Raw genomic sequence first — 115,343 nt, forward strand, 5'->3', positions numbered from 1 at the left:
AAACACCGGTGACTGCGCCAGTCCGTGCGCGCTGAACGCGGGTCGTTTCACCGCTGCCAGCTCGCAGATTTCGGCCAGCGCACCCGCCGCGATACCCACCGCGACCGCGCCGATGACGAAGCCGAGCTGGTCGTTGATGACGAGCCCGTCCTGGCGGCGCACCCCGGCCTCCCCGAGGACCGTACAACTGTATGCCGCCGGGCATTGTGTCGCGGCGGCCCGGACGTCGTGGCTGCCGGTGCCACGCAGGCCCAAGGACTGCCACGTGTCGATCACCTTGGCCGCCGCCGTCGGCACCACCATCATGCGCATCACCGGACGTTGCGCGGCGTCCAACAGGGGTTTGCCGTCTTCGAAGACGACGCAGTGCAGGTAGAACCAGTCGGCGTAGCGGCAGCCGCTGACGAACGGCCACCGTCCGGTCACCCGCCAGCCGTCGGCCACCTCCACCGCGGCACCCTTCGGAGCGAGGGCGCCCGCGCCGATGACATCCGGTCCGCCAGCGTAGATCTCGTCGAACGACGCGTCCGGCAGCAGGCCGAAGATCAGCGGGGCCGAACTCAGCACGGCGACCAGCCATCCCGCCGCACCATCCGCCCGCGCTACCCGCTCGATGACACGCAGTGCGTCCGGCAGGCCGATATCGGCACCGCCGTGCGAGCGTGGCACGAGCATGCGGAAACACCCGGCGGCGGACAGCTCGGCGAACAGATCGTCCGGAAGTCGGCGCGCGCGTTCGGCTTCGCCCGCGCGCTTGGCGATATGCGGCAGCACGCTGTCGAGGTTCTCCAGAATCCGGGCTGATGATTCCATCACTGCTCCTGTCGGGTCGCGCACCGAAACCCGGGCGCACGGCGGCGGGCACCGGGTGTCATCGCAGCGCCTCCGCCGGGTCGCTGTGCTGGGCGGCGTCGGCGATGTCCCGCAGGTCGTCGGCGGACAACCGGCGCACCGGGCCGAACCGCACCGGCGCGGGCGGGCCGAGCCGGGCCGCCACGTCCTGCCAGATCCGGCACAGGGCCAGGTGATATTGCCCCTCCCGCAACGGATCCGAGCCGCTGGCCCCGCTGATCCAGGCATGCACCATCGCTCGCCCCGCGGCTGCGGGCCAGACCTTGCCGTACAGAGCGCGATAGTCGACCGGTTCCGGGGCAACCATGGTCGTCGGTGTCGGCTGGTCGACCACCGCTGACTCACCGACTGCGCCGTGCCGGGGAAACCAGGGGCGCGGAGTCCATACCGTGGGGCCGTCCGTGCCCAGCATCGTCAGGTTTCCGCCCTCGGTGCCGAGGCAGATGCGGTGCAGCAGGTGCGCATGCCGGTCGGGGTCGCCCGCGTCCAGCTCGTTGTGTACCCGCAGCGTCAACGGGACCCCGGCCAGGACGCCGTGCAGACTGCGAAACGGTGCGCCCGCCGGGGCGCCGGGAACCGGTGCCGCATCGGCGAATTCGCACGGCCGTACGCCACCGACGATCCGGCCGAGGACGTCGAGCAGGGCATAGGCCACTTGGAAGCCACAGGCCGCATCGAGGTAGACCGGCCGCTGGCGGCGCAGCAGGGCTCGGCTCATATCGATGGTCGCGCGCACGACCGGCAGCTGCGGGTAGAAGGTGGTGAGCTGGTAACCGACGCCATTGCGGCGGGCGGTGCGCAGGCACTCGGCCAACTCGTCGTGATGCACCGGATGTTCCTGCAGCACAGGGATACCGCGAGCCATCAGTTCGAGGGCGATCGCGGTTCCTGGCCCGCCGAGCAGTCCGGAGCGGATCACCACACACGCCATATCGATGCTTGCCGGTAGCTCGTCGACCGTCGTGAACAGGGGAACGCCGAACTCCCTTGCGCAGTCGAGTGATTCCGGGCTGCCGCGCGCGAGGATGCCCGCCAACCGCAAAGGAAAGCCCGGCTGCCGAAACGCTGCCAGGTAGGTTCGGCCGAAACCGGTGCCGCACACCAGGGTCCGGGGTGCACCGCCGGTCGCCCCCGCCGGAACGGCGGTCATGTCGGTGAGGCTTCCACGATGTGCAGCTCACCGAGGCAGCGACCGGTCCAGTAGGCGATGGTGTCCGACCACGCCAGGTCGGAGTCGCCGTCGCGCACCAGCATGAGGTCCCCCGCGTATACGCGGGCTTCGAATCCGTCGAGTGCCGCGGCGGCGGGCCCGACGACAAAGGCGTCGGGATGGCTCATTCCGATCGCGGTGACGCTGTTCACCCGCGCGCCCGCCTCGGCGAGAGCGCAGGCGGTCTCGACGGCGAGCAAACCGCCGAAACCGAGTCCGACGAGCTGGAATTCGTCGATACCGCGGTCCAGCAGCGTGGCCGCGCACTCGTCGGCGAGCGGCGTGACCCGCCCGGCGTCCGGGCCGCAGACGGCCGCGAACACCGACCCGGCTCGGTAGCCGTCGGGCAGCTGGCCGGTGTCGTCGGCGAACAGGACGGTCGCCGATTCGCTGTCGGGCGGGCCGAGGATCTGCCGCAATTCCAGGCGTGGCCCGGTAGTCCCTGTGTCGACCGTGTCGAGCGCCGCGATCTCGGCGGCCATGCCCGCGACCGTCTGTGCGGTCAAGATCATTCGCAGCAGGTCGTCGAAAAGGATCGGCTCGGCGGCGGGCACGGTCTCCCCCACCAGCCGGGCGAGCCGAGCGGCGACGAGCGAATCGCCGCCGAGTTCGAAGAAGTTCTGGTTGCGTCCGACGGTGTCTCGGCGCAACGCTTGTGCCCATCGGCTCGCCAGCTGTGTTTCCAGCTCGGACCCGCGTTCCTCGTCGAGTGCGGCGGGCCGGTCGGTTGTTCGGTGCGACAGCCACGATTCGAGCGTGCGCTGATCGACCTTGCCGTTTCCGGTCAGCGGCAGCGCATCGATCACCTGTAGTTCGGCCGGCACCATATGGTCGGGCAGGCGCTGTCGCAGGTAGTCGGTGAGTTCACCGATGTCGATCCGCGCGCGGTCCGGCTTGGCTTGCGCGGCGAACACCGCGATGCCGAGGCCGGCGACCGCCGCATCGGACTCCGGCAGCTGCCGCACATTCCGGAAACCCGCTCTGCCGAGGGCCCGCTGCCACTGCTCCGTGCCGAGAAAGACCTCGTCCCGGCCGCCGCGCTCGTCGACGATCTCCTCGGCCCGCCCGAGCAACAGTTCGAGGGAGATCATCACGTGCGGATGATCGCGCGTCATCTCGGACAACAGCAGCCACCCCCCTGGGGCCAGCAGTTCGCCGAGGCGGCGCAGCACGCCGTCGATGTCCCGGGTCGCGTGCAGCACATCGGCCGCGACGATCACATCGAAGGTATTGGGCGCGAAACCCTGTGGGCGATAATGCTGTTCGAGGTCGAACACGGCCATTCGCAACCACGGTGCGGCGCCGAGCCGTTGCCGTGCGTCGCCGAGGAAGAACGTCGACAGATCGGTGAACAGGTAGTCGACATCGCGGTCGGCGGCCGTCTCGATTCGCCCGCGCGCGGAGCCGCCACTGCCGCCACCCACCTCGAGCACCCGCAACCGGCGACCGGAGGGCCAGGCCGCGATGAGGTGCCGCAGTGCGGCGTCCATTCGCGCGGCCGCGCCCCTGCTGCCCGCCGAACACGAGTAGACGGCTTCGGCCACATCGGAACGGCCCTGCGGAAACAACAGACCGAGCGGGTCCTGCGCGCCGGTGAGCAGGTCGGGCAGCTTGTCGGCAGACGCACGGATGTAGCGGATGAGCTCGGCTTCGCCGAACCGATAGGCCATGCGGGCGATTCGATCCCACGGGGGTTCGTCCGCGACCGGGGCCGCGGACAGGTACTCGCCGTTTTCCATGCGCAGCCGACCGGATCGGACGAGCGTCCGCAGCCAGCGCCGTACCAGCCGGGCGTGTTCGGGCCGCACAGCGGCGGTGATCTGCTCGGCCCGGTGCCGGTCGGTGACCACATCGAAGAATCCCAGAGTGCGCAGCGTCGACCACATCACCGCGAGAGCCTTCGCGGTGAGTGCCGAGTAGTACTCCGCGTACTCGACCGGATCCGTTTCCGCACTGAATGTTGCGGCCGCAGCGGCCGGACCCGCCGCAACCGCGGTCTCAGCCGCACCGGGCAGCGTCGCCGCGGTGACGAATGCGGCGAGCCGACGATCCTGCCGGTCGCCGGCGGCTACCAGTGCGGCACCGGACACCGCGGGATGGGTGGCCAGGCAGTATTCGATCTCGGCCAGTTCGATCCGGTGACCGCGGACCTTCACCTGCCGATCCTCCCGGCCGAGGAACTCGATGACGCCGTCGTCGCGGAAGCGGCCGAGATCGCCGGTGCGGTAATGCCGCACGCCGGTCTCCGGATCCTCGATGAATCGTTCGGCGGTGCGCCGCGGGTCACCGAGATAGCCGAGGGCGACACCCGCGCCACCGATGTACAGTTCGCCGGTCGTCCAGTCGGGGCACGGTTGCCCGAAATCGTCGAGGACGTCCACGGTCTGGTTCGTCAGCGGTGTTCCGTACGGGATGCTGCGCCACGACTTCGACCCGTCCTCGATCGGGAAGCAGATCGACCACACCGCGGCTTCGGTCGCACCGCCGAGACTCACCATGGACAGGCCCGGTAGCCGGGAGCGGAGGCGATCGGGCAGATCGACGGGGATCCAATCTCCGGAGAGCAGGGCAAGGCGCAGTGCGGAGAGATCACACTCCGCGCCGGACTCCAGGTAGTAGTCCAGCATCTGCAACTGCGCGGGCACCGAATTCCACACCGTGACACCGTGTTCGGCGATCAGCTCGGCCCAATGCGCCGGATCGCTGCGCCGTTCCGGCACGGGCAGCACGAGGGTACCGCCGACCGCGAGGGTGCCGAAGATGTCGTACACGGACAGGTCGAAACCCAGCTGAGCCAGGCCGAGCACCCGATCGGCGGCGGTGACGTGGAATCGCCGATTGATGTCGTCGAGGGTGTTGACGGCGGCTCGGTGGCTGATCATCACGCCCTTGGGGCGTCCGGTGGAACCGGAGGTGTAGATGACATAGGCGAGGTCGCCGGGATCGCGGCGGTGCCGTTCGGCGCGCGGCTGTTCGAGCGGCACGGGTGCCGTCGTGTCGACGACGAGCCAGGTCGTGCCGTCCGAATCGTCGGGATCGATCCAGGGCTGGGTAAGTACCTGCCGCACACCGGCATCGGCGAGGATGTCCCGGCGCCGCATCGGCGGCTGGCTGGTGTCCACCGGCAGGTACGCACCGCCCGCCAGCAGGATGCCGAGCACGGCGACGACCTGTGCCACCCCTTTGTCCATCACCACGGCCGCGAGCTCGCCGGGATCGAATCCGTTGTCCTGCAGCACGTTCGCTACTGCGGCCGCGCGGTCGCACAACTGCGCGTAGCTGAGTGTCTGCCGCGTATCGACGACGGCAATGCCGTCCGGTGTCCGCGCCGCCTGAGCGAACACGCCCTCGTGCAGCAGTGTGCCGGACAGCGGGGCCGACTGCCGAACGGCGGCGCGGCAACGCTGTTGTGCGGCGGGTAGCGGGATCGGATGGTGCTGACGCCAGACGTCCGGTCCGGCCGACATCCGGTGCAGCAGCGCCGCGAAGGCGTCGAACATGTCGTCGACCACGTCGTCGCGCAGCACACCCTCGCGAATGTCCCAGTTGATCGCGACGCCGTCGCGGCGCGGCAGCACCTGACAGTCGATCCAGACCTGCGGTGTCTGGGTGATGCCGTAGCCGAATTCGCCGACACCCGCGGTGTCCGCGTCCGCGCCGAGGCCGAGGGCGCTGGTGAAAACCACTGGAAAAAGGACGGATTCGCCGTGTGCGCGACGCGCCAACTCTCTGGCCACGTCCAGGCCGGTGAATCGCCGATGGTCCATATCCGACCACAGTTGGGCCTGGGCCGCCGCCACCCGCTCGGCGAGACTGCTGCCCTGCGGTGGCGCGATCGCCAGCAGGTTCGTCGAGGTGAAATCGCCGACGAGGGCACCGACCTGCGGGTGCAGGGGGTAGCGGTTGAGCATGGTCACCGTCAGCGTGAACGACCGATGGCGGCTCCATCGGCCGATGGTTTCGGCATACGCGCCGAGGAGCGCACCTGAATCCGTGACGGCCGACTCGGCGGCGTACGCGCGCAAGGCCGTCCATTCGGCGCCACTCAAAGCCGTTGACCTGCGGCGGAATCGAGGCGGCGGGCCGGGTGCGGCGGGATCGTTCATCGCCAGCTCGGGCGCGGGCGGCAGGGTGTCGATCCGCCTGAGCCAGTAGGCGCGGTGGCGCTGATACTCGATCGTGCGCTGCTTATCCGCCGTGGCCAGGACATAGTCCCGGAAGGTGATGTCGAGGGCGGGCAGGGTGGTTTCCGGATCGGTGTACAGCAGGTGCAATTCGGCAAGCAGTCGTTGGGTACTGGCGAAGTCTGCGATCAGCAGGTCGATGGAGAAGTGCAGGATGCTGGTCTCCTCGGCCAGGGTCACCCGCAACTCGAACAACGGCCAGACGCCGGGGTCGTGCATCTGATGGCTCATCTCGGCCCTGGCCGCCGTGACGGCCGCGGCAGCGCCGTCGACGGTGCCGCGCACGTCGACGACCCGGATCCGGTAGTCGGGCACGCTCGGTAACACCCGCTGCGAACCGTCGGCGTCGATGACCGCACGCAGCATGTCGTGGCGTCGGACGAGGTGTTGCCACGCACGTTGCAGACGATCGAAATCCAAGTGTGGGAACGGGATTTCGCCGTAGCCGTGGCAGGCTACACCGCCGTAGTCGAACAGGGTGTTGCGGCCGAGGAGGTAGGCCGACTGGACGTCGGTCAGCGGAAACGGCAGGTGCCGGGCATCGGGATCGGGCACCAGGGCCAGTTCGGGGCCGTCGCGCAACTGCGCGATGACCTCTTCCCGGCACTGCCGCAGCCGATCGCGCCGATCGGTGGTCATCGCGCCCTTCGGCGCGCGGAAGCGCAGTGCCCCCGATTCCTCCCACAGGGTGATGCCCGCCGCCTCGAATTCGACGATGAGTTCCGCGACCGTCGTCATACGGTCCCCTCCTCGAATGCCGTCGTCCGCCCGGCCAGCTCGGCGTCGATGATCGCCGCTTGCTCACCGACGGTGTTGGCGCTGTATATCTTTCGCAATGTCATTGCCGCCCCGAAATGCCGGTTCAGTGCCTCCACCAGACGGGTGGCCGTCAGGCTGTCGCCGCCCGCGACGAAGAAACTGATCCCGCGATCGGGCAGTGCGCTCGACAGCACCCGCGCCCATATCTCGCAGATCGTCTGCTCGGTGGGTGTCGCCGGTGCGGCGACGGGCGGCGGCAGTTCGATCTCGTCGCGCGCGAGCGCGGCGGCGATCGCCGCACGGTCGATCTTTCCGTTGCCGCTGACCGGAAGCCGGTCGACAACAACAATCCGGTCCGGCAGCATGGCACTCGGCAGACGATCGACCAGGTTCGATCGCACCCGGGCCGGATCGAGCTGGGGATCGGCGGACATCACCGTCGCGACAAGCCGCCGACGCGGTGACCCGACGACCGAAACGACGGCTCGGGTGATCTGATCGTCGGCCTCCAGCGCGGCTTCGATCTCGCCGATCTCGATGCGGTGACCGCGGATCTTGATCTGCTGGTCCCGGCGGCCGAGGAAGACGAGGGTGCCGTCGGGTAGGTAGTGGCCGATATCGCCGGTGCGGTACCAACGCTCGCCCTGGTGGGTGACGAAGGAACGGGCGGTCAGGTCGGGGGCGTGGCGGTATCCGCGCGCGACTCCTGTTCCGCCGATCCACAATTCGCCGGGAACCCAGTCCGGGCGATCCCGGCCCCGCTCGTCCACCACCCGGTACTTCTGATTGCGCAGCGGGAAGCCGTACGGAATGGACTTCCACTCCGGCGCCACCGTGCCGACCTCGAAACTGTTGGACCAGATCGCCGCCTCGGTGGCCCCGCCGAGTGCGACGAACCGGCAATGCGGCACCTGCGCGGCCAACCGGCCGGGCAGGTCCAGGCCCACCCAATCGCCGGAAACCAGTGCCAGCCGCAAACTCTCGCCCAGCGGTAACCGATCGCCGACGACCAGCAGCATGTCGAGCAACGCCGGTACCGAGTTCCAGACCGTGACGCGGTGCCGCCGGACCAGCTCCGCCAGGACCGCCGCGTCGCGCCGATCCTGTTCGGCGATGAGGACCAGCGCCGCACCGGCCGAGAGCGTGCCGAAGATGTCGTAGACGGACAGGTCGAAGTCGAGCGCGGACACGGCGAGCACGCGGTCGTCCGCGCCGATGCCGTACCGGGAGTTGATGTCGTCGACCGTGTTCGCCGCCGCCAGGTGGGATACCTCGACGCCCTTCGGCTCGCCGGTGGAACCGGACGTGTAGATCACGTACGCGGACGCCGCCTGCGAGGTCCGCGCGAGTTCATCGATCGGCGGCCAACTGGCGGCATCCCCGATGTCGAGGGCTTGCACGGGAGCCGACCAGGTCGGCCCCGCCGCGTCCACCAGCACCCACCGCGCCTGCGCACCGGCACGGATTCGCTCGCGGCGGGCCACCGGTTGATCTATCCCGACCGGGACATAGACCCCGCCCGCGGCAAGCACTCCGAGCACCGCGGCGATCTGGCCCGGTCCCCGCGCCACGTTGACGATGACGGGTTCCCCGGCCGCGAGCCCCTTGGCCCGGAGCATCCCTGCGATGCCGCGCGCCAAGTGCGCGAGTTCGCCGTAGGACGTGACCGACTCGCCGAACCAGAGGGCGGGCCGCTGCGGCGACTCGGCGGCGCGCTCGAAGAATGGTTCGTGCAGTAGCCAAGCCGGGGATGGGCCCTCGGTCGCGTTCACCCGAGCGCGCACTTCGGCCTGCGCGCCGGGCAGCAGTTCGGGGACGGGCCGATCCCAGTCCACGTCCTGCTGCCCGAGCCAGTGCAGCAGGCGCAGGTAGGCGGCGAACATCTCGTCGACCACGCCCGGCTGGAACAGTTCCTCGACCACATCCCAGTTGATCAGCAGGCCACCGTCGTGTTCGGTCACCTGCTGGTCCAGCCAGACCTGGGGTGTTTGGGACGAGGTCCACACCGGCTGTCCGAAACAGGACCGCACGTTCTCGCCATACAGCTCACCCATGCCGACGGCGCTGGTGAACACCACGGGCGCAATCGATACCGTGCCAGGACGTTCACGCATGATGTCGCGCACGACGTCGAGTCCGGTGTAGGCGGTGTTGGCCAGATCCGCGTGCAACTGACGCTGCAATCCGGCGGCGTGCTCGGCGAAGGTGCGCGGAACGGAGCAATCGACTTGCAGCAGCACGATATTGGTGAAATCCCCGACGACCCGCGCGATGTCGGGATGCACCGGTTCCCGGTCGAACACCGGCAGGTTCAGCAGGAAGCGGGATTCCTCGCTCCACCTCGCGATGACCTCCGCGAAGGCGGTGGCCAGCACGACCGGCAGCGTCAACCCCGCGGCCCTCGCCCGCCTCGCGAGCACGTCCTTCTCGGTGGCGTTCAACCAATGGTGGCTGCGCCCGGCTGTACCCCGGCTCAACCGCTCCGGATCGACGGCGAGCGGCAGCCGAGGCGGGCCGGGTAGCTGCGCGATTCGCTGCTGCCAGTAGGCCTGCGCGCGGCTGCGCTCGGCGGCACGCCGGTCACCGAGCTCGGCCAGATATTGCGCGAAGCCGTATTCCACCGGCGGCAACGACGCTGCCGGGTCTCGGTAGAGCGTCGCGAGTTCGTCGAGGACGACCTGGAAACTCGTGGCATCCGCGATGAGCATGTCGATGTTCAGGTGCAGTCGCGTCCGGCTGTCCGGCAGCAGTGACAACCGGACGTCGAACACCTCGCCCCGCGCATTGTCCATCCGCAGGCCCGCGAGCCGGGCACGCAGCACGGCGAGTTCGTGATCGACTGCCGCGCAGTCCAACTCACGCAGGTCGTGCACGATGACACCGGGCCACGGGCTGTCCGGCAGCACCCGTTGCCGCCCGTCGTCCAGGAACACCGCGCGCAACATGGGGTGCCTGCGCACCAGCAGCCGCATCGCCTGCTCTAGCCGATCCGCTAGGACGCCGTGGCCGTCGAGCTCGGCGTAGTAGTGGGCGTTGACATCACCGAGCGCCGACCCGCCCGCGCTGCCGATCCAGTACGCCTGCTGCATCGGCGCGAGCTCGAACGGCTCGGTGTCGAGGACCGCGGGCGCGGTGGATGGTGTTCCGTTGGTACGGGATTCGCGCACCAACTGCCACCAAGCGGCAACGGTCGGCGTCTCGATCAGCTCGGCGAAGGTGACCCCCACGCCGTGCGCACGCAACGCGCTGGCGACATGCATCAACTGGAGCGAATCGATACCGAGGGCGATGAGATCGGCACTGTCGGAGTAGGCAGCGGGTAGTTGCGCGGCCGCGTCGTCTTCGTGCAACTGCCGCGCCACGATCCCGCGCACCGTTTCGATCGTGACAGTTCCGGTTTGGCTACGCTCACTCACAGCACAATCTCAATTCACGTCGTTTCCCGAAACGAAACGACCAACAGGGTTTGACATAGGCGATTTCGAACACCGAAGCCTCCCCCCGACAGGACGCCTGCGTCGAGACACACAGCCCTATTCAACCCGTCGCAGCGAATATGAGATGCCGCCCGCGAATTGTGCGTTCGATGATTTCCGCCGTCCCGCTGGCGGGACAGATCAACCCGGCGCGGCAACCGTCCGGTCGAATATCGGCCGCGCTCTTGCGAGATTTCCGTCCGCGCGCCGACAGTGATCGGCATGCGAGAGGTTCGGTCCGAACTGGCCCCACGTTTCGACACCTCGAGTCCGGCGCTGCGGGAGAATCCGTACCCGGCTTACGCCAGGTTTCGCGCGGCCGGACCCTTGTGCCGTGGCGGGCCCGCGCAGTGGGTGGTCACGCGGTACGCCGATGTCGCGAATCTGCTCAAGGATCACCGGCTCGGCAGCCAGTTCCCGGAGGAATACCACCGGTTCTCCCTCGGCGACGGACCGGCGACGGAATTCCTGCGGCGGGTCATCCTGCATCGGGATCGGCCCGACCACACCGTGTTACGGCGTTTGACGGGCAGCGCATTCGGGCCCGGATTGGTGCGCACCATGCACGAGTGGATCGAGCGACTGGTCGACGACCTGCTCGCCGATGCCCGCGAGCGCGCCCAGATCGACGCGGTGACCGATCTCGGCTACCTGCTCCCGGTCCTGGTCATCTGCGAGCTGCTCGGTATCCCGGCCGACGACCGCGACGCTATTCGGCCGCGGGCGTTCGACCTCGGCAAGGCATTCTCGACCAGCGTCGGCGCGGCCGACCGGGCGGCGGCCGACGACGCCGTGGTCTGGCTGCGCGATTACCTGGACAACCTACTCGAGCAGCGGCGTCGCAGGCCCGGCGACGATCTGCTCTCCCGCATGCTCACCGCCGAAGACGACGGACGCCGCCTCACCCACCAAGACATCGTCGACAACGCCGTCTTCCTGTTCTTCGCCGGCTTCGAAACCACCACCAGCCTCATCGCCACCGGCTCCGCCGCACTCCTCGACCACCCCGACCAACTCGCACTACTGCGCCGACAACCAAGCCACATACCCCACGCCATCGAAGAATTCCTCCGCTACGACGCACCGATTCAGAGCCGGTTACGGCTGGTGCTGGAGCCGCTACGGATCGCGGACCGGACCCTCCGGCCCGGGCGCGTGGTCCTGCTGTCGATCGGTTCGGCCAACCACGACGAACGCCAGTTCCACGACCCCGAACGCCTCGATGTCACCCGGAATCCGAACCCGCACTTGTCCTTCGGTGGCGGCATCCACTACTGCCTCGGCGCCACCCTCGCCCGCATCGAAGCCACCGTCCTGTTCACCGAACTCATTCAACGGTTCCCCACCATCGAGCCCGCGGGCCCGGCGGTCCGCCAACTCGACGGCGCCTTCCGCACCTACAGCGCGGTACCGATGCGGCTGTTGCCGCGTTGACCCGCACCGGATCCGGGGGGAGCAATTTCGGTGCTCGGTGGTGCCGCGCCCGGTGGCATGTGCCCTAATCGGAGGTGCTCCGAGAGGCCGTGCCGGGCAACGGTCCTCGACCACGAGATCGTGCGAGGTGTGCTGGCAGTGCCGGATACAACTACCACCCAGGCCAGGAACAGCAGGGCCGAATTGCCCATCGCGACGCTGGCGGCGACCGCGGACTACGCGTTCGCCTTCGCCGTGCGCGCGGTCGCCAGGCTCGGGGTGGCCGATCACCTCGGCGATGGTCGACGGCACATCACCGAGCTGGCCGAAGCCGTTGGTGCGCAACCTGATCCGCTGTACCGATTACTACGTGCGCTCGCCGTGAAAGACGTCTTCGCCGAGCCGCGGCCCAAGGTCTTCGAGCTGATGCCGTCGGGGCAGTTGCTACGCACCGAGCACCCGTTCTCACTGCGGGACGTGTATTCCGGCGCCGGTGCCGACGTGCGCGCTTGGGGGGCATTCGATTACAGCCTGCGCACCGGCGCCGCCGCGTTCGATCGGGTGCACGGCTGCGATTTCGCGACCTATCGCAGCCGGAACCCGATCGAGGACGCGGAACTGGACCGGGCTCAGCACGCGGGCACCCGGCTCGATCTGCTCACCTTGATCCGGGGCTATCCGTGGGCCGCGGCGCGCACCGTCGTCGATGTGGGTGGCGGCACGGGTGCGTTGATTTTCGCGCTGCTGCAACGGTTTTCCGCGATGCGGGGGACGTTGTTCGATCTGCCGCACGTTGTCGCCCAGGCGCGACCGGAGCAGTACGGTGCCGATGTCGCCGAGCGCTGTGTGCTGGTGGGTGGTGACTTCTTCGACTCGGTGCCCGCCGGCGCCGATATGTATGTCCTCAAGACCGTCGTCGGCGGATGGGACGACGAGCACGTCGTCGCGATCCTGCGCACTGTCCGCGCCGCGATGCGCCAGGACAGCACGCTGGTCGTGCTCGAGCCGATCATGGGTTACGGCGAGGAGTTCACCCTCGGCAATGTCGTCCACCTGCGCACGCTGCTGCTGTACGGCGGACTGGATCGCACCATGGACGACTACAACCGTCTGCTCGCGAGTGCGCGGTTGCGCCCGACGCGGGTGATTCCGCGGGTGACCCTGCCGATCATCGAGGTGGTCGCACAGTGACCACCGAGCGAATATTGCCTGCCCGATTCGATCCGTTTCAGCGGACCGAGCACGACGACCCGGCTTACCTGTACGCCGAGATGCGCGCCGCGGGTGCCGTCTGCCGTGGCGGACCCGCCCAGTGGCTGATCCCGCGCTACCAGGAGGTTTCCCGGCTGCTACGCGATGCCCGGCTCGGCCAGTTCCAGTTCGCGGACGCCTACCGGCTCTTCCCCGCCACCCTGCGCCAGTCCCTCGGCGACGGCCCGGCGAACAGCTTCACCCAGCGCGTGGTCGCCGGTCTCGATCGGCCCGCGCACGGGCCGGTCCGGCGGTTGCTCGCGGAATCGTTCACCGCCGCGCGAGTGCAGGCCATGTCCGATCGGATCGCAAGCCGGACAGGCGAACTCCTCGACGCCGCCGCCGACACCGGTGGCTTCGACGCCGTCGAGGATTTGGCGTTTCCGCTGCCGCTGACCATCCTCGGCGAACTGCTGGGGATCGCACCCGACGAGCGGGAACAGGTCGGGCATCAGGTGCTCGAGCTCGCGAAGATCTTCACCGCCGTGCTCTCCGACGAGGATCGCGCCAGCGCCGACGCGGCGGTCACCTGGCTGCGGGACTATGTCGAGCAACTGGTCACCGCCGGTGCCGGGACCGACACCGTGCTCGACCGCATGGCGCACGCGCAGGCGGCGGGGACGGTCGACCGCGCGCAACTGCTGGACAACGCCATCTTCCTGCTGTTCGCCGGCCTGGAAACGTCGATGACGATGATCTCCAGCCTGTGCGCCGGGCTGCCCCGGCACCAGGATCAACTGACCATCTTGCGCGCCGACCCGGCGCTGGTGCCGTCGGCGGTCGAAGAAGTCCTCCGCTTCGACCCGCCGACCCGGATCACCGGGCGGATCGTGCTGGAACCGGTCCCGGTCGGCGACCGGGTATTGCGGGCAGGACGAGTGGTTTTCCTGCTCATCGCCTCGGCGAATCGCGACGAGCGCCAGTTCCGCGACCCCGAGACGTTCGACGTCACACGCCGTCCGAACCCCCATCTGAGCTTCGGCTCCGGCATGCACTACTGCGTCGGCGCCGGACTCGCCCGCCTCGAAGGCGCCATTGTGCTGCGGCAGCTGCTGGAACGTTTCGCCGTGTTCGAGCCGGGCGGCGAGCCGGTGCTGGCCGGGTCCGCGACCCTGCGGTCCTACCAGCACGTCCCGGTCCGCGTCGGAAGGAGTCGGTGATGCGACGACCAGCGGTGGACCGGCTCGATCTGCGGTCGATCATCGATCTGACCGAATTGGCCGACGACGTAAGCCCTTTCACGCTCCGGGCGCTGTGCACCCTCGGGGTCGCCGACGAACTGGGCCACGGCCCTCGATCGGTGGCCGACCTGGCGCGGACGCTCGACGCGCACGCGCCGTCGCTGTGGCGCGCACTGCGCGCGATGGTGCGAAAGGGCATCTTCGCCGAACTGGAGCCCGGCCTGTTCGAACTCACCGCGGCGGGTGAATTCCTGCGCACCGACCATCCACTGTCCATGGCGACGGCACTGCGCCTCATCCCGTCGGAAATCGCGGCATGGACCGCGCTGGCGGACGGAATAAGCTCGGGCACCACACCCTTCGAGCTCGCCAACGGTACCGACTACTGGACCCATTTGGCCGCGCAGCCGGAGCTGGCCCGATGGTTCCACCGATCCCAGCGCGACTCGACGCGACTCGAAGCGCTGGCGGTATTGCGCGCGTTCGACTGGGCGAGCGCGGCAACCATCGTCGATGTCGGCGGCGGCGACGGGACCTTCCTCGCCACGCTGCTGAACCGATACCGGGGCTTGCGCGGTGTGGTGTTCGACCGTCCCGAGGCCGTCGCGGCCGCCCCCGAGGTGCTCGCCGACGTGCGTGAGCGCTGCCGCGTCGAGGCCGGTAGCTTCTTCACCACACCGATCCCCGCGGGTGCCGATCTCTATGTGCTCAAACGCATTCTGTACGGATGGGACGACGCGAGCGCCACCCGAATTCTCGGCGCGATCCGCACCGCGATGCGACCCGACAGTCGGCTGCTGGTGATCGAACCCATCGCGCTGCCCGGCGACGAACTCGCGCTGCGGATCGACCTGATGATGCTCGTGCTGAGCACCGGGCGGGTGCGCACCGAGCCCGAGCTGGCCGAGCTGCTACGCGGGTCCGGGCTGGAAAGCAGCCGCGTCATCCCCACCAGGATGTACCCGATCCTGGAGGCCGAGCCGGTCTGAGACGACAATGGGCGACATGGCCCACCGAAACCGTCTGCACGCCCGGCTGCGGGAATTCAGCGCGCAACTCCCCGGTGCACAGGAAGACTTTCCCTGGGGCCGACCGGCGATGAAGGTGAACGGGAAGGTTTTCGTCTTTCTCGGACCGACCGACGGCGCCGAACGCGTCATCGGCGTGAAGCTCGACGAATCCAGGGAACAGGCATTGGCCGTCGATGGCGCGACGCCGGGCCGGCACAATCTCGGGCCGCACGGCTGGGTCACCATCCCGCTACACGACGGAATGTCCTACGAGATTTTGACGGACTGGGTCGTCGAAAGCTACCGGAATATTGCCTCGAAACACCTTGTCCGCGAGCTCGACAAGCGCGCGGGCGGCTGAAAAACTAATACTCGAGGAATTCTCGATAATTCTTCACCACTCCCCAGCAGGAAGTCAGTGGTTGGTGGAATGTACATCCTCGGATTGAATATCAGCCCGCATGATGCCTCGGCCGCGTTGTTGCGCGACGGCGCCCTGATGTGCCTCATCGAACAGGAACGAATAAGTCGCCGCAAACACGCCGTCTTCGAATCACCTGCCGACGCCGCGCGCGCGTGCCTCGCCGAAGCGGGCATCACGCTCGATTCGGTGGATACGATCGCGTTCGGCTGGAATATCGCGGACACTCCGCTGTCGGGCAGCAGACGGTTCACCCCGGATGGCGTGCGGCGGTGGCTGTTTCCCGATCGCAAGGTGACCAGCACCATGCCCGCGCTGGAGTGGGTACCGCACCACCTCGCCCACGCGGCCAGCTGCTACTACACCTGCGGCGAGGACGATGTCGCGATTCTGGTGGTCGACGGGGCGGGCGAGACCCAAGCCACGACACTGGCGCACGGATCCAGGGGCAGCATCGAGATCCTGCAGGAATGGCCGATCAGCCAATCACTGGGTTTCTACTACGGATTGGCCTCGCAATGGGCCGGACTGCACCTGCACTTCGGGCCCGGCAAGCTGATGGGCCTCGCCGGATACGGCAGAGCGCAGGCACCGATCGGCCTGGAGCGGCGGCCGAATGGCTACTGGATCACCGCCGCGGACGACTCGGTATCGCATCATGCCACCGGAGCCGACCGGTCCAAGGCGATCCGCTTGGAGATCCCCGCGGCCTTCGAACGGTCGGTGACCACTGCCTTCGCCCGGCACTATCCGTTCGTGCCGCGGCACGGCGAGGACGCGCTGTCCTACGCCGACTTCGCGGCAACGGTGCAACACGAGCTGGAGGAGGCGGCGTTCGGCCTTGCGCTGCATGCCAGGAAGCGGATCGCGTCCTCGACGCTCGCGCTGGCCGGTGGCGTGGCGATGAACTGTTCGATGGTCGGCAAGCTGATCCAGAGCCGCATCTACGACCGGATCTACGTCACCCCGGTGGCCACCGATGCCGGGGTGTCGCTCGGCGCCGCGCTGGTCGCCGCGGCCAGGCACCGGCCCTTCGCGCCGACCAACATCGACCATCCGTACTGGCAGTCCGCCATCACCGCGCGGTCCGCCGCCGCGGCGGTCGCACCCACCGGGCTGCATTGCCGGGCACTGCCCGAGCCGGACCTCGCCCGCTGCGCCGCGGCCGCCATCGCCGACGGCCGGATCGTGATGTGGGCGCGGGGCCGGGCCGAGATCGGCCAGCGCGCGCTCGGCGCGCGCAGTGTGCTCGCCGATCCGCGCGACCGGCGCACCTGGGAACGCCTCAACACCATCAAGGGCCGGGAGATGTGGCGACCGTTGGCGCCGAGCGTGCTCGCCGAGCACATCCGGGAGATCTTCGAGAGCCCCGTCGACGATCCGGCCCGGTTCATGTTGGCAGCGGCGAGTATTCGGCCCGCCATGCGCCGGGTGATTCCCGCGGTGACCCACGTCGACGGTTCGGCGAGGCCGCAACTGGTCGACCGGGCGACCAACCCGCTGTATTGGTCGCTGATCGAGCACTTCCGGCAGTTGACGGGCATTCCGACGGTCGTCAACACGTCGTTCAATCTCGCGGTCGAACCCATTGTGCACACCGCCGAGGACGCCGTCGCCACCTTCGTGCAGTCGGGCGCCGACCTCCTCGTCCTCGACAACCTGATGATCGCCAAGAGCGAGAGCGAGCTCGACACCGTGACCGCCGCCGAGGACGCCCGATGACCGAGCCGGTTCGACCGCGGCGGCGGGGCAACCTCGCGGAGGCAGCGGACCTGGTGTTCCCGTACGCGGTGCGGGTCGCCGCCACGCTGCGGCTGGCCGATTTCCTGGCGGACGGCGTCTGCGAGCTCACCGACCTGGCTGCCGCGGCGGGGGCCGAACCCGACGCGCTCGGCAGGCTCATGCGGTATCTGACCTGCCGCGGCGTGTTCGCGGAGACGGCACCGGACACCTATCGGCTCACTCCGGCGGCACGCATGCTGTGTAGCGACAGCACGGGCAACCTGCGCGCACTGCTGGATCTCGAAGGCCTCGGCGGCCGGTTGGATCGTCCGATGGCGGGTCTGCTGGAGTCCGTCCGCACCGGCTCGGCGTCGTATCCCGCCATCTTCGGCAAGCCCTTCTGGGACGATCTCGCCGAGCATCCCGAGCTCGGTCGAGCCTTCGACACGATGATGGCGGCGCAGGTCGGCGATGTCGCCGCCGAAGTCGCACAGGGCTTTTCGTGGTCCGAGGTCGGACACGTCGTCGATGTCGGCGGCGGCGCGGGCGCACTACTCACCGAGCTGTTGCGCACCTATCCCACGCTCACCGGCACACTCGTCGACCTGCCGGGACCCGCGAAGGCGGCGGCTCGCGTATTCGAGGAGGCCGGACTGGCCGATCGCTGCACCGTTGTCGAAGGCAGCTTCTTCGCGCCGCTGCCAACGGGCGGCGATGTGTACGTGCTGTCGGTCGTGCTGCACGACTGGGACGACCGGCAGGCCCGCGCGATCCTGCGTGGTTGCGCGCACGCCGCGGGCGCGGGCGGCACCGTGCTGGTCGTCGAGGGGCTCGCGGACGGGGATCTGCCGCCTGCCGTGTCCACCACACTCGACCTCCGGATGCTGGTCACGATGGGCGGCAAGGAGCGCACGCACGAACAGATGCGCACGTTGATCGAATCGGCCGGGCTCACCGTCGTCGCAGCACACCGGACAGCGACTCGCACGCTCCTCGAATGCCGGACGCGCGGACCGCGATAGCGGACGATGGACAGTGAACGTGCAGGTTGGCCCGGCCGGTGCCGGAGGATGCGAACGCCCTACAACGACTGGGAGATGTGACCATGAGCCAGCAACAATCGAGCCCAACGGCACGCGTCGTGCCGTTGCTCGTCTACGACGATCCGGTCGCCATGATCGGGTGGCTGGAGCGAGCCTTCGGTTTCACCGAGCGCCCCGACACCAGGATCGTCAGCGACGGTGATGTGCACGCGGAACTGGAAGTCGACGGCAGTGGTCTGATCATGCTGGCCGCGCCGTCGGTGCACGGTGTCAGCCCGAAGGTCGGGGTGAGTTCGACGACGATGATCGACGTCGACGACGTGGACGCGCACTGCGCGCGGGCCAGGGCGGCCGGTGCGAAGATCATCATCGAGCCCGAGCAGACCTTCTGGGGAGATCGCCGCTACCAGGCCGCCGATGTCGAAGGACACCTGTGGCACTTCCAGCAGCGAAAGCAGGCCTGACTAGCCGGCGACGAACCTCGCGGGCAGCGAGGTGATGCCGTTGGTGAAATTCGACGCGAGCCGAGTCGCCGGGCCGAGCAGCTCGAACCGGTGCAGGTGCGGCCGCAGCTCGTCGAACAGCGTCACCGCCTCCAGCCGGGCCAGATGGGCGCCGAGGCAGAAATGCGGGCCGACTCCGAATGCCAAGTGCGGGTTAGGATCTCGCGCCAATCGCAGCCGATCCGGCGCATCGAACACGCGCCGGTCCCGATTGGCCGAGATGTAGTACAGCACCACCTTGTCACCCGCTCGAATCAGCTGCCCGCTCAGTTCGGTGTCCTCGGTTGCCGTCCGGCGGAATTGCATGATCGGGGTGACCCAGCGCAACAGTTCTTCCACGGCGCGCGCGGTATCGGCGGCTTCGGTCAGCAGTGCGGGCTGTCGTGCCAGCTCGAGCAGTGCACCGGAGATCAGGTTCCGGGTGGTCTCGTTACCCGCCACCACGAGCAGCACCCACAGCTGACAGAACTCCACCTCGCGGATCGGCCGCCCGCCGATATCGGCGTGCACGAGCATGCTGACGATATCGTCGCCGGGATCGCGGCGACGATCGGCCGCGAGGCGTAGCGCGTAGGCGTACGCCTCCGCGAAGGTGTCCCGGTAGGTCTGGATGTCACCACCGCCGAAAGCGGGATCGTCGAAGCCGACGAGCCGGTTGCTCCAGTCGTACAGCAATCGGCGGTCCGCGGGCGGCATCCCGAGCAACTCGGCAAGCACCAGCAGGGGCAATTCGGCGGCCAGGTCGGCGACCGCGTCGAACCGCTCGGCGGCCAGCACCCTGGCAACGACGGCGTGCGCGTGCCGGGCGATGTCGGCGTGCAAGTGCCGCACTGCCTTTCGGCTGAAGGCCGAGTTGATCGCCTTACGCAGCGTGACGTGCTGCGGGTCGTCCATGTTCACCAGCAGCTGTCGGTCGCGCTCGAGATCCGCCCTGGTCCGCGGGTCGACGAGGAATGCGCCCTTGGCCGCCGAGGAGAAGACCGTGGGCCGCCGCGACGCCTCGGCGACATCGCCGTGGCGGGTGAGGGCCCAGTAGCCGCTGCCCTTCCACCGCACTCGCGCGCCGCCTACTCCGCCACGGGCCAGCAGCGGTTCCTCGATCCAGGCGACCGGCTGGTGCTCGCGCAGGTGGTCGAAGACCGCGTGCGGGACACCGTCGGCGTAGGTGCGCGGATCGGCGATGGACTCGATCGGGAGGGATTCGATCATTGTCGGGCCGCCGTCATCGAAGCGGGACGGGCGAGAGCCCGCCGGGTGTATTCGTCGCGCAGTGCCGCCTTGCGGAGTTTGCCGGAGGGATCGCGTGGCAGTTTCGGCACGACCGCATAGGATCTCGGCGTCTTGAAACCGGCCAGCCGTTCCCGGCACACCCGGTCCAACTCGGCAGGGACGTCGTCGGCGGTGAGTCCGGTGCCGGGCTGCAGTTCCACGACGGCGGCGACCCGCTCGCCGAACTCCTCGTCCGGAATCCCGAACACCGCGGCATCGCGCACCCCGGGATGGGTCAGGATCGCCGCTTCGACCTCGGCCGCGTAGATGTTGACGCCACCGGCGATGATGGTGTCCAAGGTGCGGCCGACGATGAAAAGGTAGCCGTCGCCGTCGAGATAGCCGAGGTCACCGTAAGTGGCGGTGTCCGGGGTCAGCTGCGCGGCCCGGGTCTTCTCGGGTGCGTTGTGGTAGTGAAACGACTGCCCGGGGGTTCGCACGTACACCTTGCCGACAACTCCGGGGCCGACCGGTTCCCCGTCGGCGTCGACGATCACGATTTCCGTCGGCGGTAGTGGCTTGCCGACGGTGCCGGGCCGGGTCGACCACGTGGCGGAGTCGACGAACGTGGCGATGCCGCCTTCGGTGGCCGCGTAGTACTCGGCGAACACCTCGCCCCACCACTCGATCATGCGCCGCTTGACCTCCGGCGGGCATGGACCGCCGCCGTGCCAGATCCGGGTCAGGCTGGTCCCGCGAAACGCCTCGCGCGTCGCGTCGTCCAGCCGGAGCAGGCGGACGAAGTGGGTCGGCACCAGATGGGACAACGTGATGGCCTGCTCGTCGATCAGCCGCAAGGCTTCGGCCGCGTCGAACCGTGGCATGAGCACCAGCGCGCAGCCGCGCAGCAGCGGGTAGAGCGAGAAGAACGTCTGCGCGGAGTGATACCACGGCCCCGCCACCAGGACCCGGCCCTGATCGGGCAGCCCGAGGCGTTCGCCGAGCATGGCCAGCAACACCTCGACACGCTCCAACGGCGCGCCCGCGACGAGCCGGTCGGAGACCACGCCTCGTGGCAGGCCGCTCGTTCCGGACGTGTACAGCAGGACCGCGCCCGAGCACTCGTCCGAAATGCCCGCCGCCGCACCGGACAGCAGCGGTTCGACGGCGATGAAGTCGCCGATCTGCTGATCGCCGAAGGTCAGGCGGACATCGACACCGCCCGCCTGTGCGGCGCCGGTCGCGGCCGTCTCGGCGAAACGCGGCTCGGTCAGCACACAGCGGCTCCCCGAATCGGCCACGATGTGCGCGATCTCGTGCGGCGTGAGATGCCAGTTCACCGGGGTGACCGTGAGCCCGGTGTGTAGGCAGGCCAGCAGCGCCTCGAACGTCTCGCGCCGATTACCGGTGACGAAGCAGACGTGATCGCCGACCTTCAGCCCGTGCGCCCGCAGCATCGCGGCCCATCGATCGACCCTGCCGTCGAGCTCCGCCCAACTGACAGAACCAAATTCGTCGATGATGGCCACGTCCTCGGGACGATCACGGACCATCCGCCGCAACAAAGCACTCATTGCACATTTCCCCATTCCTGAGCCCAGCGGTCTCGGTAAGTCATTTCTCGCGCGGGTCGCCGCCGCGACGGCCCGAACGTTTCGGCGGGCCACCCCATCGGGATGAGCGCCGCGGGTACCACGCCCGCCGGAATGGCGAGCAGCGCACACAGGCGCAGATACAGCGCTTCGTGCGCGGTCGGCCGCCCGGTCCGGTCCAGCGCGCAGATGGCGTGCGGAGTGGTGAGCACGGTGCCGAGGCCGACCGACCGCGCGGCCAGTAGCAAGTTCTGCACGGCCGGATAGATCGAGGCGCCGCCGAACAGGTCGACCGGATTGCGCGGCACCGGAAGAAAACACGGGACCACGACGACAGGCACGTCCTCGAAATGCTCGGCCAGGTACCGCGCCGAAGCGGTGATCCGGCGAGCACTCGCTCGCACGGACCCGCCGGGCCGGGCCGTATAACCGCTGTTCTCCAGCAGCCGCCACGCGTCTCGATACCAGTCGCCGAGTTCGCCGCGCAGCCGCCGATCGCGGACGACGATGAAGCGCCACGGTTGCCGGTTGCTGCCCGAGCCCGCGCATACGGCATGGTCCAGCACGAAATCGAGCAGCGCCGTAGGCACGTCGTCTCGTCGGAATCGGCGCACCGACCGCAGCGTTCGCACGCACTGGCTGAACTGCTCGATACCCGCGGGGTCCAGTGCCTGCGCATCGGGCGCGGGCATGATCGGTGTGCTCATTGCCGTTCCCTCACTCCAGCAGACCCGGTTCCCGGTGCACGATGTCGGCGAACAACGGACGGAAGTTCAGCCGACCCAACTCGGGGCTGCCGATGGTGTCGCGGGTGGACCGGGCCGATGACGGTTCGATGGGCACCGGGTCGCCCGCCGCCTCGGCGAGTAGCTGCACCTGGCACGACCGGTCCATGGCGATGAACCACCACACCGCCTCGCCCACCGAACCACCGACCGTCAGCAGCCCGTGGTTTCGCATGATCAGCGCCTTGCCCGCGCCGAGCGCCGCCGCGATCCGCTTCGCCTCGTCGAGACCGAGGACGACGCCCTGGTATTCGGCGTAAACCGCGTGATCTTCGAAGAAGGCACAGGCGTCCTGGGTGAGCGGATCCAGCAGACGCCCGAGCGTGGACCAGGCGCGGCCGTGCACCGAATGGGCATGCGCGACCGCGACGACGTCCGGTCTGGCCTCGTGCACCTGGCTGTGAATCGCGAACCCGGCGGGATTGATTCGTCCGTTTCCCTGCACGACCGTTCCGTCCCGGTCGACCAGGAGCAGATCGGCGACCCGTACCTGTCCGAAGTGCAGCCCGAACGGGTTGATCCAGAATCGGTCCGGAAATTCCGGATCACGAGCGGTGAGATGACCGCCCGCCCCTTCGTCGAAGCCGTACCTGGCGAACAGTCGTAAGCTCGCGGCCAGTTGGCGTTGCCGGTGGACGCGTTCGGCGGCATTGTCCCGGCCGGCCGGGTGTGGCGCGCTCGTCATCGAAAGTCCTTCCAGCTCAACCGCATCCGCCTGCGGTGTCGCGGTCGTAGGCGAACGGGACGAGTGACGTGTGCCGCGTCAGCGGCGAATCATCCGGTGTCGGCGGCAGATCGACCTGTACCGGCGGCGATTCTGCCTGTGCCGCCAGCAGCTCGATGAATGCGTCGACGCGGTCGAGTCCCCAGAGGCGGTGGCGGCCGATCCGGAAGTAGGGGATGCCGAAGATGTCGTCCAGGTAGGCCTCGACGAGGCAGTCGACGCCTTCGGCCCGGATCCGCGCGTCCTCGGTGGCTCCCGCCAGCACGTCCGGTGGCGCACCCACGGACTCGGCGAGCCCGCGAATCACCGTGCTGTCACAAATGTTCTCGCCGCGTTCCCAGCGGGCGGCCATCACCGCATCGAAGAACTCCGCACCGAGGCCACGGCGTCGCGCTGCCAGCCACGCCAAATGCGGCACCTCCCACCACGGGTTCACATCGATCGGCCACGCCATCGGAATCCCCAGCTGTCGCGTCAGGCGCTTGGTGTCGTGCAGCAGGTACATATGTTTGGCCTTGCTCATCTGCACGTAATGGAATTCGGCGCCACGTTCGCGCAGTGCCGCCGACGTGCGCTCGTCCGGATCCCAGTACGGGATGAACTCCACCGTTCGGTGCAGGTTCGGTATCGCCTGGGCCAGCTTGCGCACGGCCAGCCAGGTGTAGGGACTCCGGAACGAAAAGAACACCCGCGCACCGCGTTTCATCATCGGTCTCCCAGGAGTGCGGCAATCGTCGGCGGATCGAACTCGGCGAGGGTGCCCGCGCCTGGACCGTCCACGATCGCGTATCCGTGCAGAATTCCGGCCGTCGCGGTGTGCACCATCGTCGCGTCCCGCTCGACATAGCAATCCATCCGGCCCCGATGGCTGATGCCGCGCAGGATCTCTTCGACGGTGAATGTGGTGTGCACGGTTTCTTCCATGTGCACGTCGGCGAGCATGTGCACGCGGGCCTTGGAGACGACTGGTATCCAGCGGCGCTCGGCGAGCATGCGGCCCACCGAAATTCCGCGGCTGTCCAGGAACCGGTCGACTACGTCCTCGAGTGCGCGCACGTATCCCGAATGCTGCAACCGATCCGAGTAGTGGCAGTAGAAGTACGGGACCCGCCAGGACCACAGGAACCCGGTGGGGCCGATGCCGAGTGCTTGCCGCACCTCCGTGCCTGGCGAAACCACCTGCTGTGCAGCGTATTCCGTCGGACCGATGCCGCCGACGACGAGCTCGGCCAGGTCTGGAGGTGACGCGAGGACGTCTTGGCCGCGCTCTCGAACCAGGGCGACGGTCACCGTCGCGCGCGCGACCAGCACGTCCGTTCCACCCCGGAAGGCGGTGAGCCGGACCTGGAAGCGACCGGAGCCGCGTTCGCTGATCTCGGCGGTGACCTGGTCGTCGATGTCGAGCACCGCGGGCAGCAGCACCGAGGAGTCGACGATCTCCAGGCCGAGTCCGTAGTCGTGGAACAGCGTGCCCGGACCCAGCCCGCGGTCGCGAAACCATTGCAGCACAGCCTCTTCGACCAGGCACATGAACTGTTTGAAGCCCACCCAGGTCCGGATGTTCGCGCTGTCGTAGCGGGGTCGTACCGTCATCTCGCCGCGCTGCGTCGCGCGGATGTCCACCGCGTTATTCACTCGTCGCGCCTCTCTGCTCATCCGCCCACCCCGGCGGTGTGACCCGCAGCCACTTCCAGCCATCGGCCCGGCTGCCGCATGCCACGGTGACGGCGTGTTCGTACTCGATCACCGACGCGGCCGCCGCCGCGGTGCGCAGCACACCGGACGCACCGAAGGTCGCGTCGAAGCCGTCCGGCGGTAGTTGCGCGGGTGGCGGGCCCGCGTGCACCGTTCCGATCACCGGGGCAGGCCAGGTCACGCGGTCGGCGCGGTCGAGGACCACGCATCCGGCCGCCGACCGCAGCGGGGTCAGGTCAGGTGCGACCGCACGGCGATACAGCGTGGCGGCGATCTCGTCATCCGGCTCGGCGCCGACGACGATCACTCGGTCGGCGCGACCCGCGTTGATCAGAAACCGACCGGTCGCCACGGCATCGAGACCGGAGGTCGCGCCGGAGCACACCAGCACATTCGGTCCGCCGCAGCGAAACCAGATCGCCACCGCGCTCGCCAGCACATTGCTCGACGCGTTCGGCGCGTCGAGCACGCTGACTCCGCGCAGATCACCTGCCGCCACGGTGCGCGCCAGCCGCGCCACGGTGGCGACATTGCCGAGGTTCGAGCTGGCCACCACCGCGGTACGCGGTTGCGGCGGGCCCAGGTTCCGTGGTGCTCCGGCAGGTAGACCCAGTGCCCGATGCACCGCACACAACGCGAGCCTGGTCGCAGGTTCCTTGTGCAGCAAGCCTTTTCGGCCCAGGATTTCGTGCACCCGCTCCGGCGGGAGGTCGGATCCACTCAGGTCGCCTGGCAACTCGGACGGCAAGTGCAGGGCCCACCCCGTGATAGCGGCATCCGCAGCCGTGCCGACTCTTCGCTCGCCATATTCGGCCATCCCTGTTGTTCGCGCGCCGCGCCCACTCATGCGACAGCCTCCAGCAGCGTGACGGCGTTGACTCCCCCGAAACCGAACGAATTCACTTGGGCCGTCCGGACGGACGCTGCGAGCGCCCGCCCCGTGACCAGGCGTAGGTGAGCAGCCTCCGGTAGTGCTTGCCGCAGGCCGACGACGGGTGGCACCATTCCCGCCGCCATACATCGGATGGCGATCTCGGTACTGAGCAGTGCCGAACCGCCGGAGGTATGCCCTACCGCGCCCTTCAGCGCAGTCACCAATGGCGTTGCCGCGCCGAACACCTCGGACAACGCGGTGGCCTCGGCGGGATCGTTGAGCGCGGTGCCGGTGCCGTGCGCGACAACGAGATCCACGCCCGACGGATCCCGGGCACCTCGCTCGAACGCCTCTCGCATCGCCCGGCAGATGCCGTCGTGATCCAGCGCGGTCTCGCGGGCCGCGTCGCAGGACAACCCGGTGGCCAGCAACCGGGCCCTGGCCGGCGCGCCGACCAGGCCCTCGCGGACAACCACCAGGGCCACGGCACCCTCGCCGAGCAACACTCCGGTCCGGTCGGTGTCGAACGGGCGCACCGCCGTTGTCGGTGTCTCGCTGACCTTGCCGATCATCGCCAGCATCGACGCCGTCATCGAATCGGTGCCACCGACCACCACCGCGTCCGCCTCCCCCGCGTCGAGCAGATCTTGCGCGAGCGCCAGCGCGTATCCGCCCGCGCTGCACGCGTTGGAGATTGTCAGCACGTCCGCGATGCCCGGCGCCGCTCGACGTACCACGGTACCGAAATGCAATGCGTCGGCCGCGAACTCAGCGTCCGAGTCCAGCGCCATCCGCTCCACCGCACGCAATTCGCGCAGCCCGGTGGCGACGATCGCCCGCACTCGATGCCGCCGGAGGTCGACGGCCGAACGGGCCAAAGCCGCAGCGACACATTCACCGAGCCAGCGGCTCGCCCGATAGGTCTCTTCCTCCGCGCTGGGCTCGGCGTGAAATCCGCACCGCACGTTGACCTTTCCGGAATCTACATACCGTAGCCGCGTGATCCCGCTGCGGCCGTCGAGCAGTGCCCGGAAGGTCGCGTCACCGTCGCCGAAGCAGGTTCGGCACGCGCTAGCCTCGATGACCACGGACATCCGCGCACCCCCTGACCACCGCGGCCGCGAGCGCGCCGTCGTCGGACCAGCCGACCATCAGCGCGGCCGCCGCGCCGACCACCAGCGAGGCGGCCAGTTGCACCACACCCGCCGCCGCCCTGCAGTCGCCGAAGGTGACCTCGAGATCGAGCTGGCGTGCGGTAGGCGCGCGCAGCGCCATGGCCGCGCGGATGTGCGCGGCCGTAGGGCCGTCCGTCCCGGAGATCAGCGCATGCGACAGCGCATCCCAGGTCGTCGCCGCTTGGTCCAGCGCCGCGTCCGCGCACGCCAGCACGGCGTCCACGGTGGGGCCGCCGGGGCTGAATCGGCAGACCACCGGCGACAACTCGGTGTGCACCTGCCGTCCGGTGCGCCGCGCCTCGTCGGCACGTTCGAGCACGAAGACACCGGCCGCTTCACCCGGCGTGATACCGATATGCCGACCCGCCCAGGCCGAATGCGGCGTGAACTCCTCGACCGCACCGACCAGCAACGCGTCGGCACGCAGCCGGTCCAGGGTGTTCTGGGCGTAGCGCAGGACGTTCAGAAACGCCACCGGCCCGCCCGCCAACGTCGTGTTCACGCCCTTGAGCTGGAAGCGGATCGCCGTCTGCCCGGCCGCGGTATTCATCACCGTGTTGGGGAACAGCGCGGGATTGACGAGATACGGGCGGGCCTGGATCAAGGTGTCCTTGCTGAAGGTCATCGTCGAGCTGAGACTGCCCGCGGTCGTCCCGAAGACCACGCCGATGCGGCGGCGGTTCTCGTCATCGACGCGCAGCCCCGAATCCGCCAGCGCCTGCGCGGTCGCGACCAGGGCCAGCCCGGTGCCGCGGTCGTAGAAGGTCGTGCCCTTGCGGCCGAGGTGTCGTTTGACATCGAAATCGGTGACCACATGCGCCTGCGCTTCCGGCAGCACCTCGTCGTACATGGCGTCGACCGGGTGCCGGGTGCCGCGGCGGCCATGGAGTGCGTCGGCGAAGACCTGCGGGCCGACGCCCGCCGAGCTCAGGATTCCCCAGCCCGTCACCCCGGCGGTCATGCCCGCACCTCGTCCATGGCGCCGAAGATGGTGATCGCGTTATTGCCACCGAAGGCGAACCCGTTGTTCTGGACCGTGCGCACGCGCACGGTCCGCGCGACATTGGCAACCGGGTCCAGCCACGGCATCTCGGGATCCTGGTTCCGCCAATTGACGGTCGGTGGCAGGAATCCGTCGGCGATGGCCAGCGTCGACGCGATCGCGCCGAACCCACTCGCCGCGCCCATCGTGTGGCCGAGCATCGACTTGATGGAGCTCACCGGCGGCGGCCGGTCACCGAATACGTCACGGATCGCCCTCGCCTCGACGAGATCGTTGGCCCGCGTACCGGTTCCGTGCGCGCAGATGTAGTCGATGTCGGCCGGTGCGACGCCGGCGCTGCGGTGCGCCTGCCGGACGCATTCGGCGATGTCGTCCTGGTTCGGTGCCACCATGTGGTGGGCGTCGCAGTTGAGACCGTAGCCGAGCATCTCGGCATAGATCCGCGCGCCGCGTGCCCGCGCGTGCTCGAAGGTCTCCAGTACAAGGGCGGCGCCGCCCTCGCCGGTGAGAATGCCCGAGCGGTCCCGATCGAACGGTGAGCAGGCTCGCTCCGCGAGCGCACCCATCCGGTAGAAGCCCGCGTGCGCCCACCGGCACACCGAATCCGCGCCACCGGCAACCATCACGTCGGCGCTGCCGGAGCACAGGTGCTCGAAGGCATACGCCAGCGCGTAATTGCTCGCCGAACACGCGGTCGTGATCGTGACCGACGGTCCGGTCGCATCCAGTTCCTCGCTCACCGCGTGTGCGAGGCGTGCCGCGGGCACGAGTTCGACGAGTTTCGGATCCAACGTCTCGAACCCGCCCGCCACCTGCTGGGCCGTAAGTGCCTCCACGACTTGCGATTCCCCGCTCGTCGTGCCCACCACCGCACCGATGCGGTCGCGCGCCACGTCGCCCGTGGCCAGCCCGGCATCGTCAACGGCCAAGCGCGCCGCCGCCGCGGCAAACAGGCTGGTGCGCCCCCAGCGCGCCGGATCGACCCGGCGAACCATGGCCTGCGGTGCGAACCCGTGGACCTCGCCGCCGTGCACATAGGGAAAGCCGGCCGAATCGAAGCCGGTGATCTCGGAGGTGCCGACCCGCCCAGCCCGCAATGCCCGGCCGAAGTCGGCGACACCGATGCCGATACTCGACACCGGGCCGAGGCCGGTGACGACAACCCGGTCCACTGTCAGCCCGCGTCCAGATAACGTTGCACCAGGTCCTCGACCGCCTTCATGTTGCGCATTTCCGGCAGTTCGTATTGCGGCACGTCGATGCCGAATCGCTTCTCGATGCGCGCCAGTATCTCGATTGCCCGCAACGAATCCGCGTCGTACTCCGACACGAAATCCGCTGTGTCCGAGAGCTCTTCGGGCTCTATCTCGAGGACTTCGGCGACGATTTCGCGCAATTGCGCCTTCAGTTCTTTGCTCGGCACCATGGTCATTTTGCCTCTCGCTCCGTGACATTTTCTCGGTTGTTGATATGCGGACGTACCGCCGATGACGGCCGGACCGTGGCGGCGAAGGTGCCGACCTCGGCCACCAGCCGGTCCCCGATCGAGGTGGTCCCCGACGCGAACGCGGTGTCACCGATCTGCGCGTCGAGGCGAATTCGATGGCACAGCAGGTCGCCCGGGTAGGCGGCGGAATGTATTCGGCAATTCCGGGCCGCCCCGAACAACAGCACGCCTTCCGCTCCGGCCTCGCGCCCCGCTATCCACAGCAGTGCCGCCGCCTGGCCGAACGACTCGAGCAGCAGCGATACCGGATATGCCCACGCGTCCGAGTCCACCGTTTCGGCGATGCCCTGATAACACGGCTCGCAGGCGGTCACCGCCTTGATCGCATGCACGGATTCGCCGGGCACGAGATCGAGCACCTGATCCAGCAATAGCATCGGATAGCGCTGCGGTAGCAAGCGCCGGATCTGTCCGTGGTCGCGCATGATCAGTTCCTGGCTCATCAGCTGCCCGCGAATTCCGCGGTGATCGCGGCGATCCGAAGGTCGTCGTCTCGGCAACACCGGGATCGGACGACCCAGATGCCGGGTTCGGCGCTCGCTCGCACGCTGACGTCCAGGTGCATGGTGTCCCCCGGGAAGATCGGCGCCAGGAAGCGCATCGACCGCACCGCCGACAGCCGGACCGACCGCCCGGCGAGCACTTGGCGGATCGCCTGGTCGAGGCATTCCAGGATGAAAACCCCTGGTAGCACAGGGAAGCCGGGAAAATGCCCGGCAAGATACGGTTCGTCGTCCATGATGTGCTTGACCGCGCGAAAGACCAGCTCGTCCCGTCGACCGTCGGCGACCCACGCGTCGAGGTCTGGCGGCACCCGCAGCTCATCGACCGCGGCGAGCGGCGCGGCGCGCATGCCGTGCACGGGCGCCAGCGGGTGATAGTGGTCCAGGCTGCCGGTCACAATGTCAGGCCTCCGTCGACGGCGAACGTCTGGCCGGTGATGTAGGAAGCCGTGTCGGAAATGAGGAAGGCCACCAGCGGAGCGACGTCGCCGGGCTCACCGAGCCGGCCGAGCGGAATCGAATCTAGCGCGTCCTTTCGCTTTGCTGCGGGGAGCCCTTTGGTCATGTCCGTTTCGATGAAGCCGGGGGCGACCACATTGACGCGGACACCGTACGGTGCCACCTCCTTGGCCAGCGACTTACTCATCCCGATGATGCCCGCCTTCGACGCCGAATAGTTGCTTTGCGTCGCGCTTCCGTAGATACCGGCGACCGACGAAATATTGACGACCACCCCGCGTCTGCGTTTCATGAATCTGTACAGCACCGATCGACAGAAATTCCAGGTGCCGGTGAGATTGGTGTCGATGACGGCATCCCAGTCGTCCCGGGGCATCAATACGATCGGATTGTCACGAACGATCCCAGCATTGTTTATCAACGCGCCCACCGGGCCCACCGATCGGTACGCGGCGGTTACGAACCTGTCGACCGCATCCGAGTCACGGACATCGCACGCTCCGAGATAAAATGGCACACCGATGGCCGCGAGCTCGGCTTTGATCTTCATCGAGTCTTCGCTTTCGGCCGAATAGCATCCCGCGATCGCGTAATTGCGGGCAGCGAGATGCAGTGCGAGCGTCCGCCCGATTCCGCGGGATGCGCCGGTGACGAGTGCACACAGATGATCAGCCATGGCACCCTCCGGATTTGCCGATGCTGCTATTTGGAGCCGTAGGCAATTCTACTTCTGAAAGCGAGCAACCAGAACGCATCGCTGCGCGAATGCCGAGGCGATTATTGTCCATAGCGCGCACCCGTTAAATCGCACCGGCGCCGCGGAGCGCGGCAATGTCCGGCGCGCTCAAACCGATTTCGGCCAGTACGGTTTCGGTGGCCGACCCCGGCGCGGGCGCGCCGAAACGGACCCGCGTCGGCGTCCGCGAAAACTTCACCGCCGGTCCGGTGATCGGCGCGGTCGTCCCGTTGCTCAGCGTGGTCTGCTGCAACATGTCCCGCTCCAGCACATGCGGGTCACACGCGACCTCGGCGAGGCTTCGCTCGATCGTCACGGGGACATCGGCGGCGTCCAGGACGGCGCGCACGTGCTCGACCGTGTTCGCCGCGCACCATTGCCCGACAACGTGATTCACCTCCGCGCGATTGGCCACCCGTTCGGCGTTGGCCGCGAACCCGGGCGCCCTCGCCAACTCCGGCCGCCCGATCGCGGCCGCGAACCGACGCCACTGTTTGTCCAGCGCGATGGCGAGGTAGACCCGGCCGTCGCCGCATTCGTAGGAATTGCTCGGCACCACGAATTCGCTCTGATCACCCCACCGGGTGAGCGGCACGCCGGTGGCCGCGAGTGTCAGGTAGCCGTCGCTCTGGAAAAGCAGCGCGTCCAGCATTGATACGTCGACATGCTGGCCCTCACCCGTGCGATCGCGATGCCGTAGCGCGGCGAGCGCACCGATGGCGGCGTGCAGCCCCGCCAAGTCGTCGGCCAGAAAGGTGGGCGCCTTGCTCGTCGCGGCCGCCGGGTCGCCGTTGAGCCGAGACCACCCGCTGCTCGCCTGCGTGATCGGGTCATAGCCGCTGCGCGGGGCATCGGGGCCGAACTGGCCCCAGCCGGAGATCGACACGAAGACGATGTCGGTCTTCACGGCACAGCAGTGCTCGTAGTCGATTCCCCAGCCCGCCAACGTGCCGGGCCGGAAGTTCTCGACGACCACGTCGACCGTGTCCACCAGCCGCAAGAACACCTCGCGAGCCGCCGGAACCCGAAGGTCGAGCGAGACACTGCGCTTGTTCCGGTTCACTGTCTGGTCGAACCAGGACAGCCCGGTGCCGGGGATTTCCGGTGGCAGCCTGCCCGCCCGGGTGCGCGGCATCTCGATCCGCAGCACGTCGGCGCCGAGATCGGCGAGCACGCAACTGGCCATCGGGCCGGACCAGACCGTGGTGCAATCCAACACCCGCACGCCGTGCAGCGGCCCGTCGAGATCGGTCCGAGAGCGGCGGTAGAACTCCGTCTTCTTCATCGGCTACCCGTCACATCCGCTGCAGAATCGACGCGGTACCGAGCGAGCCGCCGCAGCACATGGCGATCAGCGCGGTTTCCCGGCCGGTGCGCTCGAGCTCGTGCAGCGCCGATACCACAAGCCGGGCGCCGGTCGCGCCCATGGGGTGACCGAGCGCGATCGCCCCGCCGTTCACATTGGTCCTGTCCAGGTCCGCCTTGTGCGCCCGCGCCCAGGACAGGACGACCGCCGCGAATGCCTCGTTGATCTCGTACAGGTCGATGTCCGGCAACGACATTCCAGCCCGGTCGAGGATCTGGCCGGTGGCCACGGCGGGACCGTCCAGCAGGTAGTAGGGGTCGGCGCCGGTGACCAGCTGATGCAGCAACCGCCCCCGCGGCCGGATGCCGAGTGCCCGCGCTTTGCGTTCGGACATCCACAGCACCGCCGCCGCACCGTCGGACACTTGGGAGGTGGTCGCGGCGGTGTGCAGGCCGCCGTCGATGGTGGGCGGCAATCCGGCCAGGTCGCTCATCGAAGATGCGCGCAGACCCTCATCACGGTCCACCGTCAGAGAATTGGTCGACGCACCGTCCGAGCTCGGGGCAGGCGCCGGAATCGGGACCACCTCCCGGTCGAACCGGCCCGCCGCCCATGCGGCGGCCGCACGATCCTGCGAGCGTAGCCCGTAGGCGTCGATCTCGGTGCGCGACAAGCCTTCCCGGCGGGCGATCCGTTCCGCGCCGCCGAACTGGCCGCCACGTGGGTCGTCCCAGCTGTAGTTCTTGGTCTTGTAATGGCCGGGCCCGTTGCGGAAGTTGACACCCATCGGCACCCGGCTCATCGATTCCACGCCACACCCGATACCCACGTCGATGACACCGGCGGCGATGAGCGCCGCGACCAAATGGTTGGCCTGCTGGGCGGATCCGCACGACACGTCGACGGTCGTGCACGCGACCCCATAGTCCAGTCCGGTGTTCAACCAGGCATTGCGCGTCACATTCAAACTCTGCTCACCGGCTTGGGTGACGCAGCCGCCGATGATCTGTTCCACCTCGCCCGGTTCGATACCGGCTTGGCGGATAACCTCGACGAGCACATGTTCGAGCAACTCGACCGCTTTGAGGCCGGCCAGTGCGCCGTCGCGCTTGCCGATCGGCGTCCGTACGGCCGCCACGATGACTGGCGACACGGTCATCGCGACGCCAGCACACGACGATTCGCCGAGAACCCCAGCAGATTCATCTGCGACATTCCGTCCCGCACCCGCTCGGTCAGCAGACCGATCTGGCCGAGCGCGGAGACGATCTTGGCGAAGATCGCCTGCCGGTAAGCGATCATCAGTGGGTCGGTGAGCGCGTAGTGCATGCCGTCGGCTCGGCTGACGTCGATGCGGTCCCAGATGTCCTCGAGCAGGAACCGCCGGCGCATCAGCTGCGCGGCGTCCAGCACGACCTCCTCGCGCTCACGCCGTTCCGCGTCGGTGAGCTCGGTGTACAACTCCTTGAGGCTCAGAACTCCGAACGACACGTGCCGCGCCTCGTCGCGGGCTACCAGCCGCGTGATGTCGCGGATGAGGTCATCGTGGAAGGTCGTGTTCGCCATCCGGAACGCCGCCATCGCCAGCGCCTCGACCATGATCTGCATGCCGAGTGCGGTGACGTCCCACCGGGAATCGGAAAGTATGTCGCCCAGCAAGGTGGACAGTGAATCGGAAATCGGATACGGCTCAGGGACTTTCTCGCGTAGGTATCGCGAGAACACCTCGACGTGCCGCGCTTCGTCGACGACCTGACTGACCGCCAACTGTTTGTTCTCCAGATCGGGCAGCATCTCCACGAGCCGCGCCGCGGCGACGAGGGCACCCTGCTCACCGTGCAGGAATTGGCTGATCATCCACGATTGGAATTCCCATCGGTACAGATCCCAGCTTTCCCGGCCGCGCCGCGCGAACGGCGAACTCTCGAACGACGACATGCTGAAGGTCGAATCGTTCGGTAACGGAGCACCGAACTCGACCTCGGTCGACCAGTCGACATCCGACTTCGCGCTCCACTGCGCGGCACGCGCTCGCTCGATGAGGGAAAGCGTTCGCGGCGAACGTGGTTCGTAATCCCAGGTGAGCCGTGCGGTGATCGGCGCGTCCACCTGCCATTCGTGTTCGTTCCCGCGGGCCGAGCGGGTTCGTTCGCTATCGCTGCTCATTCCAGGATCTCCCGTGCCGCCCGGTCGAGGGTGCCGACCACCCAGTCGGCGAGATTGTCACAGTTTGCGCGTTCCGCCGCGGTACGCCAGTGTTCCTGACGTTCATAGGTCAGGTCGATTTTCAACGGGGAGGCCAACTTCGGTAACTTTATGACACCGTCGCGGCCATTCCGTTCGACCATTTGCGCGGCACGCAGTCGCCGCCGCAATTCGTTGCGGGACCATTGCAATCGCTCGGCCCGCGCCAGCCACGTGTCCTGTTCCACCTCGATCAGTGCGGCCACCTCCGCGTGATGACCGAAACTCAGCCTGTCCCGCCGGCGGGACATCGGAAACTTACGGGCCACCCAAGCACAGTTGCGTAGCGTTTGATAGCGAAAGGACGTTTCCTTGATCGCCTGTTCGTAACGGTTACCGAATTCATCCTCACCATAAATGAGCCAGTCACCGACCCACCATGCCGAGGAGTTGGCTATCGTAAATATCTTCGAGCCGATCTCGCGCCACGACTCGTATGTCAGGCTGTGCGGCAAGATAAGACCGGTAGGCCTGGCTCGTCCACCTTGATCGGGCCCGGAACCGAAAATCGCGCCGGCCAGCAGCTGTTGTGCTCGCGGCTCACGCCAAGAAATCACTTTACCTTCGGGGCGATCGCAGTCCACGGATATTCCGAGATCTTCCCCCCCACGGACAAGGCTACCCATTTTCTTTCTTCCTACTAGATGAGTCTTTTGGAACAGTTCGCTATCGAGAAGTTGTGTGTTAACGCGCAGGCAGGAGGCAAATAAATTTCTGTTCGAGCCTCATGTGTCGAAGCGAGGCGCGCGGCATATCAGGCAAGCCGGCGCTGTACCCGCACCCGTCCGCCGCGCTTCGGGACCACCAGCAAGTTGTTCATCGCGGCGGGCTCGGCCCTCGGACGATCCGCGCGCAGATCGACCTCGCGCAGCACGACGCGCAGCACCGTCTCCATCTCCGATTGCGCGAACCCGGCACCGAGGCACCTGCGATCTCCACCGCCGAACGGAATCCAAGCCGACTGTGGGACATCCGGCGCCAGCCACCGCTCGGGACGGAACGCCGCCGCGTCCGGACCCCAGACCTCGGGGTCGGCGTGCAGGCCACCGATCGACGGAGCCACGAAAACCCCGGCGGGCAACCGATATCCGGCGAGTTCGACCGGTTCGGCCAGCCGCCGAGCCACGGTGTAGAGCGGTGGACGCACCCGCAGCGCCTCCTTCACGACCGCGGTGCGATAGGGATCGCGCGGGTCGTCGAGGCCGTCGCGCACCTTGGCCAATGCGTCCGGGTGCCGAAGCAGCCGTTCGAAGGTCCAGGTCAGCGCGATCGCGGAGGTTTGGTGTCCGGCGGTCAGCAGGGTGACCAGGCCGTCGCGCACCGAGGTGTCGTCGGGATTCGCCGCCAGCAGCTGGGACAGGATGTCGGACCGCCGCGATGCGGTCGGATTCGCTCGCCGATCGGTGATCAGCCGGTAGATCAGTGTGTCCGCGTAGTCCAATTCACGAATGACCCGCCGCCATGGCCAAAAGCGGCTCATCGGCGGATGCAACAGCATGGCCAGGTGAAAGAACCGCACCTCCATGATCGCCCGAACAGCGCGCGCGAGCTCGCGCGACCCCGCCTCGCCGACGTCGCCGAACAGCGCGGTGATCATGATATCGAGCGACAGCGTCTCGATACGCGGCAACAACGGGAATACCCGACCCACCGGCCAGCCCGCGACCTCCCGCTCGGTCAATTCTTCGACCAGCGCGACGACGGCCTGAATTTGCTCCGTATGCAGCGCGCGAATCATGTACTTTCGTTGGATTTCGTGTTCGCTGCCGTCCAGTGCCAGCACGGATTTGTGCCCGACCATCGGAACCATCATCGCCTGCGCGCGCCCGGCCTCGAAGACATCGGATTCGCCGCGGAATATCTGGCGGATATGGTCCGGATTCTTGACGACGACAAGCACACCCGCCGGTTCGGCGCGCAAGGTAAAGATATCCCCATAGCGGTCGTGTAGGGCCGGTAGGTAACGATCCCTGCGTTTCCATAATCGCATGGTCTGCAGACCGACCGAACCGGTCGGGCCGGGCGGTAAACCGTCGAGATCGGCCGGGGTGAGCTTGGTCCGTAGCGCGTCCTGCGGCTTCCAATTGTATAAACGATCGGTAGCTGACGGGCGCGTCTTCGGCATCTGGCCAGATGTCGTCATACTCCCCTCCCAGGGATCAAGCCGAGCCGGCGAAGTATGCGCCCGAGCACGCTACGCCGACGAATGCTCGACCCCCACCCGCCGGTGACCCAGGTGGCGGTGTCCGCGGAGGCCGGGCACGCAGGCAAGTCTACGGTCGGCTCGCCGTCAAAAGACGGCTCCTCGGCCGATCCCGCACACCTGTTCACTCAATGTCGGGCGGCCACAAAGATCAATTGATCAACGCACCGGACAGCGAGCGCACCGAATCCCCTCCGAAACAACTCGATTGGCCGGCGGCAGCGAAATGATTGCGCGATGAGCGAATTCGGGATGACCATCGAAGGTGACCATGTCGTCGGCAACCGCGTGTTCGATGTCGTCGATCCGGCCACCGGCGAAGTGTTCGCCCAGGCTCCGGAATGCTCGCCCGCGCAACTCGACGCCGCAATGCACAGCGCGCTGTCCGCGTTCGCGGAGTGGGCGGCCGACGACGACCGACGCCGCGAGGTGCTCGACTCCGCAGCCGCGGCGGTGCTCGCCGCCGCCGATCCGCTCGCCGAGCTGCTCACCGCCGAGCAAGGCAAACCATTGGCCGAGGCGCGACGCGAAATAGCCAGTGCGGCACTTTGGTTGCGGTACTTCGCGCAGCTGGAGTCGGCTCCGGAGACCGTGCGGAACGGCAAGCACAGCCACGCGCGGATCTATCGCCGGGCGCTCGGCGTGGTCGCCGCGATCACGCCCTGGAATTTTCCGATCGCGCTCGCGATGTGGAAGGTCGCGCCCGCCCTGCGCGCGGGCAACACGATGGTGCTCAAACCGTCGCCGTGCACACCGCTGTCGTCACTCGAACTCGGCCGAATTCTGGCCGGTGTCCTGCCCGCCGGCGTGCTGAACGTCGTGTCCGGGACCGACCCACTCGGCGCGGCGATCACCGCACACCCGACGCCCCGCAAGATCAGCTTCACCGGATCCATCTCGACCGGTCGGCTCGTGGGGGTCGCAGCCGCACAGGCACTGAAGCCCGCGACGCTGGAACTCGGCGGCAATGATCCGGCAATCCTCCTTGACGACGTCGTCCCCGCCGAGGTGGCCGAAGCATTGTTCTGGGCCGCGTTCGGCAACAACGGGCAGACCTGCTTCGCCGTCAAGCGGATCTACGTTCCCGATGCACTGCACGACGAGGTCGCCGACGCGCTCACCGAGATCGCCGGTCGCGTCCGGGTCGGCGACGGCAGGCAGCCCGGCGTCCAACTCGGGCCGCTGATCAACCGGCGCCAACTCGACCGCGTCCGCGGGTTGGTCGCCGATGCCGTGCGGCACGGCGCGACGGCCAAGGCGGGCAAACAGGCCGTCGGTCCACCCGGATTCTTCTGCGCGCCGACCATCGTGACCGACGTGACCGATGGCATCCGCCTGGTCGATGACGAACAGTTCGGACCCGCCCTGCCGATCATTCGCTACCACGACCTCGACGACGCCGTCGCCCGCGCGGACAACGGCAGGTACGGCCTCACCGCCTCCGTATGGTCCGGCGATCTCGATCGGGCGCATTCGATTGCCACCCGGCTCGATTGCGGCCAGGTGTCGATCAACGCCCACGGTGGCGCGGTTCGACCACACCTCCCCTTCGGCGGGCACAAGTGCAGCGGTATCGGTGTGGAGAACGGCATCTGGGGCTTGCACGAATTCACCTCGATGCAAGTCATCTCCGGCCCCAGCGGAACCTGATGGGTGGCTGCCGAGGCAGCAACATGTTGTCAGTGGTTCTTCTCCATAACCACCCGACCCTCTGCTGGCACTTCGGTACGAATCCGATGCCAGCCAGTTCGTCAGCGCCGATGAACCTCGCATAACGGCTGCCCTACAGCACTTTAGGCTGTTGTGTGAGCACAATCACTTCCGACTCATCGACGGTCGACTTCGCGCCGACTACCTCGACAGATCGCTTCGAGGCGCGATAGTTACCGCCAATTCTTCATCCACGCGGCGAACCGGATGGTTGCTGTGCGTTTGCCGAGGTTACTTCCAGTTGCTAGCTTCGCCCCGTCAGGCAGTTCGAAAGATTGGGGATGATCAGTGCATACAAGAACTTCCAAGCTCATGATCGCGCTTGTTGCCACAGCTGTGCCAGCTGCCACCGCTTCGCTGATACCCGCCGGGGCCGCGGTCGCGTCGCCCGGCTACGCATCGGCCACGGTTGCCGAAGCCGAATTCGCACCCGAATACTCTCAGCGCCAACTTATTACCCAAATACTCGGTGAGCCGATACCGGCCGCCACAGCCATCAGTTCCACCGCCACCGACAATGCCCGATCGGTGGCCGTGACTTCGGTAGCCCAACGTCCGATCGGCGGCTTGCCCGACTACCCCGCCCACGTCTTTCCCAGCGCCGAAGCAGGTGCCATCATCGGCGGCCTGACCGGTGGGGCAATCGGCGGCGTGGCCGGAACCGCATTCGGATTGGGCCTCGGCTGCGTGGCCGGACTGCCGTTCCTGATCGTCGGTTGTCCGGTCGGCGCGATCCTGGGCGCCACAATCGGTTTCGCCGTCGGCACCACTGTCGGCGCGGTGTCCGGCGTCGTGCTCGGGACATCGGACGGAATCGCCCGCCAGTTGCCACCGCCGACCACCACTGATTCCGCCACGGTGTCCCCTGCCGCACAAGCCATCTCCGACACGGAAACCGCACTACCCAGCACGACGAACTCCGCCGCACCTGAAACCGACGTCATCGAGACGGGAATACAGCAAATCCAGGCCGGCCTGCAACAGGCCGCGCACGCCATCGGCATCCCGCTGCCCGCTGCCGGACAGCACGGCCGAGGATGAGGGATAAGGCTCGTCTCCCTGCCGCACGGCCTGGGAGACGAGCCTTCTCAGTGGACACCTGCGACCCCGGATGCTCGTCGACGCTATTCGCGGGAAGTCCCGATCGGCGTGGGCAGGAATCCTGATTCCATGAAGGCACCGATGTAGGTGTCGAGCACGTTCTCATCGATCGGTGGACAGGAGATCGCGCTCCCCGTGAGCGCCCGTCGCGTGTTGGTGCTGTCCAGCACGACGTCGGCCGCGCCGCCCGGGTAGTTGTTGGCGAGCAGGGCTGCGCGAACCAAGGAGTCGTCACCCGCCAGGTAACGCGTTCGGGCTTCGTCGGCGAGCCGCAGTTGAACCGTGTCGAGCGACTCGGTCTCGACAGGTAGACCGTGTTCGCGCAGGCATTCGAAGATGTCGCGGATCGCTACCGGTTCGTCGTTCACCAAGTGGTATTCGATATCGGTCGCGGGACCGACGGAAATCGCCACGATGGCGCGGGCCACGTAACTCACTGGGACGAGCGAGATTGTCGCCGTCCCGACCTCGGGTGCGACGCCGAGGATCACCGCCGCGCGGATCATGTTCCAGAACGAGTCGTCGGCACTGTTCATACCGACCTGAAGGTCGCCGGAAACCAGTCCGGGCCGGTAGATCCGGACGGGCACACCGCGCTCACCCGCTTGCCGGACCAGTTGTTCGGCGGCCCATTTGCTGGCCACATACCCCTGCGCGGGCAACTCGTCCGCCGTGATTCGGGTGGTCTCGCCGACCACGGCGGCCGGGCGCACGGTAGAGATCACGGTGTTGGCGGTGGAGACGAAATGTACGGGTTTGATCCGTCGAGTTGCCGCCAGCCGCAACACTTCCCGGGTCCCCTCGACATTGGCGGCCCGTAGACGGGCATACGGCTCGAGGTGATTGACCTGGGCGCCGTTGTGGTAGATCACGTCGATGCGGTCGGCGAGCCACGCGTGGGCGACAGCGGACAGCCCGAACGACGGCGCGGCGAGATCGCCTGGCACGGCGACGATCCGGGCCTCCAGCGCGTCGTCCCACAGCTGGTAGCGCTGCAAGGCGCGGTGGATCCGGTCGCGGCCCTGACGGCCATTGTCGGCACGAACCAGACACCAGACGAGGGCGTCGGTGCGGTCCAGCAGTTCCCGCAGCAGGTATGCCCCCACGAAACCCGTCGCTCCGGTCAACAGTACGTCGCGTGCGGGTCCCTGGTGGATCGGTGCGCGGCCCGCCGTCGAGATCTCCGGTCCGAGTACGGCATCGGCCGCGATCACGGCTGGATCGTGCGTCGGCGCGTCCTGACCGGCTATGCGAGCGGCGAGCCCGCGCACGGTGGCGGCGCTGAACAGCGTCGACACCGGAAGATCGACGCCGAGTCGGGTGGACAGTGCGTGTTGCAGTGTGAGAGTGAGCAATGAGGTGCCGCCCCGCGCGAAGAAGTCGTCGTCGGCACCGACCCGCTCGACACCGAGCACCTGCGCGAACACCTCCGCAATGGCCTTCTCGGTGGGTGTGGATGGCGGCTGGAAGGCCGCGGCTTCGAATCTCGGGTCCGGCAACGCCTTCCGGTCCAGCTTGCCGACCGGGGTCAGCGGAAGTTCGTCGAGCACCACGATCGCGGCGGGCACCATATGCCGGGGCAGTCCGCCCTCGGCGAACTCGGTGAGACGATCCGCGTCGAGCTGCCGTCCGGGTACTCCACGCACATAGGACACCAGAACTGTTTCCCCCGACGCGGTTTCGCGACCGACCGTGACCGCGAAGTCGACGTCGTCGTGGCAGCCGAGCACCGCGTCGATTTCGCCGAGTTCGATACGGAAGCCACGGACCTTCACCTGGAAGTCCGACCGTCCGACGTACTTCAAGTCCCAGCGCGGTTGGGAAACAGCGTCGGCCGACTGTTCGGGCGGCGCACACCGGCGCACCATGTCACCGGTCCGGAACATTCGCGCTCCCGGCTCGCCCCACGGATCGGCGACGAACCGATCCGCGGTGAGCCCGGCGCGCGCGTGGTAGCCGCGGGCCAATGCTTCTCCGGCCAAATACAATTCCCCGGTGACACCGGGCGGAACCGGATTCAACCGCGAATCCAGCACCAATGCGGACACACCGCGCACCGGTGCGCCGATGGTGATGTCGCGCCCGGCAGTCTGCGCACCGAAGGTCGCCGCGATGGTGACTTCGGTCGGACCATAGGCGTTGATGTAGCGGCGGCCCGGCTGCCACTTCGCCACCAACTCCGGCGTCGTGATATCGCCGCCGACCAACCATGTTTCGGTCGGCACAGCGGCAGGATCTATGGTGCTGAGTACCGCCGGAGTGACGCTGCCGTGCGTCACCCGCTCGTCGCGGAGCACCGCCGCCAGCTCGGGCCCGCCGATCACGGTCGGCGGCACGATGACCAAGGTAGCGCCGACCGACAACGCGCACAGCCATTCCAATGCCGCCGGATCGAAACTCGGCGAAATCGAGTGCAGCAGTCGATGTTGCGGCTCGAGCTCCAGAACACCCACCGCATGCTCGATCAACCCGGCCAATCCGGCATGGGTGACCGTGACGCCCTTCGGCACGCCCGTCGAACCGGAGGTGTAGATCAGGTACGCCGGATTGTGCGGGCGCAGTGGGGCAATCCGATCGGCGTCGGTGATCGGCAGCGCCGGCTGCCGCGCGCGCAGCGCCGCCATGGCCGGATGATCGACCACCAGCCAGGTCAGGTCGCCGGGCAGGTGGTCCACAAATTCGGCGATGGTCAAGCCGATCACCGCCGCTGAGTCGGTCACCATATGCCGCACCCGATTCGGCGGATACGTCGGATCGACGGGCACGTACGCACCCCCGGCCCTGACGACCGCCAGCGCCGCTGACAGCATCTCGTACGAGCGCGGGAAAGCCAGTGCAACAATCGTTTCCGGGCCGACTCCGCGATCGATCAGCACGCGCGCCAGCTGTGCCGAATGATCATCGAGTTCACCGTAGGTTATCGATCGGCCGTGGTCGCGCACCGCGACCCGGTCACGCCCCCTCCGCACACCTCGGAGCAGCAGTTCCGGCATCAGCGCCCCGGCCGTTGCCTCGACGGGATGGACCGCGGTGAGTGCGGCGTACTCGTCTTCGGCAAGCAACGGAAGATCACCCACCGGCAGTTGCGGCCAGGTGACGATCTCTGCCAGCAACCGCGTGAACCGGTCCGTCATCACTCGGATCGTGGTTTCGTCGAACAGGTCTCGCGCAAAAGACACCTGCGCGGCCAATCCCGCGCCGGTCTCCCGGATCGCGAGCGACAGATCGAACTTTTCGACGCCGGTTTCGAAATCGACTGCGGCGACGCGTAATCCGGGCAGATCGAAGGCGGTTTCCGGCAGATTCTGGAATACCAACCCGACTTGGAACAATGGATTTCGTGCCGTGGACCGATCCGGATTCAGCAGCTCCACCAGCCGCTCGAACGGAATATCGGCATGCGCGAACGCGTCCAGATCGACGTCTCGGACCCGTTCGAGCAATTCCCCGAAATTCTCCTGGCCGCGGACCTCGGTGCGCAGCACCAGGGTGTTGACGAACATACCGATCACCGAATCGAGTTCGGGCTCGCCGCGCCCCGCCACCGCGGTGCCGACGACGATGTCGTCGGTGCCCGACCAGCGGGCCAGAAATACGGCGAACGCGGTGTGCAGCACCATGAACAATGTCGCATTCCGCGCACGGGCCAGCTCGGACAGACCGCGATACACCTCGCCGTCGATCGAGAACAGCACGTGCCCGCCTTCGAGCGACCGGGTGGCCGGTCGGGGCCGGTCGAAGGGCAGAGCGAGCTCATCGGGCAAGCCGGACAGCGTGGTGCGCCAGTAGTCGATCTGCCTCGAGATCAGGCTGTCCGGGTCCGCCTCGGAACCCAGCACCTCCCGCTGCCAGCGGCTGAAATCGGCATACTGCAGCGGCAGCGGGACCCAATCCGGCCGCGTACCAACGGATCTGGCCGCGTAGGCCAGCATCACGTCACGGGTCAACGGCATCACCGACCACCCGTCACAGCAGATGTGGTGCGCGACGAACACCAGCACATGTTCGGTGGTCTCTGCGGTGTCGACCCGGAACAGGCTGGCCCGCAACGGAACCTCGGCTGCTACATCGAAGCCGGTGGCGGCTACCTCGACAAGCCGCGGCAGTACCGCAGCAGCGTCGACCGGCTGCGGCGTGAGGTCGATGGCCGCTTGATCGGCGGACAGGATCGACTGGTAGGGAACACCATTGTGCTGCGGGTAGAACGTGCGCAGGGTCTCGTGTCGCGCTATCACATCCCAGATCGCCTGTCGCAGCGCCGCAACGTTAAGGTCGCCGGTCAGCCGCACCGCTACCGGGATGTTGTAGGCCGCCGAGTCCCGATCGAACTGGTTGAGGAACCACATCCGCTGCTGTGCCATCGACAACGGAATTCGTTCCGGCCGAGGTTCGGCCACCAACGCTCGCCGCCCCGCCGCACCCAGGTGCCGTCCGACCTCGGCGGCCAGCGCGACCACTGTCGGCGCGGTGAACAGCAACCGCGCGGGCACCCGTGCGTCCAATTCCGCGCCGAGCCGGGCCGCGACCTGGGTTGCCAACAGCGAATTGCCGCCGAGTGCGAAGAAGTTGTCGTCCAAGCCGGTTCGGTCGACACCGAGCACGGCGGCGAACACGTCGGCGACCGTCTTCTCGATGGGGTGTTCCGGCGCACGGAATACCGCGGTTTCGACTACCGGTGCGGGGAGCGCCTTGCGGTTCAATTTGCCGTGTGCGGTCAGCGGTATCGCGTCGACGACAACGACGGCCGACGGAACCATGTACTCCGGCAACCTGCGAGCCAGCTCGGTACGCACCTCCGCCACGTCCGATCGTCCGACCAGATACGCGACGATCCGCCGATCGCCTGGAGCGTCCTCGCGGACGACGACGGCGGCTTGGCGGACCGATTCCAGGGCCAGTACAGCGGTCTCGATCTCGCCGAGCTCGATGCGGAATCCGCGCACCTGCACTTGATCGTCGGCACGTCCCAGGTATACGAGGTTGCCGTCGGAGTTCCACGCGGCCAGGTCGCCGGAGCGGTACAGGCGGGATCCATCGGCCGCGAAGGGGTTGGCCACGAACCGCTCCGCCGTCAATACCGCGTGGCCGAGATAGCCACGAGCCAACTGCGCACCCGCGACATAGATCTCGCCCGGCACCCCCTCCGGTACCGGACGCAATCGGTTATCCAACACCAAGATCCGCAAACCTGTTATGGCCGAACCGATTACGCTGCGATCGTCCGCCATGACCCGGTGACAGGTTGCGTGGACGGTCGTTTCGGTGATGCCGTACATGTTCACCAGGTGCGCTGCCGCGTCGCCGTGACGGGCACGCCAGTCGGCCAGTCGGCGAAATTCGAGTGCCTCACCACCGAACACGATGTACCGCAACGACAACGGGGCGACATCCGCGTTCGCCGACGCTATGCGGTCCGCTTCGGCCAGCTGATAGAACGCCGAGGGAGTTTGGCTGAGCACGGTTACCCGCTCGGTGCGCAGCAGTTCCAGGAACTGGTCGGCGGCTCGCGACGTGTCGTGGTCGACGACGACCAACGTGCCGCCGTGTAGCAGCGCACCCCAGAGTTCCCACACCGAGAAATCGAACGCGTACGAATGGAACATCGTCCATACATCCCGATGATCGAAGCGGAACTCCGACCGAGTGTTCGCGAATAACGTCACGACATTGTGGTGCGGGATCTGCACCCCTTTGGGCCGCCCCGTCGAGCCGGATGTGTAGATCACATAGGCGAGGTTTGCGGGGCGCAGCGGTGCCGACCGGTCCTCGTCGCCGACCGGCGAGCCATCCATATCGCAGAGGTCGGCGTCGGTCACCATGATCGAGGGTGCGGCGGTGGGCAGGGTGAGGCCCGGTCCCGTCACCACACACACCGGCTCGGCGTCGGCGAGCAAGTAGGCGATCCGGTCCGCCGGATACGCCGGGTCGACCGGCAGATACGCACCGCCCGCCCGCACCGTCGCGAGCAATGCGACCACCAGGTCCAGCGATCGGGGCAGCGCCACCGCGACCAGCTTTTCCGGTCCGACGCCCATCGTTATCAGCCTGCGCGCCAACCTGTTCGCTCGAATGTCCAATTCGCGATAGGTCAATGTTTCAGCGCCGAATTTGACCGCGATCGCGTCCGGGTACGCCACCACTACGCCGTCGAGCAAGTCGGCCAGCGTCTTTCCGGGATACGCGGGGCGGGTGAACACTGTGGACAAGAAATCGTGGAGCGGTTTCGGCAGGTGGGACCGGTCCGGTCGCAGACCGATCGCGGCCAACTCCGCATGCGTCACCGGCACGGCGTCGACCGAGGGTGCGGAGGCGGTCACATAGGCGATGTCGTCCTCCCGGATCGGACGCAACCGATCCGCGTAGGTCACCGGCTCGCCGGACAATTGGGCGAGTTCGCTCCGGACACCGGGGTCATCGATCAGCAGCCACTCGATCGAATCACGCAGCGTCCGAGGTGTATTCGGTTCGAAGCTGGACCACGACGCCCCGACTGTGAGGCCGACGGTCGGTTCCGCTTCGGACAGCGGACGCTCAGCTTGCCGCGCCGGTGTGTTCGTGTCGATCACGACGAATCCCGCACCGGTCTTGGCCACCGCCCACATCGCCGACACTGCCTCGATCGACGACTCGATGGCCACCGCTACGAGATCACCCGCACCGATATCGCGCCCGATCAGCAACCGCGCCAACCGCGACGAAAGCGCATCGAGCTCTCGATAGCTGAGCACAGCCCCACGAAACGCTACGGCTGTACCGTCGGGATCGGCCTCCGCTGCCACCGCCAGCAACCGCGGCAAAGTGGTAACCCCGGACCGTCGCGTACGCACTGGGCGCATCCGTCCCGTATCCCGTACCGAGCCAGTCTCAACGGACGCCATAGCCCTCACATCGCTCTCCCCTGCACATCGATTACGTCCGCAGATCGCTCACCGCCCGCCAGCACTATTGGTCAACCGACCAGTTTGTGACACATCGGCTTTCCCGAGTCCGCGACCGCACCGTCGCTACCCGCCGGATTCCTATCACGAACCGGATCGCCGGACCCCGTCTCGAGCATTCCATCTGAAAGTAGCTAACTGATAGCCAATTGTCGACTCTGCCTCGATCTCGCTACCCGAAGGGGTTCACCTGCCCCATCGGCAAACGTCTGCCGCCGCCTGTCGGGCACAGGATCATGCCGAGATTAACGGCAGACATCCCCTTGGCGAACGCTGTGCGCCAGGCCCCATTGCTTCAAATTTGCTACTTCAACCAGCACGCGAAATTTCCGTGACTCAACCCACATATGCGGCACAGGATGGTCGCGGATTTCCGAGGCGCTCTCGGTTTACACCAACCAGCACGCAGGGTAAGGCAAGATGGACATGCGGTGCGGTGCGCGCCGTGGTGTTTTCTGATTGTGTTTCCGCGATCTACTTCCGCTACTCAGGAGGACGAAGATCTATGGTGACTATTCGGAACTACCGACATGCTGCCCTCATTGTGACCGTCTTCGGTGCGATGGGGTTCGCCGTTGTATCGGCCGCTGCTCCCACTCTCGCCGCCAATACCATCGACGCCACTGCTATCGGCCCCGTCAATGTGGCGGTCGACTACAGCTGTGAGGCCGAGGCCGGGGTTGCCGCCATTCGGGCGATGGTGGGCGAACCCGATGCGGAGAGTCCATCGGCCACCGGTGCACAGAACGAGATCATCTGCGACGGGAACAAACAGTCCACCGTAATCATGCTCGACGGAGAGCCGTTGTCGGCCGGGCAGCAAGTCCAGGTGCGAGTCGCGCTGGTCGATCGCGAGGATACTGTCATCGCCGGGCAAGCCAAGGCGGTCTCGCTGGGGTAGCGCCGGAGTCGACACCCCTGCCGAGGACGGCTTGTCAGGGTGTGCCGTATTCGTCGCGCAGACGAACCCATTCTTCACCGGACTCGTTGCGCCCCTTGGGAGCACGATCAAGCCACTGGTACATGCCCCAGAGGACGTCGCCGCCGCGGGCGTAGGACGAATAGGTGTGATACACGACGTCGTCCTGCACAGCGAAGGCACTGGCGCCGGGCAACTCGTGGGGAAAACTGTCCGGGTCGGCCGGCGGGAGCGCGCGGAAGTTGTACACCGCTCCGTCCGCCAATTGCCGGTCGGTGAAGGAGACGCCGAAGTCGAAATTGAAGTCGCTACCGAGGGAGGACACCAACGGAACGCTCCAACCCATCCGTTCTTTGAAGGCTGTCAACTCCGCGATAGGCGACCGCGACACCGCGATCAAGCCGACGTCGTGGTTTTCCAGATGCACGACAAAGCCGTTGAACCCATCCACCATCGACGCGCAGCTCGGACAGCCTGGGAACATGAAGTGGTACACCAGCAGCTGCGACCGGCCTCGAAACAGGTCGCGAAGCGACGCCGCCCCCTCCCCCGTCTCGAAGCGGTAATCCTTCTCGACCCGCACCCACGGCAACGCCCGCCGCTGCCGAGCCAGTTCGTCACTGCGACGAGTGAGTTCCTTCTCGGCTTCCAACAGCTCCAGCCGCGCGGTCAACCACTCCTCCCGCGTCCCGACCCGATGCCGAGACACATCGCCGCTCCCCGGATCATCCGCCATCTACCCCACCGCCCTTCTACTTCGGGCCTGTATCCGCCGATTTCAAGAGATTGTCCAGCATTCGGCCGACGAGTTGCATGTTTTCCGGGCGGTCGAAGTCGCCGTGGGCACAGTTCACCTCGAGTACTTCAATGTGGCCGCTGATGTGGGGGCGCCAGGCTTGTTGGAGCTCGCTTGCGACATCGGGTGTTCGGTTGCCTTCCGCGTCCACGGTGGCGCCGAAGATCGTCATATCGCCGTCGAAGAATGGCGAGGTGTAGCCTTCCCACAGTTTGCAGTTGTTGACGAGGACTTTTGTCAGGCGCTCCACCAGTTCCTGGATGACGGGAGCGTCGAGCTGGTCTTGGAATCGGTCGACGGCCCAGGCCCGGACACCGGCCATAGCCTCGTCGTCCGTCACGTCGGAATCGGCGGCCGACCCCTGCGGCGGTTTGCTGTCTATGGCGCCGAGGAATCCGACTTCCAGTCCCCGACGCGACATTTCGGCCGCCATCGCGTGCGCGACTACGCCGCCATACGACCAGCCAAGCAGATAGTAGGGGCCCTCGCTTTGCCGGGACCGGACCCGGTCGATGTAGTCCGCCACCATCTCCGCCATGGAGCCGGCCGTCGGCCCGCCGTCCAGCCCCCGGGACTGAATGGCGAAGACCGGCCGGTCGGGCAGGTGCTTTCCGAGTTGCTGGTAGAACCAGCCGAGACCACCGCCGGGATGCAGGCACCACAACGGTTTCTGCGAACCAGAGCCTTTGAGCACCAGAACGGGATCGAAATCCGTACCCACCGCGCCACCTTCGTCGAGCCGGGTCGCCAATTGGGCGACGGTGGGGGCGTCGAATATCACCCGGACCGGGACATCGACCCCTACCACGGCCCGGATCCGGCTGGTGAGGCGGGTCGCCAACAGCGAATGTCCACCCAACGCGAAGAAGTCGTCGTCGATACCCACCCGGTCGAGCCCGAGGATTTCGGCGAACAACTCCGCCAACATCCGTTCACGCTCGGTGCGGGGCGCGCGATATTCCTTGGCAGACAACAATTCCGGGTCCGGCAATGCGCTACGATCGAGCTTTCCATTAGCCGTCAGCGGCAGGCTGTCGATGACCATTACCGTCGCGGGCACCATGAAATCCGGCAACCGCTCACCCACCCACCGTCGGACATCGGCGGCCAGCAAACTCGCCTGCGGATTATTGGCATACATCGCCGGCTCCGCCACGGGCGATGGCGCGAGGTACACATCGGTCAGCGGGCGGTGCTTCGCCGTCGCGGCGTCGAGGAAGACCGCGTCCATCCGGCCCACTTCCGCCGACCAGGTGACGGCAGTGGTGTATCCGCAGTCCTGACCCACCACGTGCAGGTCCTCCGGCAACACACCCACCCGCTCAGTGACCGTGCCGAGTACCCCTTCGAAACCGACGCCGAGCGCGTCGGTGGCGGTGCCGGGCAGCCCGGCCCGGATCCGATCGGTGGCCTCGACTTCGGCGATCAACCCGGCGTGCGGAATACCGGTGACCCGAATACCGTCACCGTGCCGGGCCCGCAGCAGACCGCGCACCCGGTCGAGGTCGGCGAATTCGACTTCCGGGAGATCGGCCACCGACAGATGTTTCGTCGGAGCCTTGTGCAGGACAACGTCATAGCGGTACCGAGTCAACTCGTTGACCGAGAACCCACGCTTGAGCTGAATATCGACGGCATCGAACCCGTTCACCTGGCGGCACACACCGGAGAAGTACTCCGGTGCCAGCAGCAGTTCCTGCTCGGCGGCAATATCCCGACGCACCCGATCGCCGACCGCCGCCGGATCCGCACCCCCGTTGCGTGCGATCTGTACCGCGGTCGTGAACTCCTCGAGCAGGCCCAGGTTGCGGATATCACCGAGGAACACCGCACCCCCGGGCGCCAAAAGCGCCGAGACCCGCTCGAGGACACGACGCAGATACCCTTCGCCCGGGAAGTACTGGACCACCGAGTTCAACACCACGGTGTCGAAGTAGTTTTCCGGCAATCCGGCGGTGTCGTCGGCGCCGCGCACGCTCATCACGACGCGGTCGACCCAGTCCTCGTTCAGCTCGTTCAACCGTTGCCGCAGCGTGGTGAGGGTCGCGGCGGAGAAGTCCGTCGCCCAATACTCGGCGCACTCCGGGGCCACCTGCGACAGCAACAAGCCCGACCCGACGCCGATCTCGAGCACGCGCCGCGGCCGCAGCTCGCGAATCCGCTCGACCGTGGCCGACCGCCATTCCCGCATCTGCTCCAGCGGAATCGCGGACCCGGTGTAGCTGCTGTTCCAACCACCGAAGTCCGCGCCGAACGGCACTCGGTCGGTGTCGCTACCCGAGTCGCTGTCGGCCTCGGCGGGCGCGGAATAGAGGTCGTCATAGACTCGCCGCCACTGCCCGACCAGCTCGTCTTCGCCCACGTCCGGTCCGGAGCGGTCGGCCACCACGTAGCCGATCAGCTGCTTGCCGCCGGTATCGGTGTCGCGCGCGACAACGACCGCCTGAGAGACCGAAGGATGTTGCGCCAGTATGTTTTCGACTTCGCCGGGCTCGACCCGGAAGCCGCGGATCTTGACCTGATCATCGACCCGGCCGACGAACTCCAGCGCTCCCGTCGAGGTCCACCGCACCACGTCACCGGTGCGATACAACCGACCACCGGCCGGATCGAACGGATCGGCCACGAACCGTATCGAAGTCAGCCCCGCCCTACCCCGATAGCCCCTCGCCAACTGGGCACCGGCGATATACAACTCGCCGGGGACCCCGACCGGAACCGGAAGCATCCCCGAATCCAGGACGAACGCCCGCATGTTGACCAGCGGACGCCCGATCGGCACCGATCCGTCTGATTCCACGTCGGCAGCGAAAGTCGTTGCGAACACCGTGGTCTCGGTCGGTCCATAACCATTGACCACTTCGACATCGGCAGACACGGCCCGCACTCGACGAGCCAAGGCCGAGGAGAGTTCGGCGCCACCGGCGATCACCTGAACCAAGCCCTGGAAAGCATTGCCGGGCAACGCTTCGGCGCGCTCCAGCACTACCGACAACAGTGCGGGCGTCGCGAACATCCTGGTCACCGACCGAGTTTCGACCAGCTCGAGCATTTCGCCCGGATCCGAACGCAACTCACGCGCCAACACCAATCCACCGCCAGCACACAACGCCGCCCACATCTCATAGGTCGACGCATCGAAAGCCATCGATGAATGCACCAGCACTCGCTCGTCCGGTCCGGTCAACCAACCCTGCGACACGTGATTGACCACGTTACGGTGCGTGATACCAACACCTTTGGGGACGCCGGTCGAGCCGGACGTGTAGATCACATACGCCAGGTTCTGCGGCCGCACCACAACCCTATCGAGGTCGACCCGTCCCGGCCCCTCAATGGTCTCCGGTGCGTCCACATACAGGCGCGGGGTGGACGTATCGGGCAACGCATCGGCGATGCCACGATCGGTCACGACAACGACCGGCGCGGCATCGGAAAGGATGAACGCCAACCGATCGGACGGATACGCCGGATCGATCGGCAAATACCCACCACCGGCTTTCAACACCGCAAGCAGCGCCACGATCAACCCCACCGACCGAGGCACCGCGACCGCGACAATGCTGTCCGGACCTACCCCGCGCGAAAGCAGGACGCGTGCAACATGATCGGCGCGCCGGTCGAGTTCCCGATACGACACCGCGGTGTCCGCGCAGACCACCGCGACCGCATCCGGCGTTCGAGCGACCTGCGCCTCGAACAACCCCACGAGGGTGCGGTCGGGGTCGATGTCGACCGTGGTGTCGTTCCACCGATGCAACACCATCTCCCGCTCGGCACTATCGAGCACATCGATCGACCGCACCGAGATACCCGGATCCGCCACGACCGACCGCAGTACGTGCACGAACCGTGCCGCGATCGCCTCGACCGTCGACCGATCGAACAATTCGGTCGCGTACTCGATGAGCCCATTCCACGGCAGGCCCGCGGGGGTATCGGCGATATTGAAGAACAGGTCGAATCGCGAGGCGGCAAGGGAAGCGTTGTAGGGCTCGAACCCGACGCCCGGCAATTTCAGATTCGCCAGGCTGTTGTTCTGGAACGCCAACGTCACCTGGAACAGCGCGTGGTGCGCTGCCGAGCGGGTCGGGTTGAGCAACTCGACCAGCAACTCGAACGGCGCGTCCTGATTCTCGTAGGCGGCCAACGCTTTCGCCCTGACCTGACCGAGGATTTCGGTGAACGCCGCCGCCGGGGCCAGCCTCGTCCGCAGCACCCAAGTATTGACGAAGAAGCCGACCAGGTCGGACAACGCCTCATCGGTGCGACCCGCGATCGGCGAACCGAGCGGAATATCCTCGCCGGCACCCAGTTTGAACAGCAACACAGCCAGTGCCGACTGCAACACCATCGACACGGTCGCGCCCTCCCGAGCCGCCAGCCGCTCGACACCGATCCGCGTATCCACGTCGATGTCGAACAGCACCATGTCGCCGCGATAGCTGGCCACTCGGGGGCGCGGCCGGTCGGTCGGCAGCCGCAACTGCTCCGGCAGATCCTCGAGTTCATGCCGCCAGTAGTCGAACTGCCGCGACAGCAGGCTGTCGGGATCTTCCGACGAACCCAGCAGTTCCCGCTGCCACAGCGTGTAATCGACATACTGCACCGGCAACGGCTCCCACACCGGTGCCCGATCGGCCAGACGTGCCGCGTACGCCACCGAAAGATCCCGCAGCAGCGGTGCCATCGACCACCCGTCACCGGCGATGTGGTGGATCAGCAACACCACGACACAGTCGTCCGTGCCGGAACGCACCACCGTGACCCGGATCGGGATCTGGCTGGACAGGTCGAATCCGTAGCGCACGGCCGCGGCCACCGCCGCGTCCACCTCGGCGGGGTCCGCGTCGGTGACGACCACGGGCGCTTCGACGGAGCCCGCGTCGAGCACCTGCTGGGCGGGCATACCGTCGGCCTCGACGAAGACGGTGCGCAGACTCTCGTGCCGCGTGATCACATCACCGATCGCCGCGCGCAATACCGGCACGTCCAACCCGCGCATCCGCACCGCGACCGGAATGTTGTAGGTCGCCGACGGTCCTTCCAACCGGTGGATGAACCACAACCGCCGCTGCGCGTACGACGTCGGAACCACGTCCGGCCTCGGCCGGACCAGAAGCGCGGGACGCACCCGCACATCGGCATCGAGCCGAGTCGCCAACTGCGCCACCGTCGGAGCATCGAAAACCGCCCGGATCGGGACCTCGACCCCGAGCGCCGCCCGAATCCGGCTGGCCAGGCGCGTGGCCAGCAACGAATGGCCACCCAATTCGAAGAAGTTGTCGTCGATACCCACCCGGTCGCGACCGAGCACCTCGCCGAACAACTCGGCCAGCACCCGTTCGTCCTCGCCGCGCGGCGCACGGTATTCCGCTGACGAGATGAACTCCGGCGTCGGCAGCGCGGCGCGATCCAGTTTTCCGCTCACGGTCAACGGCACCGCGTCGATCACCAGGACCGCGGCGGGCACCATGTACTCGGGCAACAACTCCGCGGCGAATCGGCGCACCTGTCCCGCATCGATCGCCTCGGCGCCTGTTCGGTCGGGCACCACATAGCCGACCAGCTGTTTACCGCCGGTCTCGGTGTCCTGCGCCACCACGACGGCCCGGGATACCGAAGGATGCTGGGCCAGCACGCTTTCGACTTCACCGGGTTCGATCCGGAAGCCACGGATCTTGACCTGATCGTCGACCCGGCCGAGGAACTCCAACTGCCCGGAAGTGTTCCAGCGCACCACGTCCCCGGTGCGGTACAACCGTCCCCCACCCGCCGGATCGAAGGGATCGGCCACGAACCGGGCCGCGGTCATCCCCGGGCGACCGTAGTACCCGCGCGCCGTCTGGGTACCGGCCACATACAACTCACCGGCAACCCCTACCGGCGTCGGCGCCAACCACGAATCCAGCACGAACGCGCGCACATTGGTCAAGGGTCGCCCGATCGGCACCGAACCGTTCCCCGCCGCGGCCGGATCGGCCACGCACACCGTCGCGAAAACCGTTGCCTCCGTGGGTCCGTAGCCGTTGACGACCTCGACATCGGGAGCAACGGCCCGCAACCGGCGCGCCAGCGCCGAGGACACCTCGGCGCCACCGACCACCGCCTGAGCCACTGTGCGGAAGGCATTGCCGGGCAACGCCTCGACCCGATCGAGCAGCACCGGCAAGAGCCCGGGCGTCGCGAACATCCGGGTCACCGCTCTGGTCTCGATCAGCTCGACCATTTCGGCGGGATCCGAACGCAGCTCACTGGTCAACACGAGCGCATGACCACCGCACAGCGTCGACCAGATCTCGTAGGTCGAGACATCGAACGACACCGAGGTGTGCATCAGCACGCGGTCGCCCGGCCCTGTCGACCACTGCTGGCACACCAGATTCGCCACGTTATCGTGCGTGATCGCAACGCCTTTCGGCACACCGGTCGAGCCGGACGTGTAAATCAGGTACGCCAGATTCTGCGGCCCGACTCCGGTTCGACTGTTTCGTTCTACTACCTCGACTGGTTCGAGTGTGTCGAGGTAAAGGACGGGTGTTGTCATATCGGGCAGGATGCTCGCGGTTGCGTGATCGGTCACGACTACGACCGGGACCGCGTCAGAAAGGATGAACGCCAACCGATCCGACGGATAGGCCGGGTCGATCGGCAGATACGCACCACCTGCCTTCAACACCGCCACCAACGTCACGATCAACTCCACCGACCGCGGCACCGCCACCGCGACAATACGGTCCGGGCCCACTCCCCACGCCATCAGCAGCTGTGCCAGGCGATCGGCGCGGCTGCCGAGCTCCCGATACGACACTTCGGTGTCCGCGCCGATGAGCGCGACGGCATCCGGCGTCCGGGTTACCTGAGTCTCGAACAATCCCACCAGTGTTCGACCCGGCTCGAACGACGCGGCGGTGTCGTTCCACTGACGCAACACCAGTTCGCGTTCGTCGGCGCCCAGGATATCGATCGAGCGCACCGGTACGTCCGGGTCCGAAACCACCTGCTGCAGAACGCGAACCAATCGTCCCGCCATCGCCTCGACCGAGCCCCGATCGAACGAATCGGGGCGATATTCGAAGTGCAGCGTCAGGGTGGGCGCGGTATTCGCGATGACCGTCAACGGATAGTGGGTCGGCGCGTTCGGGCGCGAGTCGCTGATCGCGATGCCGCTGGTGTTGGTGACCTCTCCGATTCCGGTGTGGTCGACCGGATAGGACTCGAACGCGATGAGGGTGTCGAACAGGACAGGCAAGCCGACGGCCTGGTGGATGTCGCTCAATCCGACGTGGTGATAGTCCAACAGGGCAGTCTGGCGCGCCTGCAAGTCGATCAGCAGGTCGGTCAGCGTGGCACGGGGGTCGAACCGCACCCGCACCGGCACGGTATTGATGAACAAGCCGACCATCGAATTCACCCCGGCGATCTCCGGAGGGCGACCCGACACGGTGGCGCCCGCCAGCACATCGTGGCTGCCCGTCGATGTGGCGAGCAGAACTCCCCACGCGCCTTGCACGATGGTGCTGAGGGTTGTTCCGAGCTCCGCCGACCGCCGGGTCAACTCCAGGGCCGTTTCCAGCGGCAACGGTACCTCGATCCGCTCCACTTCGGGCAACTCGGCGCCGTCGGTCTGGTCGGCGCCGCCCACGCTGTCGGCGAGCAGGGTTGGTTCGCGCACGCCGTCGAGTTCCCGGCGCCACGCCCGCACCCCCGCCTCGAAGTCCCGCTCCCCCAACCACTTCAAGAATTCTTTGTACTCGAACGCAGGCGGCAGCTCAGCGGTCCCGCCGTACAAACGGAACAGGTCCACCACCAGCAACGGCAACGACCACCCGTCCAACAACACGTGATGAGCCGTCAATACCAACTCCGCCCGATCCGCACCCACCCGCACCAGCATCAGCCGCAACAACGGCGGAACCGCCATATCGAAATGAGCGTCCCGATCCTCGGCCAACAACCGCTCCAGTGCCACAGTGCGGTCTTCCTCCGCCAGGTCGCCCAAATCCACGACTCGCCAAGGCAACTCCACCCCTTCCACGACAACCTGCACCGGGTCACCACGACGATCGGCAACAAATCCCACCCGCAAATTCGCGTACCGATCCAACAATCGCTGACCGGCGGACCGCATCCGCTCCGCGTCCACGCGTCCGACCAACCCGAACACGATCTGCATGTGATAGGCGTCGAAACCCGACCCCGCCAATACCTGATGGAACAACAACCCCGACTGCATCGAGGTCAACGGCCACACATCCACCAACCCCGGATACCGCCGCTCCAACACCTCGAGCTCAGCCTGATCCACCCCGCTCGACAACACATCCGACGGAGACAAACCACCCCCACCGGCCGACACATGTCCTGCCACCCCCTCGATCGCGTCGCGCCACAGGGCGGCCAATTCCTGTATCTCGTTCTCGGCCAACACTTCCACGGGCGCGGCGAATATCGCCTGCAACACCGGTCCCTCGCTGGTGTCGAGCACAATCGTATTGACATCCAGCACCGCCATCGCCGGCATCGGCGCGGACGCCGGATCCACCGGCGTGATCAACTGTCCGGCATCGACCGAGGGGGTCCAGCCAGCACCGCGCAGTCGGTGCGGCAACAAATCCGTCGAGGTGAATCGGCCGAGATAGTTGAATCCGATCTGTCCGGCCGAATACTGTCGCAGCACTTCCGCCGTCTCGGGGTTCAGATACCGCAGCATCCCGTAGCCCATGCCCTTGTCCGGTACCGCCCGCAGCTGTTCCTTCACCGACTTCACCAGCGCACCCGCGATCGGGCCACCGGCGCACAGCTCGTCCCACTCCGCTACGGCTGCGGTCAACCGCACCGGGAACATGCTGGTGAACCAGCCGACAGTCGTCGACAGATCGGCACCGGGCAGGATGTCTTCCTGGCGGCCGTGGCCCTCCAACCTGATCAACACCGATTGCTCGACGACACCCCTTTGTTCGCGCCAGCGGTTGACGGCTACTGCCAAGGCCGTCAGCAAGCCGTCCTCGACCCCACCATGGAACGCCGCGGGCAAGGTGGTCAGCAACACCTCGGTCGTCGGCACCGGAATACGCACCTGTGCGTGACCGAGCTTCGCCATGACATCGACCGCCGGATCCAGCGGCCTGCTGCCGAGCATCGGGTCGGGCCCATCGAGAACCGAACGCCACCAAGACAACTCGGCCACCCGTTCCGGCCGGGCCGCTTGTTCGACCAATCCGTGTGCCCATCGCCGCATCGAGGTACCTGTCCGCGGCAGCACCGGTGTCGCCCCGGCGGACACCTCCTGCCACGCGGTTGCCAAGTCCGGCAACAGAATCCGCCACGACACACCGTCGACCACCAGATGGTGCGCCACCACGGCCAACCAGCCCGCCCGACCGGGACCGGCATCGAGCCACACGAACTGCACCATCACCCCCGCCGCGGGAGCCAACCGCCCCACCGCGGCCCCCATCTCCGACACCACCGCCCCCGCCATGTCCTCGACCCCCGCCACCGATACCCGTGACAACAGCCCGTCCACATCGACCGCACCCACCGGCGCCACCTCGAGCCCCGGCCCGCGCTCGTCATCGACCAATCGGGCCCGCAACACATCATGACGATCGATCACCGCCGACAATGTCGCCACCAGTCCCGCCCGATCCACGTCCACCGGCAGATCCAGCACCATCGATTGCGTCGAACTGTCGAACCCGCCGCCCAACTCGCGCACGAACCGAGCCACCGGCAGCAACGGCAGCCATCCCACCGCGCCACCGGCCAGCTCCGCCAGCACCGGGCCGGCTACCTCACGGCCCGCGGCGACTGTCGCCAGCGCCCCTGCTGTCCGACATTCGAACACTTCCCGTGGTGTGACCTCCACCCCCAACTCGCGTGCCCGTGACACCACTTGAATCGAACGAATGCTGTCCCCGCCCAACTCGAAGAAGTTGTCGTCGAGCCCTACCCGATCAAGCCCGAGCACCTCGGCGAACACCGTGGCCAGGATCTGCTCCTCGGCCGAAACAGGTGCCCGGTACGCCCGCGACGAACTCAGCTCCGGATCGGGCAACGCCTGACGATCCACCTTGCCGTTGGCGGTCAACGGCATCGCATCGATCACCATCACCACCGTCGGCACCATGAAATCCGGCAGCCGCTCGGCCACGAACTCCCGAACCAGCGCCCCGTCGAGCCCGTGCTTATTCGCTGCTCGGTCATCCTCGGCCGAACCGGCCCGGTCGGCGACTACGTACCCGATCAGCTGCTTGCCGCCGGTATCGGTGTCGCGCGCGACCACCACCGCTCGGGACACCGAAGGATGCTGCGCCAGCGCGCTTTCGACCTCGCCCGGCTCGACCCGGAACCCGCGGATCTTGACCTGATCGTCGACCCGGCCGACGAACTCCAACACCCCTGCCCCAGTCCACCGCACCACGTCACCGGTGCGATACAACCGCCCCCCGGTGGGATCGAAGGGATCGGCCACGAACCGCGCCGAGGTCAACCCCGCGTTGCCCTGATATCCCCGTGCCAGCTGCGCACCGGCCACATACAACTCACCGGCGACCCCGACCGGCACCGGCCGCAGCCACGGATCCAAGACGAACGCCCGCATATTGGCCAACGGCCTGCCGATCGGCGCAGACCCTTCGGAGACCTCATCGGCGGCGAATACAGTTGCGAACACAGTGGTCTCGGTCGGACCGTAGCCATTGACCACCGCCACACCGTCGGCAATCCGCTTGACCCGGCGCACCAATGCCGAGGAAAGTTCGGCGCCACCGGCGATCACCTGGGACAGACGCTCGAACGCATTGTCGGGCAGCGTTTCCGCATGATCCAGCAACACGGCCAACAGCGCAGGCGTGGCGAACATCCGCGTCACCGAACGAGACGCGACCAACTCCAGCATCTCGGCCGGATCCGAACGCAACTCACGCGCCAACACCAACCCGCCACCGACGCACAACGCCGCCCACATCTCATAGGTCGACGCATCGAAGGCGATCGACGAATGGACCAGCACCCGTTCGTCCGGGCCGGTAAACCAACCCTGAGAGACGTGGTTCACCACGTTACGGTGCGTGATACCAACACCTTTGGGGACGCCGGTCGAGCCGGACGTGTAAATCACGTACGCCAAATTCTGCGGCCGGACCGCGCCCCGACCGTAGCGATCCACGGTGGCCGGTGTTTCGACGGGGTCGAGGTACAGGAGTGGCGTTGTGGTGTCGGGCAGAATGCTCGCGGTAGCGTGATCGGTCACCACAGCCACCGGCTCGGCATCGGAAAGTATGAACGCCAACCGATCCGAGGGATAGGCCGGATCGATCGGCAGATATGCGCCTCCGGCTTTCCACACCGCCAACAGCGTGACGATCAACTCCACCGACCGAGGCAGCGCGACCGCGACAATGCTGTCCGGTCCCACCCCACGCGAATCCAGAACGTGCGCAAGCCGATCGGCTCGGCTGTCGAGTTCCCGATACGACACTTCGAAGCCCGTGCCGCTCAGGGCGACCGCCTCCGGTGCCTGCGCGACCTGAGCCTCGAACAGCCCGATGACGGTGGTGTCGGGGACTTCGACCGCGGTGTCGTTCCAACGATGCAACACCAGCTCGCGTTCGTCGGCGCCCAGGATATCGATCGAGGCCACCGGCACGTCCGGGTCCACGACCACCTGCTGCAGGATCCGCGTCAACCGGCCCGCCATCGCCTCGACCGCGGCCCGATCGAACTCGCCCGTGCGGTAATCCAGATACAGCGTCAAAGTGGGTGCGGCGCCGGCGATGACCGTCAACGGGTAATGCGTCACCGAGTCCGGGCGCAGGTCGCGGATGGTGATACCGCTGGCGTCGGTCGCCGCCTCGATGCCGGCGTGGTCGACCGGATAGGACTCGAAAGCGATGAGGGTGTCGAACAGTACATGCAAGCCGACGGCCTGGTGGATGTCGCTCAATCCGACGTGGTGATAGTCCAACAGGGCAGTCTGGCGCGCCTGCAAGTCGGTGAGCAGATCGGCAAGTGTGTCGCGGTGGCCGAACCGCACCCGCACGGGCACGGTATTGATGAACAGACCGACCATCGCATCCACCCCGGCGATCTCCGGGGGCCGACCCGATACCGTGGCGCCGACGATGACGTCATGGCGTCCGGTCGCCGCGGCGAGCAGGATGCCCCACGCGGCCTGGACGACCGTGTTCACGGTGACGCCGAGTTCGCCTGCCCGCCTGTTCAATGCCGAACCGATTTCGGCGGTCAGCGGTACGCCGACCCGCTGGACCTCGGCCGCGGCATCCTCGGTGCCGTGCACCCTGCTCGCGAGCAGTGTGGGTTCCTGCACGCCGTCGAGTTCCCGGCGCCATGCCCGCACACCCGCCTCGGCATCCTGACCCGCCAACCACTTCAAGAATTCCTTGAAGGCGGGCGGTTTCGGCAATTGCCGGTCGGCACCGTAGGAACCGTAGAGTCGCAACAGATCTCGGATCAGCAGCGGCAGCGACCAACCGTCCATCAAGACGTGATGGGCAGTCATGACCAACTCCGAACGCCGTTCGCTCATCAGCACGAGAGTGCATCGCAGCAACGGCGGAACGGCCATATCGAAATGCGCGAGCTGGTCTTCGGCGAGCAGTCGGTCCAACGCCACATCGCGATCGGCCTGGTCGAGATCACGCAAATCCACCACACGCCAGGGCAATTCGACGGCGTTCAGGACGATCTGGACCGGCTGACCGTGCGAGCCCGCGGCAAAGCCCACCCGGAGATTCGGATACCGATCCAGCAATCCCTGACCCGCCGCACGCATCCGTCCCGGATCCACCGGTCCGGCAAGCCCGAACACCACCCGCATGTGATAGGCATCGAAGCCCGAGCCCGCCAACGCCTGATGGAACAACAACCCGGACTGCATCGGCGTCAACGACCAGACATCCACCAAGCCCGGGTACCGCGCTTCCAATACCTCGATCTCGTGTTGCGCCAACTGAACCAATGGCACGTCCGACGGCGTCAACCCGCCCGCACCCGACGTCCCGGTGTGCTGAGCCAGCCCCGTCAGCGCCCTGAGCCACAGTTCGGCCAGGTGCTCCGTCTCGGACTTTTCGAGCACTCCCGCGGGTGCCGCGAACACCGCTTGCAGTACCGGGCCCGCACTGGTGTCGACGACCAAGGTGTTGACATCCAGCACCGCCAGCGCCGCCAGCGCAGGGTCGGGGGGCGCACTGAATGCCGCGCTATCCGCCGTCGGGGTCCACCCGGCTCCCTGCAATCGTTGCGGCAGAAGATCGGTGGAGTCGAACCGTCCGAGGTAGTTGAATCCGATCTGACCGGTCGAATACTGTTGCAGCACAGCGGCGGTCTCGGGATTCAGGTACCGCAACAAGCCGTACCCGATCCCCTTGTCCGGTGTCGCACGCAATTGTTCCTTGATCGCCTTCAGCAAGATGCCCGCCGCCGGACCGCCCACACAGAGTTCGTCCCACTCCGCCGCGGCCGCGTTCAGTCGCACCGGGAACATACTGGTGAACCAGCCGACCGTACTGGACAGGTCGGCACCGGGAACCGTCTCTTCTTCGCGGCCGTGGCCTTCCAACCGGATCAGCACTTCGGACACGTCGTCACCCTCGGCCCGGCCCTGGGCGGCCCGCCAGTGGCTTATCGCCGCTGCCAACGCGGCCAACAGCCCGTCCTCGACCCCGCTGTGGAATACCGCGGGCAGCGTGGTCGACAAGGCCTCGGTCACCGCCACCGGAAGCTGGACACTCACGTGCTCCACGGTCGCCATCACGTCGACTTCCGGATCCAACGGCCGGGCACCCATCATCGGGTCCGGGCCGTCCAGCACCGAACGCCACCAAGACAACTGCTCCACCAGCTGCGGCTCGGCAGCGCGCTCGACCAACCCGTGCGCCCAGCGCCGCAGCGAGGTCCCCGTCCTCGGCAACTCGGGTGTCGATCCCGCCGACACCATCTGCCAGGCGGCTGCCAAGTCCGGCAGCAAGATCCGCCACGACACACCATCCACCACCAGGTGATGCGCCACGATCGACAACTGGCCGGACTGCTCGGGTCCCGTATCGAACCACACGAACTGCACCATCACCCCGGTCGACGGCGACAACCTGCGTACGGCCGCGCCGACGTGCTCGGTGATCACCTCGGCGCGCTCACCACTCCCGTCCGCTGAATGCTGTTCGGGGACAGCCATCTCGACGCGGTGCAACAACCGGTCCACATCCACCGAACCCACCGGCGCCACCTCTAGGCCCGGCCCGCGCTCGTCATCGAGCAACCGCGATCGCAATACATCATGACGATCGATCACCGCCGACAACGTAGCCAGCAACCCGGCTCGATCGATACCCAGCGGCAGGTCCAGCAGCATCGACTGGGTAAAGCCGTCGAACCCCGCACCCAGCCCCCGCACGAATCGAGCCGCGGGCAACAACGGCATCCACCCCACCCCAGCACCGGGCAGCTCACTCAACACCGGACCGGTCACACCACGACCGCGGGCTATCGCGGCCAGCGCCGCCGCGGTCTGATGCTCGAACACCTCGCGCGGACTGACCTCCACCCCGGACTCGCGCGCCCGCGACACCACCTGGATCGAGCGAATACTGTCTCCGCCCAATTCGAAGAAGCTGTCATCCACCCCTACCCGATCCAACCCCAAGACCTCGGCGAACACCCTCGTCAGGAGTTGCTCCTCGGTGGTGCGCGGCGCCCGGTACCGCGTCGTAGCGGTGAACTCGGGATCCGGCAGGGCGGCACGGTCGAGCTTCCCGTTCTGGGTCAACGGCACCGAGTCGATCACCATCACCACCGCGGGCACCATGAACTCCGGCAAGCGCGCGGACGCGAATTCGCGCACCGCGGCGCCGTCGAGTTCGGCTTCGATCGGCCCGGATCGGTCGGCGACCACATATCCCACCAACTGCTTGCCACCGTCGGTGCCGCGTGCCACCACCACCGCTCGTGCTACCGAAGGATGTTGAGCCAGCACGCTTTCCACCTCGCCGGGCTCGACCCGGAAGCCGCGGATCTTGACCTGTTCATCGACCCGACCAGCGAACTCCAATTGCCCGGAGTTGTTCCAGCGCACCACATCACCGGTGCGATACAACCGACCACCGGTCCGGTCGAACGGGTCCGCCACGAACCGTGCTGCGGTCAGCCCTGCTCGTCCGTGATAACCACGCGCCAAATGCGCTCCGGCCACATACAACTCGCCCGTGACTCCCACCGGCACCGGCGCCAACCACGAATCCAGCACGAACACCCGGACATTGCCCAACGGGCGCCCGATCGGGATGACACCATCGACCTCGCCCGCAGCCTCGCGTTCGGTCACACAGACCGTCGTCTCTGTGGGCCCGTAACTGTTGATGACCTGCACATCGGCGTTTATCGCATGTAACTTCCGAACGACACCCGCCGCCAACTCGGCACCGCCGACGATGAGCCGTTGCAGCGTCCGCAAGGGTTCACCGGGCATCGACTCGACATAGTCCACCAAGGCGGACAGCAGTGGTGGTGTCGCGATCATCTTGGTCACCGACCGTGCCTCGACCAACCGCGTGATCTCCGCGAGGTCCGAACGCAGCTCCTCGGCAACAACCAATGCCGCGCCACCGAGCAGCGCGGGCCAGATCTCATAGGTAGAGGCATCGAAGGCCAGGGAGTGGTGCATCAGCGACCGATCCCCAGCACCTACCGGACGCACCTGGGAAACCAGGTTCAGCACGTTGCCGTGCGTGATGGCAACCCCTTTGGGCACCCCTGTCGAACCGGACGTGTAAGTCATATACGCCAGGTTCCGCGGTCCCACCGTGCCTACCCGATCCCGATCGGTGCGGCCCGGCCCGGTCGCGGCGAGGTCGAGGGTGTCCAGGTAGAGGTGCGGCGTCGAGCTCGACGGCAGCAGGTCCGCGGTAGCGGAATCGGTGACGACAACAAACGGTGCGGCGTCGGTGAGGACGAACGCCAACCGATCAGCGGGATACGCCGGATCGATCGGCAGATAGCCACCTCCGGCCTTCAACACACCGAGCAACGCGACAACCAACTCCACCGACCGGGGCAACGCCACCGCGACGATGCTGTCGGGGCTCATCCCGCGTGAAATCAGTTCGCGCGCAAGATTGTCGGCGCGGATATCGAGCTCCCGATACGACATCTCGGTAGCCCCGCAGATGACCGCGAGCGCGTCCGGAGTCGCGTCGACCTGTGCCTCGAACAGCCCGGTGATCGTACGGCCCGCAACTTCCGCGGTGGTGTCGTTCCACCGTTGCAGGACCAGTTGACGTTCGTCGGTATCGAGGGCATCGACCGACCCCACCGGCAGATTCGGGTTCGCCACCACCTGCCGCAGTATGCGCACCAACCGCGCCGCCATCGCCTCGATCGTGGGCCGGTCGAACAAATCGGTCGCGTACTCGACGAGTCCGGTCCACTGCTCACCGGCTGGCGCGTCGGCGATGTTGAAGGACAAGTCGAACCGCGAGGTAGCGGTGAACGCGGAATAGGGCTCGATCCGCACCCCGGACAATTCGAGGGTGGGCAGGGCGTTGTTCTGAAATGCCAACGACACCTGGAACAACGGATGATGGGCGGCCGAGCGGGCCGGTTTGAGCAACTCGACCAGCAACTCGAACGGCGCGTCCTGGTTTTCGTACGCGGCCAGCGCTTTCGCCCTGACCTGACCGAGAATCTCGGTGAACGACGCCGCGGGAACCACGGCTGCCCGCAACACCAAGGTGTTGACAAAGAACCCGACCAGCTCGGCCAGGGCGTCGTCGGTGCGACCGGCGATCGGTGTTCCGATCGGTATATCCTCCCCGGCACCGTGTTTGAACAGCAACACCGCCAACGCCGACTGCAGCACCATCGACACCGTCGCGCCCTCGCGGCGCGCCAAATGTTCCACCGCGGTACGGATCTCCGGATCGATGCCGAACGTCACCACATCGCCGCGGTAGCTGGGCACGCGCGGCCGGGGCCGATCGGTCGGCAGCGGCAATTCCTCGGGCAGACCGGCGAGTTCACCGCGCCAGTACTCGAACTGCTGCGACAGCAGGCTGTCCGGATCGGTCGGCGAGCCCAGCAGTTCCTGCTGCCACAACGTGTAATCCACGTATTGGACCGGCAACGGCTCCCACTGCGGCGCCCGCCCTTCCCGACGCGCCGCGTACGCCATCGACAGATCCCGCAGCAAGGGCGCCGCGGACCAGCCGTCAGCGGCAATGTGATGAATCAGCAACACGACAACACACTCGTCTGCGCCGCAACGCACCACCGTGGCCCGGAGTGGGATCTGAATCGACAGGTCGAACCCATATCGCACCGCAGCGCTCACCGCGGCGTCCACGTCGCCGGGCTCCGGCTCGGTCACCGTGACCGGCACCTCGATACCGTCGGCGTCGACCACCCGCTGGGACGGCACCCCGTCGGTTTCCACGAAGATCGTGCGCAGACTCTCGTGCCGGGCGACGACATCACCGATCGCGGCGGCCAACACCGACACATCCATCCCGTGCAACCGCGCCGCCACCGGGATGTTGTAGTTGGCGGACGGCCCCTCCAGCCGGTGAATGAACCACAACCGCCGCTGCGCGAACGACAACGGAAGCACGGCCGGGCGCTGCCGCGCCGACAGCACCGGACGCAGCCGGGTGCGGTCGCCGAGCCGAATCGCCAACTGCGCCACTGTCGGCGCATCGAAGATCGTCCGGATCGGGACCTCGACGCCGAGCACCACCCGGATCCGGCTGGCCAGGCGGGTCGCCAGCAACGAGTGACCACCCAGCGCGAAGAAGCTGTCGTCGATGCCGACGCGATCGTGACCGAGGACCTCGGCGAACAACTCGGTCAGCATTTGTTCCTGGATGCTGCCCGGTGCCCGATACCGCACCGAGGACCTCAGCTCCGGAACCGGCAACGCCGCACGATCCAATTTTCCGTTGGCGGTCAACGGCACGGCGTCGATGACCATCACCACCGACGGCACCATGAAATCCGGCAGCCGCTCCGCGGCGAAGCGACGGACCTCCGCACCGTCGAGCTGCTTCGCCGCCACCCGGTCGGCGCCACCCCGGTGCCCATTCAGTCGCCCGTGCCCGTTGCCCTCGATCGAACCGGTTCGGTCGCCGACCACGTACCCGATCAGCTGCTTGTCGCCGGTACCGGTGTCGTGGGCCGAAACCACCGCTCGGGACACCGAGGGGTGTTGCGCCAGAACCGTTTCGACCTCCCCGGGTTCGACTCGGAAGCCGCGGATCTTGACCTGATCATCGACCCGGCCAGCGAACTCCAATTGGCCGGAGTTGTTCCAGCGCACCACATCACCGGTGCGATACAACCGGCCACCACCGGTCCGGTCGTATGGGTCCGCCACGAACCGTGCTGCGGTCAGCCCTGCTCGTCCGTGATAGCCACGTGCCAACTGAGCACCGGCCACATACAACTCCCCCGCGACACCCACCGGAACCGGTGCCAACCACGAATCCAGCACGAACACTCGGGTATTGGCCACCGGGATACCGATCGGAACCACCGCGCCCGTCGGGTCGTCGGGGACGGTGTAAGCCGTCACATCGACCGTAGCCTCGGTGGGACCGTAAAGGTTGTGGACCCGAATGTCTCCCCAGTTGGCCCGCATTGCCTGCACCAGCCCGGCGGTGAGCGAGTCGGCCCCGGTGTGCACCTCCGTCAAGCTCTGGAAAGGGTTGTCGGACAGGTATTCGGCGTGCTCGAGCAATGCCGAGAGCAACGGCGGTGTCGCGAACATCTTCGTCACCGATCGGGTCTCGGTCAGCCGGGTGATCTCCGCCAGATCCGAACGCCGCTCACCGGCCACCACCAAGGCCGCGCCACCACACAGCGCGGGCCAGATCTCGTAGGTCGAGGCGTCGAACGCGATCGACGAATGCACCAGCACCCGGTCGTCGACACCTGCCGACCACGCCTGCGCGACCAGATTCACCACGTTACGGTGGGTGATGCCAACACCTTTCGGCACACCGGTGGAGCCGGACGTGTAGATCACATACGCCAAATTCTGCGGACGCACCGGGCGGACTCGATCTCCGCCGATCCGGTCCTCCACCGCGGCGGCGGCGTCGAAGTAGAGGTGCGGTGTTGTGTTGTGCGGCAACGTGTCCGCGGTGGCGTGGTCGGTCACGACAACAACCGGCGCGGCGTCGGTGAGCACGAACGCCAGCCGGTCCGAGGGATAGCCCGGATCGATCGGCAGATACCCACCGCCGGCTTTCAGCACACCCAACAACGCCACGATCAACTCCACCGACCGAGGCAACGCCACCGCGACGAGGCTGTCCGGCCCCACCCCGCGCGAAACCAGCTGGCGCGCGAGCTGGTCCGCGCGGACATCGAGTTCCCGATAGCTCAGCCGCACCGCACCACAAACCACCGCGACCGCATCCGGCGTCCGGGCGACCTGCGCTTCGAACAATGCGACCACGGTGCCGTCCGGGTCCACCGGGACGGCGGTGTCGTTCCATCGGTGCAGCACCAGGTCGCGTTCCTCGACATCGAGGACGTCGACGGACCCCACCGGCAGACTCGGGTTCGCCACCACCTGCCGCAGTATGCGCACCAACCGCGCCGCCATCGCCTCGATGGTGGACCGATCGAACAGATCGGTGGCGTATTCGACATGCATGTCCCACCCGGCAGGTCCGCCGTTGGTCCGCGCGCCGGCATCGCCGATGTTGAAGGTCAGATCGAACCGCGAAGTCAGCGCGGGAAGGGCATACGGTTCGAACCCGACCCCCGACAAATCCAGGGCGGCGGCGGTGTTGTTCTGGAAGCTCAGCAGAACCTGGAACAGCGGATGGTGTGCCGCCGAGCGGGCCGGATTGAGCATCTCCACCAGCAGCTCGAACGGGAGATCCTGATTCTCGTAGGCCGCCAACGCTTTCGCTTTGACCTGGCCCAGAATCTCGGTGAACGACGCCACCGGGTGCACCTGCGTCCGCAACACCCACGTGTTGACGAAGAACCCCACCAATTCGTTCAGCGCGTCATCGGTCCGACCGGCGATCGGCGAGCCGATCGGAACATCCTCGCCCGCACCGAGTTTGAACAACAACACGGCCAGCGCGGACTGGAACACCATCGACACCGTCGCGCCGGCCCGACTCGCCAACTCCTCGAGTTCTCCCCTGGTTTTCGCATCGATGCCGAAAACCAGCATGTCCCCGCGATAGCTCGCCACCCGCGGTCGCGGCCGGTCGGTCGGCAGTCGCAACTGCTCCGGCAGGCCCTCGAGCTCACGACGCCAATAGTCGAACTGCTGGGACAGGACACTGTCCGGATCCTCCGGTGAACCCAGCAGTTCCTGCTGCCACAGCGTGTAGTCCACGTATTGGACCGGCAACGAATCCCACCCCGGCGCCCGCCCTTGCCGACGAGCCGCGTAGGCCTCCGACAGATCCCGCAGCAACGGCGTCATCGACCAGCCGTCGCCGGCGATGTGGTGGATCAACAACACCACCACGCACTCGTCGACACCACAGCGGAAAACGTTGGCGCGGATCGGAATTTCGGCGGCCAGGTCGAACTCGTACCGCGCCGCCTCGGTGACCGCCGTAGCCAACTCGGCGGGGCCGACCTCGGTGATGATCACCGGCACCTCGGCCTCGTCCGCATCGAGTACCTGCTGGCCGGGCACACCGTCGGCTTCGACGAAGATCGTGCGCAGACTCTCGTGCCGGGCCACCACATCACCGATCGCCGCCGCGAAAGCCTGCGCATCGAACACACCACGCAATCGGACCGTCAACGGCATGTTGTAGGTCGCCGATGGTCCCTCCAACCGGTGGATGAACCACAACCGGCGCTGCGCGAACGACAACGGAATCATCACAGACCTACCTCTCGATTCATCCTGCGCAGCGCCGGTCTGCGAGATGGCGCCAGTTCGGGCCATCTGCGAGCGAGTTCGGCGACGGTCGCGGCGTCGAATATCACGCGGATCGGGACCTCGACGCCGAGCACCGCCCGGATCCGACTGGCCAGGCGCGTTGCCAGCAAGGAATGACCACCCAACGCGAAGAAACTGTCGTCCACCCCCACCCGGTCGAGTCCGAGGATCTCGGCGAACAATCCGGCAAGCACCCGTTCCCGCTCGCTGCTCGGCGCCCGATATTCCGCCGCGGCGGCGAACTCCGGGTCCGGCAACGCGGCCCGATCGAGCTTGCCGTTCGCGGTCAACGGCACACTGTCGAGCACCATCACCACCGACGGCACCATGAAGTCCGGCAACCGCTCGGCCGCCAGATCCCGCACGGCGGCAGGGAGAAGCGTGTCTTGGGGGTTGCTGGCGTACGCGGCCGGATCACCCACCACTGTCGGCGGCAGATAGACGTCGGTCAGTGGCCGGTTCTGTGCTGTCGAGTTGTCGATGAACACCGCATCCATCCGATCCGGCCGCGCCGACCAGGTGACCGCGGTGGTGTATCCCAGTCGCCGACCGAGCACGTGCAAGTCCTCGGGCAGCAATCCGGCACCCATTCGAGCAGCGGGATCGCCGAGTATTCCTTCGAAAGCCGCCGCGTGCGGATCGGTTCGCGCACCGGCCGGGACGGGGTGACCCGTCCGGATCCGGTTCGTCGCCTCGATTTGGCCGACCAGTCCGGCGTGCGGAATCCCGGTGACCCGAATACCGTCCGGGTGTCGATCCCCCAGCAGCGTGCGCAACCAATCGTGGTCGCGGAACGACACTTTCGGCACTTCGGCTACGGACAGTGCTTTTGTGGGCGTTTTGCGCAGCACCACGTCGTATCGGTAGCGGGTCAACTCGTTGACCGAATAGCCGCGTTTGAGCTCGATATCCACGGTGTCGTAGTCGGTCTCGCGGCACAGGGCGTGGAAGTATTCGGGCGCGACCAACAGTTCTTGTTCGGCGAAGACGGTGCGGCGCACGCGTTCCCGGATGGCCGCCGGGTCGTCACCGTCGTTGCGGGCGATCTGCACGGCCGTGGCGAACTCTTCCAGCAGACCCAGATTCCGGACGTCACCGACGAATATCGCCCCACCGGGAGCCAGCAGTCCGAGCACCTGCTCGAGAACTCGGCGCAGATACCGTTCGCCGGGGAAGTACTGGACCACCGAGTTCAGTACCACCGTGTCGAAATAGTCTTCCGGCAATCCGGCGATGTCTTCGGCAGACCGGACACTCAGCGAGACGCGCTCGGTCCACCGCGCGTCGAGCTCGTCCAACTGTTGTCGCAGCGTACTGATGGTCGCGGCGGAGAAGTCCGACGCCCAGTATTCGGCACAGTCGGGTGCCAACTGGGACAACAACAAACCCGATCCGACGCCGATCTCCAGCACTCGCTGCGGAGCCAGGCCGCGGATGCGCTGCACCGTGGTCTCGCGCCATTCGCGCATCTGCTGCACCGGAATCGACGTCCCGGTATAGCTGCTGTTCCAGCCGCCGAAATCCATCCCGAATGCGGCGGTGGCGCGGCCGCGACCCGCGCCGTCGTCCCCGTTTCTGGCAATGCGCGCGCCGTTGCGGGGAGTGTCAGCGCTCTTCCCTGCCGCGCCGTACAGGTCGTCATAGACGCGACGCCACTGAGCGACCAGTTCCTGCTCGGCGGCGGCCGGCCCGGACCGGTCCGGCACCACATACCCGACCAACTGCTGACCACCGGTGCTGGAGTCGCGCACGACCACCACTGCTCGGGACACCGAAGGATGTTGCACCAGAACGGTTTCGACTTCGCCGGGTTCGACCCGGAAGCCGCGGATCTTGACCTGATCATCCACCCGGCCGACGAACTCCAGCTGTCCGGACTTGTTCCAGCGCACCGCATCACCGGTGCGATACAACCGGCCACCACCAGTCCGGTCGAACGGGTCGGCGACGAACCGGGCCGCGGTCAACCCCGCACGCCCGTGATAACCCCGCGCCAACTGGGCACCGGCCACGTACAGCTCGCCCGGGACCCCCACCGGAACCGGCGCCAACCACGAATCCAACACGAACACTCGCACATTCCCGGACGGGCGGCCGATCGGAACCGCGCCCTCGATATCCTCCAGGGTGTCGTAATCGGTCACACAAGCCGTGGTTTCGGTGGGGCCGTAGCCGTTCATCACCTGTACGGCAACGTATTTCGCGTTCAGTTTGTGCACAACGGCCGCTGTCAGCTCGGCGCCGCCGACGATCACCCGCCGCAAACTCCGCAGCGGGGCGCCGGGCGCGTTCTCCACATGATCGACCAACGCCGACAGCAACGGTGGTGTCGCAAACATCTTCGTGACCGACCAGGTCTCCACCAACCCGGTGATCTCCGCCAGATCCGAACGTTGCGCACCGGCCACCACCACCGCCGCACCACCGGCCAACGTCGGCCAGATCTCATAGGTCGTGGCGTCGAAGGCCATCGAAGAATGCGCCAGAACCCGATCTCCGGGATCTGTCGACCAGGCCCGGGCAACCAGGTTCACCAAGTTACGGTGGGTGACCCCAACACCTTTCGGAACACCGGTGGAACCGGAGGTATAGGTCACGTAAGCCAAATTCTGCGGCCGCAGACCGGGGCAGAGCACACCGGCGGTTTCCGCACCGAGCGCCGCACCGTTGTTGCCTGCTGTGTCGAGATAGTGGTGCGGGGTTGCCGTGTCAGGCAGGAAGAGCGCGGTCGCGGAGTCGGTCACGACAACGGCCGGGGCGGCGTCGGAGAGGATGAACGCCAACCGCTCCGACGGATAGCCCGGATCGATCGGCAGATACCCACCACCGGCTTTCAGCACGCCCAGTAGCGCCACGATCAACTCCACCGACCGTGGCAACGCCACCGCGACCAGGGTGTCCGGGCCTACGCCACGCGCGACGAGTGCGCGCGCCAACGCATCGGCTCGGGTATCGAGTTCCCGGTACGACATTTCGGTGTCGCCGCCGATGACGGCGATCGCCGCTGGGGTCCGGGCGACCTGTGCCTCGAACAGCGCGACCATCGTGATGTCCGGGACCGCGACGGTGGTGTCGTTCCATCGACGCAGCACCAACTCGCGTTCGTCGGTGTCGAGGACATCGATCGACCCCACCGGCCCGCCCGGGTCCGACACGATCCGGTCCAGTATCCGCACGAACCGGGCAACCATCGCCTCGACCGTCGACCGATCGAACAAGTCGGTCGAATACTCGACGAAGCCGCTCCACGGGTCACCGGCGGGTGCGTCGGCGACATTGAAGAACAGGTCGAACCGCGAAGCCGCGATGGACGCGGGATAGGGCTCGAACCCGACCCCCGGCAACTGCAGTGTCGGCAGCGTGTTGTTCTGGAATGCCAGTGACACCTGGAACAACGGGTGGTGCGCCGCCGAGCGGGCCGGGTTGAGCAATTCGACGAGCAACTCGAACGGAACATCCTGGTTCTCGTACGCGGCCAACGCCTTCGACCGGACCTGGCCCACGACCTCGGTGAACGCCGTTGCCGGAGAGACGGTTGCGCGCAGCACCCAGGTGTTGACGAAGAACCCGACCAGATCGGCCAGTGCTTCATCGGTGCGACCGGCGATCGGCGAACCGATCGGGATATCCTCTCCGGCACCGAGTTTGAACAACAGCACCGCAAGCGCGGACTGCAACACCATCGACACCGTCGCACCCTCACGGGCCGCCAACCGCGCCAGCCCGCTCCTCGTTCGCGCATCGACACCGAAGACCACCATGTCGCCGCGATAGCTGGCCACCCGGGGACGCGGCCGGTCGGTCGGCAAGCGCAACTGTTCCGGCAACCCGTCGAGTTCCTTGCGCCAATACTCGAACTGCTGGGACAGCACACTGTCCGGATCGGTCGGCGCACCCAGAAATTCTCGCTGCCACAGCGTGTAGTCCACGTATTGCACCGGCAACGGCGCCCATTCCGGCGCTCGATGCTCGAGGCGAGCGGCGTACGCGCTCGCCAGGTCCCGCAACAACGGCGCCGCCGACCAGCCGTCGCCCGCGATGTGATGGACCAGCAGCACCAGCACACACTCATCGGCACAGGACCGGAATACGTTGGCGCGGATGGGGATCTCCGAGGACAGATCGAACCCGTACCGCACCGCCGCCGTCACCGCCGCGTCCAGCTCGGCGGTTTCCGCCTCGACGGTGACCGGTACCTCGACACTGTCCGCATCGAGCACACGCTGCGTCGGCACACCATCGGCTTCGACGAAGATCGTGCGCAGACTCTCGTGCCGGGCCACCACATCACCGAGTGCGGCCGCGAAGGCGGACGCGTCGAACACGCCACGCAATCGGACCGGCAACGGCATGTTGTAGGTCGCCGACGGCCCCTCCAGCCGGTGGATGAACCACAACCGGCGCTGCGCGTACGACAGCGGAATCACGTCCGGCCGGGGCCGGGCCAACAGCGGCGGGCGCACCTGAACGTCGGCATCGAGCCGAGTCACCAACTGCGCCACCGTCGGCGCATCGAATATCGTCCGGATCGGCACTTCGACTCCGGTGACCGCACGGATCCGGCTGGCCAGTCGGGTCGCCAGCAGCGAGTGACCACCCAGCGCGAAGAAGCTGTCGTCCACCCCGACCCGGTCGAGACCGAGGATTTCGGCGAACAGTTCGGCCAGGACCTGTTCGCGTTCGCTGTCCGGCGCCCGGTACTCCGCCGACGAGGCGAACTCCGGGTCCGGCAACGCTTTCCGATCCAGCTTTCCGCTCGTGGTCAACGGTACCGAGCCGATCACCATCACCGTCGCGGGCACCATGAACTCCGGCAACCGGTCGGCTGCCCAGCGCCGCACGTCGGCGGCCAGCAGGCCCGCCTGCGGGTTGTTGGCATACCCGGCCGGATCGCCCACGGGTGCGGCGGCGGTGTAGACGTCGGTCAGTGGCCTGCCGTCAGCGGTCGCGGGGTCGACGAACACGGCCTCCATCCGATCCGGCCGCGCGGACCAGGTGACCGCGGTGGTGTAGCCCAGTCGTCGGCCCAACACATACAGGTCTTCCGGCACGACACCCGCACGGTCGGCGATCGTGTCGAGCATTCCCTCGAAACCGACGCCGAGTGCGTCGGTAGCGACGCCGGAGTGCCCCGCCCGGATTCGATTGGTCGCTTCGACCTCGCCGACCAGCCCGGCGTGCGGGATGCCGGTGACACGAATGACGTCCGGATGCTGGTCGCGCAGCAACGCTCGCAACCGATCATCGTCGCGGAAAGCGACTTTCGGAGCTTCGGCGACGGACAGCGCGTTCGTCGGAGCCGGGTACAACACCACGTCGTACCGATACCGCGTCAACTCGTTCATCGAATATCCGCGTTTGAGTTCGATGTCGACGGCACCGATGTCCAGGACGTCACCCAGCGCACGGAAATACTCCGGTGCCAGCAGCAATTCTTGTTCGGCCGAGATGTCTCGACGGACCCGTTCGCCGACCGCTACCGGATCGTCGCCGCCGTTGCGCGCGATCTGCGCCGCGGTGGTGAACTCCGCCAGCAGCGCCAGATTCCGGACATCACCGATGAACACCGCCCCACCGGGAGCCAGCACGCGCAGCACCCGCTCGAGCACCCGACGCAGATAACTCTGGCTCGGGAAGTACTGGATCACCGAGTTCAACACCACCGTGTCGAAATAGTGTTCCGGCAGCCCCGCAGTGTCGTCGGCGCTCCGCACACTCAGCGAGACACGGTCGACCCACTCGCCGTTCAGTTCCCCCAACTGTCGCCGCAGTGTGCTGATCGTCGCGGCCGAGAAATCCGTCGCCCAGTATTCCGCGCAGTCCGGTGCCAGGTGCGACATGATCAAACCCGACCCCACACCGATCTCGAGTACCCGCCGCGGATGCAACGCCCGAATGCGTTCCACGGTGGTCGCGCGCCATTCACGCATCTGCTCCACCGGAATCGCGGCCCCGGTATAGCTGCTGTTCCAGCCGCCGAAAACGGTACCGAACGCGACCTCGCCACTGTCGACCGGTCGGGCGTCCTTTCCATTTCCGTTTCGGCCGTACAGGTCGTCGTACACCCGCCGCCACTGCCCTACCAGCTCGCCTTCCCCGGCGGTCGCCCCGGAGTGGTCGGCGACCACGTACCCGACCAACTGCTTTCCCGCGTCGGAGTCGTGTGCCACGACCACCGCCTGGGCGACCGAAGGATGTTGGGCCAGAACGGTTTCGACTTCACCCGGCTCGACCCGGAAACCGCGGATCTTGACCTGATCGTCCACCCGGCCCGCGAACTCCAGCACCCCCGCCGAAGTCCAACGCACCACATCACCGGTGCGATACAACCGGCCAGCACCGGTCCGGTCGAACGGGTCGGCAACAAACCGGGCCGCGGTCAGCCCGGCCCGACCGTGATACCCCCGCGCCAGCTGCGCACCGGCCACATACAACTCCCCCGGGACCCCCACCGGCACCGGCACCAACCACGAATCCAGCACGAATACCCGTGTATTGGCTACCGGCGCCCCGATCGGCACCACCGCACCCAGCTCACCATCGGGTACGCGATAGGCGGTCACATCGACCGTCGCCTCGGTCGGGCCATAGAGATTATCGATCCGCAGATCCTGTCCGATGGCACGCAGCGATCGCACCAACCCGGGAGCAAGCGTGTCAGCGCCGGTGTTCACCTGCCGCAGACTCTGGAAAGGCTTGCCGGGCAACGGTTCCATGTGATCGACCAATGCCGACAGCAACGGTGGTGTCGCGAACATCTTCGTTACCGACCACGACTCCACCAACCGCGTGATCTCCGCTGGATCCGAGCGCTGCTCGACGGCGACAACCAATGTCGCGCCACCACACAGCGCGGGCCAGATCTCATAGGTCGAGGCATCGAACGCGATCGACGAATGCACCAGCACCCGGTCGTCGACACCCGCCGACCACGCCTGGGCAACCAGGTTTGCCACGTTACGGTGGGTGATACCAACACCTTTCGGAACACCGGTGGAGCCGGAGGTGTAGATCACGCACGCCAGATTCTGCGAGTCCACCGCGACAACCCGGTCCATACCTGCCCGGTCGCCTTCCGCAAAGGTGTCGAGCGCCTCCATGGAGTCGAGATAAAGGTGCGGTGTCGTGGTCGGCGGCAGTGCGTGTGCGGTCGCGGAGTCGGTCACGACGACAACCGGCGCGGCGTCGGCGAGGACGAACGCCAACCGATCCGAGGGGTACGCCGGATCGATCGGCAGATACCCGCCGCCCGCCTTCAACACACCCAGCAATGTCACGATCAGGTTGGTGGACCGGGGCAAGGCCACCGCGACCACACCATCCGGACCCACGCCGCGCGAGATCAAGGCTCGCGCCAGCCGATCGGCACGAATGTCGAGCTCGTGGTACGTCATCTTCCTGTCCGCGCAAACGACCGCGATCGCGTCCGGGGTCGCGGCTACCTGTGCGCGAAACAGACCGGTGATGGTGGTGTAGTCCGGTATCTCGACGGTGGTGTCGTTCCACCGGCGCAACACCAGCTCGCGTTCGTCGGCGTCGAGGACATCGATCGACCCCACCGGGACCTCGGGATCCGACGCGAGCTGGCGCAGCAGGCGCACCAACCGAGCCGCCATCGCCTCGACCGTCGACCGGTCGAACAGCTCGGTCGCATATTCGACGAATCCGTTCCACGGGTCACCGGCGGGGGCTTCCGCGATATTGAAGAACAGGTCGAACCGCGCGGTCGCGGTGGCTGCGGGGTAGGGCTCGATCCGCACTCCGGAAAGCTCGAGGGCGGGCCGGGTGTTGTTCTGAAATGCCAAGGTCACCTGGAACAACGGATGATGCGCCGCAGAGCGGGTGGGGTTGAGCAACTCCACCAGCAACTCGAATGGAACATCCTGATTCTCGTAACCGGCCAACGCCTTTTCCCGGACCACGCCCAGGATCTCGGTGAACGATGCGTCCGGCACGACGGCCGCGCGGAGCACCCAGGTATTGACGAAGAACCCGACCAGCTCGGTCAACGCCTCGTCGGTCCGACCGGCGATCGGCGCTCCGATCGGAATGTCCTCTCCGGCACCGAGTTTGAACAGCAATACCGCCAACGCCGACTGCAACACCATCGACACCGTCGCACCTTCGCGAACCGCCAAATGTTCCACCGCAGTACGGATCTCCGGATCGATACGGAAATACACCATGTCTCCGCGATAGCTGGCCACCCGAGGGCGCGGCCGGTCGGTCGGCAACCGCAACTGCTCGGGCAGACCGTCGAGCTCACGACGCCAATACTCGAACTGCTGGGACAACACACTGTCCGGATCGGTCGACGACCCCAGCAACTCGCGCTGCCAGAGCGTGTAATCCGCGTACTGCACCGGCAGCGGTCGCCAGCGCGGTTCCTGACGCTGCCGTCGCGCCGCGTACGCCTGCGACAAGTCCCGCAGCAACGGTGTCAACGACCAGCCATCGCCCGCGATGTGATGGATCAACAACACCAGCACGAACTCGTCAGCGTCCGAACGGAACACGTTGGCGCGGAGCGGGATCTCCGACGACAAATCGAATCCATACCGCACCGCGGCGGTCACCGCCGCGTCCAGCTCGGCGGGATCCACGTCGTCGGCGTTCCGCTCGGCCACCGTGACCGGCACCTCGACACTGTCCGGGTCGAGTACCCGTTGGGACGGCACGCCGTCGGCGTCGGCGAAGACCGTCCGCAGACTCTCGTGCCGAGTGACCACGTCCCCGATCGCGGCGGTCAACGCCGACACATCCACCCCGTGCAGCCGCACCGCCAGCGCCATGTTGTAGGTGGCCGAGGGTCCCTCCAGTCGGTGGATGAACCACAGCCGCTGTTGCGCGAACGACAGCGGAACGATCTCCGGCCGGGGCCGGGCCAGCAAGGCCGGACGCACCTGAACGCCCGCGTCGAGCCGAGTTGCCAACTGCGCCACCGTCGGCGCGTCGAACACCGTCCGGATCGGCACCTCGATGCCCAACTCCACCCGAATGCGGCTGGCCAGGCGGGTCGCCAGCAACGAATGGCCGCCCAACTCGAAGAAACTGTCGTCCACCCCCACCCGGTCCCGTCCGAGGACCGCACCGAACAGCTCGGCCAGCACCCGCTCCCGCGCGCTGCCCGGCGCCCGATATCGGACCGAGGACACCGACTCCGGCGCGGGCAATGCCGCGCGATCCAGCTTCCCGTTCGCGGTCAACGGCACCGAGTCGATCACCATCACGACGGTCGGCACCATGAACTCCGGCAACCGCTCGGCGGCGAACGCGCGTACGTCCGCGCCAACGAGGTCGATTCGAGCGGGCCCGTTGCCGCCCGAGTCTTCTCCCCGGTCGGCCACGACATAGCCGATCAGTTGTTTGTCACCGGTATCGGTGTCGCGTACCACCACCAGCGCCTGCGCGACCGAAGGATGCTGCGCCAGTACCGATTCGACCTCGCCGGGTTCGACTCGGAAGCCGCGGATCTTGACCTGATCATCGATCCGGCCGAGAAACTCCAACTGCCCGGAATTGTTCCAGCGCACCAGATCACCGGTGCGATACAGGCGGCCTCCGCTCGAATCGAAGGGATCGGCGATGAACCGTGCCGCGGTCAGGCCCGCCCGGCCGTGATACCCCCGGCCCAACTGCGCACCGGCCACATACAACTCGCCCGCCACCCCTACCGGGACCGGCGCCAACCACGAATCCAGCACGAACACCCGCACATTGGCCAGCGCGGATCCGATCGGCACCACCACGTCATCGAAGTGTTCCCCGGGCTCGAACGGTCGGTGGACCGCGAACGTCGTTGTCTCGGTGGGCCCGTACACATGCACGATGCGAGTGTCGGGGCACTGGCGCAAAGCCCGCCCGAACACCTCCGGCGGCATCTCCTCGCCGCCGACCCACACCTCCCGAAGCCGGGTGAGCGCGTCGGGGCGATGATCGATGAACAACTCGAACAACCGAGTGGTGACGAATACCGCGGTAACGCCATTCGCCACCAATTGCCGACCCAGCACCGCGATATCGGTGCGACCCGGCGGCGCGACAACTACCCGGCCACCACCCAGCAGCGGAACCCAGATCTCATAGGTGGAGGCATCGAACGCGACCGAAGAGTGCACCAGCACGCTGGCGTGCGCACCGTCGCGCCAACTCGGCTTGGTCGCGAAGGCCACCACGTTGCGGTGCGTGATGGCAACACCTTTCGGGACACCGGTAGAGCCCGAGGTATAGGTCACGTACGCCAAGTTCTGCGGGGCCGCCGCGACGGCCCGATCCGAGGGGGCTCGGTCCACCACGTCGGTGGTGTCGAGGTAGAGGTGCGGTGCCGCGGTCTCGGGCAACAGATCAGCGGTGGCGGTATCGGTCACGACCACCACCGGTGCGGCGTCGGTGAGGATGAATGCCAACCGATCCGAGGGATACGTCGGATCGATCGGCAGGTACCCACCACCCGCCTTCAGTACCGCCAGCAACGCCGCGATCAACTCCACCGACCGTGGCAACGCCACTGCGACAATGCTGTCGGGGCGCACCCCGCGGGCGATCAGGCCGGACGCCAATTCGGCTGCGCGCACGTCGAGTTCGCGATAAGACACTTCGTTGTTGCCGCAGACCACCGCCACCGCATCCGGCGTCCGGGCGACCTGCGCTTCGAACAATCCGGCCACGGTGCCGTCCGGGTCCACCGGGACGGCGGTGTCGTTCCACCGGTGCAGCACCAGGTCGCGTTCCTCGACATCGAGGACATCGACCGACCCCAGCACGGTGTCCGGCTCCGACACCACCTGCCGCAGGATCCGCACCAACCGACCTGCCATGGCCTCGACCGTGGCGCGATCGAACAGATCGGTGGCGTATTCGATGTATCCGTCCCACCCGGCGGCAGAGCCGTTGCCGTTGTTCCGCGCCCCGACCGGGGCATCGCCGATGTTGAAGGTCAAGTCGAACCGCGAGGTGTTGGTGGCCGGCATGCAGGGCGCTACCCGCACCCCCGGCAACCGCAGGGTGGGCAGGGTGTTGTTCTGCAGCGTCAGCAGTACCTGGAACAGCGGATGGTGCGACGCCGAGCGGGCCGGATTGAGCAACTCGACGAGCAACTCGAAAGGCGCGTCCTGGTTGTCGTACGCCGCCAACGCTTTTGCCCGGACACCACCCAGCACGTCGGTGAATGATGCTGCGGGCGTGACCGTCGCGCGCAGCACCCAGGTGTTGACGAAGAATCCGACCAGATCGGCCAGTGCGTCATCGGTGCGACCGGCGATCGGCGAGCCGATCGGAATATCCTCCCCGGCACCGAGTTTGAACAACAGCACGGCCAAGGCCGACTGCAACACCATCGACACCGTCGCACCCTCACGGGCCGCCAACCGCTCCGCCGCGGTACGCACGTCGGGATCGATACCGAAAAACACCACATCACCGCGGTAGCTGGCCACCCGCGGCCGCGGCCGGTCGGTCGGCAACCGCAGTTGCTCGGGCAGGCCGTCGAGTTCCGCGCGCCAGTAACCGAACTGCCGCGACAGCACACTGTCCGGATCCGTCGGTGAGCCCAGCAGTTCCCGCTGCCACAGCGTGTAATCCACGTACTGCACGGGCAACGGTTCCCACTGCGGCGCCTGCCCTTCCCGTCGCGCCGCATACGCGATCGACAAATCCCGCAGCAGCGTCGTCGCGGACCAGCCGTCACCGGTGATGTGATGGATCAATACCAGCAGCATCCACTCATCGGCTGCACACCGAAACGCGCTGGCGCGGATCGGGATCTGTGTGGACAGCTCGAACCGATACCGCGCCGCCTCAGCGACCGTCGCGTCCACCGCGGCGGGATCCACGTCGGCGATGGTCACCGGCACCTCGACGCTGTCCGCGTCGAGCACATGTTGGGCGGGCACGCCGTCGGTTTCGACGAAGACCGTGCGCAAGCTCTCGTGCCTGGCCACCAGATCAGCGACCGCGGCGGTGAACGCCGACGCATCGAACGCACCGGTCAACCGCGCGGCCAACGGCATGTTGTAGGTGGCCGATGGCCCCTCCAGCCGATGGATGAACCACAACCGGCGCTGCGCGAACGACAACGGCACCACGTCCGGTCGGGGCCGAGCCAGCAGCGTCGGACGCATCGCGAGACCGGCATCGAGCCGGGTCACCAACTGCGCCACAGTCGGTGCGTCGAACACCGTCCGGATCGGCACCTCGACGCCCATCACCACCCGAATCCGGCTGATCAGGCGGGTAGCGGACAGCGAATGCCCACCCAGCTCGAAGAAGCTGTCGTCCGCACCGACCCGGTCGATTCCCAATACCTCACCGAACAATCCCGCCAGCACCCGTTCTCGCTCGCTGCCCGGCGCCCGATACGCCATCGAGGAGGTGAACTCCGGGGCAGGCAGCGCGGCGCGGTCGAGCTTGCCGTTGGGTGTCAACGGCACGCTGTCGATCACCATCACCACGGTCGGCACCAGGAACTCCGGCAGGCGCTCCGCGGCGAACCGGCGCACCTGTCCCCCATCGAGCGCGGGCGCACCCGTCCGGCCGTTGCCGTCGATCGAGCCGCTTCGATCCGCGACCACGTACCCGATCAGCTGCTTGTCGCCGCCGGTTTCGGTGTCGCGGGCCAGCACCACAGCCTGCGACACCGAAGGATGTCGAGTCAGTACCGATTCGACCTCGCCCGGCTCCACCCGGAAGCCGCGGATCTTGACCTGGTCGTCGGCCCGGCCGACGAACTCCAGTACCCCGGCCGATGTCCAGCGCACCACATCACCGGTGCGGTACAACCGGCCACCGGTCGGATCGAACGGATCCGCCACGAACCGGGCCGCGGTCAGCCCCGGTCGACCGTGATAGCCCCGCGCCAATTGCGCACCGGCCACATACAATTCACCGGCCACCCCTACCGGGACCGGTGCCAACCACGAGTCCAGCACGAAGACCCGCATGTTCCCCAGCGGCGTCCCGATCGGGCTTTCACCCCGGGCGCCATGCGCTTCCCGCAGGCCCAGCTTCGTCACATGCACCGTGGTTTCGGTGATCCCATACATATTCACCAGGGCTGGACCACCGGCACCGCCGACCGAGTACCACGGCTGCAGGTGGGCGTGCTGCAACGCTTCCCCGCCGAATATCACCATGCGCAGGGCGGAATCGGTAGTGCCGGACACCGACCGGGCTTCGGCCAACGCATGGAACGCCGAAGGGGTCTGATTCAGGATCGTCACCCCGTCGCCGACGACGAGATCCCACAGCTGCGCGGGCGTGCGCACCACGTCCCACGGCACCACGATGACCCGGCCGCCGTGCAGGAGCGCACCCCAGATCTCCCAGACAGAGAAGTCGAACGCTTGGGAATGGCACCAAGCCCAGACATCGTCGGCATCGAATTCGCACCACGGCGCGGTGCTCAGGAAAAGCGATGCCACATTCCGGTGGGTGACGGCAACGCCCTTCGGCGTGCCGGTGGAGCCGGACGTGTAGATGAGATACGCGAGATTGCCGGGCAGCGGCGCGGCGGGCCGCGCGACCTCATGCCGTTCCACGTCGGCCTGCTCGATCAGGATAAGGGGAACTCTGTGGTGCGGGAGCGTTTTCGAGGTGCCGACGTCGGTGAGGACGGCGATCGGTGCGGCATCGTGGAGAATGAAAGCCAACCGCTCGGCGGGATATCCCGGATCGATCGGCAGATAAGCACCCCCCGCCTTCAACACCGCCAGTATCGCGACGATCAATTCCGCCGACCTCGGCAGTGCCACCGCCACCACGCTGTCCGGACCCGCACCGTGCGCAATCAAGGTCCGCGCGACACGGTCTGCCAAGGTGTCGAGCTCACGATACGAAAGCTTCGCGGCACCGGACACCACCGCCACCGAGTCCGGGGCCAGGCGCACCCGGTCCTCGAACAACCCCACCAAGGTCGCGGCCGGATCAACCGGCACCGCTGTGTCGTTCCACGCCTCGACTACCAGCGACCGGTCGGCACCGAGAATGTCCACTGCCCCGATCGGCGCCGCTGGATCGGTTATCGCCTGCTGCAAGTACCGCGCGATCGATCCGAGGTAGCCGCGGAGATCGTCTTCGGTGTAGAGCTGCGCGTCGCCCTCGATCCGCAGATATCCACCACGGTCCGACTGCTTTTCGTAGTGCAGGACGATCGACAGATCCCCGCTGTTGCCCGCCGAGAAGACCTGGAGGTCAGCCTTTCCGCCGGTCATCCGCAAGGCGCCGAAGAAGGACATGATATTGATGACCGGGCCGAACGGGTTCCCCTTGACGGGCGGCATTTTCAGGTCGCGTCGGATCTCCGACATCCCGTATCTGAGGTGATCTCGCGCGCCCGCGATGCTGGCCTGGAGCCGTTCGGACAGTTGCCCCAGCGACAGTGCCCTGCTCGAATTCACCAGCAGTGGAACGGTATCCGACAGTTGGCACGGCGTTCGTCGCGGGATGGCCGTCTGATTCGAGACCGGTATCTGCACACAGAATTCATCGCGTAACGAATAGCGCTGGATGGCGGCGGCCGCGACGGACATCAGCAGATAGGGCAGCTTGACGCCGATCGCTTGCGCGGAGCTGATCAGCCGGCCCAGCTCCGCACCCGAAATGCCACGCGTGCAACCGATCCGCCCCGGCTTCGCGCCGGGTGCGGCGTTGCCGGGAAGTCTGAGCGGTTCGATCCCGGGCGGGATCTGCCCGCGCCAGTACTCGCGGTCGATCGCCTGCTGATGCCGGCGATACGCACGATCGCTGTCGATGATCTCGTCGACCGGCACGAAATCGGGCGGCTCGATGGGCGTTCCAGATGCCAAGGCGCCGTATACATCCAGCACTCGCTGGGCCCAAGTGGCGACACCGACACCATCCATGATGATGTGGTGGAAGCACATCGACAGGAAGTACTGTCCCGCACCTACTTTGAGCAGCGCGACCCGCAACAGCGCGTCCAGCTCCAGATCGAAGGCCACTTCGAGTTCGCGGGACATGTAGTCGAAAGCCATCGACTTCGGGGCCGGCTGTTCGGTGAGATCGAGGTAGGCGGGCAACCAATCCCGGGTGTCCCGTTCGACCTGCATCGGCCCCTCGGCACCACGGATGAAATTGACCGTGAGTGCTGCCGACTCGGCGAACACCTGCCGCAGCGCGGTGACAAAATGGCCGAGCTCCAGTTCGGCGTGAATGTCGATATATATCAGACAATTATTGGGGATATCGGAAAGCTCGTGCGCTAACCAGAGTTCTTTCTGAATCGAAGTCAGACTACGCAGCAGTGATTTATTACCGGATTGCATGACAAACTCCCTCGCTTATCACCTTTGCCGGGCGGTACCGATCCACTGCTGGCCGAACGAGTTTGTTTTCGACGATGCAGCCGCTCAGCACGCGCATCGCCGGACAGCACCGCCGCGCGCCCTGCTCGCTGTGTCGGCAAAGGTGGGGACACGCGGTGCCCCCGGTCTACTGCCGCCGCCCCCGTCGACGAATCCGCGCCGGGCCGCTTCATTGACCACCGGCGCGTCACCCTCCCCGAATCCCCGTGGGCGACAACCCTGTCCGCAACCTGCGACAGCAGGGCGAAACGGCGACTCAGCTGGTGCGACGCATGGTCGAGCCCGGAAATGGACGCTTGCTCACAACTAGATGAGCCGTTGCTGACCGGACAGCTCGTCGACTGCCGATGAACTCGTAGCCCCCGAATCATGCTGTCGCACACTCGATCAGGATGTCTCGAGCCGCGTAACTGCCGCTGTACTAGTGCGTAAATGACTGGTCAAAGTGGTAACTATCCTGCGTTCTTGCGTCGGAAGTGCCTGGCGCCACCTATGCTCAGCGCTGGTAGCACATGGTTCAGGAGGGCTTGTCCATGGCGCACACACAGATCAGATATGGGGTGCTCGGTTCGTTCACGGCGATGCGAGATGACCGTGAAATCGAGTTGGGCCCAGCGAAACAGCAAGCCGTGCTTGCGGCACTGATGCTAGAGATGAACCGGCCGGTAACGGTCAACGCGATCATCGATGGGGTGTGGGGCGAACACCCCCCAGGTGACGCGCGCAACGGTGTGCAGACCTACGTCAGCCGGCTGCGTCGGGTCCTCGCTCCGTGTCGTAAGGCCGCTGAACCGGCGCTCGTGTGGGCGGAGACCGGGTACGTGCTGCACGGCGACCCTTCGCTGTCGGACCACGTCGCGTTCGACCGGCTCATCGCGACCGCCGAGCGATGCCGCCGCGAAAGCGACCTCGACGCGGCGGCCACCCACACCGATGCCGCGCTGGCACTATGGCGCGGTGAACCGTTCAGCGGTCTGGCGGGCCCGATCATCGAGGCCGAACGCCGCAGGTTGCAGGAGCGGTACCTGACCGCGCTCGAGCACCGTGCCGGGATCAAGCTCGCGCGCGGCCACTACGCCGAGGCAGTGGCCGAACTCGCGCCGCTGGTCAGTTCGTACCCGTTGCAGGAACGGTTCCGGACGCTGCTCATGCTCGGTCTCTACCACTGCGGGCGCCAGGCCGAGGCGTTGATGGTTTTCCAGGACGCTCAGCGCCGTCTGGCCGAAGAGATAGGGATCGAGCCGGGGCGCGAGCTTCGCGAACTGCACCGACGGATCCTGTGCGACGAGATCGAACCGCCGCTCGACGCATCGTCGGGAGCACCGACCGGTCGGAATGAATCCCCCTACGGCGTAGCGGATTTCAACATTCCGGCGGAAGGGGCCCCAATGATAGGCGCCGTCGGTGCTACGACCGACGGCGGTACCACAGAATCGCGGCCCGAGGTGGCGCCGAGCCGGAACCAGCTTCCCGGCGATATCGCGGACTTCACCGGTCGCGGCGACGAGCTGCGCCGCCTGCTCACCGACACCCCCGCGGACGAGGCTCGCTCGACCGTATTGATCGAAGCCATCGATGGCATGGCGGGCGTCGGCAAGACGACGCTGGCGATTCACGCGGCGCATCAACTCAGCAGCCGCTATCCCGACGCTCAGCTCTACATCGACCTGCATGGACACACCGACGAGCGGGCACCCATCGAACCGATGGTGGCGCTGGACCGGCTGTTACGCGCCGTAGGGGTACCGAGCGAGTCGATACCCCCCGATCTGGATGCCCGAGCGGCGTTGTGGCGCACCGAGATCGCTTCCCGTTCGGCGCTCCTCGTCCTGGACAATGTGGCCGACGCCGATCAGGTTCGGCCGCTGCTCCCCGGCACACCCGGCTGTCTGGTCCTGATCACCAGCCGACGGCGGCTGGTCGAACTCGACGTCGCCAAAACGCTGTCGCTGGATGTGCTTTCGCCCGAGGACGCGACGGCGCTGTTCACCACCATCGTCAACGACGACCGAGTCCTGGCCGAGCCCGACGCGGTGGACGAAACCGTTCGGCTGTGCGGTTATCTGCCGCTGGCGATCCGAATCGCGGCAGGCCGCCTCCGCGCGCGGCCGGTCTGGCCCATCGACCGGTTGGCCGAACGGCTTCGCCACCCCAGCCATCGACTCGAGCACCTGTCCGCGGGGTCCCGGAGCGTGGCCGCCGCACTCACCGCGAGCTTTCAAGATCTGCCGATCGAACAACAACGCGTGTTCCGGCTGCTCGGATTGCACCCCGGCCGCGACTTCGATACCTATGCCACCGCTGCCCTGGCCGAGATCGGGGTCGACGCGGCCGAGCAGATTTTGGAAGCTCTGGTCGATGTTCATCTGCTGGAGCAGGTGGTGTCCGGGCGCTACCGGTTTCACAACCTGGTGCGGGATTACGCCGCGACACTGAGTCAGCCGTCCGATATCGACTGCAGCGCGGCGTTGACCCGGTTGTTCGACTACTACCGGTATGCCGCTTGGTCGGTCGGTACGAAAATCCTGCCGGACCGCACAATTCGTATCGGTCACCTGCCCGAGCCGGCCACACCGACGCCCGCGCTGGCCGGTCACCATGAATGCGTGGCCTGGTTGCACAGCGAGCGGCTCAACCTGCTGGCCATTGCCAGAGAAGCGACTCGGGCCCGCTGGTCCGACTACACCAGGCTGTTCTCCGAAGTGCTGTGGTGGCCGTACGTGACCGGCCTTCGATGCTCCGACGACGTGATCACGTTGCACTTCGACGCCGTCGAGGTCGCCCGCAGCAACGGTGAACACGCGGAAGAGTGCCGTCTGCTGGTCAATCTCGGCTACACACTCTGGCGAATTCGGCACTACCAGCAGGCTTTAATGGTGCTCGACGATTCCATCCGACTGGCCCACGGTCTGGGTGACTACTCCAATGCGGCCAGAGCCATGCACCACAGTGGGCTGGTCTACTTCCGTTTGGCGCGTTATCGGGATGCGCTGATGGGCTACCACCAAGCCCTGTCATTGTCGCGCTCGATCGATGACAAGTTCATGGAAGGCTACGCGCTACAGGGCCTGGGGCAGGTCTACGAACGGATGGGCTACTGCGACGACGCACTCGCCCATCTCCGGCAAGCCCTGAGCGTCGCCGACGACACCGGCGACCCCTATCTACGCTCCTGTGCCCTGATGCGCATGAGCGACACCGATATTCGGATCGGCAGATATGACGACGCCCTCGCCCACCTGGCGGACGCCGGGAAAACGCTGGCGCCGATGTCATCGAACACGCTCTTCCACAACTATCTTTCGATTCGAATCGGGCACGCCTCTTGTCATACGAAGCAGTACGAGACCGCGCTCGACAACTTCCGGACAGCGCTGGCTCTCGCCGAGCGCAACAATGACCTGGTTCTCGAGTGTTGCGCACATCTGGGTATCGGCGATGTCCATCGTCGGCAAGAACACCATCGGGAAGCACTCGCGCACTACGAGCGAGCACTCCAGATCGCGTCCGCGTCCGGCTCACCTTACGAAGAGGTGCTCGCCTATGACGCCATCGCCGGGGTCAACCATCAGTCGACGCGCTTTTCCGTTGCCCGCCAGCACTGGAAGGCCGCCCTGACGATCGCCGCCGGTTTGGGAATACCCGAAACCCAACGCATCGCCGACCATATCGCCGACCTCGACGCCACCTTGCTCAGCACGGCAACGGAAGCCGCCGAATCGCGATCGGCCGAGTTCCGCAGAGCCGCGGACTTGCTCCGGTGCGATATCCCGCCCTCGCATCGCACGTCCGCCATGGCAACGATGGTCGACCTGGGGCCGCCATGACGGCTGGCCACCGCCCGCCTCGTCCCGGTCGCCAGCGAAGTTACCGCTGCCGCCCGAGCAAGGGCAGGAATCGGCCCGTGTGGGCTGCATATTCCGCGTACGCGGCCCCGTGGGCAGAGCGCAGATACGGCTCTTCGACCTGTCTGACCTGGATTTCGATGGCGGCGAGAGCGAACACGAGCCCGCCCAGCGCGACGGCGTTGGGGACCAGCAAAGCCACCCCCGAGCAGGTGGCTCCTACGCCGGTCAGCACAGGATTACGGACCCACCGGAACGGGCCCGTAGTGACCAGCGCTGTGCGCACGTCCGGATCGACATCGGCCCGCCACGATGCGCCCATACTCAGCTGAGACACGAAGGTGAGCGCGATACCGGCGACGGCGAGTGCGGCACCCGTGCCGCGAATGGGTTGCGCATCGAGCACCGGGAAGGGCTCCAGCCCAAGGAGTTCGGCGATCGGCGCGGCAACGATCCCGAGGAAACCGACGGTGGAGATCATCTTCGCCCACCACTGAGCGGTGCCGGGCCGGTCGCGGACCCGGATCTCGGTGTTCCCGACGCGACGCAACTGGACGACCGTGCGCGCACCGACGGCCACCAACAACCACACGCCGATCAGGACAAGCGCGGCTACCGCCATGCTCGCACCTCTTCTCCCGCTTCCGGGTCGGCACCGACCACCGTCGGCCCCATTCCTCCCAACGGTATCCGTTTCGTTGATCCGGATGCTGCCTCTGCCCGCCGGATCAGCCAACCGAATACGACGGTCGAATCGGCCATGGGTCGGGGCTGGGCCCACGGCGGCCGGGCGGACCCCGACCGGCGACCTAACCTTCGGGATAGAAGACGAACAGCGTGCAACCCGTGGTTGTCTGTGGGATGTGTGAGGAACCGGCGGGGGCATGGATGAAGGACCCGGCGGGATAGTCCCGGTTCCCGTCGTTGAAGACGCCGGAGACCACGAAGACCTCCTCGGGGCCCGGTTCGTGCACGTCGATCCCCTGCCAGCGGGCGTGCGGGTCCATCTCGAGGAAATATGCCTTCGCACCGTTGTCGCCAATCCATAGGGAGCGCGAGCGGATGCCCGGGAAAAGCTCACGAACCGGGGCGTCCAGCACGGCGGACCACTCGTAACCGGACATGTTCTGGTCTGTCGTCATAGGGTCAGCCTCCCCGACCGGTATGCCTCCGGCCGAGTGTCAGAGATGACATCTCGAGGTACTTTTTTGCCATGCATCGCGTCGTGGCACTTGTTCGCTCACCACAGTCGACCTTCGAGCTCAGTTGCGCGGCAGAGGTGTTCGGGATCGAGAGGCGCGGAATTCCGGCGCGCTACGCGTTCGGCGTGTGCACTGAACACCCGGGACCCGTCGCGACATCCGCCGGGTACGACATGCTCGTGACAGCCGGACTCGATGCGCTCGACCGGGCAGACACCGTGCTCGTCCCTGGCTGGTTGCCCACCGACGATCCGCCGTCACCTGCGGTCATCCGCCGGCTACGGAGCGCACACGCCCGCGGCGCGCGGCTGGTCAGCATCTGCACCGGCGCCTTCGCGCTGGCGCACGCCGGTGTATTGGACGGGCGCCGGGCGACCACGCACTGGGCTCGGGCGGACGAGCTGGCCGCCCGCTTTCCAGCCGTCCAGATCGACCGGGACGTGCTCTACGTCGATCACGGTGACGTGGCCACCAGCGCGGGCGCCGGAGCAGGCATCGACTTGTGCCTGCACTTGGTACGTACAGACCAGGGGGCCGGGTACGCCGCGCAGGTCGCGCGGAGCATGGTGATGCCGCCCCACCGCGAGGGCGGGCAGTTGCAGTACGCGGCACCGCCACACCCGGTGCAGATCGATGGTTCGCTCGCACCATTGCTGGAGTGGGTAATCGAGCGGCTCGGCGAACCACTCACGGTCGAGGACCTGGCCGCGCGGACCGGCGTCTCGTCACGCACCCTCGCCCGCCGTTTCATCGACCAGCTCGGCGTCGGCCCCGGACAGTGGCTGCTCGCCCGGCGTATCGCCGCGGCACGAGAGTTGCTGGAAACGTCCGATCTCCCAGTGGACGCCGTCGCTCGCCGCGTCGGCCTCTCCTCGGCCACAAACCTGCGCAGACGTTTCCTTCGTGCTCTCGGCACGACACCAGGTGCTTACCGCAGGGCGTTCAGGACCGAAACCGATAGCCGCCCGGAGCGCTCGGGGTAGCGGTACATGGCTGCGGCGTCTACCAGTGAGCCCTCCACCATGTACCGCTCGGGATTCCCAGGGAACTCCCAGCTGGGGTCCAGGTTGGGTGTATGGGGCGGGCGCATTCTGTTGGGATGAGCAGCGCCGAGCCTCTGACCCGTGTTCTCGTCGTCGATGACGAGCCGATGATCTTGGAGTTGTTGCGCACGAGCCTGCGTTACCAGGGATTCGAGGTGGCTACCGCGCTCAGTGGTAACGAAGGATTGGACATGACGCGCCGGTTCCGGCCGGATGTGCTGATCGTGGACGTCATGATGCCGGGAATGGACGGGTTCGGCCTGCTGCGGCGACTGCGGGCGGCTGGGTTCGACGCTCCGGTGTTGTTCCTGACGGCACGCGATCAGGTCGAGGCCAAGCTGACCGGGTTGAGCCTCGGGGCGGACGACTACGTAACCAAACCGTTCAGCCTGGAGGAAGTGATCGCGCGATTGCGGGTGATCCTGCGCCGTGCCGGGACATTGGGCCGTGGCCGGGTGGAGCGGCTGCGGGTCGCCGATATCGAACTCGACGACGAAAGCCATGAGGTGTGGAAGGCCGGTGCGCCGGTGTTGTTGTCCCCCACCGAGTTCACGCTGCTGCGTTATTTCATGGTCAATGCGGGCAAGGTGCTGAGCAAACCGATGATCCTGGATCACGTGTGGCGCTACGACTTCGGCGGCGACGCCAGCGTCGTCGAATCGTATGTGTCGTATCTGCGACGCAAGATCGACACCACCGAGCCGAAGTTGATCCACACGCTCCGGAGCGTCGGCTATGTACTGCGCGCACCACAACCGGGTCCGTGGTGAAACGTCGCCTGGCGAGGCTCGGTGCGGCACTGGAACGACGCGTCGCGGCGATCCCGCTGCGGGTGGGTCTGGTGGTGGTCCTCGTCGCGCTGGCGGCGTCCGTGCTGCTCGGCGCGGGCGTGGTGCTGACCTCGGTCATGAGCCGGGCGTTGACCGACAGGATCGATGAGCAACTCGTCGACGCGGCCCACTCGTGGGCCGAGCCGAGCCCGATGCGGCAGATCGCCGATAGCGACGGGCACTTGCACTGGGTGCCCGCGGGTTTTCCCGCGCCGCCACCGTCCTTCGGTGTACAGCCGCACCGCTTCTTCGAGCGGCGCACCGGCCCGCAAGGTCAGCTCTACTTCCAGATACCCGGCGACGCGGACGGTTCCGCTGTCGCGGCCGACGTGGCGTCGCCGAATACCGCGGGACCGACGACGGTGGGCTCGGTCGGCGACGCCGACGTCCGGTGGCGGGTGCTGACCGCGACCAACCAATACGGCTCGGTGACCATCGGGCTTCCGCTCACCGAGAACGAGCAGACGGTAGCCTGGCTGGTCATCGTCGAAATCGCCACTGGCGCAAGTGCCTTGGTGCTCCTCGGGGTCTTGGGCTATCTGATGGTGCGGCGCAGCCTGCGGCCGCTGCGCGTGGTCGAGCACACCGCCGCGGCCATCGCCGCGGGCGACCTGCGGCAGCGAGTGCCGGTGCGCGAGGTGGATACCGAGGTCGACCACCTGGCCCGCTCACTCAACGCGATGCTGACCCAAATCCAGTACGGTGTCGCGGCGACCGAGGCGTCGGAGGAAGCCGCACGCCGCTCGGAGGCCAAGATGCGGCAATTCGTCGCCGATGCCAGCCACGAACTGCGTACGCCGTTGACCACGATCCGCGGGTTCGCCGAACTGTATCGGTACGGCGGCGACACCGACCCGGTCCAGTTGCTGGCCCGCATCGAAGCCGAGGCCGCCCGAATGGGTGTGCTGGTCGAAGACCTGCTGATGCTCGCCAGCCTGGACGCCAACCGACCGCTCGCACAGCAGCCGGTGGATCTGCTAGCGCTGGCCGGGGACGCGGTGCACAACGCACACGCTGTGGCCGCACGCCAGCAGCCCGACCGGCCGATCAACCTGGAGATCCGCGGCCACGGCACCATGGTCGTGCTCGGCGACGAAGCCCGGCTGCGGCAGATACTGGCGAACCTGCTCGGCAACGCGCTCACCCACACCCCGCCCGGCACACCGATCGTCGTCCGACTCACCCCGGGTGCCGACGACGTCCGCCTCGAAGTCGCCGACTCCGGGCCAGGGTTGGCCCCCGAGGACACAGCGCGAATCTTCGAACGCTTCTACCGCACCGACACCTCGCGCACCCGCGCCAGCGGCGGCACCGGCCTCGGCCTGTCGATCGTCCGAGCCCTGGTAGCCGCGCACGGCGGCCGCGTCAGCGTCGACAGCGAACCGGGCACGGGCGCCACCTTCACGGTCGTCCTCCCCCGAAACGACGACACACCCGCCGCCCCGTCATCCGCCGAGGGCGACAGTTCTCAGCAGGCACCAGCGGTGGGTGAACATTGTTGAGGCAGGACGATCGGCTCCCAGCATTCTCCCAGCTTCCCTCCAGGGACATTGCAGGATGCTGGACGAACGTAGTTGATATGAGCAAGCCGACCATCGTCCCAGTCGCTCCGACCGGACCGGCAACGGCCGCGCCGGTGAGCGTCGACCGGTGACCGCGACCGACCTCGGCCAGGCCGCCGCCGTCTCCGACGTGCGGCGTCCGCACCCGAGCCGCGAGTACCCGGCGTTGGCGGTGCTCCTGCTCGGCACCGCGAGCGCCTACCTGTGGAATCTGTCCGCCAACGGCTGGGGCAACACCTTCTATTCCGCTGCGGTGCAGGCGGGTGCGCAGTCATGGAAGGCGTTCTTCTTCGGCTCCTCCGACGCGGCGAACACCATCACCGTCGACAAGACGCCCGCGTCGTTGTGGCCGATGGAAATCTGTGTCCGGCTCTTCGGGCTGTCGAGCTGGAGTATCCAGCTGCCGCAGGTACTGATGGGCGTGGCGGCGGTGGCGCTGCTGTGGGCGACGGTGCGCCGTTCCTTCGGCCCCACCGCCGGACTGCTCGCCGGGCTGGCGCTAGCGCTGACTCCGGTGGCGGCGTTGATGTTCCGGTTCGACAACCCCGACGCCCTGCTCGTGCTGCTGATGGTCGCCGCGGCGTGGGCGATGACCCGGGCACTCGACGACGGCCGCTGGCGGTGGCTCGTATTATGCGGCGCGCTGGTGGGATTCGGTTTTCTCGCCAAACAACTCCAGGTACTACTGGTGCTACCCGCCCTGGCAGCGACCTACCTCATCGCCGGACCACCCGAACTCGGCAAACGGGTGGTCCAGTTGTTCGCGGCGGCTGCGGCAATGGTTGCCGGGGCGGGCTGGTGGCTGCTGATCGCGCAACTCTGGCCTGCCTCCTCGCGGCCCTGGTTCGGCGGCTCCCAGCACAACTCGATCATCGAATTGACCGTGGGATACAACGGACTCGACCGGATCGCGGGCAGTGCCACCTCGGCGACCTCCGACTCCCCGTGGGTGGCGATGTTCACCAGCGGAAGGGGCATCGGCCGGATGTTCGATTCCACTGTGGGCGGGCAGATTTCGTGGCTCATCCCGGCAGCGCTATTGCTCCTGGTGGCCGGGCTGGTGCTGCGCGGCCGAGCAGCGCGCACCGATCCACAGCGTGCGGCGTTGATCCTGTTCGGCGGCTGGGGCCTGGTGACCGGGCTGGTGTTCAGCTTCATGAGCGGCACCTTCCACGAGTACTACACCGTCGCGCTCGCCCCGGCCGTGGCTGCCGTGGTCGGAGCGGGCGCGGTCATGCTGTGGCGGGAGCGCGAAAAGCGTTGGACGCACGCTGTTCTGGCGCTGTGCCTGCTAGTGACCACGGTCACCGCCCGGGTATTGCTCTCCCGCAGTGCGGAGTTCCTGCCGTGGCTGCGCTGGGCGGTGCTGGTCGTCGGAGTCGTTACTGCCCTTACCATCTCGTTCGGCACGGCACGTCTGGCCACCGGCGCCGCGGTGGCCGCCGTACTCGTCGCGCTCGCCGGACCGGCGGCCTACACCGCGCACACCATCGCCAACCCACACACCGGCGGGATCCCGCTGGCCGGACCCACCGTTCGCGACGAGCAAGCACGCGGCCCGGAGCCGACCGGTGCACCCAGTGAACAGGTAATAGCGCGGTTGACGCAGAACGGCACCGACTACACCTGGGTGGCCGCTACGGTCAGTTCGATGAAAGCGGCCGAGTTCCAGCTGGATTCGGGACGACCGGTAATGCCGATCGGCGGTTTCGCCGGTGGCGATCCGGCGCCCACCCTCGCGCAATTCCAGGACGATGTCGCCCAAATCCGGATCCACTACTTCATCGCAGGCAAGGCAATGGGCGCGTCGACGGACACCGAGGGCGCGAAGATCACCCAATGGGTGCAGGAAACTTTCACACCGACCACCGTGGACGGCGTAACCCTCTATGACCTGACAACACCGCCTCACACCGCGAGTTGAGCGCGTCCAACCCTTCGGGCGCGAGTTCCGTCGGTAGCGTGAACAGCTGCGGTTGCCCACCGGGCACCTGAGCAACGTGACCGAATCCGGCCGCACCGAAACACACTGGCCGTCCGACCAGCCGGAGAGCTCGAAGTGAACAACCAGTCGATGCGCCTACTCGCCCGATTCAACCGGCACGTCACAAACCCCGCGTTCCGCGCACTCGCCGCCCACCTCCCCGGCTACGCCAACGTCGTACACACCGGCCGACGTACCGGCCGCCGCTACCGCACACCGGTCGGAATCACCTGGCAGCGCCACGAACTCCGGATCGCACTGAACTATGGGGCGCACAGCGACTGGGTACAGAATGTGCTCGCCGCCGACAGCCTCACGCTCGACCACCGGGGTAAGCGCATCACGCTGACCGAGCCGCGAGTAGCCCAGATCGGCGGCCGAGACTTCCTGCTGGCGACGATCCCCCGCTGACCCCACGCCAATGCCCGTCCCGGCCGGTCCGGGTAATAGGACGGCCGATGACCTATTGGCTTCCTACGGTGGCTGGGTAAGCACGCAACCACAGCCAGGAGGAATCATGGGATTCTTGTCCCCGGGCCAGGTCGTCTGGTTCGAAATCGGTACCCACGACGCCGCGACCGTCGAGAAGTTCTACAGCCAGCTCTTGGGTTGGCGTTTCGAGGTCGATCCCGACTCTTCGGTCGACGGCCGTCGCTACATCCGCGTCATGGCACCCTCGGCGCCGTGGCCGATGGGCGCGATCAACGAAGACCCTTCCGGCGGTGAGCAACTCAACATCTCCGTCTTCTCCAACGACGTAGCGGGAGACACCGAACGGCTCACCGGACTCGGTGCCCGGGTCCTGGTTCCACCCACCCAGGTCGCCGAGGTGACCTCATTCGCGGTGCTGGCCGACCCGCAAGGCAATCCGTTCTCGCTGTTCTCCCGCACCGAGCGCGAAGACCTCAAAGACCGCGCCGAAGCGACCGAGGAATACATGACCCAGTCCGCTTACGCCCCGGCACCGGGCTCGATGGCCTGGTTCGAGATCGGCACCACCGATTTCCACACCACCCGCGCCTTCTACACACAGGCCTTCGGCTGGCGGTTCGAGTTCGACGAATCCGCTGGCGGCAAACCGTATTACAACATTTTCACCGGTAACCAGTGGCCTGCCGGTGGTCTGTACGACCACGGCGCCGATGGCCAGGACTACCTGATGCCGAGCTTCCTCACCGACGATGTGCCCGCCACCACCGACACCGCCGAAACCCTCGGCGCTGTCGTGGAATTCGGGCCCGACTCGAACCCTGACGGGCTGGTGTACTCGCGCATCGTGGACCCCAATGGCAACCGTTTCGGGTTGTTCACCGCCCCCACTCGAAACTGAGCTGAAGAAGGGAATCGCGCGAATGAAGATCGCTTTGCTGGGAACCGGATTCGGGCAAGCCCACGCGCAGGTGTATGCCGCCCGTGGTGACGTCGAGGTCGTGGTGTTCGGCCGCACTCCCGCCGCGCTGGAACGCATTCATGACAGCTACGGCTTTCCGACCACGACGGACCTGGACAGCCTTTACAACGACGCGACGATCGACCTGATCGATATCTGCCTGCCGACCGCGCTGCACGCGGAGCACGCGTTGCGCGGTGTGGCGGCAGGCAAGCACGTGCTCTGTAAGCTTCCGCTGGCCTTGACGATGGCCGACGCCCAACAGGTCACCGCGGCGGCGGAAGCCGGTGACCGCCAAGTGTTCGTGGACATGTTCGATCGGTTCGCCCCGGCCAACCGAATCCTGTTCGACGCGGTCGAGGCGGGTACCTACGGGACGCTGCTGGAGCTGGAACTCGAAATGCACACCGCCCTGCGCTGGCCGGGCTACGACCTCCGATTGGACTCCATTGCCCTGGATGTCATGCACGGCGACCTCGACATCGTCAGCCAAGTGCTCGGCGTCCCCGAATCGGTGTCCACGACAGCCGTCCCTGGCGGACAACGTGGTTCGGCCGCCCACGCGATCCTCACCTACCCGCACGCGGTGGCTCGGGTGAGCGCGTCGTCACTGATGCCCGACCCCTACGGTACGCGCGGCGGTTATCGTGCCACCTTCACCGACGGCATCCTCGAACACCACTTCGGCGATGGGGAGGACTCGACCGTTGTCGAGTACACCACCACCGGACGTCGCGCTCTCGCCGCCGCGGGACCGGACACCTACACCGCGATGATCGAGCATGTCCTGGCCTGCCTGCGTGGTGAGACCGAAAACCGCATCGCCCTGTCGAGCGTGCTCGATGCGCTGGCGGTCACCCTCGACATCCATCAGGCAATTCAGCAAGAGCCGCGATGAATCCCCATTGAGGTTGTGCCGCCGCCCATTTGCCGCCCGAACCACGCTGTGCGGCGGCGGGGACTGAACATCGGTGATACAGCGGGCGAACTGTGTCGGTAGGAGGTGTCGCCGCGGGTGCTGGTCTCATAGTTTTCATTCCGTGTGGAAATGTCTGCTCTGTCTGTTCATCGCCCTGACGGTGATCACCGTTCCCGGTCCGGTTCACGCGGCGGCGGGTGAATCAGTCGAAGCGCGCGGCACGGTCTTCGTCGACGCGAACGGCAACGGTGTGCGCGATGGTGGTGAGCGCGGGCTGGCGGGCGTATCGGTCACCGACGGATCGGTCTGGGCGACGACCGGCGCGGACGGCGGTTACCGCCTCCGGATCGATCCGCGACGCCGGGAAACCGATCTGGTCCACGTCGTTTCACCGGATGGGTACACGCCGGTGCTGCGCGAGGACTTCGTCCCACGGTTCTTCCGCGCGCTCGCCGAGGGCGTACCCGAGCCGGACGGCATCGACTTCGCCCTGGTCCCCGACACGCACTCCGCCGATCCGCGCGAGCGGTGGCTGATGGTGTCGGACACCGAGACCGACAATCGCAGCGACACGTCCGCCGCCACCACGCTGGCCCAGTGGACCGGCCAGGTCCAGGCCATGGCGCGGAACCGGGAGGCCACCGTCGCCATCGCGACCGGTGACATCACCGTCACCGACTACACCGCACCGGAACGACGCCAGGGCAGCTTCGACATCCTGCGAACCGGTCTGACCAAGGGCGGCTTCGGCCGCCCGTTCTATCCGGTGATGGGCAACCACGACGCGGGCGGCACGGGAACGACATCCGGGTACGCCGCGAGCATGGAGGTCTACCGACGGAATATGGGGCCGGAGTGGTACAGCTTCGACCGCAACGGCCGCCACATGGTGGTACTGGAGAACAACTACGACACCGCGGGGCTGGCTCCACAACTGCGATGGTTACGCGAGGATCTGCGCCGCCATGCTGCGGGTAAACAGGTGTTCGTCTTCGCCCATCGGTCGCTGTTCACCAAATTCGGTGCGGGACAGTCTATTCAGCCGATAGTCGATGAACTCGCGCGCTTCGACATGCGAATGTTCGCCGCGGGCCACAACCAGCAGAGCGAGTTCCGCAGGGGCGCTTTCCCACGCTCGGTGGAGGTGAACAACATGGGCGCGACCTATGGCATCGATGGCGCCCGGCCCGGCTACAAGGTGCTCGACTTCTCCGGCATCACCGACAACCCGGCGACACCGCAGAACGAGGACACCGGTTTTGTCTCCGGCGACCACCGGCAGTTCTTCGTGCACGACCGGACGGCGCTGGTGAGTCCCGCACCGGACAGCGTCCATCACGCGGGCGCCGCGATCCCGGTGGATCTGCACATCGAGGACGACGGCCGGACCCCGGCGAGCGCGCAGGTCCGGGTGCGCGACGACCGCGGCGGTGACGCGTGGCACGCGGACCTCCGCTTCGGCACCACCAACAGCCGACCCGGCAGAGTGAACTGCTACTCCCTGCCCGGCGGGCGCGCCGAGCCGTGCCCGGCCATTCGCGCCAACTGGGCAACCGCACACGACAGCATCCCGGATCTGCCACCGGGGACCTACCGCATCGAGGTGACCGCGACCGGTACGGCGGCCGAGCAGTGGCCGACCATGCAGGGCACTTTCCGCGTGGCAGACCGGTCGCCGCTCCCGGCGCACGGCGCCGACTGGCCCCGCCAGGGCGGTAACGAATCGGGCAATGCCGCAGCGGTTTCCGACCCGGGCGCCGTGCTGGACCAACGGTGGTCGGCCAATACCGGCGAGCACTTCGGCCTGAACGGAGCCGCCGTGGTCGGTGACACCGTGATCGTGACCGCTCAGGCCTTCGCCTCCCCGTACCATCAGGTGCTGGCCTACCACCGCGATACCGGCCGCGAACTGTGGCGGACCTATCTGGACGGTGACGCCGAATCGTTTCCCACGGTGCAGGGTGGCCGGGTCTACCTCACCACCGGCGTCGGCCGGGTCTACGCGCTCGCCGTGGACACCGGGGCCGTGGTGTGGGAGACCATCGACGACGAGCAGCACACCGGCGACACGGTGCGCCGGTACGGCCGGGCGGGCGGCCCGGTGAGCGTCTTCGACCTGCTCGGGCAGAATCGCGCGGTCGCGATCTATCAGCAGTACGACCGGATCGTCTGCCGCGACGCCGCGACCGGAGACCGGCTACCCGGCGGCTTCACCGCCCCCGCGGGGTGGGGCGAGTTCCACAGCACTGCCGTGCGCGGGAGCGACGCGACAACGGCCTACCTGCACTCGGGATCGAGCCAGACCCTGGTCGCCATGGACCTGTCCACCTGCGCCCGCCGGTACTCCGTCGACACCGCGGGCGGACTGTTCAGCCACTCCTCCCCCGCGCTCACCGCCGCCGATCGCCACCTGATCACCATGACCGCCGGTGGACTGACCGGCCACGACCCGCGCGACGGGCGCGCACTCTGGCACGCCGACATCCCCGGCAGCGCATGTGAACCCGGGCCGCCCCCGGTGACCAGCCCCGCGGTCCGCGGGCAGCTGGTCTATGTCGCGTCGGCCGATGGCAAGGTCCGCGCGTTCGACACCCTGGCGAGCAAACCGGCGGAACCCTTGTGGGAGACCGCCCTCGGCTATCTGCCGGGCACCGGCCCGCTCGACGACCCCGCGCGAGTGGCCGCGGGCTGTACGGCCGCGCCCGATGCGCCCGCCATGCACGCGCTGACCACCGAGACCGTGGTCTACGCGGGCACCTGGGACGGCAGGCTGGTGGTTCTCGACCGCCGGACCGGAAAGCTGTTGCGGCAGTATGACCTCGGCGGCGCGGTCGCCTCCGCGATGTCAGTGACCGGCGACTGGCTGTTCGCCCTCACCACCGACGGCACCGTGCACGCACTCGCCCGCCGCCCCCCGCCGTCCGGGTAGCCCGGCACCTGACTATCGGTCTCGCGGCGGGGATCCCGGCGAGCCGGAGCGCGCCAGCGTTGGCCGTGGACGGATGTCAAGGGTGACAACAGGAGTCGGGCGTCGCGGCGGGCGCCTCATCGGGTTCCCTTGCGGCTGCCTCGATTTCGGCCAGGATTCGGGTGCGGTCCTCCGGGCCAAGGTAGCGGCCACGGGTGATGACCGCGTAGATCCGGCGGGTGTTGATGATGTCGGCCAGTGGGTCGGCTTCCAGCACGACGAGATCGGCCTGTTTACCCGCGGCAATGGTCCCCGTCTCATGCGTGCGGCCGAGGCAGCGTGCCGCGTCGCGGGTGGCCGACTGCAGCGCGGCCATCGGCGACAGACCGGCGCGCACGAGCAGCTCCAGCTCGTCGTGCAACGCGAATCCGGGGAACACATACGTGTAGCCCGCGTCGGTGCCCGCCACGATGCCCACGCCCGCCTCGTGCATAGCGTGGAGCAGCCGTAGCCGCGCGTCACCGAACCGAAGCAGCTCGGCCACTTCCCGCGGCGTGCGCGATGGCCGGTCCCGCATCCGCGTCAGCCACATGTCCCGCAACGAGATCGGGATGTAGCGCAGCCGATCCTGCACCACGGGATCGCCCAGGATGGTCTCGGGCGACAGTGACATCTGCCGTTCGACGAACAACGTCGGCGACTGCCAGATGTCGCGCTCGACCATCCGCGTGAACAGCGCCTCGGCTCGCGCCGGGTCGTGCGTGGCCACGGCCTCGCGCTCGATCCGGTGCACTTGACGGCCCCACCAGTTCGGGTCGGTCGGGTCGTCCGGCATGGCGGTGAGTTGTGCGTACAGCTCCGCCGCGTTGTGCGATGTGGACGTGAACAAGTTGTAGAGGTGCTCGTGCGTGTGCTGGCCACGCTCGACCGCTACCTGAACGGGCACGCGGGCGGGGACGTGACCGGCGAACGGCAGCCCCACCTGGCCCGCCTCGTCGGCGATAGCGGCGTAGCACTCCGGCGACAGGAACGAATACACCTTGACGAAGTCGGCGCCTCCGTCCTCGGCCCGGTGCACGGCCGCACGCGCCTCGGCCTCGGTCCGCACCAGGTCGACCTCCGGCCACGGGCTACCCGGACCGTCGATGACGGTGCTGGCGATCACCATCCGAGGACCGAGCACCTGCCCGGCCTCGGCGCGTCGACGCAAGTCGTGGGTTTCCGGCACACCCCACATGTCGCGGATGCCGGTGACGCCGTGCACGACATGCAGCAGAGCGATGGTGCTCTCGAAGAACGTCGAATGGGCATGCAGATCCCACAAGCCTGGGATCACGTACTTCCCCTCGAGGTCCACTACCCGAACGCCGGACAGACGCGGCACTTCCGGGTGCTGGCCCACCGCCAGGATGCGGTCCCCGGAGAGCACCACCGTCGAATTCCGCGCCGATGGCTGCCCGGTGCCGTCGATGACCGTGGCCCGCACCAGCACCGTGATATCCGGTGTGGCCGCGGCCGGTCGCCCGACGACCAGCGCACCACCGGCCACCGCTGCCCCGAACGCCCCTCTCGCCAGCCAGGACAGGAACTCCCGGCGCTCGACATCCCCCCACGACTCCACCTCGAGCCCTCCTTACCTGTCGCTGGCCAGCACTGGAACGCATTGGCCACCACCATCTTTCCGGCCGATTCCGCGTGGTTCAACTCGACTTCGCGGCCCTTGCCCGCGCGGCCGCAATGTTCCGCCACCAGCGCCGACAGCCCGCTCCGTGACGATCCTTCGCGCGGCTGCTCGACTCTCGATCGCGCGTCAGCTCATCAGGCCGCTCTGATACGCCAGGACAACGGCCTGTGTTCGGTCCCGGGAACCGGTCTTGGCGATCACGTGCGCGACATGAGTGCGGGTGGTCGCCGCACTGATGAACAGTTCGGCGCTGATCTCGGCATTGGAACGACCAAGAGCCATGAGCACCAGCACTTCTCGTTCTCTGGCGGTCAGGGCCGAGAGCGTGGCCGGCGCGGTGGCCGCGCGCGGTCCGGCGCGGCGCAGGGCACCCAGGACGCTGCCGACAATGGCGGGATCGAGCCAGCCGTCGCCCGCGGCGCAGCGGCGGATGGCTTCGACGAGATCGGCTGGGGCGGCGTGTTTGAGCAGGAAGCCGCTCGCGCCCGCGGCGAGTGCCTCCTGGACGGCGGTGTCTTCGTGAAAAGTGGTGAGCACGAGGACCGCCGGTGCGTCGGGAATGGCGGTGATCGCCCTGGTGGCTCCGACACCGTCCAGGATCGGCATCCGCAGATCCATCAGGACTACCTGGGGCGCCAGGGTTTTCACCGCATCGACGGCGGCGGCACCGTCGCCTACCTCGCCCACCACCTCGATGTCCGGTGCGGCGCCGAGCAACATGACACAGCCCGCGCGCACCAGCGCCTCGTCCTCGGCGACGAGCACGGTGATCGTCACGGCACCTCTATCGATGTGTGGGCGGGCAGCGTCGCGCAGACGCACCAACCGTCGTCGTCCGGTCCGCCGGTCAACGTGCCGCCCAGGGCGTCGAAGCGTTCCCGCAGACCGCGCAGCCCGGTGCCGGACGACAGCGCCGCGGCAGCAGGCGTCGGGTGGCCGCCGGAACTGCGGGCGGTGAGGTCGAGGGTGTCGTCGGTCCAGGCGATGCCGAGCGTGACCGTCGCGCCGCGGCCCGCGTGTTTGGTGGCGTTGGTCAGCACCTCCTGGACGAACCGGTAGGCCGCGAGGTCGGCATCGGGGGCCAACGGTCGCGGCGTGCCGGTGACGTCGACGCGCACGTCCAAGCCTGCGCGGCGGGCGGATTCGAGCAGCCGCTCGACATCGGCGAACCTGGCCGGAGTCGCGTCGGCGGGATCGGCCGAGCGCAGCAGTCCGAGCATGGAATGCAGTTCGGTCATGGCCTGGGTACCCGCCTGTTCGATCACCTCGAGTGCCTGCCGCACGCGGGGCTCGGCGGCGAGCGCGCGGGCCGCCCCCGCGTGCAGGATCATGCCCGCCACCGCGCCGGTGACACTGTCGTGCAGTTCGTGCGCGAGTCGCAATCGCTGTTCGGCCAGCGCCTTTTCGGCCTCGGCGGCCAACCGTTCCCGTTCGGCACGCGCGTGCTGTTCCCGCGCGTGGGCCACCCGGCCGAGCCCCCAGGCGATGGACAGGATGATCGCCCACACCGCGGCGGCGGCGGCGAAGTCGCGCAGCTGGGTGTCGGAGGGGACCGACTGCACGGATCGGTAGCTGAACAGGCCGAGCGGCAGGGCGGAGGCGACGAGGACGAGCCTGGCGGTAGAGCCAGGTACCCGGCTGGCCACCGCGTACGCTGCCACGAGCAGGTAGGCGGCCGGATAGTATTCCGGGACAACAAGATTGACGCTGGTGTAGAGCCACACCACTACCCATACCCCCAGCGGGAACCGGTGCCGCAGCAGCAGCGCCACGCACAGGCCGGTGGCGAGGGTGGGCACCACCCACAATGGCAGCAGTCCACCGCCGGTCAGCTCCCGGTCCCCGCCCCAGAAGGCCAGATCCACGGCGCCGGTGACGAGCACCACTGCCGCGTCGGCGATCCGGCGAGGCAGGGCGGGAGACCGCCGCGGCTCGGCCACCGCACCGCCAGCAGCAGCGATCGGCGGATCGGGTCCTGCCGTGGGTTCAGTGGACCCGCGCGCGGCGGCTGCTCCACGCGGGCCGCCGCGACCCGCCAGTGTCCGCCGCGTCATGAGCAGCAGTTTCCCACGAATCTCGCCGATGGGTCGGCGGTTCTCCCCGCTCTCACCTGCCGAGATAGCGTCCTGGGCTAAAGGATTGGGGGTTCAGCCGCCGCCGAAGAGACGGCGGATGAACCGAATCGGATCGTCCACCGGGATACCGCCGAGACCGGGCGGCAGCCCAGCCTCGGCGATCGCTTCGGCCAGCAGGCTGTCGGGCGGCGGCGGTACCTCGGCGAGTACCGCGCGCACAGCGGCGATTATCTCGGCGTTGGTGGGTTCCGGGAACGGCTGGAGGCCCAGCGGATCGTCGCGCAACACGATCGGGACGCCCCGCACCGGCGCCGACGAGGCGACAGCGAGCTCGAGCAGGACCAGATCGGGAGCCTCGGGAACCACCCGTACCTGAGCGATATCGATGACCTCGACGATGTCGTGCTCGGCAGCGGACACACCGACCCGCAGTGCTCGCGGCCGGTCTGCGAGCGCTCGGTCCAGCGGCGGATGGACCAGCGCGAACTCCGGTTCGAGCAGGGTTGCCGCGCCGAGCAGTTCACCGGTCGCGCCGGCCTCGCCGACCGCGTACACCACGACCAAGGTCTGCCTCGTCATGCGCAGCAGTGTCGCACGAACGGTGCTGCTACGGCGGCGCGATGAGGGTTCTCATCGCGTTGTAGTAGGCGCGAAACACCACAGCGGGCCGATTCGGGCGAGTGCCGTGTCCGGCCATTCTTGAGTCGTTCGATTCCCCGGCGATCAAGCCGAATCCCAGAAGGACAAGGAACACAATGCTTCAGGATACGGCGTTCACCTTCGCCCACCCCGACTACTACGAACCCTTCGACCGCACCGATCCGGGCAGGCGATACAACCCGACCCGGCGACCGGCCGGTTGGACCCGCCGCGAGTCCGACGTGTGGACCCACTGGGCGCCGCCGAACGCCGAACTGCCCGAACAGGGCTGGAAGGTGCACGTGTCGAGTGCGCTCGGTTCCGCGCAGCAGGTGCTCGATGTGGTGAGCGCCGCGTGCGTGGAACTGGGGGTCTCGTTCAAGCACCTCACCGGCAGGCAGTACTTCCTCTGGATGCACGGCAAGCACGGCAGCCGGGTACAGAGCGGCAAGTTCTGCGCCCTCTATCCGCCGACACCGCAGCTGGCGTACGCCCTGCTGGAACGGCTGGAGCGCGAGTTGTCCGGTGTCGCAGGGCCGTACGTGCTCACCGACCGGCGATTCGGGTCGTCGCGGTGCGTGTCCTACCGCTACGGCGCGTTCCGCCCGCGGCACCGGCTGCAGTCCGACGGCACCCGGACCCCGACCATGCTGGCCCTCGACGGCACCGAGGTGCCGGACGAGCGCCGTCCCGGATTCCTGCTGCCCGACGGCATCGCGGATCCGTTCGGCCCGGTTCCCGAGTCGGATGGCGGCGATGAAGTGAGCTTCCACGGCTACACCTTCGAGAGCGTGTTGCAGCCCAGCAACGCCGGCGGCGCGTACCGGGCCAGCCGCGCCGATGGCAGCGCCGTCTTCGTGAAAGAGGCGCGTGCGCACAACGGTTACGCAGGCGACCAGGACGCACGCGAGCGGCTCCAGCGCGAGTACTTGACGCTGCGCGCCCTGCACGCCGCCGCACCCACCCTGGCCCCGGAACCGCTCGAGCTGTTCACCGAGTGGGAGCACACCTTCCTCGTCACCGAGTTCGTGCCCGGCCGCACGCTCAGCAAGTGGATGGTCGCGACGAATCCACTGATCCACGCCGGGCAGGACGCGGCGGTGTTCGCCGCCTACTACCGGCGGTGCACGCACATTCTCGATCAGCTCGCCGCTCAGCTGGCCACCCTGCACGAGCTCGGCTACGCCTTCGTCGACCTCTCGCCGGGCAATGTCCTGGTCGATGAGAACGACACGGTGCGGCTCATCGACTTCGAGGCCACCCAGCCCATCGACCACCCGCTCGGCCTGCTCGGCACCCCGGGCTACGAACCGCCGGAATCGCGGGCGCCCGGCGCGCGGACGAAGATCGATCCGCTGCATGTCGACGCCTACGGTTTGACCGCGCTCGCGCAGCTGCTGATCTTCCCCATGCACGAGGCCGCCCGGCGCAGCCCGGAAACGCTCGACCATCTGTATGCGGATCTGGCCGAATTGTGCCCGCCGCCAACGGATTTGTGGAATACCGTGGTGCGTTCTCGGCGCACGCCGGATGTGCTGCGCCTCCCCACGCCCGCCCAAGTGCGCTCCGCACCGGAGGACGCGGTGCGCTCACTGCGCGACCGCACGGCCGACGCATTGGAACGCATGGCCGATCTCGACAATCAGCGCTGGACGTATCCGACCGCACCGGAAGGACATCGGTCCAATACCCGGTGCGTGGCCTACGGCACCGCGGGCGTACTGCACGCGCTGCGCGCCGCAGGCCGTGAGATCGACCCGCGCGTGGTCGAGCGACTGCGCGCCGTCGCCCTGCGCGACCGGCGGACGACCGGGCCGGGGCTGTTGTTCGGCAATGCCGGAATCGCCTGGGTCCTGGATGATCTCGGCGACCGCGACGCGGCGATGGCGCTGCTCGCCGAGGCCACCGGTCACCGGCTCACGACCGAGGCGGCCGGGTGGGGCGGAGGTGCGGCGGGTGTCGCCATGACCCACCTGTCGTTCTTCCAGCGCACCGGCGACCCGCACCATCTCGACCAGGCGCAGCGGCTGCTCGACGCACTGCCCGACGGTGATGCGCTGATGCCCTCGCTCGGCCCGGATCACCCGTCCGGACTCGTGCACGGGCGGCCCGGTATCGCGCTGGCGCTGTACTACCTGTCGATGTTCACCGGCGCGGACGAGCCGTTCGAGCGCGGGCTGCGGCTGTTGCGCGACGAACTCGTGCATGCCGAGCCGATACCGGTCGCCGCCTTGGGTTTTCGGGTCTCGGCCACCGACCGGCGCAATATGCCGTACCTGGCGTGTGGTAGCGCGGGCTACGTCCACGTGCTGTCGCGCTACCTCGGCCGCAGGCCCGACCCGGAACTCACCGAGCTGCTGCGGACTTGCGTTCGCGCCGTGGGCATCCGGTTCACCGCGGCCCCCGGGCTGTTCCAGGGACAGGCCGGTCTGACACTCGTGCACGCCGACGTGGCCGCCCGTTTCCCGGACGAGAATTTCCTGTCCGACGCGCCCGCCCGACCGGCCGCGCTGTTCAAGTACGCGATCGCGGGCGAGACCGGAGTCCGCTGGCTCGGTGGCCACGGGCAGCGGCTCAGTGCCGACCTGGCCACCGGTTCCGCGGGCATCCTGCTCGCCCTCCAGCACGCCACCACCGGCGTCACCGACCCGCTGTTCACGCTCGACCACTGCCGCGAACCCGCCGCCGATCGACTCGGCAGGCCCGGGCCGCTACACGTCCAGCAGTGAACGGCCGACAGACCATCCGACCACGACGAGACCACGAAAGGAGGTGACCCACATGACCAAGGTTCTGAAGCTTCAGCTGCAGTCCGACCCGGAACTCGGCGACGACGCACCCCTCAGCTCGTACAGCGAGCACCACTGCAACCAGGAGGAGGTGGCGGTCTGAGCCACGACCACAACCACGAAGAGCGAGAGGAGGTGAATGACATGACGAAGGTTTTGAAGCTGCAGCTGCAGTCCGACCCGGAGCTCGGCGATGACGCGCCGATGAGCTCCTACAGCGAGCACCACTGCGGTGGTGGTGGCGGCGGAGGCGGCTCGGAAGAGGTGCTGTAGTCCGATCAATCGCCGGGCGCGGGCAGCAGCCCGCGCCCGGCGAAGTCCCTTGTACGACAAGCTTATTCAGAGGAAGCAAGATGGAAAACCAGAACATGGTCGCGCTGGCGGCCATGGATACCGACGACGATCTGATCGACGACGCGCCGATCAGCGTGCTCTCTGTCGTCTACTGCGACGACGCGTATTTCGGGTGACACGATGAGCGCATCAGCTACCGCCGCCGCGCCCGCGGCCGATCTGCGGACCTACCGGGTCGCACAGGCGGCCTCGACGTTCGGCAGCACCCTCACCGGCACCGCGGTTTCCGTGGTCGCGGTCGTCGGGTTGGCGGCCGGGCCGCGTGCGGTGTCGCTCATCGTGGCCGCCGCGATGATTCCGTCGCTGGTGTTCGGTCCGGCGGCCGGTGTGCTGTTGGACCGGGTGAACAGGCCGCGGCGGCTGCTGCTGGCGGCCGACCTGGTCGCCGCGGCGGCGGTGCTGTGCTGTGCGGCGGCGATGGCCGCCGGTGTGCTGACCGTGGCCGGACTGGCTGCGCTGTCCGTCGTCCTCGGCGTGACCCGAGTGGTGATCGAAGGTCTGTACTTCGTCCATCTGTCCACGCTCGGCGTCACCGATCTGGCACGGGCGCGGGCGGGGCTGCAATCGACGACGATGGTGTCGCGATCGGTGGGCGCATCGGTCGCGGGCCCGCTGGTGGCCACGGTCGGCGCGGCGGTGATGTTCGTCTGCGACGCGGTCACCTACCTGGTCAGCGCCTACTGCCTCACCCGGCTCAGCGCACCCGACCGGCGGGTGACCGAGCGCCGCCACGGCTTCGGCCGCGAATTCCTCGACGGCGTAAGGGCATTGCGCGGGCATCCGCTGCTCTTCGCGTTGGCGTTGTATCTGCTGGCGGGCGGGGCGGCCTCGGGCGGTGTCGCCGCGCTGCGGGCGGTGTTCTTGCTCGATGAAGTGGCGCTTCCCGTTGCGCTCTATGGGATTCCGGCCGTGGTGGCCACCCTGTTCTCCGCCGCCGGGGCACTGGTGGCGCCGCGGTTGCAGGCCAGGGCAGTGCCCGCGCGAAAGGTGCTGGCGGTCACCGTGCTCGGCTGCGCTGTCGGCACCGCCATATTGCCGATGGCTACCGGACCGACTGCAGCGGTGCTGCTCGCCGCCTGCCTCGGTGCGGCGGTGCCGATGTTTTTCGGTGCGGTGCTCAATATCGCGCTGGTGACGGTCATGGGCGCTGGTGTCGGTGACGGGTACTTCGCGCGGGTCGGCGCGCTGCTGGCCACCGGGACCACGGCGGCGAACCTGCTCGGCACGGTGGTCGGCGGCATGCTCGGCGAAGGATACGGGGCCCGCACCGGGATCTGGATGTTCGTCGCCACCGATCTGGTCGCATCGCTGGCCTTCCTCCTGATCGTCGGACGCGCTCCGGCGGGCGACGATCGCACTGACGAGACGATTGTGCAGGTGGCGCGATGAACGCCGAATATCCCGATGCGCCCGCGTCCGACGTGTGGGATGTCCTGCACGGCTGGCGAATTCCGGATCCGTTCCGACGGCTGGAGGACCTGGACGATCCCGACAGTCAGACCTGGATAGCGTCCCAGCGGCAGTTGGCCGAACGCTACCTCGCCGCCCTGCCCGGTCAGGAGCGATTGCGGGACGTACTGCGCGACACCGTCGTTCAGGGACCGACCAGCTCACCGGTGAAAACCGGTGGGGCGCGCCGGTTCCGGGTCGGCCGTGCGCATCTCGCGGGCCCATGGCAGCTACAGGTCGCCGACGGGCCCCAGGGCGACTGGCGGACCCTGCTCGACGCGACAACCCTTGGCGCTGGGGCGATCTTGCGGCGCTGGACGCCGTCGCCGGACGGCCGATTCGTGGCCGTGCAAGCGAGTGTGGGCGGATCCGAGGACGCGACCCCGCTCGCGTTGCTCGACGCCGCAACTGGCGCGGTGATGCGGACATGTGCGCTCACCCGGTACTCGCCGGTGGAATGGCTGGCCGACGGCAGCGGCTACTTCTACGTGCGCCGCCACGGGGACCGTTCCGGCAGTGGCGTATACCGGCATCAGGTGGGCACCGCGATCGACGCCGACGAACTGCTCATCGGCGACGAGAACCCGGTCGGCCGCTACCACTTCACCTTCTGGCACGACCGCTGGCTCGTCGTCACGGGCCGGACCGGCACCAGTCGAACCACCCGCGTGTCGATTACCGATGTGGCCGAAGGCGGTTCGCCCCGGCCGCTCGATCTCGGTGGGCTCTCCTCGGCCGGTGTCGTGGTCGACGGTGCGGGTCGGATCCTGGCGATCTCGACCGCCACGTGCGAGTTCGGCGAACTTCTCGTGGCCGAACCGGTGCCCTCGGGCGGTTGGGGTCCGTGGCGGGTGCTCGTACCGGCCGATGAGCCCGCAGTGCTGGCGGCATTCGCCCTGGCGCCGTCCGACAACGGCGATCGGCTGCTGATTCTGCGCACCCGGGATGGGTATGCCGAGTTGTCGGTGCACGACGCCGAGTGCGGTGCCTGGTTGCTCGATGTCGAACTGCCCGGCGCGGGAACGGTAGCGGCGATCAAGTCCACCGACGAACCGGGCGTGCTGGTACTGAGCTACACCGACTGGATCCGGCCACTCGGGGCGTGGCGGCTCGATCTCGGATCGGGACAGGTCTCCCCCGTCGAGCCGTCGTCGCCCGTCCTGCCCGGAATCACCGTTACCCGAACGACTTACCGCTCCGCCGACGACACCGAGGTGCCGGTGACGGTGCTCGCCCCCGCCGGACCCCAGGTGCCCCGGCCGACCATCCTCAGCTGCTACGGCGGTTTCGGCATCACCTTCCGGCCCGGCTACCAACCGGACGGACTGACCTGGGTGTTGGCCGGCGGCGTGATGGCCATCGCGGGGGTACGCGGGGGCGGTGAACGCGGGCGCCGCTGGCATCGCGACGGTGCGGGCGTGCACAAGCTCAATGCGTTCGCCGACCTGCACGCGGCAGCGGACTGGCTGGTCGAGACCGGTTGGACCCGCCGCGGCGCACTGGCGCTGCTCGGCGGCAGCAACGGCGGACTGATGGCCGTCGGGGCCATGGTGCAGCGACCAGGGGACTACGCCGCGATCGTGAGCGCGGGCGCACCGCTGGACATGGTGCGCTACGAACGCTGGGGCCTCGGCCGGGCCTGGCGCGAGGAATACGGCTCCGCCGACGACCCGGCCGCCCTTGCCGTGCTGCTGCGGTACTCGCCGTACTACAACGTCACCGCACGGACCGGGGAGCCGCCGCGCCGATGGCCGCCCGCCCTGTTCACCACCGGTGACAGCGACACCCGGGTACCGGCGGTGCACTCCTGCAAGATGGTTGCCGCACTCCAGCGTGACAGCGGTGGACCCGTATTGCTGGACGTGATCGCGGGCAAGGGACATGCGGGTGGCGGTCCGGCATCGGACCACGCGCTCATCTCGCTGCTCGCCTTCGTCGCCCACCACACTGGGCTGCGGCTCGACTGAGCGGAACTCAGCCGGGGCGCGTGTTCAGCTCGACGAGGTTCCGTTCGCCGGGGTCAGTAGGACGAGCGGAATCTCCCGCGTCGTCTTCGCCTGGTATCCGGCGTAGGTCTTGGCCGCGGCGGTTACCCTCGGCCACAGCGCCTTTCGCTCCTCAGGGGTCGCCACTCTGGCCTTCATCGGCTGTCGCGGGCCACTGCGCACCGACACCAGAACATCCGGGTTGTCCCGCAGATTCAGGAACCACGCCGGGTGGATCGGATCTCCGCCGCGGGAGGCGACCACGACATAGGTGTCGCCGTCGACGATCGGGGCCGTCAGCATCACCGCGTGTTGGCGACCCGATTTGCGGCCGGTGGTCACCAGCTCGAGCGACGGCATGCCGCCGAATTCGTTGCCCAGTTTCCCGCAACTGGCGGTGAGCAGAACTCGATGCGCGGTGTTCATCGCCTTGAGCGCGAAGTTCGGTGGCATATCGAACCTTCCGTCGGAAGTCGGATCGAACCGGGATCGCCACAGGCTACCTCGCACCGTCGGTACCCGGTACCAGCAGTCTCGGGACGGGCTTCGGGGACTCTCGGTCAAGCGAAGATGGCGTGCACCTGATCGATGACTTCCGTGCCGTAGGCGACCGCAAGAAAGTACCGCAATTGCCGCAGCTCCATCCGCCAACGCTAGCGAACCGCACCAGCAGCGCGCGATCGACTCGGTCGGCTGTTGCCGACCTCGATGTCACGCGCTGAATGGTCGAGTAGGTGGCGGTCGGTGAAACGTGCGCGAAAGTTATAGCAGCCGAATAGATTTCCGAATACTCCCCACTTCTACTGGGGAGCTTCGAAGGAGTAGCGGCGTCTTACAGTGAGGTATGTCCACGGCCGGGCATATTCGACCGAGCGCGTACGAGCGGCTCGGGTTTCCGAAATGCAGGTCGGCATAACAGCATTCCCACAAAGTACGATGCGCTCTTCGAGAAAGCATGCAAGACAATGGAAATCAACAAACGTAGATCCGGCCGACGGCGGCTTGCCCGCGGCATAATTCTGGCACTGAGCATCGCGATGGCGATGTTCCTATCGTTGACCACCGCCCAGGTCACCGCCGCACCGCCCGGGTTGGACGAGGCCGTCACCGCCACGCTGCTCGAGCAGAAGAAGGCCGATCGCGCGAGAACACCGGCGCCGGTCATCGATCACATGCGCGAGCAAGGCGACTGGGCCTTCGGCGCCGCGACCATCCCGGTCGGCAACGCCGACGAGGCGCCGATATCGTCGTTGTATGTGGCCGTACGCAGCGGCGACAAGTGGAAGGTAGGACTGGAAGGGACCGCCGAGTTCCGCAACCTTGTCCAGCAGGCGCCCGAATCTGTCGTGAGCAGTGGCGAAAAGAAGACCTTCACCGCGCCGCAGACCCGCGAACTCAACACCGGGTTGGCATTGCCCTGGCGGCAGGGTGACAGCTGGTACATGGGCGGCGGACCGCACGGCTACAGCGGCAACAGCCGCCCCTTCAACTCCCTCGACTTCAACGGTGGTGACGGACGGGTACTGGCCCCGGGCGCCGGGCGCGTCTACAAGACCTGCGTGCGCGCCAACAGCGCGGAAGTCAAACTCGTGCACAACAACGGCTACACCACCACCTACTACCACATGACGAACCTGATCAACGCCCAGGACGGTACCGAAATCGCGGCGGGCACCTATCTCGGCAGGATCGGCACCCAGCTGCCGTGTGGCGGCAGCGCCAGCGGGGCGCATGTGCACATGTCGCTTTACAACACCAACGGTGGCGCGGTTGCCGTGAACGGCAAAACCTTTGGCGGCTGGACCTTCTGGGAAGGTAGCAGGGCCTACGCCGGCTATGCCGAACGTAATGGCGTCCGGGTGAACGTCGGCGGCAGGCTGACCAACTACGGCAGCGATTCCTCCCCGGCGACCGGCACCGTTCGCTCCCACCCCGAGGCGAACAGCACGGTCAACCTGCGCTCCGGACCCGGACTGAAGCACTCGATCGTCGGCACCGTGCGCGACGGTGACACCGTCAAGATCGCATGCACCGCACGCGGCGACACGGTCGCGGGCAAGTGGGGTGACACCGACCTGTGGAACAAACTCGACACCGGCAACTGGATCAGTGACGGCTTCGTCGACACCGGCAGCAACGACCCGGTCGCACCGGCCTGCACCGAGGCCCAGGTGACGGCGTCCGCTACGCCGACCGATAATGCGGCGGGCGCGAACGCCGCACCGGGCACTGTTGGCTGACCCGCCTGAAAATAGCTGAGGCGTGGCGCTTTTCATGGCGCCACGCCTCCGGCATGATCACTTCGATTTCGCCGGTTCTCCGGGCTCCGGCGGAGGCAGCTCGGGGTGCCCCGCCTGCCCCGGTGCGACCCGGTCGCTGTACTGAAGATCGCCACCGCCGCGCTGAACCACGACGGTCTCCCCGTTCTTCACTGCCTTTTCGACGAGACCGGCGAGTTGTTCCGGACTTGCGTTCGGATTGGCCGAGGCGATCTTGCGACCGACTTCGTTGTTGTGCAGGTCCATAGCTTCTTGTTCGGGTTGGTTACCCGGGACGCGCTCGTGTGCGGTGGCAAAGCGTTTGGTCCAGTCGGCCCCGTATTCACGCGTCATCAGGGCGTTCCAGTAGGCGTGCCGGAACGCATCGTTGTGGTTATCACTGACACCGTAACCGGGAAATCTCTTATTGGCCTCACTGAACGCGTCTGCGCGTATGTCCTTCATCTTCAGCTGGCCCGGTATTCCTAATTTATCGAGCATCTTGGCTTCGGTGACCGTGACGCGTTGTTCGTCGACGAACGCACGCAACAGCGGGTTGATCGGATATTTGACCATCCCGTCCGGATCGGGCGTTACCTGATAACGCCGCATAATGTCTTTGGTCGTCTGGTCGGCTCCAGCCAGCGACGTCGCTCCCCGATCGGAGATCGCCGCATTGGTCGCATCGGTCATGGCTTTGCCGAGGTTGCGATCGATGTCGACGGCCCGCTGCACGATCTTCTTCACCGTGTCCTCGATCTGCTTTCGTTCGAGGAGGCGGAGCATATTCGCGGGGCCTTCGGGTGATCTGTCGACGACCGTGCCATCCCCGCGGATGCTGTACTGCCGTCCGTTGGCGAACGCTTCGACGTTCAGCACGCGTTGCCGCAGGGCTTGCACTTCGTCGGAAGTGGCGAAAAGGACGCGTTGCACCGTACTGACCTCGGCGACAATATGTTCCGCGCGGTCATTGAGTGAGGCGACTTCCCGCTTGGCCGCGTCGGCGGCATAGCCCCGCCACCGCCAGTACAGTGCCGCACCGGCGAGCTCGTCCGACAAGCCGAGCAATGCGTTCTTTCTATCGCGCACCTTGCGACCGACTGTTTCGATCGCGTCCGCATCCCAGCGGCGGACGTCCTGGAATGTGATCATGGCCTGAACACACTGCCGTTTTCGCCGTGCAGCCACCGCTCGAACATGGTCGCCGCGAAAACCCGCGCGGCTTCTTGCTCATTTTTCGAGTACAGGTCCGCCGCCGCCGATACCTTATCGCCGAGTTTATCGATGTCGGTAGCCCATTGCTTCAGCCGACGCTCCCACGCGTCCGCCAGGGTAGCCGCGGCCGACGCCACCGAATCCGCTCCCGGCATCGCGGACGCCACCGGGTCGACGGCGGGACCGAGGTTGATCGCCTTCGCCTCGGCGCCCGCGGCATCCGCAGCCTTCGCCGAACGACGCAATGTTTCTATTTCTACTTCGAACCTTTGCATTCTTGCCCCTCCGCCCCGCCGAGCAAGAGACGTATCCCCCGCCGAGACCAGCATGGTCGTGATGAACTTGTTTCGAACGTACCGGCCGCTGGATTGTGCGGCATCTGATAGAGGCCGTATTTCGGCGAAACCGGATCGGTAGCTCGGAATGTGGAGTCAACCCTGGTCGTAGGAG

61 protein-coding genes (1 of these 61 cut by a window edge) are annotated in these 115,343 nt (G+C 67.0%); 25 read left to right on the plus strand and 36 right to left on the minus strand.

What is annotated here, in order from left to right; all coding sequences use genetic code 11:
* The 4 genes in view from ACFK0J_RS22090 to ACFK0J_RS22105 are tightly spaced (at most 58 nt apart) and all read right to left on the minus strand, a layout consistent with a single transcriptional unit that may run on beyond the window.
* Positions 1–813, minus strand: partial view of an acyl-CoA dehydrogenase family protein gene (locus ACFK0J_RS22090; protein WP_378730170.1) — the 5' portion only. It extends 330 nt beyond the left edge of the window; the window shows 813 of its 1,143 coding nt (coding positions 1–813); it begins with the start codon at positions 811–813; the stop codon falls past the left edge of the window.
* Between the two features lie 58 nt (positions 814–871).
* Complete coding sequence (locus ACFK0J_RS22095) at positions 872–2,002, minus strand: Gfo/Idh/MocA family oxidoreductase (RefSeq protein WP_378730172.1); 1,131 nt, start codon at positions 2,000–2,002, stop codon at positions 872–874.
* On the minus strand, positions 1,999–6,984 hold the full coding sequence (locus tag ACFK0J_RS22100; protein ID WP_378730174.1) for an amino acid adenylation domain-containing protein: 4,986 nt from the start codon (positions 6,982–6,984) through the stop codon (positions 1,999–2,001). The genes ACFK0J_RS22095 and ACFK0J_RS22100 overlap by 4 nt, the downstream gene beginning before the upstream one ends.
* Entirely contained in the window at positions 6,981–10,421 is a 3,441-nt protein-coding gene (locus ACFK0J_RS22105) for an amino acid adenylation domain-containing protein (protein WP_378730176.1), read from the minus strand. The genes ACFK0J_RS22100 and ACFK0J_RS22105 overlap by 4 nt, the downstream gene beginning before the upstream one ends.
* Before the next feature lie 282 nt (positions 10,422–10,703).
* Between ACFK0J_RS22105 and ACFK0J_RS22110 the strand changes: the two genes are divergently transcribed.
* The 8 genes from ACFK0J_RS22110 to ACFK0J_RS22145 all read left to right on the plus strand — a co-directional run bounded on the left by ACFK0J_RS22110 (position 10,704) and on the right by ACFK0J_RS22145 (position 18,986).
* Positions 10,704–11,915: a cytochrome P450 gene (locus ACFK0J_RS22110; protein ID WP_378730178.1), complete on the plus strand. Its 1,212-nt coding sequence runs from the start codon at positions 10,704–10,706 to the stop codon at positions 11,913–11,915.
* Positions 11,916–12,053: 138 nt separating this feature from the next.
* Positions 12,054–13,085, plus strand: coding sequence for a methyltransferase (locus ACFK0J_RS22115; RefSeq protein WP_378730180.1), 1,032 nt, complete (start codon positions 12,054–12,056; stop codon positions 13,083–13,085).
* Positions 13,082–14,305, plus strand: a complete 1,224-nt coding sequence (locus ACFK0J_RS22120; protein ID WP_378730182.1) for a cytochrome P450 — start codon at positions 13,082–13,084, stop codon at positions 14,303–14,305. Before ACFK0J_RS22115 ends, ACFK0J_RS22120 begins: the two co-directional genes overlap by 4 nt.
* On the plus strand, positions 14,305–15,315 hold the full coding sequence (locus tag ACFK0J_RS22125; RefSeq protein WP_378730184.1) for a methyltransferase: 1,011 nt from the start codon (positions 14,305–14,307) through the stop codon (positions 15,313–15,315). Before ACFK0J_RS22120 ends, ACFK0J_RS22125 begins: the two co-directional genes overlap by 1 nt.
* Positions 15,316–15,331: 16 nt before the next feature.
* Complete coding sequence (locus ACFK0J_RS22130) at positions 15,332–15,697, plus strand: MmcQ/YjbR family DNA-binding protein (protein WP_378730186.1); 366 nt, start codon at positions 15,332–15,334, stop codon at positions 15,695–15,697.
* Positions 15,698–15,766: 69 nt separating this feature from the next.
* A complete protein-coding gene (locus ACFK0J_RS22135) occupies positions 15,767–17,479 on the plus strand; it encodes a carbamoyltransferase (RefSeq protein WP_378730188.1) in 1,713 nt (570 codons plus the stop codon).
* Positions 17,476–18,501, plus strand: coding sequence for a methyltransferase (locus ACFK0J_RS22140; protein WP_378730190.1), 1,026 nt, complete (start codon positions 17,476–17,478; stop codon positions 18,499–18,501). The genes ACFK0J_RS22135 and ACFK0J_RS22140 overlap by 4 nt, the downstream gene beginning before the upstream one ends.
* Positions 18,502–18,584: 83 nt before the next feature.
* Positions 18,585–18,986, plus strand: a complete 402-nt coding sequence (locus tag ACFK0J_RS22145) for a VOC family protein (RefSeq protein ID WP_378730192.1) — start codon at positions 18,585–18,587, stop codon at positions 18,984–18,986.
* On the opposite strand, the gene ACFK0J_RS22150 is transcribed toward ACFK0J_RS22145, so the two are convergent.
* From ACFK0J_RS22150 to ACFK0J_RS22240, 19 genes are all read right to left on the minus strand, one after another.
* Positions 18,987–20,234 (minus strand): cytochrome P450, encoded by a 1,248-nt coding sequence (locus ACFK0J_RS22150; RefSeq protein WP_378730194.1) that lies wholly within the window; start codon positions 20,232–20,234, stop codon positions 18,987–18,989.
* Positions 20,231–21,808, minus strand: a complete 1,578-nt coding sequence (locus tag ACFK0J_RS22155) for an AMP-binding protein (RefSeq protein WP_378730196.1) — start codon at positions 21,806–21,808, stop codon at positions 20,231–20,233. The genes ACFK0J_RS22150 and ACFK0J_RS22155 overlap by 4 nt, the downstream gene beginning before the upstream one ends.
* A complete protein-coding gene (locus ACFK0J_RS22160) occupies positions 21,805–22,533 on the minus strand; it encodes a nitroreductase family protein (RefSeq protein WP_378730198.1) in 729 nt (242 codons plus the stop codon). Before ACFK0J_RS22160 ends, ACFK0J_RS22155 begins: the two co-directional genes overlap by 4 nt.
* 10 nt (positions 22,534–22,543) lie before the next feature.
* Positions 22,544–23,296, minus strand: coding sequence for a class II aldolase/adducin family protein (locus tag ACFK0J_RS22165; protein WP_378730200.1), 753 nt, complete (start codon positions 23,294–23,296; stop codon positions 22,544–22,546).
* Positions 23,297–23,312: 16 nt separating this feature from the next.
* Positions 23,313–24,044, minus strand: a complete 732-nt coding sequence (locus tag ACFK0J_RS22170) for a 2-hydroxychromene-2-carboxylate isomerase (RefSeq protein WP_378730202.1) — start codon at positions 24,042–24,044, stop codon at positions 23,313–23,315.
* Positions 24,041–24,970, minus strand: a complete 930-nt coding sequence (locus tag ACFK0J_RS22175; RefSeq protein ID WP_378730204.1) for a hypothetical protein — start codon at positions 24,968–24,970, stop codon at positions 24,041–24,043. The genes ACFK0J_RS22170 and ACFK0J_RS22175 overlap by 4 nt, the downstream gene beginning before the upstream one ends.
* Complete coding sequence (locus ACFK0J_RS22180) at positions 24,963–25,778, minus strand: beta-ketoacyl synthase N-terminal-like domain-containing protein (protein WP_378730206.1); 816 nt, start codon at positions 25,776–25,778, stop codon at positions 24,963–24,965. Before ACFK0J_RS22180 ends, ACFK0J_RS22175 begins: the two co-directional genes overlap by 8 nt.
* A 95-nt stretch (positions 25,779–25,873) precedes the next feature.
* Positions 25,874–26,998: a beta-ketoacyl synthase N-terminal-like domain-containing protein gene (locus ACFK0J_RS22185; RefSeq protein WP_378730208.1), complete on the minus strand. Its 1,125-nt coding sequence runs from the start codon at positions 26,996–26,998 to the stop codon at positions 25,874–25,876.
* A complete protein-coding gene (locus ACFK0J_RS22190) occupies positions 26,976–28,040 on the minus strand; it encodes a beta-ketoacyl synthase N-terminal-like domain-containing protein (protein ID WP_378730210.1) in 1,065 nt (354 codons plus the stop codon). The genes ACFK0J_RS22185 and ACFK0J_RS22190 overlap by 23 nt, the downstream gene beginning before the upstream one ends.
* Positions 28,037–29,254: a beta-ketoacyl-[acyl-carrier-protein] synthase family protein gene (locus tag ACFK0J_RS22195; protein WP_378730212.1), complete on the minus strand. Its 1,218-nt coding sequence runs from the start codon at positions 29,252–29,254 to the stop codon at positions 28,037–28,039. The genes ACFK0J_RS22190 and ACFK0J_RS22195 overlap by 4 nt, the downstream gene beginning before the upstream one ends.
* Positions 29,255–29,256: 2 nt before the next feature.
* Entirely contained in the window at positions 29,257–29,514 is a 258-nt protein-coding gene (locus ACFK0J_RS22200) for an acyl carrier protein (protein WP_218469347.1), read from the minus strand.
* Positions 29,511–30,014, minus strand: coding sequence for a 3-hydroxyacyl-ACP dehydratase FabZ family protein (locus ACFK0J_RS22205; protein ID WP_378730214.1), 504 nt, complete (start codon positions 30,012–30,014; stop codon positions 29,511–29,513). Before ACFK0J_RS22205 ends, ACFK0J_RS22200 begins: the two co-directional genes overlap by 4 nt.
* Before the next feature lie 17 nt (positions 30,015–30,031).
* The gene (locus ACFK0J_RS22210; protein WP_378730216.1) at positions 30,032–30,490 is read right to left on the minus strand and encodes a 3-hydroxyacyl-ACP dehydratase FabZ family protein; all 459 of its coding nucleotides are present in this window, start codon (positions 30,488–30,490) and stop codon (positions 30,032–30,034) included.
* Positions 30,487–31,227 carry a 3-oxoacyl-ACP reductase FabG gene (gene fabG / locus ACFK0J_RS22215; protein ID WP_378730218.1) on the minus strand — a complete coding sequence of 247 codons (741 nt, stop codon included), beginning with the start codon at positions 31,225–31,227 and terminating at the stop codon, positions 30,487–30,489. The genes ACFK0J_RS22210 and fabG overlap by 4 nt, the downstream gene beginning before the upstream one ends.
* Before the next feature lie 124 nt (positions 31,228–31,351).
* Positions 31,352–32,572, minus strand: a complete 1,221-nt coding sequence (locus ACFK0J_RS22220; protein ID WP_378730220.1) for a CaiB/BaiF CoA transferase family protein — start codon at positions 32,570–32,572, stop codon at positions 31,352–31,354.
* Between the two features lie 10 nt (positions 32,573–32,582).
* Positions 32,583–33,752 carry a steroid 3-ketoacyl-CoA thiolase gene (locus ACFK0J_RS22225; protein WP_378730222.1) on the minus strand — a complete coding sequence of 390 codons (1,170 nt, stop codon included), beginning with the start codon at positions 33,750–33,752 and terminating at the stop codon, positions 32,583–32,585.
* Positions 33,749–34,759, minus strand: coding sequence for a ferritin-like domain-containing protein (locus tag ACFK0J_RS22230; RefSeq protein ID WP_378730225.1), 1,011 nt, complete (start codon positions 34,757–34,759; stop codon positions 33,749–33,751). The genes ACFK0J_RS22225 and ACFK0J_RS22230 overlap by 4 nt, the downstream gene beginning before the upstream one ends.
* Positions 34,756–35,463, minus strand: coding sequence for an LmbU family transcriptional regulator (locus ACFK0J_RS22235; protein ID WP_378730227.1), 708 nt, complete (start codon positions 35,461–35,463; stop codon positions 34,756–34,758). The genes ACFK0J_RS22230 and ACFK0J_RS22235 overlap by 4 nt, the downstream gene beginning before the upstream one ends.
* 128 nt (positions 35,464–35,591) lie before the next feature.
* The gene (locus tag ACFK0J_RS22240) at positions 35,592–36,980 is read right to left on the minus strand and encodes a cytochrome P450 (RefSeq protein ID WP_378730229.1); all 1,389 of its coding nucleotides are present in this window, start codon (positions 36,978–36,980) and stop codon (positions 35,592–35,594) included.
* Positions 36,981–37,277: 297 nt separating this feature from the next.
* Between ACFK0J_RS22240 and ACFK0J_RS22245 the strand changes: the two genes are divergently transcribed.
* Together ACFK0J_RS22245 and ACFK0J_RS22250 are read left to right on the plus strand one after the other, a co-directional pair.
* Positions 37,278–38,690 carry an aldehyde dehydrogenase family protein gene (locus ACFK0J_RS22245; RefSeq protein ID WP_378730231.1) on the plus strand — a complete coding sequence of 471 codons (1,413 nt, stop codon included), beginning with the start codon at positions 37,278–37,280 and terminating at the stop codon, positions 38,688–38,690.
* A 372-nt stretch (positions 38,691–39,062) separates the two neighbouring features.
* Positions 39,063–39,791 (plus strand): hypothetical protein, encoded by a 729-nt coding sequence (locus ACFK0J_RS22250; protein WP_378730233.1) that lies wholly within the window; start codon positions 39,063–39,065, stop codon positions 39,789–39,791.
* A gap of 83 nt (positions 39,792–39,874) precedes the next feature.
* Here ACFK0J_RS22250 and ACFK0J_RS22255 read toward each other — a convergent pair whose 3' ends face one another.
* The gene (locus ACFK0J_RS22255; protein WP_378730235.1) at positions 39,875–46,729 is read right to left on the minus strand and encodes an amino acid adenylation domain-containing protein; all 6,855 of its coding nucleotides are present in this window, start codon (positions 46,727–46,729) and stop codon (positions 39,875–39,877) included.
* Positions 46,730–47,234: 505 nt separating this feature from the next.
* Between ACFK0J_RS22255 and ACFK0J_RS22260 the strand changes: the two genes are divergently transcribed.
* On the plus strand, positions 47,235–47,690 hold the full coding sequence (locus tag ACFK0J_RS22260; RefSeq protein WP_378730237.1) for a hypothetical protein: 456 nt from the start codon (positions 47,235–47,237) through the stop codon (positions 47,688–47,690).
* A 34-nt stretch (positions 47,691–47,724) separates the two neighbouring features.
* On the opposite strand, the gene ACFK0J_RS22265 is transcribed toward ACFK0J_RS22260, so the two are convergent.
* The 3 genes from ACFK0J_RS22265 to ACFK0J_RS22275 are packed head-to-tail and all read right to left on the minus strand — an operon-like array spanning position 47,725 to position 84,723.
* Positions 47,725–48,444, minus strand: a complete 720-nt coding sequence (locus tag ACFK0J_RS22265; protein ID WP_378730239.1) for a DUF899 domain-containing protein — start codon at positions 48,442–48,444, stop codon at positions 47,725–47,727.
* 16 nt (positions 48,445–48,460) lie between these two features.
* Positions 48,461–69,382 (minus strand): non-ribosomal peptide synthase/polyketide synthase, encoded by a 20,922-nt coding sequence (locus ACFK0J_RS22270; protein WP_378742957.1) that lies wholly within the window; start codon positions 69,380–69,382, stop codon positions 48,461–48,463.
* A complete protein-coding gene (locus ACFK0J_RS22275; RefSeq protein WP_378730241.1) occupies positions 69,382–84,723 on the minus strand; it encodes an amino acid adenylation domain-containing protein in 15,342 nt (5,113 codons plus the stop codon). Before ACFK0J_RS22275 ends, ACFK0J_RS22270 begins: the two co-directional genes overlap by 1 nt.
* Positions 84,724–85,295: 572 nt before the next feature.
* Here ACFK0J_RS22275 and ACFK0J_RS22280 point away from each other — a divergent pair.
* Positions 85,296–88,589 (plus strand): BTAD domain-containing putative transcriptional regulator, encoded by a 3,294-nt coding sequence (locus tag ACFK0J_RS22280; protein ID WP_378730243.1) that lies wholly within the window; start codon positions 85,296–85,298, stop codon positions 88,587–88,589.
* 40 nt (positions 88,590–88,629) lie between these two features.
* Here ACFK0J_RS22280 and ACFK0J_RS22285 read toward each other — a convergent pair whose 3' ends face one another.
* Together ACFK0J_RS22285 and ACFK0J_RS22290 are read right to left on the minus strand one after the other, a co-directional pair.
* A complete protein-coding gene (locus ACFK0J_RS22285) occupies positions 88,630–89,229 on the minus strand; it encodes a methyltransferase family protein (protein WP_378730245.1) in 600 nt (199 codons plus the stop codon).
* Between the two features lie 187 nt (positions 89,230–89,416).
* Positions 89,417–89,773 carry a cupin domain-containing protein gene (locus ACFK0J_RS22290; protein ID WP_378742959.1) on the minus strand — a complete coding sequence of 119 codons (357 nt, stop codon included), beginning with the start codon at positions 89,771–89,773 and terminating at the stop codon, positions 89,417–89,419.
* Positions 89,774–89,820: 47 nt separating this feature from the next.
* Here ACFK0J_RS22290 and ACFK0J_RS22295 point away from each other — a divergent pair, with 47 nt between their 5' ends.
* From ACFK0J_RS22295 to ACFK0J_RS22330, 8 genes are all read left to right on the plus strand, one after another.
* Positions 89,821–90,792 (plus strand): GlxA family transcriptional regulator, encoded by a 972-nt coding sequence (locus ACFK0J_RS22295; protein ID WP_378730247.1) that lies wholly within the window; start codon positions 89,821–89,823, stop codon positions 90,790–90,792.
* 116 nt (positions 90,793–90,908) lie between these two features.
* Positions 90,909–91,622 (plus strand): response regulator transcription factor, encoded by a 714-nt coding sequence (locus ACFK0J_RS22300; RefSeq protein ID WP_378730249.1) that lies wholly within the window; start codon positions 90,909–90,911, stop codon positions 91,620–91,622.
* Positions 91,616–93,184, plus strand: coding sequence for a sensor histidine kinase (locus ACFK0J_RS22305; RefSeq protein WP_378730251.1), 1,569 nt, complete (start codon positions 91,616–91,618; stop codon positions 93,182–93,184). Before ACFK0J_RS22300 ends, ACFK0J_RS22305 begins: the two co-directional genes overlap by 7 nt.
* Positions 93,185–93,332: 148 nt before the next feature.
* Positions 93,333–95,168, plus strand: a complete 1,836-nt coding sequence (locus tag ACFK0J_RS22310; RefSeq protein ID WP_378730253.1) for a glycosyltransferase family 39 protein — start codon at positions 93,333–93,335, stop codon at positions 95,166–95,168.
* A gap of 135 nt (positions 95,169–95,303) precedes the next feature.
* Positions 95,304–95,639: a nitroreductase family deazaflavin-dependent oxidoreductase gene (locus ACFK0J_RS22315; RefSeq protein ID WP_378730255.1), complete on the plus strand. Its 336-nt coding sequence runs from the start codon at positions 95,304–95,306 to the stop codon at positions 95,637–95,639.
* 106 nt (positions 95,640–95,745) lie between these two features.
* Positions 95,746–96,558 (plus strand): VOC family protein, encoded by an 813-nt coding sequence (locus ACFK0J_RS22320; protein ID WP_378730257.1) that lies wholly within the window; start codon positions 95,746–95,748, stop codon positions 96,556–96,558.
* Between the two features lie 22 nt (positions 96,559–96,580).
* A complete protein-coding gene (locus ACFK0J_RS22325) occupies positions 96,581–97,516 on the plus strand; it encodes a Gfo/Idh/MocA family protein (protein WP_378730259.1) in 936 nt (311 codons plus the stop codon).
* 142 nt (positions 97,517–97,658) lie between these two features.
* Entirely contained in the window at positions 97,659–100,466 is a 2,808-nt protein-coding gene (locus ACFK0J_RS22330) for a PQQ-binding-like beta-propeller repeat protein (protein ID WP_378730261.1), read from the plus strand.
* 76 nt (positions 100,467–100,542) lie between these two features.
* Here ACFK0J_RS22330 and ACFK0J_RS22335 read toward each other — a convergent pair whose 3' ends face one another.
* The 4 genes from ACFK0J_RS22335 to ACFK0J_RS22350 form a co-directional block, all read right to left on the minus strand.
* Positions 100,543–102,066: an amidohydrolase family protein gene (locus ACFK0J_RS22335; protein WP_378730263.1), complete on the minus strand. Its 1,524-nt coding sequence runs from the start codon at positions 102,064–102,066 to the stop codon at positions 100,543–100,545.
* 189 nt (positions 102,067–102,255) lie between these two features.
* Positions 102,256–102,906 carry a response regulator gene (locus ACFK0J_RS22340; protein ID WP_378730265.1) on the minus strand — a complete coding sequence of 217 codons (651 nt, stop codon included), beginning with the start codon at positions 102,904–102,906 and terminating at the stop codon, positions 102,256–102,258.
* Positions 102,903–104,183, minus strand: a complete 1,281-nt coding sequence (locus ACFK0J_RS22345) for a sensor histidine kinase (protein WP_378730267.1) — start codon at positions 104,181–104,183, stop codon at positions 102,903–102,905. Before ACFK0J_RS22345 ends, ACFK0J_RS22340 begins: the two co-directional genes overlap by 4 nt.
* Positions 104,184–104,276: 93 nt before the next feature.
* Entirely contained in the window at positions 104,277–104,783 is a 507-nt protein-coding gene (locus ACFK0J_RS22350; protein WP_378730269.1) for a hypothetical protein, read from the minus strand.
* 176 nt (positions 104,784–104,959) lie between these two features.
* On the opposite strand from ACFK0J_RS22350, the gene lanKC reads away from it, so the two are divergent.
* The 4 genes from lanKC (at position 104,960) to ACFK0J_RS22370 (ending at position 111,402) form a co-directional block, all read left to right on the plus strand.
* Positions 104,960–107,572, plus strand: coding sequence for a class III lanthionine synthetase LanKC (gene lanKC, locus ACFK0J_RS22355; RefSeq protein ID WP_378730271.1), 2,613 nt, complete (start codon positions 104,960–104,962; stop codon positions 107,570–107,572).
* 204 nt (positions 107,573–107,776) lie between these two features.
* Positions 107,777–107,905, plus strand: coding sequence for a hypothetical protein (locus tag ACFK0J_RS22360; RefSeq protein WP_281427676.1), 129 nt, complete (start codon positions 107,777–107,779; stop codon positions 107,903–107,905).
* Between the two features lie 201 nt (positions 107,906–108,106).
* Positions 108,107–109,375 (plus strand): MFS transporter, encoded by a 1,269-nt coding sequence (locus tag ACFK0J_RS22365; protein WP_378730273.1) that lies wholly within the window; start codon positions 108,107–108,109, stop codon positions 109,373–109,375.
* Complete coding sequence (locus ACFK0J_RS22370) at positions 109,372–111,402, plus strand: prolyl oligopeptidase family serine peptidase (protein ID WP_378730275.1); 2,031 nt, start codon at positions 109,372–109,374, stop codon at positions 111,400–111,402. Before ACFK0J_RS22365 ends, ACFK0J_RS22370 begins: the two co-directional genes overlap by 4 nt.
* A 24-nt stretch (positions 111,403–111,426) precedes the next feature.
* On the opposite strand, the gene ACFK0J_RS22375 is transcribed toward ACFK0J_RS22370, so the two are convergent.
* Positions 111,427–111,873 (minus strand): nitroreductase/quinone reductase family protein, encoded by a 447-nt coding sequence (locus tag ACFK0J_RS22375; RefSeq protein WP_378730277.1) that lies wholly within the window; start codon positions 111,871–111,873, stop codon positions 111,427–111,429.
* Positions 111,874–112,385: 512 nt separating this feature from the next.
* On the opposite strand from ACFK0J_RS22375, the gene ACFK0J_RS22380 reads away from it, so the two are divergent.
* Positions 112,386–113,660: a peptidoglycan DD-metalloendopeptidase family protein gene (locus ACFK0J_RS22380; RefSeq protein ID WP_378730279.1), complete on the plus strand. Its 1,275-nt coding sequence runs from the start codon at positions 112,386–112,388 to the stop codon at positions 113,658–113,660.
* Positions 113,661–113,717: 57 nt separating this feature from the next.
* Here ACFK0J_RS22380 and ACFK0J_RS22385 read toward each other — a convergent pair whose 3' ends face one another.
* Entirely contained in the window at positions 113,718–114,830 is a 1,113-nt protein-coding gene (locus ACFK0J_RS22385) for a DUF6973 domain-containing protein (protein ID WP_378730281.1), read from the minus strand.
* Positions 114,827–115,168: a hypothetical protein gene (locus ACFK0J_RS22390; protein WP_378730283.1), complete on the minus strand. Its 342-nt coding sequence runs from the start codon at positions 115,166–115,168 to the stop codon at positions 114,827–114,829. Before ACFK0J_RS22390 ends, ACFK0J_RS22385 begins: the two co-directional genes overlap by 4 nt.
* Positions 115,169–115,343: the final 175 nt, after the last annotated feature.

Origin of the sequence: Nocardia brasiliensis, assembly GCF_042691675.1 — a bacterium.
GTDB lineage: Bacteria > Actinomycetota > Actinomycetes > Mycobacteriales > Mycobacteriaceae > Nocardia > Nocardia brasiliensis_D.

Coding starts and splice junctions, on each gene's coding strand:
- ACFK0J_RS22095 (WP_378730172.1), bottom strand. CDS start 2,002: ATGACCGCCGTTCCGGCGGGGGCGACCGGCGGTGCACCCCGGACCCTG.
- ACFK0J_RS22100 (WP_378730174.1), bottom strand. CDS start 6,984: ATGACGACGGTCGCGGAACTCATCGTCGAATTCGAGGCGGCGGGCATC.
- ACFK0J_RS22110 (WP_378730178.1), top strand. CDS start 10,704: ATGCGAGAGGTTCGGTCCGAACTGGCCCCACGTTTCGACACCTCGAGT.
- ACFK0J_RS22125 (WP_378730184.1), top strand. CDS start 14,305: ATGCGACGACCAGCGGTGGACCGGCTCGATCTGCGGTCGATCATCGAT.
- ACFK0J_RS22130 (WP_378730186.1), top strand. CDS start 15,332: ATGGCCCACCGAAACCGTCTGCACGCCCGGCTGCGGGAATTCAGCGCG.
- ACFK0J_RS22135 (WP_378730188.1), top strand. CDS start 15,767: ATGTACATCCTCGGATTGAATATCAGCCCGCATGATGCCTCGGCCGCG.
- ACFK0J_RS22140 (WP_378730190.1), top strand. CDS start 17,476: ATGACCGAGCCGGTTCGACCGCGGCGGCGGGGCAACCTCGCGGAGGCA.
- ACFK0J_RS22145 (WP_378730192.1), top strand. CDS start 18,585: ATGAGCCAGCAACAATCGAGCCCAACGGCACGCGTCGTGCCGTTGCTC.
- ACFK0J_RS22150 (WP_378730194.1), bottom strand. CDS start 20,234: ATGATCGAATCCCTCCCGATCGAGTCCATCGCCGATCCGCGCACCTAC.
- ACFK0J_RS22155 (WP_378730196.1), bottom strand. CDS start 21,808: ATGAGTGCTTTGTTGCGGCGGATGGTCCGTGATCGTCCCGAGGACGTG.
- ACFK0J_RS22160 (WP_378730198.1), bottom strand. CDS start 22,533: ATGAGCACACCGATCATGCCCGCGCCCGATGCGCAGGCACTGGACCCC.
- ACFK0J_RS22165 (WP_378730200.1), bottom strand. CDS start 23,296: ATGACGAGCGCGCCACACCCGGCCGGCCGGGACAATGCCGCCGAACGC.
- ACFK0J_RS22170 (WP_378730202.1), bottom strand. CDS start 24,044: ATGATGAAACGCGGTGCGCGGGTGTTCTTTTCGTTCCGGAGTCCCTAC.
- ACFK0J_RS22185 (WP_378730208.1), bottom strand. CDS start 26,998: ATGTCCGTGGTCATCGAGGCTAGCGCGTGCCGAACCTGCTTCGGCGAC.
- ACFK0J_RS22190 (WP_378730210.1), bottom strand. CDS start 28,040: ATGACCGCCGGGGTGACGGGCTGGGGAATCCTGAGCTCGGCGGGCGTC.
- ACFK0J_RS22200 (WP_218469347.1), bottom strand. CDS start 29,514: ATGACCATGGTGCCGAGCAAAGAACTGAAGGCGCAATTGCGCGAAATC.
- ACFK0J_RS22205 (WP_378730214.1), bottom strand. CDS start 30,014: ATGCGCGACCACGGACAGATCCGGCGCTTGCTACCGCAGCGCTATCCG.
- fabG (WP_378730218.1), bottom strand. CDS start 31,227: ATGGCTGATCATCTGTGTGCACTCGTCACCGGCGCATCCCGCGGAATC.
- ACFK0J_RS22220 (WP_378730220.1), bottom strand. CDS start 32,572: ATGAAGAAGACGGAGTTCTACCGCCGCTCTCGGACCGATCTCGACGGG.
- ACFK0J_RS22225 (WP_378730222.1), bottom strand. CDS start 33,752: ATGACCGTGTCGCCAGTCATCGTGGCGGCCGTACGGACGCCGATCGGC.
- ACFK0J_RS22230 (WP_378730225.1), bottom strand. CDS start 34,759: ATGAGCAGCGATAGCGAACGAACCCGCTCGGCCCGCGGGAACGAACAC.
- ACFK0J_RS22235 (WP_378730227.1), bottom strand. CDS start 35,463: ATGGGTAGCCTTGTCCGTGGGGGGGAAGATCTCGGAATATCCGTGGAC.
- ACFK0J_RS22240 (WP_378730229.1), bottom strand. CDS start 36,980: ATGACGACATCTGGCCAGATGCCGAAGACGCGCCCGTCAGCTACCGAT.
- ACFK0J_RS22245 (WP_378730231.1), top strand. CDS start 37,278: ATGAGCGAATTCGGGATGACCATCGAAGGTGACCATGTCGTCGGCAAC.
- ACFK0J_RS22250 (WP_378730233.1), top strand. CDS start 39,063: ATGATCGCGCTTGTTGCCACAGCTGTGCCAGCTGCCACCGCTTCGCTG.
- ACFK0J_RS22255 (WP_378730235.1), bottom strand. CDS start 46,729: ATGGCGTCCGTTGAGACTGGCTCGGTACGGGATACGGGACGGATGCGC.
- ACFK0J_RS22265 (WP_378730239.1), bottom strand. CDS start 48,444: ATGGCGGATGATCCGGGGAGCGGCGATGTGTCTCGGCATCGGGTCGGG.
- ACFK0J_RS22270 (WP_378742957.1), bottom strand. CDS start 69,382: ATGATTCCGTTGTCGTTCGCGCAGCGCCGGTTGTGGTTCATCCACCGG.
- ACFK0J_RS22275 (WP_378730241.1), bottom strand. CDS start 84,723: ATGCAATCCGGTAATAAATCACTGCTGCGTAGTCTGACTTCGATTCAG.
- ACFK0J_RS22280 (WP_378730243.1), top strand. CDS start 85,296: ATGGCGCACACACAGATCAGATATGGGGTGCTCGGTTCGTTCACGGCG.
- ACFK0J_RS22285 (WP_378730245.1), bottom strand. CDS start 89,229: ATGGCGGTAGCCGCGCTTGTCCTGATCGGCGTGTGGTTGTTGGTGGCC.
- ACFK0J_RS22295 (WP_378730247.1), top strand. CDS start 89,821: ATGCATCGCGTCGTGGCACTTGTTCGCTCACCACAGTCGACCTTCGAG.
- ACFK0J_RS22300 (WP_378730249.1), top strand. CDS start 90,909: ATGAGCAGCGCCGAGCCTCTGACCCGTGTTCTCGTCGTCGATGACGAG.
- ACFK0J_RS22320 (WP_378730257.1), top strand. CDS start 95,746: ATGGGATTCTTGTCCCCGGGCCAGGTCGTCTGGTTCGAAATCGGTACC.
- ACFK0J_RS22325 (WP_378730259.1), top strand. CDS start 96,581: ATGAAGATCGCTTTGCTGGGAACCGGATTCGGGCAAGCCCACGCGCAG.
- ACFK0J_RS22345 (WP_378730267.1), bottom strand. CDS start 104,183: ATGACGCGGCGGACACTGGCGGGTCGCGGCGGCCCGCGTGGAGCAGCC.
- ACFK0J_RS22350 (WP_378730269.1), bottom strand. CDS start 104,783: ATGACGAGGCAGACCTTGGTCGTGGTGTACGCGGTCGGCGAGGCCGGC.
- lanKC (WP_378730271.1), top strand. CDS start 104,960: ATGCTTCAGGATACGGCGTTCACCTTCGCCCACCCCGACTACTACGAA.
- ACFK0J_RS22360 (WP_281427676.1), top strand. CDS start 107,777: ATGACGAAGGTTTTGAAGCTGCAGCTGCAGTCCGACCCGGAGCTCGGC.
- ACFK0J_RS22365 (WP_378730273.1), top strand. CDS start 108,107: ATGAGCGCATCAGCTACCGCCGCCGCGCCCGCGGCCGATCTGCGGACC.
- ACFK0J_RS22370 (WP_378730275.1), top strand. CDS start 109,372: ATGAACGCCGAATATCCCGATGCGCCCGCGTCCGACGTGTGGGATGTC.
- ACFK0J_RS22375 (WP_378730277.1), bottom strand. CDS start 111,873: ATGCCACCGAACTTCGCGCTCAAGGCGATGAACACCGCGCATCGAGTT.
- ACFK0J_RS22380 (WP_378730279.1), top strand. CDS start 112,386: ATGGAAATCAACAAACGTAGATCCGGCCGACGGCGGCTTGCCCGCGGC.
- ACFK0J_RS22385 (WP_378730281.1), bottom strand. CDS start 114,830: ATGATCACATTCCAGGACGTCCGCCGCTGGGATGCGGACGCGATCGAA.
- ACFK0J_RS22390 (WP_378730283.1), bottom strand. CDS start 115,168: ATGCAAAGGTTCGAAGTAGAAATAGAAACATTGCGTCGTTCGGCGAAG.